The sequence below is a fragment of the Klebsiella sp. R390 genome, from assembly GCF_051131745.1.
GTDB lineage: Bacteria > Pseudomonadota > Gammaproteobacteria > Enterobacterales > Enterobacteriaceae > Klebsiella.
Genome location: NZ_CP180445.1, coordinates 3946404 through 4061746, shown reverse-complemented (window position 1 = coordinate 4061746; position 115343 = coordinate 3946404). Strand labels below are relative to the sequence as shown.

Sequence of the window (115343 nt, the reverse complement as noted above, 5' to 3'; positions counted from 1 at the left end):
ACACCCTGCTTTTATTGTGACCCCATGACGCCCATGATAGCGTGCAAAATAAAATAAGCGACCGGATACTTCAATGGATGTGTCATGCATGAAAATTAGAAACTTAATTATTATTTTTATTCTTTTCTTATCAGCATGTAGTAGTGAAAAAAAAGATAATTCAACTGTTGAAGTCTGTCAGGGAAGCGTTTGTCATATTCAGGATAAAAATGCCGTTATTGCAACCACCGGGCGGGATGAGAAACAGCAATCCCCAGAGGCGTCCTACCAACAGGCATTACGTTATTTCCGTGGTGATGGCGTCGGGCAGGACAGTTATCTGGCGATTAAATCCCTGACCCGTGCGGCCGAAGGCGGCCACCATCAGGCGCAGAAGGCGTTAGGCGAGATATATCTCTACGGCATGGAAGAGATGGGAAGCGATCCCTCCCAGGCTGCACGCTGGCTTGCGGCGGCGTCGGTTGACGGCAGTGCCGAAACGGCAGAATTGCTTAAGATTGCTCGCGATGAAAAACGTAATGAGCATGAAAAATACGAACTGAACGAACGGCGAAAGTATTTTTATCGCTTCCTGTACCATTCCCACTTGTATCACCCACCGATAATAATAAGAACATATTAATACAACACTGCAAATCACCCTTATAAATATATATGGAAATAATGATGGTAGAAAAATACATTAAACCTTTATTCTTAATTACCGCACTGGCTGGCCTGGTGGGTTGTTCAAATATCACTACGGGTAATCAGAAATATGGTGTATCCGGCGCAGCAGCGGGGTCAACAAGCGCCAACGCCGATAGCAACCTGGAACACTGCAGTTCCCCATTGGGCACTCTGGCTATTGATGACGGGCGTAATGCCGATTGGTTTGGTCAATTTGGTAGCGCCACCAAAATTACCAGTATTGAACCTCTGTTACGCATCGCTGTACAACAGTCTAACTGCTTCGTTATCACCTCTATCGGTAACCAAAAAACGGATTCTCGCCTCTCAAACATCACCGACAAACAACGTAATTCAGGTGAGTATCGTGCCGGCTCTAAACAGCAGAAAGGACAAAGGGTAGCCGCAGATTACTTCCTGGAGCCGCACATCGTTATTGATAATTCAGCCGTTGGCGGCCTGGCTGGAAGCCTTGGCGGCCTCTTCGGTAACAGCATAATCAGTACTGTAGCGAGCAGTGTCCAGATGAAGGCATCCGTCGTTACGCTCAGCCTGTTCGATATCCGCTCGTCGGTGCAAATTGCATCAGCAGAGGGAAGCGCCACGGCCACCAATTACGGTGCCGCTCTCGCGGGGTTTGGCTCCTCGGCGGGCGGTGCTTTAGGCGGGATCTCCAGAACACCAGAAGGTAAAGCGACCGTTGCGGCCTTCCTGGAATCCTATAACAACATGGTTATCGCATTACGTAACTACAAAGCCAGCGAAGTGAAAGGCGGCCTTGGTCGCGGCGGTACTCTCAAGGTTAACTAATCTCGCTTATCCGGCGGCCCCCTCTCTGCCGGTTAATCTCCAGAAGCAATGAAGCCGATCGTTTTGATCGGCTTCATTTATTCAGACATCGGTAACGTAACGATTACAGCGCCTGCAGACGATCCAGAGACGGCGCGAAGTAGTAACCACCGGTCACCGGTTTGGTAAAGCGCAGCATGGCATCACGCTTACCGTCAGTATCGCCAAACATGCTCAGCAGCTGCTGTTCGATGTTATAGATCCGCGCGCAGTAAGCGCAGAAATAGAGGCCATGGGTGCCGCTGGCGGTCCCGTACGGCAGGCTCTGACGCACGATCTTCAGCCCTTTGCCGTCTTCTTTTAAGTCAACGCGACTCAGGTGCGAGGTAACTGGACGCTCGTCGCCATCAATCTCTTCGTTGGCTTCTTTGGTGCGGCCAATCATCATTTCCTGATCCGGGACGCTCATCCGGTTCAGCTGCTTGAGGTTATGCTCCCAGCGTTGCACAAACACGTAGCTACCGCCGGCGTCAACGCCGTCTTTAATGATGGCTACATCGCTGCGGGTCTCAAGGCCTGCCGGGTTTTCAGTACCGTCGACAAAACCGCTCAGGTCACGCTCTTCAATCCAGCGGAAACCGTGAACCTCTTCCTGCACGTCAAGCAGGTCGCCGAAAGCGGCCATCGCGGCCTGTGCCACAGAGAAATTCACCTCATGGCGCGCGGAAAGGATATGAATCAGCACATCGTACTGCGTGGATGGTGCCAGGCCTTTGCCATATACCGGGAAATCTTTCAGCTCTTCGGCACCGACGCCGCCGCTCAGCTCACGCCAGACGTTATGGCCAAAGGCGACCACCGCACCCAGTTGGGCATCCGGGTATTGCGTTTGAAAATGCGCTAATTTATCAACAAACACGCGGCTGGCTGTGCGCAGGGCGTTGATATCCCCTTTAACATTGGCTTCAATCCAAATCGCCGCACGGCAATGTTCCGGCAAAATGCCGCTCTGAACCTGAGACATCGCTCCTCCTGAAATGATACAACCCCAACGCTGTGGGACTTTTTTACCCGTCATACTTCACGTTGGCTTTCTGCAACGCAACGTATTCAGGCTTTATCGCCCTATTGTACCCGTTTTTTAGCAGAGCCATGTCTCTTCAGATCAATTTAGCGTTGCCAGATAATTTTGCTGACTTTCCAGTTTTTCAACGTGTCGTCTGACGGCATCAGTTCTTCCGGGCCGCTCCAGTGGCCAGTAAAGGCGTAGCTGATGTGCTGGCTGCCATCGGCTTTACACTCTACTATCGGGCCATTATCGTTCGCTCCTTTCTGACAGTTGCCAAAGGCTTTACTGTACAGATCGCTAAATGGCGTCCCGACCTGCACGCCGCTCGCGGTTTTAATCTCACTATCGCGCACTTCGACACGGCTAACGGTTCCGGCATCGCCATTAATCGTCATGGCAACGTTGTCGCCTTTCAGTGCTTCATAGTAGCGAACGATATTGCCGCTGGCGGTTTTCATGCCGCTGCGCAGACGATAGCTCCCGCCGATGGCGTCGCTGATAGCCTGTTCATTCAGCGGCGTTGACGCCGTCAGGCCACCTACGCCTTGCTCGGTCACTTCCATGGAAGAACCAAACCAGTTCCATGGATAGGCCGCAGACCAGTTAACGGCACTCATGGTGGAACAGCCGGTTAATGCCAACGGTAAGGCGCAAAGAAGTAAACGTAGCGATTTCATGACACAGTCCTTTCTTGTTAATTTGACCCACGTTGGAGTGCGGGATCGGCAAAAAGTGCCCTTAGAACTGCGCTTCCTGGAAACAGGCCTTCAGCCGACGGCTGGCTAGCAACCACCAGAAGGCGTACAGGTCAGTTAACAGCAGCCCGATAGTCAACATGGAAGGCGACTCACCGCTCATCCATAACAGCGGCTGCCAGACAAGCAGCAGAGCCTGAGAAAGCACCAGCAGCCAGCGCATCAACGGCCAGAGGCGAGGAAAACGCTGGCGCTGCCCGCTGACGATAAACGCCAGCACCGCCGGTATGCCAGGTAACAATCCTAGCCAGAAATTATCATGGTCGGGATAGAACAGATTGAGCAGTGCATCGCCTTGCTGACGCGAGGCGCCGGCCATGATGAACAGCACCCAGGTTCGCGCCTGCAGCAATAAAACGCACCAGAACAGAAACGGTAACCTGAGCCGCCCGTGAGCATCAAAATCGGAGGGGATAAACTCAGTATTCTTCATCTTCAATTAAACGCTTGCCCAGGCTGAGCACGTCCGCATATTCGTAACCAAGACGTTCGTACATGCCCTGCACCACGTCGTTATCTTCGCGAACCATGATATTAATTTTCGGGCAACCGCGGGCAATCAGCTTTTTCTCCAGGCGATTCAACAGCGCGTTGGCAATGCCGCGACCGCGATATTCCGGATGCACGCCGAGGTAATAAGCGGAGCCGCGATGACCGTCGTAGCCCCCCATCACCGTCCCGACCACCTGGCCGTTTACTTCCGCGACCAGAAACAGGCTGACGTCGTGGTTAACCTTACGCTCGATGTCCATTTCCGGGTCATTCCATGGGCGCAGCAGCTCGCAGCGCTCCCACAGCGTAATCACTTCTTCGAAGTCCTGCTGGCGAAAGACGCGTATCTCCATGGTATTCCCCATTATTTAGGCTTAAAAACAGCGATTATGGCGTGATTTTACCCGATAGCCAATATCAGGCGAAATGAACCGGAAAAAATGTCATACTATGACCTTGTCATGTATTGAAATGAAAAGTAAAACAATTCTTGTTTTGAATGGTCGTAACGGAAAACGCGATACGATATAACACCAGGTACCACTTGTTTGTAATTCAGGCCGAATGAGCACTTTTAAACCATTAAAAATACTTGCTTCGCGCCGCCAGGTGCTGAAAGCAGGGCTGGCTGCCATGACCCTTTCCGGGATTTCATCGCAGGTTAACGCCAAAGAACAGCCGTTGACGACGTCCAATGGACACAGTAAGCCCGCCGCGAAAAAATCGGGCGCTAAACGCATCGTGATGCTCGATCCCGGCCATGGCGGCATCGACACCGGCGCTATCGGTCACAACGGCTCCAAAGAGAAACACGTTGTCCTCGCGATTGCCAAAAACGTACGCAGCATCCTGCGCAGCAACGGTATCGACGCGCGTCTGACACGCTCCGGCGACACCTTTATTCCGCTGTACGATCGCGTCGAAATTGCTCACCAGCACGGTGCAGACCTGTTTATGTCGATTCACGCCGATGGCTTTACTAACCCAAGCGCGGCGGGTGCATCGGTGTTTGCGCTCTCCAACCGCGGCGCCAGTAGCGCCATGGCGAAATACCTTTCCGATCGCGAAAACCGCGCCGATGAGGTCGCCGGTAAAAAAGCCACGGCGAAAGACCATCTGTTACAGCAGGTGTTGTTTGACCTGGTGCAGACCGATACCATTAAAAACAGCCTGACGCTGGGCTCGCACATCCTGAAAAATATTAAGCCGGTGCATAAACTGCATAGCCGTAACACCGAGCAGGCCGCGTTCGTCGTGCTGAAGTCGCCATCGATACCATCAGTGCTGGTCGAAACCTCGTTTATTACCAATCCAGGCGAAGAAAAACTACTGGGCACCACCGCGTTCCGGCAGAAAATCGCCAGCGCGATAGCCTCGGGTATTATCAGCTACTTCCACTGGTTTGATAACCAGAAGGCCCACTCTAAGAGACGTAAATGAAGCCCGACGTAGAGCAGGTAAAACGCTATCTCCTCCAGCTGCAGGACCATATTTGCCAGCAGCTAAGCGCGGTTGATGGCGGTAAATTTGCCGAAGACAGCTGGCAGCGCGAAGGCGGCGGCGGCGGTCGTAGCCGGGTACTGCGCGATGGCGGCGTGTTTGAGCAGGCTGGCGTAAACTTCTCCCACGTACATGGCGACGCGATGCCAGCCTCAGCGACGGCACACCGCCCGGAGCTGGCCGGTCGCAGCTTTGAAGCCATGGGCGTATCGCTGGTGGTACATCCGCGCAATCCGTACGTGCCAACCAGCCACGCCAACGTGCGCTTTTTCATCGCCGAAAAACCCGGGGCCGATCCGGTGTGGTGGTTCGGCGGTGGCTTTGATCTGACCCCCTTCTACGGCTTTGCAGAAGATGCCGTTCACTGGCACCGCACCGCCTTCGATTTATGCGCCCCTTTCGGTGATGAGGTCTATCCGCGCTATAAAAAATGGTGCGATGACTACTTCTTTATTAAACATCGTAATGAACAGCGCGGGATTGGTGGCCTGTTCTTTGATGATTTAAACACCCCGGACTTTGACCACTGCTTCGCCTTTATGCAGGCGGTCGGCGATGGCTATACAGCGGCCTACCTGCCAATTGTTGAACGGCGAAAAGCCCTGCCCTACGGCGAGCGCGAGCGCAATTTCCAGCTTTACCGTCGCGGACGCTACGTAGAGTTCAACCTGGTGTGGGATCGCGGAACGCTGTTTGGTCTGCAGACCGGCGGGCGCACGGAGTCGATTCTGATGTCGATGCCGCCGCTGGTGCGCTGGGAGTACGACTACCAGCCAGAAGAAGGCAGCCCGGAGGCTGCCCTGAGTGACTTCATCAAAGTCAAAGCGTGGATTTAACGAAAGCCCCGATGGGGCTTTCTGCATTATAACGGCTGGGTTTGTGCTTCCACGACCGCCAGCGCCACCATGTTGACAATACGACGAACAGAGGCAATCGGCGTCAGAATATGCACAGGTTTCGCCACGCCCATCAGTACCGGACCCACGGTCACTCCTTCGGAACTGGAGACGCGCAGCAGGTTGTAGCTAATCCGCGCGGCTTCCATATTTGGCATGACCAGAATGTTGGCAGAGCCTTTCAGCGGGCTGTCCGGCATCCGCTCGTGGCGAATGCTCTCCACCAGCGCCGCATCGCCGTGCATTTCACCGTCAATCATCAACTCCGGCGCCCGCGCCTTCACCAGCTCCAGCGCTTCACGCATTTTGCTGGCTGACGGGCAGTTTGACGATCCAAAGTTCGAGTGCGACAGCAGCGCCACCCGCGGTTCAATCCCGAAACGACGCACGCTTTCCGCGGCCATCAGGGTGATTTCTGCCAGCTGCTCCGGCGTCGGATCGTTGTTGACGTAGGTGTCGGCAATAAAGGTATTGCCGCTCGGCAGCAGCAGCGCGTTCATGGCCCCTGCGGTGCTGACGCCATCGCGGTAGCCGAACAGCGGCTGCACCACCGAATAGTGGTCATGGTAGTCGCCGATGGTACCGCAGATCATCGCATCCGCTTCCCCGCGATGAACCATGATCGCCCCAATGACCGTGGTGTTAGCAATCACCGCCCGCTGTGCCTGCTCCTGGGTTACGCCGCGGCGTTTCATGAGCTGGTAGTACTCACTCCAGTACTCTTTGAAGCGTGGATCGGATTCGTTATTGACGATCTCAAAATCGACGCCGGCTTTGATCTGCAGGCCCAGCTTCTGGATGCGCATTTCGATCACGCTCGGACGGCCGATCAGGATCGGTTTAGCCAGCCCCAGCGATACCAGTTCCTGAGTCGCATGCAGGACGCGCGTCTCTTCGCCTTCCGCCAGCACCACGCGTTTAGGTTCTTTGCGCGCCTGGGAGAAGATCGGCTTCATAAACAGATTCGTTTTGTAGACAAACTCGCTGAGCTTCTCAATATAGGCATCGAAGTCGGCAATTGGACGGGTTGCCACGCCGGAGTCCATCGCGGCTTTCGCCACCGCCGGCGCGATCTTGACGATCAGGCGCGGATCGAACGGTTTCGGAATGATATATTCCGGGCCAAAGCTCAGATCCTGGTCACCATAGGCGGAAGCGACCACTTCACTCTGCTCCGCGTGGGCCAGTTCGGCGATAGCATGAACCGCCGCCAGCTTCATTTCTTCGTTAATGGCCGTCGCGCCAACGTCCAGCGCACCGCGGAAAATGAACGGGAAGCACAGGACGTTGTTCACCTGGTTCGGGTAGTCGGAACGACCGGTGCAGATAATCGCATCTTCGCGGACCTGCTTCGCCAGCGGCGGCAGGATCTCCGGCTCCGGGTTCGCCAGCGCGAGGATCAGCGGTGCGCGGGCCATCTTCTTCACCATCTCAGGGGTCAGGACTTTCGGACCCGAGCAGCCGAGGAAAATATCGGCCCCGTCGATCACATCATCCAGCGAGCGTTTGCCATCATCGTCCACCGCGTAGGCCGCTTTGGTTTCCGCCATATTCGGCTCACGGTCTTTATAGATAACGCCTTTGGAATCGCAGACCACGATATTGTGTTTCTGCATCCCCAGCGCCACCAGCAGGTTCATACAGGCGATAGCCGCTGCACCGGCGCCGGACACCACCATCCGCACGTCGGAGAGGTTTTTCTCCACCACCCGCAGGCCGTTAATGATCGCGGCGGTGCTGATAATTGCCGTGCCGTGCTGATCGTCATGGAATACCGGAATGTTCATGCGCTCGCGCAGCTTTTGCTCGATGTAGAAGCACTCCGGCGCTTTGATATCTTCAAGGTTAATGCCGCCGAAAGTCGGCTCGAGCGCCGCCACGACATCGATAAATTTATCCGGATCCAGTTCATCGACTTCGATATCGAAAACATCAATACCGGCGAATTTCTTAAACAAAACGCCCTTGCCTTCCATCACCGGTTTCCCGGCGAGCGCGCCGATATTTCCCAGCCCCAGCACGGCGGTGCCGTTAGAGACGACGGCAACTAAATTGCCGCGCGCGGTATATTTATAGGCGGCCAGCGGGTCCTTCTCGATTTCCAGGCACGGTGCTGCCACGCCCGGCGAGTAGGCCAGCGCCAGATCCCGCTGCGTCGCGAGAGGTTTGGTCGGGACTACCTGAATTTTCCCAGGAACGGGAAATTCATGGAAATCGAGGGCGCTTTGTTTCAACTGCTCATCCATTTTATGGTTCCTTTCACGTATCAGTCGTAGGGGGTGGTGCGTAATGGCTTCCAGGTGCCCACCCTGAGGTGGGCCTAGTATCTCGCCTGACGGCTTTTTAAACTTTGAACGCCGCCATACTCTGGCCATCACAAAGGTATATTTGTTATCGATTTATAACATTTATGTAACCTTATTTCGAAAGCAATGATAGTCCTGTCTGCTATGCTTTTTAGTTATCTATCCCAAAAACACCTCGACTGACAATCAGCAAAAACTCATGCAACATCTTGTTTCAGGAGTCAATTATGTCCCGAAGAGAACTTGCCAACGCCATTCGCGCCCTCAGCATGGACGCCGTACAAAAAGCCAACTCCGGCCACCCCGGCGCCCCAATGGGGATGGCAGATATCGCCGAAGTCCTGTGGAATGATTTCCTTAAGCACAATCCGGGCCACCCGGGCTGGTACGACCGCGACCGCTTTGTACTCTCCAACGGTCACGCCTCCATGCTGCTGTACAGTCTGCTGCACCTGACCGGCTACGACCTGCCGCTCGATGAGCTGAAAAACTTCCGCCAGCTGCACTCGAAAACCCCCGGTCACCCGGAGCACGGCTATACCCCCGGCGTCGAAACCACCACCGGACCGCTCGGCCAGGGCCTGGCTAACGCCGTCGGTATGGCGATTGCCGAACGTACCCTGGCGGCACAATTCAACCGCCCCGGCCACGATATTATCAATCACTACACCTGGGTGTTTATGGGGGACGGCTGCCTGATGGAAGGGGTTTCTCATGAAGCCTGTTCGCTGGCGGGTACGTTAGGGCTCGGCAAACTTATCGGCTTCTATGACCATAACGGCATCTCTATCGATGGGAAAACCGAGGGCTGGTTTACCGACGATACCGCCGCGCGCTTTCGGGCTTACCACTGGCACGTCATTGGCGATATCGACGGCCACGACCCACAGGCGGTGAAACAAGCGATTCTTGAGGCCCAGAGCGTGACGGACAAACCGTCGCTGATTATCTGCCGGACGGTCATTGGATTTGGCTCACCGAACAAAGCCGGTTCGGAAGAGTCCCACGGCGCGGCGCTGGGCGAAAAAGAGGTGGCGCTGACCCGCGAGAAACTGGGCTGGAAATATCCGCCCTTTGAGATCCCTAAAGATATTTATCAGCAGTGGGATGCCCGGCCGCGCGGCGAACAGGCGGAACAGACATGGAATAAGCAGTTCAGCGCCTGGCAGCAGCAGTACCCCGAGCTGGCAGCCGAGCTGAAACGCCGGATGGAGGGCGAACTGCCGGCGAACTGGGATGAAATGGCACACGACTATATTGCCCAACTGCAGGCCGAACCGGCGAAAATTGCCAGCCGCAAAGCGTCGCAAAATGCGCTGAACGCCTACGGCCCGGTATTGCCGGAACTGCTGGGCGGTTCGGCGGATCTGGCGCCCAGCAACCTCACCATCTGGTCTGGTTCGCATTCCATCAAAGAGGATCTGGCGGGTAACTATCTCCACTACGGCGTGCGTGAATTCGGGATGACGGCGATCGCCAACGGGATTGCCCTGCACGGTGGTTTTATCCCCTATACCTCCACCTTCCTGATGTTTGTCGAGTATGCCCGTAACGCAGCGCGTATGGCGGCGCTGATGAAAGCCAGACAGATCATGGTCTATACCCATGACTCGATTGGGCTGGGGGAAGATGGTCCCACCCACCAGGCGGTGGAGCAGTTGGCCAGTCTGCGCCTGACGCCCAACTTCAGCACCTGGCGCCCCTGCGATCAGGTGGAAACGGCGGTTGCCTGGCGGGCCGCCATTGAACGGCATAGCGGCCCCACCGCGCTGATTCTGTCGCGGCAAAACCTGGCACAAATGGCGCGAACACCGCAGCAGGTGCAGGATATCTCCCGCGGTGGCTACGTGCTGAAAGATGCCGGCGGCAAGCCGGATTTGATCCTGATTGCCACCGGTTCGGAAGTTGAGATCGCCGTACTGGCGGCAGAGCAACTGCTCGCCAAAGGCATTAACGTCCGGGTGGTCTCCCTGCCCTCAACCGATGTCTTCGATGCGCAAGATGAGGCCTACCGGGAGTCAGTCCTGCCCGGCGACGTTAGCGCCCGCATTGCCGTCGAGGCCGGGATTGCCGACTACTGGTATAAGTATGTCGGACTGAAGGGGAAAATCGTCGGCATGCGCAGCTACGGGGAGTCAGCGCCGGCTGACAAGCTCTTCCCGTTCTTTGGCTTCACCGTCGAGCATATTGTCAATTTAGCGGATGAAATATGTAACGGGTAACCCATAGCGTGGGCCAGGCATCTGGCCCCTGCCAGTTATCGCACTGCGGCTGCTGCGCATAGCGCACCAGACTAAACCGCTGGCCATCATAGCGCCAGCGGGTCTGGATCCCGCAATCGCCGGGACTGCGGCCTTTATCCAGCGTCACCAGTTCGTGACGCTGTTCATCAAAATTGGCGTTAATCAGTTCAATCTCACGGGCCGCATTGGCCGGGGGCTGAAAAGGTAAGCTCAGACGCAGCTGGCGCGCCATATACGGCGGCCGGCGCGACACCAGCCAGGCCCGCCAGATGGTGTTGTAAGCACCCGCTTCACAACTGACCATCAACAACACTTTTTCATCCGTTAACGCGGTGACCCGAATCTCACGGCGGAACGGATCCAGGGAGCATGAGCTGTTGTCTATCCGCTCGTTGCCGTAATCCATCAGATCATTGAGTTCATCCCGGCTCAGGGGCGATTGGGTCAGATCGACTTTGCCCACCGCTCGTAGCGCTGGGGCCGGAGGAACGCTGAGCGGCGGCTCTTCACCTTTGCCCACCCACGCGGTTTCACTGCCGACGCGTTTCTGGTGATTATCGATAAACAACAGGGCGGCCTTCAGCCCCTGCAGAGAAATAGTCTGTAGCCCGTTGACCAGGGTTATCGCCTGCCCTTCCTGCACCTGCTGCAAAAAAGCATCGATGGTGACGCTGTCGCCGGTTTTAATCAGTTTATCCGCAACCTGCCAGTGTTTATCAACCAACGCCAACGGTTTACCGTCCAGCAGAAGGCGCGGCGCCACAGGGGCCAGCGCGGCGACCGGGTTACCGATGCCTCCCAGTTCAATACGCAGGCTGGCATCGGTGACGGCGCCGGCGCTGCGGCTCAGCGTCATCACCAGTCCGTGATGCAGACCAACGTTGCGGGCGACGCAGAAATTCTGGTTATTACAGGTCACCAGCCAGTCATTGAAGAGCTGCTGCGCAGGCGCCGCCCACGCCAGTGACGATGGCAGGACAGAGAAAAGCAGAAAAAAGAGAACCCGATAAAGCATGCGCGGCACAACCCCAGAAAAAACGCTCAAAACAGTCGCCATCTTCACTAGCCGCGCCATGTTACTCAATCGGATTTATCAGATATCCCCCGCCATCAGACCCGAGGTTTGCAGGTACTGCAGCAGGATGACCGCTTTACCGTCACGGATCTCGCCGTTGGCGACCATCTGCAGCGCCTGGCTGAACGGCAGCTCCAGCACGTCGATGTCTTCGTCTTCAACGCCACCGCCGCGGTTTTTCCGCTGGGCATCACTGTACTCGGCAATAAAGAAATGGACGATTTCAGTGACTCCGCCGGGGGACATAAACAGTTCGAACAGCTTTCGCACTTCACCGACTTCGTAGCCGGTCTCTTCAATGGCTTCTTTGCGAATGCAGGCTTCCGGCTCGTCGTTATCCAGCAGCCCGGCGCAGGTCTCAATCAGCATCCCGTCTTCATTGCCGTTAACCCAGGTGGCAACGCGAAACTGCCGGACCAGCACCACCGTGCACTTACGGCGGTTATACAACAGGACCGTCGCGCCATTGCCGCGATCGTAAACCTCACGCTTATGACGCACGACGCTGCCGTCACGACGCGTCAGCTCGTAGGTGATATTGCGCAAAATGAAGTAATTTTCGGAGAGGAGTTTATCTTTGATAACGTTGATGTTGAGTGACATACGGCCCCGCAGCATGGAATAACCATGCCATACTACGCCGCGGGGCCGGGTTTGTCGTTAGTGAAGCGGCGCTGATGTTACGCCGAGATAATCCATGATGCCCAATGCAGCATGACGGCCTTCGGCCATTGCCGTCACCACCAGATCGGCACCGCGCACGGCGTCTCCACCTGCAAAAATTTTGCTGTGGGTGGTCTGATAGCGATAGCGGCTTTCCACATGGGCCTTGATCCGCCCACGGCTATCGAGCTGTACGCCAACGGACTCCAGCCACGGCATACCGTGCGGGTGAAAACCAAAGGCCATGATCACCGCGTCGGCAGGCATCACAAACTCGCTGCCCGGTATCGGCGATGGGCTACGTCGTCCCTGGGCGTCCGGTTCACCCAACTGGGTTCGCAGAAAGCGAACGCCATTGACTCGGCCATCACCGTCCAGCTCCAGCGTCACCGGCTGCACGTTAAATTCAAACACAGCCCCCTCTTCACGGGCGTTTTTGACCTCTTTTTTTGACCCCGGCATATTGGCCTCATCGCGACGATAGGCGCAGGTCACCTGTTTCGCCCCGTGGCGGAGCGCAGTACGCACGCAATCCATGGCGGTATCGCCGCCCCCCAGCACCACCACATTCAGGCCATGGGTGTCGATGTAAGGTTCGTCAGGCAGCTCGCTGAGCCCCATCACCTTTTTGGTATTGGCGATCAGGAACGGCAGTGCATCATACACCCCCGGCGCATCTTCATTGGGCAAATCCGCTTTCATCGAACGATAGGTGCCGGCGCCGATAAACACCGCGTCGTACTCCTCCAGCAGCGAGGCTAAGGCAATATCCTTACCGACTTCACAGCCTAACTCGAAGTGAATCCCCATTTGGCTGAAGATTTCCCGGCGCCTGGCCAGCAAGGATTTATCGAGCTTGAAGGCGGGAATGCCAAACGTCAGCAGACCCCCGATCTCCGGATGACGGTCAAAGACAACGGACTTCACACCATGGCGAATCAAGCGGTCGGCACAGGCCAGACCCGCCGGACCAGCGCCAATAATGGCCACTTTTTTGCCGCTATCAACGACACGGGAAAGATCCGGGCGCCAGCCCTGTGCCAGCGCTTGGTCGGAAATATAGCGTTCAATGTTGCCGATGGTGACCGCCCCCTTGTCATCGCGCAGGGTACAGGCCCCTTCACACAGGCGATCCTGTGGGCAAACGCGGCCGGTAATTTCTGGCAGGCAGTTCGTTTGGTGAGAGAGTTCGACGGCGCCGGAGATATCCCCCGCCTGCACCCGCTCAATCCACTGAGGAATATGGTTGTGCAGCGGGCAGGTCCATTCGCAGATGCTGTGCTCGCCGCATTGTAAACAGCGTTCTGTCGCCTGCTGCGCCTGGCCGGCATTAAAGGGCAGGTAGATCTCGGCGAAATCTGTTTTACGCTCCCGGGCATCACGTTTATCTGCCTCGCTGCGGGGCGATGTTGCCGCCATCTGGAGAACTTTTGCCCCCTCTGCTGGCACGCTTATGTCACCTGGATGCGCATGCCACGGCCGTGCGTCCAGCCGCGCCGTACGCTGACGCCGCTGTTTGGCCATGCTGAACAGCGTTTCGTCGGTCGCCAGCTGTAACGCCTCCGCCGGGCAGTTCTGCACACAGGCTGGCCCCGTTTCGCGACCGCTGCACAGATCGCATTTGTGCGCCGTCGCCTTCACTTTTCCCGCAGCCGCCGGAAGCAGCACGATTTCCATCACCCCGAACGGGCAGGCCACCATGCAGGATTTACAGCCGATACATTTCTCTTCATTGACCTGTACGCTGTCGTTGACCTGCCTGATGGCATCGTTCGGGCAACTGCGCAGACAGGGCGCACTTTCACAATGCCGACATGTGATGGCGTTACGCTTGTTCTCGTGCTTGATTACGCTAATACGCGGTAAAAAGCGCTGTGGGGTCAGCACGTGCTGTTCGTCGTTATGTGCCATCACGCAGGCCACTTCGCAGGCTTTACACCCGATGCATTTGCGACTGTCGCTGATAATAAAGTGGTTCATGGTATCCTTCGGTCTTCGGTGAATAACCCCTCAATTCGCATGATTATTTATTACCCGACAAAACAGGGTCGGAACAATGTTCATTTGCCCAGATTACTTTTTTTCTCGTGATAATCCGGCCTGGATCAAGTTTTTTTGACTTAAATGAAATTGCGTTTTATTTAGACTGGTTATAGAAGAAAATGAGATCACCGTGATCAACCTGGCGCGGGTAAGCGCAGGATTCCACTGAGGTAGTGGACCGCAACGGGTCGTGTCGCAAAAGGCATAAGATAAATTACACTATCTCCTTAATTTCTCCACGATTGACTGTGGGGTTAGCTATAGAGTGTCACAGACTGTGAAACAACAGAGCATGTACACAATGAGGTCTCAATTCTGATGGCGAATTTTTTCATCGATCGCCCCATTTTCGCGTGGGTGCTGGCGATTCTGTTATGCCTGACCGGAACGCTCGCAATCCTGTCGCTGCCCGTAGAGCAATATCCCGATCTTGCGCCACCTAACGTGCGCATTACCGCCAATTACCCGGGCGCTTCCGCACAGACGCTGGAAAATACCGTCACTCAGGTTATCGAGCAGAATATGACCGGGCTCGATAATATGATGTACATGTCATCGCAGAGTTCCTCCTCCGGGCAGGCAACCATCACCCTGACATTTACCGCCGGCACCGACCCGAACGAAGCCATGCAGCAGGTGCAAAACCAGCTGCAATCAGCGATGAAAAAACTGCCTCAGGCGGTGCAGAATCAGGGGGTGACGGTCCGCAAAACCGGTGATACCAACATCCTGACCATCGCGTTTGTCTCCACCGACGGCAGCATGGATAAGCAGGACATCGCCGACTACGTTGCCAGTAACATTCAGGAACCGCTCAGCCGCGTCAATGGTGTCGGCGATATCACCGCCTACGGTTCACAATATTCAATGCGTATCTGGCTTGATCCGGCCAAACTCACCGGCGTGCAAATGACGGCGAAAGATGTCACCGACGCCATCTCATCCCAGAATGCGCAGATTGCCGTAGGCCAGCTTGGCGGCACCCCGTCGGTAAATAACCAGACGCTGAACGCCACCATTAACGCCCAGTCGCTGTTACAAACGCCGCAGCAGTTCCGCGATATTACCCTGCGGGTGAATCAGGATGGGTCGCTGGTGACCCTTGGCGATGTGGCGAAAGTCGAGCTGGGGGCGGAAAATTACGATTACCTCAGCCGCTATAACCGCAATCCAGCGTCGGGTCTTGGCGTTCAGTTAGCCTCCGGGGCCAACGAAATGCAGACGGCCGAACTGGTGCTCAACCGCTTAAACGAGCTGTCACAGTATTTCCCGCACGGCCTTGAGTATAAAATCGCCTACGAAACCACCTCTTTCGTGAAAGCCTCGATCCACGACGTGGTGAAGACGCTGCTGGAGGCGATTGCGCTGGTATTCCTGGTCATGTACCTGTTCCTGCAAAACATTCGCGCCACCCTGATCCCCACCATTGCCGTTCCGGTGGTTTTGATGGGCACCTTCGCGATCCTGTTTGCCTGCGGCTACAGTATTAACACCCTGACGATGTTCGCGGTGGTACTGGCGATAGGCCTGCTGGTGGACGATGCCATCGTAGTAGTAGAAAACGTCGAGCGCATCATGAGCGAAGAGGGGCTTTCCCCTCGCGAGGCGACGCGCAAATCGATGGGGCAGATCCAAGGCGCGCTGGTGGGTATCGCCATGGTGCTATCGGCGGTATTTATCCCGATGGCCTTCTTCGGCGGTACCACCGGGGCCATTTATCGCCAGTTCTCAATCACTATCGTCTCTGCAATGGTGCTCTCCGTCCTCGTCGCCCTGATCCTCACCCCGGCGCTGTGTGCGACCTTGCTAAAACCAATTAAAAAAGGGGAGGAACACGGTAAGAGCGGCTTCTTTGGCTGGTTTAACCGCATGTTTAACCGTAGCGCGCGCAGTTACGAGACGGCGGTGGGCAAAATTCTCCACCGTACGCTGCGCTGGATCATGCTCTACGTGCTGTTGCTGGGCGGAATGGTGCTGCTGTTCCTGCACCTGCCCACCTCGTTCCTGCCGCAGGAAGATCGCGGGATGTTCCTCACCTCCGTGCAGCTGCCGAGCGGTTCTACCCAACAGCAAACGTTGAAAGTGGTGCAAAAAGTTGAGGACTATTTCTTCAGCCACGAGAAAGCGAATATTGCTTCGATTTTCGCCACCGTCGGCTCTGGCCCAGGCGGCAATGGGCAAAACGTCGCGCGTATGTTTATTCGGCTGAAAGACTGGGACGAGCGTGATGCCAAAACTGGGACATCATTTGCGATTATCGAGCGGGCGACGAAAGCGTTTAACCAGATTAACGAAGCGCGCGTCTTTGCGACTAACCCGCCGGCTATCAGCGGTCTGGGCAGCTCCGCCGGGTTTGATATGGAACTGGAAGACCATGCCGGTAACGGCCATGACGCGCTGATGGCGGCACGCGATACGCTGCTTGATCTGGCGGCAAAAGACGATCGACTGACCCGGGTACGCCATAACGGCCTTGACGATAGCCCGCAGCTGCAGGTCGATATCGATCAACGTAAAGCCCAGGCGCTGGGCGTTGCCATTGACGATATCAACGACACCCTGCAAACCGCCTGGGGCTCAAGCTACGTGAATGACTTTATGGATCGCGGCCGCGTGAAGAAAGTCTACGTTCAGTCCGCCGCCCCATACCGCATGTTACCGGACGATATTAATCAATGGTACGTGCGCAACAGCAGCGGCACGATGGTGCCCTTCTCGGCGTTTGCCACCTCACTCTGGCAGACCGGCTCTCCGCGCCTTGAACGCTATAACGGCTATTCAGCGGTGGAGATTATCGGGGAAGCCGCGCCGGGCGTCAGTACCGGTACGGCAATGAATATCATGGAAGAGCTGGCCCAACAGCTGCCAAACGGCTTCGGTCTCGACTGGACCGCGATGTCTTATCAGGAGCGGCTGTCTGGCGCTCAGGCCCCGGCGCTGTACGCCATATCGCTGCTGGTGGTATTCCTGTGTCTGGCGGCACTGTATGAAAGCTGGTCAATTCCCTTCTCAGTCATGCTGGTGGTGCCTTTAGGGGTGATTGGCGCGCTCCTCGCCACCTGGCTGCGCGGCCTTGAGAATGACGTTTACTTCCAGGTGGGCCTGTTGACGGTCATCGGCCTGTCGGCGAAAAATGCCATCTTAATCGTCGAGTTCGCCAATGAACTGAATGAGAAGGGAGAAGATTTGCTCGCCGCCACCCTGTCAGCCTGTCGGCAGCGTCTGCGCCCGATCCTGATGACCTCGCTGGCCTTTATTTTCGGGGTCCTGCCGATGGCGACCAGCACCGGCGCCGGTTCAGGCAGCCAGCATGCGGTCGGCACCGGCGTCATGGGCGGGATGATCTCCGCGACGTTCCTGGCCATTTTCTTCGTACCGCTGTTCTTTGTGCTGGTGCGTCGACGCTTCCCGCGCAAGGAGCGACCGCAATAATTCACGACGGGGTCGAATATCCTGTGCTGAAATAACAAAAAGGCGACTATCACAGTCGCCTTTTTTATCTGTTCACAGCCGCATTAGCATTATTAGCATGATGCGATTACCCTGCTCACATTGTGGAATTTATTTACGAAGCATGCCTTCAATAAAATCTTTCCAGTTCCCTAATTCATGTTCAATCATAATATCCTCTCTTATTATTATGGGTGATTTTAAGTAAATCTGTTGCCGATGGGAAGTTCATTGAAGTTATCGCTGTGATTGCTGGTTTGCATCGTCCGCTACTGCCTTCGTTGACCTGGCGCTACTATGGACCTGAGTATGTTGATTTAATGTGACCAATGGCAACATTTTGCAACATTAGCCACTTTTTCAGATTGTTCTCGCTGCCGGCTGTACGCCCGGTGAGGGGCGACATACAGCCCATGATTAAATACCCTGGTTAATATTCAACCAGGTGATGCGGGCACGGTAAAAAGTTATATTTCTGAACCTGATTAACGTATTATTTCAGGCAGTATTTTTTCGGGTATATTCGGATATTCCTGAGTTTATAGTTCAATTCAACGTTAAAACGTAAAAGGTTTAATCATGCTGACCATGTACGGAATCAAAAACTGCGACACGATAAAAAAAGCCCGCCGCTGGCTGGAAGCGAATCAGCTTGAATATCGCTTTCATGATTATCGTACCGATGGTCTCGATCGTGATTTATTAAACACATTTATCGCCGAACTGGGCTGGGAAGCTCTGCTCAACACCCGCGGAACCACCTGGCGTAAACTGGATGAGAGCCGCCGCGACCTCATCACCAACGCCGATGCCGCCGCGACGTTGATGCTGGAAATGCCGGCAATTATCAAACGCCCATTGCTCTGCGCGCCCGGGCAGCCTATGCTGCTGGGCTTCAGTGAACTTACTTATAAGAAGCTTGTTAACGAGGTATAGTCTATGTCATGCCCGGTCATTGAGCTGGCTCAGCAGCTTATTCGCCGCCCTTCCCTCAGCCCCGATGATGCGGGATGCCAGGCGCTCATGATTGAACGCCTGCGTGCGATTGGCTTTACCGTTGAACCGATGGATTTCGGGGATACCCAAAACTTTTGGGCATGGCGTGGACACGGTGAAACGCTGGCCTTTGCCGGCCATACTGACGTGGTCCCGGCCGGCGATGCCGACCGCTGGATTAACCCACCCTTTGAGCCGACGATTCGCGACGGCATGCTGTTTGGTCGCGGCGCTGCAGATATGAAAGGTTCGCTGGCCGCTATGGTGGTTGCCGCTGAGCGCTTTGTCGCCCAGTACCCAAATCACCAGGGCCGTCTGGCGTTTCTGATCACCTCCGATGAAGAAGCCAGCGCCCACAACGGCACCGTGAAGGTCGTTGAAGCGCTGATGGCCCGTAACGAACGGCTGGATTACTGCCTGGTGGGCGAGCCGTCCAGCACCGAAGTGGTGGGCGACGTGGTCAAAAACGGTCGTCGCGGTTCATTAACCTGCAACCTGACCATTCATGGTGTACAAGGGCACGTGGCTTACCCGCATCTCGCCGATAACCCGGTTCACCGCGCGGCGCCAATGCTGACGGAGCTGGTGGGTATCGAGTGGGACCAGGGCAATGCGTTCTTCCCGCCTACCAGCATGCAGATTGCCAACGTGCAGGCCGGAACCGGCAGCAATAACGTGATCCCAGGCGACATGTACGTTCAGTTCAACTTCCGCTTTAGCACTGAATTGACGGACGACATGATCAAAGCTCGTGTTATTGAGTTGCTGGATAAATACCAGCTGCGCTATACCCTGGACTGGTGGTTATCTGGTCAGCCGTTCCTGACCAGTCGCGGCAAACTGGTCGAAGCGGTGGTAAACGCGATCGAGCACTATAATGAAATTAAACCTCAGCTGCTGACGAATGGCGGTACTTCTGACGGCCGCTTTATCGCCCGAATGGGTGCCCAGGTCGTCGAGCTGGGACCGGTGAATGCGACAATTCACAAAATCAATGAATGTGTTAATGCCGCCGACCTGCAGCTACTGGCACGGATGTATCAACGCATCATGGAACAGCTGGTCGCCTGACGACCGCGATGTAATAAGAGGAAGCGCACATGGAATGGCTTATCAGCCACTGGTGGATTCTGGTGTTGGTCTTTTTAGTGGGCGTCATGATTAACGTCATTAAAGATCTTAATCGCGTTGACCACAAAAAATTTCTCGCCAACAAGCCAGACCTGCCCCCCCATCGTGATTGCAACGATAAGTGGGACGATGACGACGACTGGCCGAAGCACGACCAGCCGAAGAAATAAGTCCAGACCCCGGTCAGCACTACGCTGCCGGGGCACTCCCGAATGACGGTGTAAAATGTTATCCGGGAAGCGACAATCTCATCACAGCAGTTCGATAATATCGTCGTCTTTTGGCGTGCTGCCGCTTAGCGCTTCATCGAAATAGTGCTTCGGTACGGTATAGCGCAGACGCTCAAGTGCAAACTGCATGCTACGATCGTCAATCGCATGCCCCAGATCCTCAACGATATCCAGCGTTACATCGCCACCAGCCTGCAACAGCGCCTCTTGTGCCGACACCGCCCACGCCAGGTCGATAACGCGATCTTCGCCACCATGAATCAGGTGAATCGTCGTCGCCGTCGTCGCTGACTGAGGGAGCGTCGCGTAACGTCCGTTAAACGCGATAACCCGTGAGGCCAGCCCCGATTCGGCTTTGATACTCTCCAGCGACATAATCGCGCCCTGGGAGAAACCAATCAGCGCCGTTGCCTGCGGGCCCACACCGCTCTGTTTCTGCCAGTAGCGAACCGTCTCAATAAAGGTCGGCATAATGGTGTCGATTCGCGACTGACGATTCTCCTCAGTGACTCCCTGAACGGAAAACCACTGCCGGCCCGGAGGAGGCCCACAAGGCTCGGCCCCGCCGATACTGACAATCAGAGCATCGGGGAACTGCGGTGCGAACAAACTGCCGATCTGCCCCATTGAAACGGGATTATCCCCGACGCCATGAAACAGCAACAGCAGCTGTTGGGCAGGTGTCGCCGGGCTTTGAACAACAAAATGGTCGTGTTTCATGGCGGTCTCCTTAGTGTACGTGGGCAGTTTACGCCGCACGCGGAATATGACCATGACATTTAACTGAATGAGTTAGTTAAAAAAATTGCAGTTCTTCAACCTGCTGGCGCAGCACCTCAGCCCGCGTTGCATCCAGGCTGAACAACGCCTGTCCAGCCTCCTCACGCATGCGGACCAGCAGCGCCTTGCGCCCTGCCAGACGTAATTCTGTGCAGATCAGCGCTTCATCCTGGCGTTGCAGGCGCGCACGCAGGGCCGGAAACGCGCATTCGCTTTGCAGCAGCAGGCGGTTCAGGGCGCCGATCGCCGCCAGCAGCGGGCGATGGGCAAAGGCAAAGCCAGCGATATCCAGCCAGTCCTCTTCCGTAAGCATAGCTGCTTGTATCGTTGACAGCGGCAGCGCGGTGTCACGCCACTCCCGCAGCCAGAATTCATCCCGTTCCAGCCGCAGGGACTCCTGCTGAACCAGTTCACCGCCCGCAGCAGTTAACGGATACAGCGCCATCGCCGTATAGCAACCGCTGCTGGCCTCACGATGAGTGCCTAAACGCACCAGGGTAAAACCGCAACGCTGCCAGAAACGCCAGAGTTCAGGGGTGTAACCAAAGCTCACCGACAGATAATCGAGAGCGTGAGAATGTGCGACAGCCCTGGCGACCAGTGCCTGACCCAGCCCCTCCCGCTGACGGGCCGGATGGATGGCAATGCGGGTAATGCGCTGCCCGCATAAGGTCGCCGCTAGGGGACTGCCGCCATGGGCCGCCAGCGACTGTGCCACCAGGTTACCGCGTGGACGACGAAAACCCGCCCATACAGCCTTGCTCAGTGCAGGCTCCAGCCCGCCCTCCTCCACGCACCACAATGCCCCAGCCACCCCGTCCGGCGTGCGGGCGCAGGTAAAGTGCTGACCCGGGGCATCCATCATTCGTCGTAAATCCAGCGGTGATGTGCGGTAATGGGCACCAGAAAGCAGTTGGTACATCGCCGGAGCCAGTCCGTTGTGCTGCTGCCAGCTGGCCTGATCCACGGCGATCGCCTCGACCTCTCCCGTGGGTGCCTGCGCAAAACTTTCGTCGCCGAACAACAGCAAATCGCTGACCAGCGCTTCCAACGGGCAGCCGGGCGCCCAGCGAATAGGAGTCGACAGGTGGAACTGCCACAGGTGCGCAAAGCTGGCGCAAAACTTGAGCATAAACCCGCGCCCGGTCCCTTCATAACCCTGGATGGTGGTGGTCAGTAAAGTTCGGGGGAAGCGGGCAACCAACTGGCGCAGCAACGGCCCGGGAATCGAGGCAGCTTCATCCACGATCAGCCACCCGGCCTGCACATCACTGGCCAGCAGCGCATCGGGGGCCATAAAGTGAAAATCCTCACCAGCAAAGGAGGCCATCACCTCGGTGGCTCCGCGGGCCGGGGCGGTGACGATGGCATCACCAGCCAGCTGGCGTATCAGCATCCCTGCCAGCGCGGACTTTCCTCGTCCACGTTCGGCGGTCACAACGGCAATGCCCGGCGGGAGCGTGGCCAGACGCGCAAGAAGAGCCGCCTGCCCCGCCAGGGGATGACCATCTGCTGGCTGCCACTCCGGACGAGGGACGCTGTCCGGTAAGGTCAACGTCTCTCCCTGTCGCCAGATCACCGTGTCGCGACTGGCGCTAGCCTGCTGGCAGAAGCGGTGGACAAAATGTGGGGTTGGGATCGGTGCTGGCGCATCGCTCCAGCGCAGAGAGTCCTCATCAGGCAACGTTGGCCAGCGCGCAAAATCTGGCGTCAGCAGTATCAGCCAGCTTCCGGCACGCAGGGTACCGCTCAGCGCCGCGAAGGCTGACACGTCAAACCCGTGACGGGCATCGAAGAAGGCGTGATGATATTCACGCCCGAGTAAGGATTTTAAGGCACCCGGCAAGATAGTGGGTTGTACCTGCGGCTCGGTGCCGACCCACAGGCCATCGCCACCCAGACGTTCGCGTAGCTCGAGCGCCTGTTGCAGACACCACGCGTCGTCGCCGCTGAGCACCAGCAGGCGACGAATACCGGTTAGCACCATCTGCGCCGTCAGGTTAAGCAGCTTATCCATGTGCTATCGCGATCAGAGCGAGTTACCGAAAGTATTGCACTGCGCCGGTTCGCCACTATCAAAGCCACGTTTAAACCAGGTGTAACGCTGCTCGGAGGTACCGTGAGTGAAGCTGTCCGGCACCACGCGTCCCTGGCTCTGCTGCTGCAGACGATCGTCGCCGATGGCTTCTGCGGCATTCAGCGCTTCCTGCAGGTCGCCGGTTTCCAGGATATCCTGTTTCTGCATGTTGTGGCCCCAGACGCCAGCGAAGCAGTCAGCCTGAAGCTCCATTTTGACCGACAGGCGGTTCACTTCGGTCTGCGATGCCTGCTGCTGCATCTGACGGACTTTAGGTTCAATCCCCAGCAGCTTTTGCACGTGGTGACCCACTTCGTGAGCAATGACATAACCCTGTGCGAAGTCGCCATCAGCACCGAGCTTATTCTTCATTTCGTCGTAGAACGACAGGTCGATATAGACGGTGCTGTCCGCAGGGCAGTAGAACGGCCCCATGACCGACTGGCCGGTACCGCATCCGGTCCGCGTCGCGCCACGATAGAGCACCAGCTTCGGTTTGACATACTGACGCCCCATTTTTTCAAACAGCGGACCCCAGGTATCTTCGGTCGTCGCCAGGATCACCGAGGTAAATTTGGCAGCTTCATCGTCGTGCGGGCTGACAGAACGTTGGGTAGTTGTTTGCTGCTGCTGGCCGATCGGCTCGCCCGTCAACATGCCGGTTAAATCCACGCCGTAATAGCCGGCCACCAGCACGATAATCAGCAGTACAATACCGCCCTTACCCGTGGGCAGGCGAAAACCGCCACCGCCGCCGCCCATTGATGGGCCCGAACTATTCCGCCTGTCTTCAACATTATCGCTCTCGCGACGCCCTTGCCAACGCATAGGAACCTCTATCTCTTTCATTCACGAATAGAAGAGATCGTAGGCCGTTAAGCGGAGAATTACCACAGGAAACAACAGGAAGACGCCAGAAGACCGGACGGTCTTCTGGCGGAGGGATATTTAGTCCAGCTTCACACCCAGACGATGGGCCACTTCTTCATAGGCTTCGATCAGGCCGCCAAGGCTCTGACGGAAGCGATCTTTGTCCATTTTATCAAGGGTATTTTTGTCCCACAGGCGGCTGCCGTCCGGGGAGAACTCATCACCCAGCACCACTTCGCCTTTGAACAGACCAAATTCCAGCTTGAAGTCGACCAGAATCAGGCCAGCGTCATCAAACAGTTTTTTCAGCACGTCGTTGGCTTTGAAGGTCAGTTCCTGCATGCGCGCCAGGTTCTCTTTGCTGACCCAGCCGAAGGTTTCACAATAGGATTCGTTGACCATCGGGTCGTGCATCGCGTCGTTTTTCAGGAACAGGTCAAACAGCGGTGGCGACAGCTCAATCCCTTCTTCAATGCCTAAGCGTTTTACCAGCGAACCAGCCGCACGGTTACGGACAACGCACTCCACCGGAACCATATCCAGCTTTTTCACCAGGCATTCGGTATCAGAGAGCAGGGCTTCCATTTGGGTCGGGATGCCGGCTTCTTCCAGTTTGCTCATAATGAAATGGTTAAACTTGTTGTTCACCATGCCTTTACGGTCGAACTGCTCAATGCGCGCGCCATCACCTGCTGATGTATCGTTACGGAATTCGAGTACCAACAGATCCGGATTCTCGGTGCTGTAAACGGTTTTCGCTTTACCACGATACAACTCAGCTTGCTTTTGCATCTTTGTTACTCCAGTGAAGATATAGACGATAAAAATTGCGCTTTTCGCCTATACACCAAATCATTCAGGTTACCTCGACGCGGCAATGGAACGACAACTTCGTCAACAACGAAAGCGACCAACTACGAAGCAAATAGCAGGATTTAGTGTATACGCACACGTTTGCGTCACTATACATGAAAAAGGGCCGGATTACTCCAGCCCTTGTTTATTACTTAGCGAATGCTGCCTGGAATACGGCAACCAGTGCGTCGTTCTGCGACTGGGTCAACGTATGGCCTTTCGGATCGATGAACTGCAGACTACTGCGGTTATCGAGGTCGCCGACCTGCAGTTTGTAGTCACCTGAAACCAGCTCTGGGTCGCGAGCGCCCAGTTCCTGCCAGCTGCTGTCAGACAGCGGCTTGTAGGTCAGCGCCATGCTGCCCTGAGAACGGGTGCTGTCGGTAACCTTCATGCCCACTTTTTCCAGGGTGCCCGGCAGACGTTGCCACACCATGTTAAACGGTGCGCGCACCACCAGCATTGGCAGACCGGTATCGTCGGCAGCGCTCTGCACGTCGAAGGTCGCGCCAGCATTTTTCTGCGCCGCGTTCTGCGCACTGGTGGCGTTCATATCCAGACCTTCGGAGATCACGTTCAGCATCGCGGTGCTGTAGCGCTGCAGCGATGCCGGATCGGAGATCGGTTTGCCCGCCTGTTCCAGATTCACCAGCTTCACAATCACCGCCTGCTGATAGCCCTGCGGTTTCACTGAGATTTGATAGCGACCACGGTACTGCTGGTCTTCATCGAGGCGAGACCATTCTACCCAGTCGGTAGACAGCGTCTGGCTGGCATCGTCACGTTTGGTGATGACATAGTTCTTTGACTGTACGATGCTGGTCACCTGGGCCCACAGCGAACCGCTACGACCGTTCTCAACCATCAGCGTCGCGGTATCACCGTTAAACTGAGTGCGGGCTCCGCTCACCAGTGCCAGAGGCTGAGCCGGTGGACGAATGTCCAGTGCTTTGCCCACGGCGCCTGTGCTGGTCGCGACCGGAATATTATAGTCACTCACCTGAACCGGCAGAATCATGCCAGCAGGTGCGTGAATTTCACTGAGCGGCGCAGCTTGCAGGTAGACCTCGTCGCCTCCAACCTGACGCTTGTAGCGTGAATCGGAACTACAAGCCGCGAGAAGCAGGACCAATGAAACGCCCGCAACCTTCGTCAGGCGCGACTTCTGTACTGAGTAAGCCATCAAATCTCCCTAAACTTTACAGCAAACCGGCATGCTTCAGCGCTGCAGTGACGGCCTTAATACCATTTTCGGTAATCGGCGTCATCGGCAGGCGCAGCGTATCGGTTGCCACAAGACCCAACGCCTTACATGCCCACTTCGCGGGAATCGGGTTGGGTTCGACAAATAATTTTGTATGTAATGGCATCAGACGCTGGTTTATTACACGAGCCTGCGCGAACTGGCCTTCTGCTGCCAGACGGCACATATCAGCCATGTCGCGAGCTGCCACGTTCGCCGTGACAGAAATCACGCCATGACCGCCAAGCTGCATAAAGTCCATTCCGGTGGCATCATCGCCGCTCAACAGAATAAAGTCATCTGAAACCAGCTCTTTGATCTGATGAACACGACTTAAGTTCCCCGTCGCTTCCTTAATACCGATAATATTTTTTACTTCCGCCAGGCGACCGACGGTTTCCGGCAACATATCGCAGCCAGTACGGGACGGCACATTATACAGAATTTGCGGCAGGTCGGTGTGTTCTGCGATGGCTTTAAAGTGTTGGAACAGCCCTTCCTGGGTCGGACGGTTGTAATAAGGGGTGACCGTCAGGCAACCGACAACACCGCTATTGTTAAAACGTTTGGTCAGGCTGATAGCCTCTGCGGTTGCATTTGCACCGGTACCCGCGATAACCGGGATACGCCCGTCAGCCAGTTCAAGCGTCATCATGACGACATCGCCATGCTCTTCATGGCTCAGGGTCGCAGATTCTCCGGTAGTCCCTACCGAAACGATCGCCGAGGTTCCGCTGGCGACATGGTAATCAATCAGTTTTTTCAGGCTTGACCGGCAGACGTTACCGTTTTCATCCATCGGCGTGACAAGCGCTACAATACTTCCCGTGAACATGGGCCATCCTCAGAGCAGAAGTGCAACAAGATTCTCAATGTTACGTTTGGTGCCGTAATAAAAGCAAGAGACCCGACGCCATCAGGGATGTTGTATGCCGGTTTTTTTTATGCTTTCCTAATGTTACCTCACCTTTTTAAAGGAAGAACAGGTTTGACCGCCTCATTACAACACTATCTGGTTATTACCGCTTTGGGCGCTGACCGTGCCGGCATCGTGAACACTATCACCCGCCACGTCAGCAGCTGCGGCTGTAATATCGAAGACAGCCGGCTGGCCATGCTTGGTGACGAGTTTACGTTTATCATGCTGCTTTCAGGTTCATGGAACGCGATTACGCTTATCGAGTCGACCCTGCCGTTGAAAGGCGCCGAGCTGGATTTACTGATCGTAATGAAGCGTACAACCGCGCGTCCTCCGCAAGCCATGCCAAACACCGTCTGGGTCCAGGTTGAGGTACCGGACTCACCACACATTATCGAGCGCTTCACTGCCCTGTTCGATGCGTGGAATATGAATATCGCCGAGCTGGTTTCTCGTACCCAGCTCAGCGGTGATGACGAGTCAGCGCAGCTGTTTATACAGATAACCGCTCACAGTCCCGCAACACAAAATGCATCAAATATCGAACAAGCGTTCAAAGCCCTATGTACAGAATTGAATGCACAAGGCAGTATTAATATCGTTAATTATTCACAGCATGATGAACAGGATGGAGTTTGAGTAATGAATCCACTGAAAGCCGGTGATATTGCACCGAAATTTAGCTTACCGGACCAGGACGGCGAGGAAGTAAATTTGACCGACTTCCAGGGACAGCGTGTTCTGGTTTATTTTTACCCGAAAGCCATGACCCCGGGTTGTACCGTTCAGGCCTGCGGCCTGCGCGATAACATGGATGATTTAAAGAAAGCGGGCGTTGAGGTTCTGGGGATCAGTACTGATAAACCGGAAAAACTCTCCCGTTTCGCCGAAAAAGAGTTGCTGAACTTCACGCTGCTGTCTGATGAAGATCATCAGGTGTGTGAGCAGTTTGGCGTCTGGGGCGAAAAAACGTTTATGGGGAAAACTTACGATGGCATCCACCGCATCAGCTTCCTGATAGACACCAACGGTAAAGTCGAGCACGTGTTTGATAACTTTAAAACCAGTAATCACCACGATATCGTCTTGAACTGGCTGAAAGATAACGGCTAACCGTTCACCTGATATAAGGACGCCGGACCCTGTTTCATCGTTCCGGCGTCCATTTTCACCACTTAATCACGGTTATCCGCGTCAGTCCCTACTTATCCCCTTCCACGACCATGCCATCCGGCCAGGCGTGTACCACTGCTTTGATGAGCGTCGCCAGCGGAATCGCAAAGAACACGCCCCAGAAGCCCCACAATCCCCCGAAGATGACCACCGAGAGGATAATCACCAGCGGGTGCAGGTTCACAGCTTCGGAAAACAGCACCGGGACCAGCAGGTTACCGTCCAGCCCCTGAATAATCAGATAGACCGCAAACAGGCTCCAGAACTCCGGGCCGGCGCCAAACTGGAACAACGCCACGCAGACCACCGGAATGGTCACCACGAAGGCGCCAATGTAGGGGATCAACACCGAGAAACCCACCAGCACCGCCAGCAGCAGCGAGTAGTTGAGGTCAAACAGAATAAAGCCTATCCAGGTTGCCACGCCGACAACTATCATCTCCAGCACTTTTCCGCGGATGTAGTTGGTAATCTGCTGGTTCATCTCTTTCCACACCTGCCCGGCCAGGCCGCGGTTGCGTGGCAGCACGCGGCGCACGGCATTCAGCATCTGCTCTTTGTCTTTCAGCAGGAAGAAAACCATCAGCGGCACCAGCACCAGGTAGACCGCCAGGGTCAGCAAACCGACCAGCGAGGCCAGTGAGTATTTGACCACCGAATCGCCCATGGTCAGCACGCGGCTTCGCATATTGTCCGCCATGGCGTCGAGAATGCCGGCATCCATCAGCGCCGGATACCGGCGGGGAACCGTTGCGGCAAAATCGGAGAGTTTGTTGAGCATTCCGGGCATATCACGGATCAGATAGATCCCCTGCTGCCAGGCCACCGGCATCACCACAAACGCCATCAGCAGCAACACGCCAACGAACAGGATCAGAACAAACGAAGTCGCCCAGGTGCGTGAAAAGCCGACACGCTCCAGTCTGACGGTCGGCCATTCCAGCAGGTACGCCAGCACAATCGCCACCAGTAAGGGCGCCAGCAGGCCGCTGAAAAAGAACATGATGCCGAAACCAGCCAACAAAATAACCAGCAGCGCTATCGCTTCCGGATCGCTGAACCGGCGACGATACCACTGCATTAACATCTCAAGCATAAAACCCTTCCCTGAAGCGCATAGCGGCAAAAAAACCGAGGGAATTGTATCTAAATGTCACCAGAAAGACTTCGCTTTTATTAGCAAAGCCACAAACATTCACGCTCGCATGAAGATCATATTTTCAATAGCCTCTGCGCCAGCTAAACTCGCAGGACGCGCGGATACGGAACATTACGCCGCCCTATCGGTCAAACTGGCACACCCACATTACAGGACAGAGGTTATGTTCAGGCAGTTAAAGAAAACGCTGGTGGCAACCGTCATAGCGTCACTGACGCTGGGTTCAATTTTGCCGGCTTTTGCGGACTCCGCAGATACCCTGCCAGATATGGGCACCTCTGCTGGAAGCACGCTCTCCATTGGCCAGGAAATGCAGATGGGGGATTACTATGTGCGCCAGCTGCGCGGTAGCGCGCCGCTGATAAACGATCCTCTGTTAGTGCAATATATCAATGGCTTAGGTATGCGCCTGGTGTCACACGCCAACTCCGTGCGGACCCCATTTCACTTTTACCTGATCAATAACGACCAGATTAACGCCTTCGCCTTCTTCGGGGGCAACGTCGTGCTGCACTCCGCCCTGTTCCGCTATTCGGATACCGAAAGCGAGCTGGCGTCAGTCATGGCGCACGAAATCTCCCACGTCACCCAGCGTCACCTGGCGCGCGCGATGGAAGACCAAAAACGCAATGCCCCGCTGACGTGGGTCGGCGCACTGGGCTCTATCCTGCTGGCGATGGCCAGCCCACAGGCGGGTATGGCAGCCCTTACCGGTACGCTGGCGGGCACCCAACAGGGGATGATCAGCTTTACCCGCCAGAACGAAGAAGAAGCCGACCGCATCGGGATTCAGGTGCTGCAACGTTCCGGCTTTGACCCGCAGGCCATGCCGGCCTTTATGGGCAAACTGCTCGATGAGTCGCGCTATTCCACCCGTCCGCCTGAAATGCTGCTGACCCACCCCTTGCCGGAAAGCCGTCTGTCGGACGCCCGTAACCGCGCAAACCAGATGCGCCCGGTAGTGGTGCAGTCTTCCGCTGATTTCTACCTGGCCAAGGCCAGAACCCTGGGAATGTATAACTCCGGGGCCAATAAGCTCGGGGATGATTTACTCAACGCGTGGGCCAAAGGCAATATTCGTGAACAGCATGCTGCCCAGTACGGGCGGGCGCTGCTGGCGATGGGAAGCAATAATTACGATCTGGCACGCAAAACGCTACAACCGTTGCTCAGCGCCGATCCGCAAAATGCCTGGTATCTCGACCTGGCAACCGATATTGACCTTGGGCAGAAGAAAACCGCCGATGCCATCAACCGTCTGAAAAACGCCAGTGAAATTCGTACCAATCCGGTGTTGCAGCTGAACCTCGCCAACGCTTACCTTCAGGGCGCTCAGCCGGCGCAGGCGGCGACTATCCTCAACCGTTACACCTTTAACTACAAAGACGACACCAACGGGTGGGATCTGCTGGCCCAATCTGAAGCAGCGCTCGGTCATCGCGATCAGGAGCTGGCGGCACGTGCGGAAGGCATGGCGCTGGTCGGCCAGCTCGACCAGGCGATTACGCTACTGAGCAGCGCCAGCTCACAGGTGAAACTGGGCAGTTTGCAGCAGGCTCGGTACGATGCACGTATCGACCAGCTACGTCAGCTACAGGAACGATTCCGCCCCTATCAAAAAATGTAAGGAGACCCGATGTCTGACGCGGTAAAGATCTACCATAACCCTCGCTGCTCCAAGAGCCGTGATACTTTAAGTTTGCTGAAAGCTAACGGGATCGATCCTGAAGTAGTGCTCTATCTGGAGACGCCGCCGGATGCCGCTACGCTGCGCCAGCTGTTGAAAATGCTCGGCATGGTCAGCGCCCGCGAACTGATGCGTCAGAAAGAGGATCTGTATAAATCGCTGAATCTTGCCGACCCGCAGCTAAGTGAAGACGCGCTGATTCAGGCCATCGTCGATAATCCTAAGCTGATGGAACGGCCGGTGGTCGTCAGCCATGGTCAGGCGCGGATCGGCCGGCCGCCGGAGCAGGTTCTGGAAATCGTGAGCTAACAGGCCAGCGCCATCGCAACGATGGCGCAATCATTAAAGAGAGACGGCTATAGCTTGAGGATCTCTTTCACGAAAGGGATGGTCAGTTTACGTTGGGCGGTGATAGACGCGTGATCGAGCTGATCGAGCGTCATAAAGAGCGAGCGCATTTCACGATCGAGGCGCTTGAGCAGGAAACGGCAGACGTCTTCCGGCATCTCGAAACCACGCAGGCGCGCACGCAGCTGCAGCGCCTGCAGTTTGTCTTCATCAGACAGCGGCTGCAGCTTATAAATCTGCCCCCAGTCAAGGCGTGACGCCAGGTCCGCCAGACCAAGATTCAGCTGTCGCGGCGGGCAATCACCGGTGATCAACAGACGGGTTTTTCCCGACTCGAGGATCCGGTTGTACAGATTGAAAATCGCCATTTCCCATAGCTCATCGCCGGCCACGCACTCGATATTATCAATACAGACCAGCGAAAGCTGCTCCATCCCGTCGAGCACTTCCGGTACAAACCACGTACGCTTATCCAGAGGAACATAGCCCACCGCATCGCCGCGCTGGGAAAGCTCCGCACAGGCGGCATGTAAGAGATGACTGCGCCCCGCGCCTTCACGTGACCAGATATAGATGTACCCGCTATGCTCCTGCCGCAGCACGTTCTGTAACGCAGCAAGAAGAGAGGGATTATCACCCGGCCAAAAACTCGCGAAAGTTTCATCATCGGGAAGATACAGTGGCAAAGAGAGCTGTGCCGGTGCGTTCAGATGGACCTCATCATAGGCTTACAGAAAAACGCGATGAGTTTAGCACGAAGAAGGCGAGGTGAGAACCGGGTGGGATCGCCACCCGGTTGAAGGATCAATGTTTTACATCTTCACTGTCAGCCGCATCCAGGACCACCTCTTCCGGACGCAGAACGCTGATCAATTTAAAGATCAGGCTCAGGCCAACGCCGACAATCGTCGCCAGCGCCATGCCTTTCAGCTCCGCCGCGCCAATGTGCACCTTCGCGCCGCTCACGCCAATGATCAGGATCACCGAGGTCAGAATCAAATTCTGCGCCTTGTTGTAATCCACTTTCGATTCGATCAACACCCGAATACCGGATGCGCCAATCACGCCGTACAGCAGCAGCGACACGCCGCCCATCACCGGCAGCGGGATGATCTGAATGGCCGCCGCCAGCTTGCCCACACAGGAGAGCAGAATCGCGAAGATGGCCGCACCACCGATCACCCAGGTACTGTACACACGGGTGATGGCCATTACGCCAATGTTCTCACCGTAGGTGGTGTTCGGCGTCGATCCAAAGAAGCCGGAGATCATCGTCGACAAACCGTTAGCGAACATCGAACGATGCAGGCCAGGATCGCGGATCAGATCTTTTTTAACGATATTGGCGGTGACCACCAGGTGACCGACGTGCTCCGCAATCACCACCAGCGCGGCGGGCAGAATAGTGAAGATCGCAAACCACTCAAAGCGCGGGGTGTAGAAGGTCGGCAGAGCAAACCAGTGCGCTTGTGCAATCGGCGTGGTATCGACAACGCCCATCACGAAGGAGAGCGCGTAGCCGACCAGCACGCCAATCAGAATCGGGATAATCGCCATAAAGCCACGGAACAGTACCGAACCAAACACCGTGACGCCCAGCGTGACCATCGAAATAATAATGGTTGTGCTATCCGGTGATTGGCCGTCCGCCGGTAACAGACCGGCCATGTTGGCCGCCACACCGGCAAGCTCCAGACCAATGACCGCGACAATCGCCCCCATTGCTGCAGGCGGGAACATGACGTCCAGCCAGCCAGTTCCCGCTTTTTTGACAATAAAGGAGACCACGCAGAACAGTGCGCCGCACATAATAAAGCCGCCGAGCGCGACTTCATAACCTAGCGGTAGCAGCAACAGTACTGGGGAGATAAACGCAAAACTCGAGCCCAGATAGGCCGGGATTTTGCCCTTACAGATAAAGAGATACAGTAGAGTCCCGACGCCGTTGAACAGCAGGACGGTGGCCGGGTTAATATGAAACAGCACCGGGACCAGCACCGTTGCGCCAAACATAGCGAACAGATGCTGCAAACTAAGTGGAATTGTCTGTAAAAGCGGCGGTCTTTCACTCACCCCGATTGCGCGGCGCGTCATAGCGTTTTCCTCTGAGAGTCGTGTAATTAGTTGCTGTGATTTTGTTTTATTCAAAAAAAAGCCGACTCTTAAAGTCGGCTTCTTATTATTCATTCAATTACTTGGTACCAAAAATCTTATCGCCGGCATCGCCGAGTCCCGGAATAATGTATCCGTGGTCGTTGAGGCCCTGGTCAATGGATGCGGTGTACATCTCCACGTCCGGGTGCGCTTTCTCAAGTGCGGCAATACCTTCCGGCGCCGCCACCAGCACCAGCACCTTAATGCTGGAGCAGCCTGCTTTTTTCAGCAGATCGATTGTAGCGATCATTGAACCGCCGGTTGCCAGCATCGGGTCAACCACCAGCGCCATGCGCTCATCGATGTTTGACACCAGCTTCTGGAAGTAAGGAACCGGCTCCAGGGTTTCTTCGTCACGGTAAATACCCACCACGCTAATACGCGCGCTTGGTACGTGTTCCAGAACCCCTTCCATCATGCCCAGACCAGCACGCAGAATCGGCACAACGGTGATTTTCTTACCTTTGATCTGCTCAACTTCTACCGGACCGTTCCACCCTTCGATGGTGACTTTCTCTGTTTCCAGGTCGGCGGTCGCTTCATAAGTCAGCAAGCTCCCTACTTCTGAGGCAAGTTCACGGAAGCGTTTGGTGCTGATGTCGTGCTCACGCATCAGGCCCAGCTTGTGTTTGACGAGCGGGTGTTTCACTTCCACAATCTTCATTCTCTTTCTCCTCTGAGGGGCAGCCACAAAAAAAATCGCGGGATTATACCGCTTTTTTCCATTTGCGCCATAGCCGATCTGTTTGACCGGGATCAACCAAAATGCTTTATGCTGCCTGAACCAGTATATACCCTAAATAATTCGAGTCGCAGGACAACAGGTGAAGCCGAATTGGACAGCGCTTGCGCTGGCCCCTAAGGGGTGAGGCACAGGGAGAGGCCGGGTATTGCCAACGCCCCTGCAATTTGAAATATGACGGGTATAAAACAGAATAAAAAAAACCCCGCACGGGCGGGGCTGGATGAAAAAACGGTCAACTACAACGTATCACCGTTGGTACTAATAACCTGTTGATACCAGGCGAATGATGCCTTACGGCTACGGTCGAGCGTACCGTTGCCTTCATTATCTTTATCGACGTAGATAAAGCCATAGCGTTTTTTCATTTCGCCGGTGCCGGCGGAAACGAGATCGATACATCCCCATGGGGTATAACCCATCAGATCCACGCCGTCCTCAACCACCGCTTTTTTCATCTCAGCAATATGTGCAGAGAGATAATCGATGCGATAGCGATCGTCTACCGTGCCGTCCGCTTCGCGCACGTCGATGGCGCCAAAGCCGTTCTCAACAATAAACAGCGGCAGTTGGTAATGATCCCAGAACCAGTTCAGGGAGTAACGCAGGCCTACCGGGTCAATCTGCCAGCCCCAGTCTGATTTCTGGACGTACGGATTAGAAACCAGGCTTTTCGTCTCGTCATAATCCAGCAGTGGGTTATCGTCGGTCGCTTTGGTCGCGAAGGACATATAGTAGCTAAAGCCAATATAGTCGACGCAGCCCTCGCTCAACGCCTGGCGATCCGCGTCGGTGATATCCAGCTCAAACCCGCGGCGTGCGAAGTAGTTCAGCAGATGCTGCGGATAGCGGCCACGAACATGCACGTCGGTGAACCAGTAGCGGCGATGCATGGCGTTCATCGCCATCATCATATCGTTCGGGGCGCAGGAGAGCGGATAGATTGGGCACATTGCAATCATGCAGCCCACCAGCAACGACGGGTTAATCTCGCGCGCGGCCTTCACCGCCAGAGCGCTGGCGACCAACTCATAATGCGCCGCCTGATACATCACCGGCTCACGGTCTTCACCCGGTTGGTACTTCAGACCTGAGTTAGTGAATGGCGCAAAGTCTTCGTGATAGTTTGCCTGGTTGTTGATCTCATTAAAGGTCATCCAGTACTTCACTTTATGCTGATAGCGGTGGAATACCACTTTCGCAAAACGCACGAAGAAATCGATCAGTTTACGGTTACGCCAGCCACCATATTCCGTCACCAGATGGTACGGCATCTCAAAGTGGGAGAGCGTAATCACAGGCTCAATGCCGTGCTTCAGGCACTCATCGAACAGGTCGTCATAGAATTGTAATCCGGCTTCGTTTGGCGTCAGCTCATCGCCCTGTGGGAAGATACGTGTCCAGGCAATCGAGGTGCGGAAACATTTGAAGCCCAATTCGGCAAACAGCTGAATGTCGTCTTTATAACGATGGTAAAAATCAATCGCCTCATGGTTGGGGTAGTTTTTCCCCGCCACGACGCCATCGGTTATTTCACGCGGCACGCCGTGCGCTCCGGCGGTCATCACATCAGCCACGCTGATGCCCTTCCCCCCTTCCTGCCAGCCCCCTTCAAGCTGATGCGCCGCCACCGCGCCGCCCCACAGAAAACCTTCTTTAAATCCAGACATGTTCTCTTCCTTTTATCCTGAACACAAAAAAGAAACCGGTTTCAGTGGCATGATGGCGATTCCCACAGACAGTGGCAAGCACAAGAATGTACCCGGTTTCATTTTCGTGAACAGTATCAAATTTGTGCATATCGCGGCTGATTCACGCCGACTGTAAAGCAGGCTCGCAAACGTTTGCTATCCCTGTTAGAATTGCGCCGATTTTTCTTGCTACCGCAAATGTGTGGAGATTTCGCAGTGACCGATAAAACCTCTCTCAGCTATAAAGATGCCGGCGTAGATATTGATGCAGGCAACGCTCTCGTCGACCGTATTAAGGGTGTGGTGAAGAAAACCCGTCGCCCGGAAGTGATGGGTGGACTGGGCGGATTCGGCGCACTGTGCGCATTGCCGCAAAAATACCGCGAACCAGTTCTGGTTTCCGGCACTGATGGCGTCGGTACTAAGCTGCGTCTGGCGATGGATCTGAAGCGCCACGATACTATCGGTATCGACCTCGTGGCGATGTGCGTTAACGACCTGGTGGTTCAGGGCGCAGAGCCGCTGTTTTTCCTCGACTACTATGCCACTGGCAAACTGGATGTCGATACGGCAGCCAGCGTCATCAGCGGTATCGCCGAAGGCTGTCTGCAGTCCGGCTGTGCGCTGGTTGGCGGCGAAACGGCAGAGATGCCGGGGATGTACCACGGGGACGACTATGACGTGGCCGGTTTCTGCGTCGGCGTAGTAGAAAAATCAGAAATCATCGATGGCAGCAAAGTTGCCGATGGTGATGTGCTGGTGGCACTGGCTTCCAGCGGCCCACACTCCAACGGCTACTCGCTGGTGCGTAAAATTATCGAAGTCAGCGGTGTCGATCCTCAGACCACAGACCTGAACGGCACCCCGCTGGCGGACCACCTGCTGGCGCCGACCCGCATCTACGTTAAGTCGGTGCTGGATCTGATTGCCAACGTCGACGTGCATGCTATCGCTCACCTGACCGGTGGCGGCTTCTGGGAAAACATTCCGCGCGTGCTGCCGGACAACACCCAGGCGGTCATCGATGAGTCTTCCTGGCAATGGCCGGAAGTCTTCAACTGGCTGCAAACTGCCGGTAACGTCAGCAGCCATGAAATGTACCGTACCTTTAACTGTGGTGTCGGTATGGTTATCGCACTGCCGGCCGATGTTGCCGACAGCGCCATTGCGCTGCTGAGCGAGAAAGGTGAAAACGCGTGGAAAATAGGCTATATCAAAGCTTCAGATTCCGAACAGCGTGTGGTCATTGAATGAAAAATATCGTGGTGCTGATTTCCGGTAACGGCAGCAATTTGCAGGCAATTATCGACGCCTGCGCCCGGAAACAGATCAACGGCACCCTGCGAGCGGTATTCAGTAATAAGGCCGACGCGTTCGGCCTTGAACGTGCACGTGAAGCCCATGTTGCGGCCCACGCGTTAACGGCCAGCCAGTTTGCCAACCGCGAAGCCTTCGATCGCGAGCTGATGCAAGAGATCGATGCTTACGCACCGGATCTGGTGGTGCTGGCGGGCTATATGCGGATCCTTAGCCCGGCGTTTGTCGCCCACTATCAGGGGCGTCTGCTGAATATCCACCCGTCGCTGTTGCCAAAATACCCGGGGCTGCACACGCACCGTCAGGTACTGGAAAACGGCGATGAAGAGCACGGGACTTCGGTGCATTTTGTCACCGATGAGCTCGATGGCGGCCCGGTCATTCTGCAAGCCAAGGTGCCGGTTTTCACCGACGACAGCGAAGACGATATCACCGCCCGCGTACAGGCTCAGGAGCATGCGATTTATCCGCTGGTTGTGAGCTGGTTTGTCGACGGTCGTCTGCGCATGGAGGGAAATCAGGCCTGGCTTGATAATGTTCCTCTGCCGGCGCAGGGATATGCCGCCGAAGAATAAACATCAACGCCTCTGCTTGACCCAGAGGCGTTTTTTTTGGCGCATTTGTCAGTAGCTATACCGTCCTCCCTACCCTCATCTCGTGTCCGTTTATGCAACGACGACGCCCGGGAAGGACCTTGTTTTGTCTACAATATCAGCAAACGAGCAGCACCTTTTTTCTTCGCAGCATATTGAAAGAAAACTGTCATACTTCTTTGACATAGTTGGACATTCAATGGCAAAGCTCGCCATAATGAAAAAGCAACATCAATCAACCGGAGTGTGAGTTGTAATGGGCCAGGAAAAGCTATATATCGAGAAAGAACTCAGCTGGTTGTCCTTTAACGAACGCGTACTTCAGGAAGCGGCGGATAAAAGCAACCCACTGATTGAGCGCATGCGCTTTTTGGGGATCTACTCCAACAATCTCGACGAATTCTATAAAGTGCGCTTCGCTGAACTTAAGCGCCGCATCATTATTAGCGAAGAACAAGGCAGTACCGCCCATTCTCGCCATTTATTAGGTAAAATCCAGGCCCGGGTCCTCAAAGCTGACCAGGAGTTTGACAGCCTGTACAACGAGCTGCTGCTGGAGATGGCGCGTAATCAAATCTTCCTGATCAACGAACGCCAGCTCTCGGTCAATCAGCAGTCCTGGCTACGCAACTACTTCAAGCAGTATCTGCGCCAGCATATCACCCCTATTCTGATTAACCCTGAAACGGATCTGATCCAGTTTCTGAAAGACGATTACACCTATCTGGCGGTAGAAATCATCCGCGGCGAGACCATCAATTACGCCCTGCTGGAAATTCCGTCAGATAAAGTCCCGCGCTTTGTGAACCTGCCGCCGGAAGCGCCACGTCGTCGTAAGCCAATGATTTTGCTTGATAACATCCTGCGTTACTGCCTGGATGACATTTTTAAAGGCTTCTTTGACTACGATGCGCTCAACGCCTACTCGATGAAAATGACTCGTGATGCCGAGTACGACCTGGTACACGAGATGGAATCGAGCCTGATGGAACTGATGTCCTCCAGCCTGAAACAGCGTCTGACGGCAGAACCGGTGCGTTTTGTCTATCAGCGCGACATGCCGGACACCATGGTCGAAATGCTGCGTGAGATGTTCTCTATTTCGCGCTACGACTCGATGCTGCCGGGCGGTCGCTACCATAATTTCAAAGACTTTATCGGCTTCCCGAACGTCGGTAAGGCCAATCTGGTCAACAAACCACTGCCGCGCCTTCGCCACACCTGGTTCGATAAATTCCGTAACGGGTTTGATGCGATTCGCGAGCGCGACGTGCTGCTGTACTATCCGTACCATACCTTTGAGCACGTGCTGGAACTGCTGCGTCAGGCATCGTTCGACCCCAGCGTGCTGGCGATCAAAATCAATATTTATCGCGTTGCCAAAGATTCGCGCATCATTGACTCGATGATCCACGCTGCCCATAACGGTAAAAAAGTCACCGTCGTGGTAGAGCTGCAGGCGCGCTTTGATGAAGAAGCCAACATTCATTGGGCAAAACGCCTGACCGAAGCGGGCGTGCACGTAATCTTCTCTGCGCCGGGCCTGAAAATTCACGCCAAGCTGTTCCTGGTGTCACGTAAAGAGGGTGATGAAGTGGTCCGCTATGCCCATATCGGTACCGGCAACTTCAACGAAAAAACCGCCCGCTTGTATACCGACTATTCGTTGCTGACCGCCGATGCGCGTATTACCAATGAGGTGCGTCGCGTCTTCAACTTTATCGAAAACCCATACCGCCCGGTAAGCTTCGATTATCTGCTGGTTTCGCCGCAGAATTCGCGCCGCCTGCTGTATGAAATGATCGACAGAGAGATCGCCAACGCCCAGAACGGACAACCTTCCGGCATCACGCTGAAGTTGAACAACCTGGTGGATAAAGGACTGGTAGATCGCCTGTATGCGGCCTCAAGTTCCGGAGTGCCGGTTAATCTGTTAATACGCGGCATGTGCTCCCTGATCCCCGGTCTGGAAGGCATTAGCGAAAACATTCGCGTGACCAGCATCGTTGACCGCTTCCTGGAACACGATCGCGTCTATGTCTTTGAAAACGGTGGCGACAAACAAGTCTGGCTCTCTTCCGCAGACTGGATGACCCGCAATATAGACTATCGTATTGAAGTCGCCGCCCCGCTGCTGGATCCGCGCCTGAAACAGCGCGTACTGGATATTTTTGATCTGTTGTTCAACGACACGGTCAAAGCACGCTATCTTGATAAAGAACTGAGTAATCGCTATGTACCGCGTGGCAACCGCCGTAAGGTACGCGCACAGCTGGCGATCTACGACTATCTCAAATCACTCGAACAGCCCGACTAACTATGCCAATAAACGAAAAAACCCCTCGTCCTCAGGAGTTTGCTGCGGTCGACCTTGGTTCAAACAGTTTTCATATGGTGATCGCGCGTGTCGTCGACGGCGCGATGCAGATCATCGGCCGCCTGAAACAGCGGGTTCACCTGGCCGATGGCCTGGATGAAAACTCCGTGCTTAGCGAAGAAGCGATAACCCGCGGGCTTAACTGCCTGTCGCTGTTCGCGGAACGCCTGCAGGGTTTTTCTCCCTCCAGCGTATGCATCGTCGGGACCCATACCTTACGCCAGGCGACAAACGCCGCTGAGTTTCTCAAGCGTGCGGAAAAGGTGATTCCCTATCCGATTGAGATAATTTCGGGTAATGAAGAAGCACGTCTGATTTTTATGGGCGTTGAGCATACGCAACCGGAAAGGGGCCGAAAACTGGTCATCGATATCGGCGGCGGTTCGACGGAGCTGGTGATTGGCGAGGATTTCGAACCGCGGTTGGTGGAAAGCCGGCGCATGGGTTGCGTCAGCTTCTCGCAGATCTACTTCCCTGGCGGCACCATTAACAAAGAGAATTTCCAGCGTGCGCGCCTGTCGGCCGTGCAGAAGCTGGAAACGCTGGCATGGCAATTCCGTATCCAGGGCTGGAACGTGGCGCTGGGTGCTTCCGGCACCATCAAAGCCGCGCAGGAAGTACTGGTGGCGATGGGCGAGAAAGACGGTTTTATCACCCCGGAACGTCTGGAAATGCTGGTGGATGAAGTTCTGAAGTATAAAAACTTCGATGCTCTCAGCCTGCCGGGGCTGTCGGAAGAGCGCAAAGCGGTTTTCGCTCCCGGACTGGCGATCCTGAGCGGCGTTTTTGACGCCCTGGCGATCAAAGAGCTGCGTCTGTCCGACGGTGCACTGCGCGAAGGCGTGCTGTACGAAATGGAAGGACGTTTCCGCCACCAGGATATCCGCAGCCGCACCGCACAGAGCCTGGCAAACCAGTACAATATCGACCGCGAGCAGGCGCGTCGGGTGCTGGAAACCACCACTCATATGTTCGAACAGTGGCAGGAACAGAATCCTAAACTGGACAACCCGAATCTGTCGGCGTTGCTGAAATGGGCGGTTATGCTGCACGAGGTGGGGCTGAACATTAACCACAGCGGCATGCACCGCCACTCGGCGTATATTTTGCAGAACAGCGACTTGCCCGGCTTCAATCAGGAACAGCAAATGCTGATGGCAACGCTGGTTCGCTATCATCGTAAAGCCATCAAGCTGGACGATTTGCCGCGCTTTACGCTATTTAAGAAAAAGCAGTTCCTGCCGCTGATTCAGCTTTTGCGCCTGGGTATCTTGTTGAATAACCAGCGTCAGGCGACCACCACGCCGCCTACGCTGCGTCTGAAAACGGAAGCTAACCACTGGACACTGGTCTTCCCGCACGACTGGTTCAGCCAGAATGCGCTGGTTCTGCTCGATCTGGAAAAAGAGCAGCAGTACTGGGAAGGCGTGCCCGACTGGTTACTGAAAATCGCCGAAGAAGAGCCCGACAGCTAATCCGCATGTAATCCGCAGGCCGGGTTGAGACAACCCGGCCGCGTTCTTACCCGTCAGCCAGCCTTTGCCATGTCCCTGTTCGCCAGAGAGGCCAGCGGAACCGGTGCGCCAATGTCACTGCCCTGCAGGTAGTCAATCCCCAGTGACTGCACCACCTGTCGAATCTCCGGCGTATCAACAGCCTCCGCCACCACCAGCATATTTTTCATCCGCGCCAGATGACAAATCGATGCCACCACCTGGTAATCAAGACTGCTGGAAGGCAGATTGCGAATAAAGCTGCCGTCAATACGCAGTAGATCGACATCCAGACTTTTCAGTCGTGCATAGCTGGCGGAACCCGTACCAAAATCACGGATGACCACGCGGCAGCCTAGCGTCTGCAGCTGTGCCACAGTTTGCCGCGCAAGTTCTGGATTGGTGAGCGTATGGTTTTCCGTCAGCTCAAAGATTAACTGCCAGGGCTCAACATCGTAGCGCGTCAGCAGGATCTCCACTTCGCCGGGGAACTGGCTTCTGCTGGCGGAAACCGGTGAAAGGTTCATCGCCAGCCGTAGTCCCGGAAGCGTTTGCCGGTGCTGGTTCATAAAGGCGATGGTGTGCTCCAGCACCCACAGGTCGATACGCGAAGCCAGGCCAAACTCATGCGCGACCGGAAGGAAAGTTTCCGGGTAAATCAGCGTTCCGTCTTCCCCCACCATTCTCAGCAACACTTCATGATAGCTATCGCCGCGAATGCCGACGATCGGCTGGGCAGCCAGCTGAAACTGATTGTTTTCCAGCGCTTGCTGGATCTGGTTCATCATCGCCACTTTATCTTTCAGCTCGGACTGGATATGCACCGCACCGCGGCGCTGCAGATTTTCCGGCTGGCCGCTGGTCAGTGACATATCGGCAATATTGTTGAGCTCGCCTAATAACAAATAGAGATGCTGAACCGGTGAGCGAACGCTGCAGTAGCTGATCCCGACGGTAGGCTGCAGAGGTATCCCGTCCCAGACAAAGCGGAACCGCCTGATGTGTTCAGCCAGTGTAGCCATTCGTGCCTTATGTTCACCGCTATTCAGACGGAGCACCAGGTCATGCCCGGAAAGATGGTAAACGGCTTCATTCGCCTGTAAAACGTCGCTTAAATGCTCGGCAAGCTGCTGTTTATATTGAATACGTAACAGAACGCCATAATGACGGCCGAGCAGTTCCAGTTCCGGCATCCGCAAAAAACAGAGTACTGACCAGATTGAGTTATCCAGCGAGCGGCTCAGCGCCCGTAAATTGGGCATATGGACAACCGGATCGAGAAATGCCATTCGCCGAACCCGGGCATGAATCATACGCTGTTGGGTCGCCAGCATGGCCATATAAGCAATAATAAAAGAGAACACCAGGTAGCTCGAAGAGGTGATCGCTATCTGGTTATGATAAACCATCGAAGAGGGTAAATATCGTTCATGAAAATGAATTACCAGAATCAGCACCAGCGACCAGATCAGCGAGATATAGCGATAACCAAAACGCATCGCGCCCCATAACATCACCGGCATAAGTAATGATAATGTATAATTTGTGCTAAATATCGTACTTCTGCTATTCAGTGGCATAAATAATAGTGCCAATAACATTAACAACGACGCAGTCCATAACACAAATTCGACATATTTTATTTTTGGGTCAACCTGCAGATTCGCTTGTGAAATAAACCCGCGGACATACCATGGATTACGAATAATACGAATCAGAAAATAGCACAGCGGCACACCGGTTAAACAACCGACCATCAACGCCTGAAAAGTAATTAGCGTACGCAGGCTTAGCGGATCCACGCCAATCAGATCCGCCCGTCGCGGATGCATCCCCAGATACTCGGCCAGTTGGGAAATCACGAGAAAAATGAGTGACGGCAGAAACATTTGCCAGAACAATCGGTGTGGCATCAGGCTCACATTGCCATGCGCGATATGCTGCCGGTGCGGCACAAAGATTCGATATCCGCCCCAGCACAGCACGGTGGGTATCAGAAAATGAAAAATAACGCTGACCACATTCCCTGGACTCATTCCGCGCGCGACAGTACACAGAAGGCCAATGATAATACCTGGCAGTGCCGCCCAGCCAAAAAAAAGCATCAGGCTCAGGACCAGCGCTAATGGCAAATAGTAAAGGGAAACTTCACTACCGTTGAGTTCAGCGTAGGTATTTGCCGCTCTTGCCAGAGGCAGTAAAAGCATAGGTAAGATAAGCGGCAGCGCCCACCATTTATCCCGGTACTGTTTATAATGTTTAATTATTGTCATTGATGCTCTATGGATAACCCAGATTCCAGCAGGGTATATTCAGGCAGGCATCCAACCCAACCATCCTGACCGCGAAATAATAACGACGCGGAACGAACAGACGATTTTAGTGACCAACAGCCACGCACAGTTGATTTAAATCAAATAAATTATTCTCTCACATTAATAAATCTTATTTTTTTGGCATTGAACCGCCGAACGAGAAATCATGTAAATGTGATGAGTGCATTACATAACATTAAGTGATGTTTGAGCCGCGGATTTTTACATCCTCATCAATTGACCCTGCGCCCTTCCTGTGCCTTAATACCCATATCGCCCACTTGTGGGTATACTTTAAGGAACCTTTTGTGAGTCAGGCACCCAGTATGCGTAAACGACATCGATTTAACCGTCGCATGACCCGTATCGTACTGCTTATCAGTTTTATCTTTTTCTTTGGACGATTTGTCTACTCCTCCATCGGCGCCTGGTACCATCATCAGGACAAGATCCAGTCTCAGCAGTCTACGATTACTGTTGATACTCCCCCGCGGGAATAAGCCGACACAGTCGTGTCAGCCACATGTCGGTCGCGTCGCCTTAAACGGGGAAACGCACACCGCGTAGCAGACGCAACATTTCACCGATCCCTTTGCTGAGAATTTTATCCTGGCGCATGACGACACCTAACTGTCGGTGCAGACCCGGCGTCAGCGACTGAACAAATAATCCGTGCCGGTCTTCAGGCTGCTCAACCGCCATGCGCGGGACAATGCTATACCCCAAACCGGCGCGCACCATGCGTTTAATCGCTTCAATGCTTCCCAACTGCATAACCGGGGCCACCAACAGCCCAGCGGCACGGAACCAACCGTCGATGAGCTCCCGGGTTCCGCTTCCTGCCTCAAAGGCAATCAACGGCAGCGCGTGTAACTGCTCTGGCGTCAGCGGCGATGGTAACTCGTCCCCATCGCGGGCAAAGATAAAAACAAACTCCTCATCCAGCAGCGAAGTGACGGCCAGGCTACGCCCGCTGGCAGGAAGCGTCACCAGCCCCAGATCGAGTCGGTTCTCTTCCACGGCCCGCACAATATCAACCGTATTGCCGGTCGTAACGCCGACCGTCAGCAGCGGATGTGCCAGCCGCAACTGCTGTAACAGCGGAGGCAAAAGGTGAATACAGGCCGTGGCCCCCGTCCCCAGCGTTATCGACCCACCGATCTCATGACTACACTCATTGACCGACTGCAGCGCGGCGCTGACCGCACGGTCGATATGCTCACTGTGACCCAGCAGCGCCTCTCCGGCGGACGTGGCTTTAATACCACGTCCGGTACGCTCAACCAGGCGGGTCTGAAGAAACTGTTCCAGCTGGCGTACCTGCAGGCTGACCGCAGGCTGCGATAGCCCCAGCACATCGGCCGCGGCAGAAAAGCTCCCGCGTTGGACCACCAGCCGAAAGGTCGCCAGATATCCCAGATTAAGCATCGTCATTGCAAAGTTTCTCTTATAAGGGTCATAAATGAACCGGTCTGCCAGCACAATAGCGTGCGGGTTATGCTGCCGACAACCGCATAACTGACTGGAACACCATAAAAGTGACTGAACAAACGCGCTCCCCTACCGCTTTACTCACGCTGGCTGTCGGGTGCAATCAGCTGATTAACTGGGGGATTTCATTTTATATGCCGGGCACCTTTGCCCGCGCCATCCACCAGGACACCGGTTGGCCCGCGATCCACATCTACCTTGGCCTGACGTTCGCCATGCTGATAATGGCGCTGCTCTCTCCTTTCGTCGCCCCGCTTCTGGCCCGGGCAGGCGGCCAGCGAGTTGTACTCTGCGGTACGCTGGCGATAGCGGTGGGCTGTTTCATGATGGCCGGGGTACATACCCTGGTTGGCTGGTTGGGCGCCTGGCTGCTCACCGGCATCGGCATGCGTCTGGCGCTCTACGATGCGCTGTTTGCCGCGCTGGTGAATCTTTACGGCCAGCAGGCGAGGCGAACGATCTCCCGGGTCACGCTCGCGGGCGGGTTAGCGTCCGCCCTGTTCTGGCCGCTGGGCGCCGCGTTGCTGACGGTGACGGACTGGCGGCACGCGCTGCTGATCTACGGGCTGCTGGGCCTGCTGAGTGCGCTCCTGCTCTGGCGGATGCCCAATCACACCCAGCCCGTCGCGATACACCAACGCGAGCGTCTTCCCGCTTCGCGTCATGAAAGGCGCATGGGGCTGCTGTACGCCACGCTGATCGCGCTGGTCACCTTTGTCTCCAATGGCACCTCCACTCACCTGCCGGAATTTATTGCCAGTTATGGGCTACCGGTGGCGGTGGGAATGCTGTGGGGCGTGGGGCAAACCGGCGCTCGATTTCTGGAGGTCGTGACCGGCTCCGCGCTCACGCCGCTGAAACTTACCCTGCTGACCACCTTCCTGATGCCGCTGTGTTTCGCCCTCGGCCTGAGCGCCTCCAGCATCGCATGGGCCGCTGCAGGGTTTGTGCTGGGCTATGGCGCCATTAATGGGCTGGCCACGGTGTTTAAGGCCACGCTGCCGCTACAGCTGTTTGCCACCCAGGATTACGCCCGCCGCACCGGAATCCTGCTGATCCCGGCCCAGCTGCTGGCTGCAGCCTCACCATTTGGCTATGCCTGGCTTAATCAACATCTCGGGATTCAGGGAAGTTTAGGGGTATCCACTGGACTGGCGCTGGTGGTCGCCGGGCTGGCGCTGACCATTGCTCGTGGCCAGACTCAACGTCCATCACCGGCGCTTAGCGAGCCTGATGTGCAGGTGTAGATTACCCATTTCCAGGCCACCTTAATACTCGGTCTAAAATGAAAATTCCCTCTGCTTTTACAGTGGGATTTGGAGGAATAACCGCCACGCAATGGTGTAAAAAAAAGCGGGTTATCAGGCAACGATCAGACGCTTAAACAGTAACTGCTGGATGTCCTGGCGATGGGACAAGATCGCATGTACTGTCACCCGCGTTCCGTCGACAGAATACAAAACCCGGTAGCCTTCAGCGTGGTTAAATTCCCGATACTTCGCACAGCCAATTTTCAGCAGCTCGGGGCAGATCTGGCATCCCAATGGAAACTGGCTCACGGTACGTTCGAACTGCGTGAGTATATCCGCGATAACCGGGCGCGGTTTAACATCAACCCGGCGGAGATAACTCGCAATGGTGTCGATGCAGTGCTTTACAGTAAGCGTATATTCAAAGGTGACCAGCGGTTCCATGGAAATCCCTTTACGTTGCGTGCTCTGGGTTTAATCCGCAATCCCATCCAGCAGTTGGTCTTTTGAGAACAAGCGCCCGTCAGATTTATCCTTCTCCGACAGAGTCAGCAGTTTCAACAACGCGATGGCGTTTTCCCGTTCCTGCTGCTGGTCGTAGGATTCGATAACATACGCAGGTACACCATTTTGTGTCACCAGGATCGGTTCAGACAAATCAAGCGTCGCCGCGTTTTTTTTAACGTAGCTGATGGTCTCTACTTTCATGATGGCTTCACCGAATAATCATATACTGGTTTTAATATAGACCATTTTTAGACCACCAACAAGATGCAGCGCTCTCACTTCCGATTGAGTTATTGGGAACCCATAAAACGAAAAAACCCTCTGTAAAAACAGAGGGTTTTGTTTAATCACGCCGGGAGATTATTCCCACTCAATCGTAGCTGGTGGTTTGCCGCTGATGTCATAGACCACGCGGGAAATACCGTTCACTTCGTTGATGATGCGGTTGGACACACGGCCAAGGAAGTCGTATGGCAGGTGCGCCCAGTGCGCGGTCATAAAGTCGATGGTTTCGACCGCGCGCAGGGAGACAACCCAGTCGTATTTACGGCCATCGCCCATGACGCCAACGGAACGAACCGGCAGGAACACGGTAAACGCCTGGCTCACTTTGTTGTACAGGTCAGCTTTGTGCAGCTCTTCGATGAAGATAGCGTCGGCGCGGCGCAGCAGGTCGCAGTACTCTTTCTTCACTTCGCCCAGCACGCGAACACCCAGACCTGGACCCGGGAACGGGTGACGGTACAGCATGTCGTACGGCAGGCCCAGCTCCAGACCAATCTTACGCACTTCGTCTTTGAACAGCTCACGCAGCGGTTCAACCAGACCCATCTTCATCTCTTTCGGCAAGCCGCCCACGTTGTGGTGAGATTTGATGACGTGCGCTTTACCGGTCGCGGAAGCGGCAGACTCGATAACGTCAGGGTAAATAGTGCCCTGTGCCAGCCACTTAACGTCTTCAAGCTTCAGCGCTTCTTCGTCGAACACTTCAACGAATACGCGGCCGATGATTTTACGCTTGGCTTCCGGGTCGTTTTCGCCCGCCAGCGCGGTCAAGAAGCGGTTTTCGCCTTCAACGTGAACGATGTTCAGGCCGAAGTGGTCGCCGAACATATCCATTACCTGCGCGGCTTCGTTCAGACGCAGCAGGCCGTTATCGACGAAGACGCAGGTCAGGTTTTTACCGATAGCGCGGTGCAGCAGCATCGCGGTGACCGAGGAGTCAACGCCGCCGGACAGGCCGAGGATAACTTTATCGTCACCGACCTGCTCGCGAATGCGGACAATCGCGTCTTCGATGATTTTTGCCGGGGTCCACAGCGCTTCGCAGCCGCAAATTTCCAGCACAAAACGCTCCAGCAGACGCTGGCCCTGACGAGTGTGGGTCACTTCCGGATGGAACTGCACGCCGTAGAAGCGTTTTTCTTCGTTGGCCATAATGGCAAACGGACAGGTTTCGGTGCTGGCAACGGTCACGAAGTCGGACGGGATAGCGGTCACTTTGTCGCCGTGGCTCATCCACACGTCCAGCAGCGGCTTACCGGCAGCGCTCAGGGCGTCTTCGATGCCGCGAACCAGCGCGCTGTCGGTTTTCACTTCAACCTGCGCGTAACCAAATTCACGCTCGTTGGAGCTTTCAACGTGGCCACCCAGCTGCATTGCCATGGTCTGCATGCCGTAGCATACGCCAAATACCGGCACGCCAGCGTCGAACACATACTGCGGAGCACGCGGGCTGTTGTGCTCAGTGGTGCTTTCCGGGCCGCCAGAAAGAATGATGCCGCTTGGGTTGAACTCACGAATTTGAGCTTCTGTCACGTCCCATGCCCACAGCTCGCAATAAACCCCTAATTCACGTACGCGACGTGCAACCAGTTGGGTGTACTGAGAACCGAAGTCCAGGATTAGAATGCGATGTTTATGAATGTTATCCGTCATTGACGTTTATTCCAGAGCAGTAGCGATTAAATAAAATCGCCCGGCGCAGGGCCGGGCGATGAAAATCAGGAGCCCATGCGGTAGTTCGGGGATTCCTTGGTGATCGTCACGTCGTGAACGTGGCTTTCCTGGATACCAGCCCCGCTGATACGCACGAACTCCGCTTTAGTACGCAGGGTGTCGATGGTACCACAACCGGTCAGCCCCATACAGGAGCGCAGGCCGCCCATCTGCTGGTGAATGATCTCTTTCAGGCGGCCTTTATAGGCAACACGGCCTTCGATACCTTCCGGTACCAGTTTGTCTGCCGCGTTATCGCTCTGGAAATAACGGTCTGAAGAGCCTTTGGACATCGCGCCCAGAGAACCCATACCGCGATAAGATTTGTAAGAACGGCCCTGGTAAAGTTCGATTTCACCCGGAGATTCTTCGGTACCTGCCAGCATGGAGCCAACCATGACGGCCGCAGCACCAGCGGCGATCGCTTTGGCGATATCACCGGAGAAACGAATACCGCCGTCGGCGATAACCGGAATACCGGTCCCTTCAAGGGCTTCGACAGCATCAGATACCGCGGTAATCTGCGGAACACCCACGCCGGTGACGATACGGGTCGTACAGATAGAGCCAGGACCGATACCCACTTTCACCGCGCTCACGCCGGCTTCAGCCAGGGCACGAGCACCGGCGCCCGTTGCAACGTTACCGCCGATGATTTGCAGGTCCGGGTATTTGGCACGAGTTTCACGGATGCGCTGCAGAACGCCTTCGGAATGGCCGTGAGAGGAGTCAATCAGCAGTACGTCAACGCCTGCAGCAACCAGCGCATCAACACGCTCTTCGTTGCCTGCGCCAGCGCCAACCGCTGCACCAACACGCAGACGACCGTGTTCATCTTTACACGCGTTCGGTTTACGTTCCGCTTTCTGGAAGTCTTTAACCGTAATCATGCCACGCAGATGGAAGCCGGCATCCACGACCAGCGCTTTTTCAACGCGTTTTTCGTGCATTTTAGCAAACACGACGTCGCGGCTTTCGCCTTCACGCACGGTGACCAGACGCTCTTTCGGGGTCATGTAAACGCTGACCGGCTGGTTCAGATCGGTCACGAAGCGCACGTCACGGCCGGTGATAATCCCCACCAGTTCGTTGTCTTCGTTCACCACCGGGTAACCGGCAAAACCGTTACGTTCGGTCAGTTCTTTCACTTCACGCAGCGTGGTGGTCGGCAGGACGGTCTGTGGGTCAGAAACCACGCCGGATTCATGTTTCTTCACGCGGCGAACTTCATCCGCCTGGCGTTCGATAGACATGTTTTTGTGAATAAAGCCGATGCCGCCTTCCTGTGCCAGGGCAATTGCCAGGCGCGCTTCCGTTACGGTATCCATGGCTGCGGAGAGCATTGGAATATTCAGACGAATGGTTTTCGTCAGCTGAGTGCTGAGATCGGCAGTATTCGGCAGAACGGTAGAATGAGCGGGAACGAGGAGGACGTCGTCAAACGTCAGAGCTTCTTTAGCGATACGTAGCATGGGCAATATCTCGACCAGGGTGGATAAATATTGCCGTGGCATTATACAGAGCGTAACCGATTGCATCCACCCTTTTTTGAAAATAATACTTGCGATTGCCCCTCAGCAGGTTACTATCGACTGAATAACCTGCTGATTTAAAATTTGATCTTGCTCACATGTTGCCATCTAAATCTCCCTCCATTTTCACCGTCAGCCGCCTCAATCAGACGGTTCGCATGTTGCTGGAACAGGAAATGGGCCAGGTCTGGATCAGCGGTGAGATCTCAAACTTCAGCCAGCCCTCCTCTGGTCACTGGTACTTCACCTTAAAAGACGACAACGCCCAGGTGCGTTGCGCGATGTTCCGCAACAGCAACCGTCGGGTCACCTTCCGCCCACAGCACGGGCAGCAGGTGTTGGTTCGCGCCAATATCACCCTTTATGAGCCGCGCGGCGATTATCAGATTATTGTTGAAAGCATGCAGCCCGCCGGTGAAGGGTTACTGCAGCAAAAGTATGAGCAATTAAAAGCGTTGCTGGCGGCGGAAGGCCTGTTCGAACAACAGCATAAGCAGGCGCTCCCCTCTCCGGCCCACTGCGTCGGGGTGATCACGTCGAAAACCGGCGCGGCGCTGCACGATATTTTGCAGGTGCTCAAACGACGCGATCCGTCGCTGCCGGTGGTTATCTACCCCACTGCAGTGCAGGGTGACGACGCGCCAGCGCAGATCGTTCGCGCTATCGCATTAGCCAACCTGCGCGGGGAGTGTGACGTGCTGATCGTGGGGCGCGGCGGCGGTTCGCTGGAAGACTTATGGAGCTTTAACGATGAACGGGTCGTGCGGGCAATTTTTGCCAGCCGCATTCCGGTCGTCAGCGCCGTCGGACATGAAACCGACGTGACCATCGCCGATTTTGTCTCTGACCTGCGGGCGCCGACCCCTTCTGCTGCTGCTGAAATTGTCAGCCGCAATCAGCAGGAGCTGTTGCGTCAGCTGCAGTCCGGACAGCAGCGCCTGGAAATGGCGATGGACTATTTCATCGCTAACCGTCATCGTCGCTTTACCCAGCTGTTCCACCGCCTTCAGCAGCAGCATCCTCAGTTGCGCCTGGTGCGCCAGCAGACCACTCTTGAACGTCTGCGTGAGCGTATGCGTCAGGCGCTTGAAACGCAGATGAAGCGTGCCGATCAACGTCAACAGCGTGTTGTGCAACGCCTGAATATGCAGAACCCGCAGCCGCGCATTCATCGTATTCAGTCACGGATTCAACAGCTGGAATACCGTCTTGCCGAGAACATGCGCGCACGCCTGGGCGATCAACGCGAACGTTTTGGCAGCATGGTGACCCATCTCGAAGCCGTCAGCCCGCTGGCGACGCTGGCACGCGGCTATAGCGTCACTTCAGCCAGCGATGGCAAAGTGCTGAAACAAACCAAACAGGTGAAGGCCGGCGATCGGCTTTCCACTCGCCTGAATGACGGTTGGGTTGAAAGTGAAGTCACCGCGGTCACGCCCGTGAAGAAAACACGGGCGAAAAAAGCCTGACAGCGCGTCCGTCTTACTCAGGCAGAACCCACTCCACCCGCTTTTTCGAAATCAGCCCGTGCCCGTGCTGACAAAAATAATCTACCGCCCCGCACGCCTTTAATACCTCAAGCGGTTGGTGACAATCCGGGCAGCGGGCCTCCGGCGCAAAGTCTGTTGCACAGTGACTACAGTGCGCACTCTGCCCCTGCAGTTCCAGTGGCGCATGACAAACAGGACAGGCAAGTTCCATGGTGATTCCTTACTGAAGGTTTATCTGCCCAGTTTATCATGACATCCGCTTCAGTGCGGCCCGCGTAATTGCTGCTGTAGCTCCAGCAGCAGCGCCACCTCGTTGATCCGCCGCTGGGTTAAGCGGGCGACCTCATCGGGCGCGCGGACAAACAGGCTGTTGTCGCCCAGAATATGCTCCCCCAGACAGTGGTCGTAGATGGCACCGGCGCGCTGCCAGCTATCGACGTGCTCACCGTCAATCAACGACACCACCTCGCAATTATCGCGGCGATCCTGACTGATAATCCGCCCGTCACGCAGCCACAGGCGAAGCCCTTTCTGGCCTCCGGAAGGCCCGGCATATTTGTTCAGCCAGATGTTAAGCGGAAGACCGCTCATCTCCCCCGTCAGGTGGGCGCTACCTTCTGCAGTGTGAACATCACCAGGTGCGATGGCGTGACCGAGACGGTCGCTGGCCTGCCGGACCGCAAGATGAATGTCATCGGCCCCGCCACAGTAGCGAATAGTTTCGCGCAGCATGGCCAGCACGTGGGTACCGATATCGAGGATCACGCCATCGGGATGGCGCAGCTGACGGGTGTCCGGTTCACCGGTGGCAAAGTTGAGCGCCACCGGCTCGCCGTTTTCGTTAAAACCGCTGGGCTCCTGCAAAAAACCGTCGATACGGACGATGTCGCGAATTGAAGAGACCAGCGGCGGGTGGCTTAGCGCTGGACCTTGCCAACGGGCGTCCAGCTCACCTAAGGCCAGCTTCAGCGCGCCATCACGCGCCATCCAGTGATCGAGCGCCAGTACCCGCCGCGCGGTATGCGGATCGCTAAGCCGTGTTCGCAGACGGGCAATCTGTTGCAGGGTAGCAACAACCGGCTTTTCCACCACAATGCGCGGACAGGCTGATGCCAGCGCCGCTTCCAGCACCGGCAGATGCTGTAGCGAGGCGGTAGTGATAAACAGCAGATCCAGCGGTTTGTCGAGCAGCGCCGCCAGCGATTCACAGCAGGTGATACCCGGCAGTTTTCTCCCGGTATTGGCATCAAAGCCCCAGCACGCCGTGAGCGGTATCGCCAGACGCCCGAGAGCCGGAAGATAGGCGGTTTCGACAACCGCACCCAGTCCAATAAATCCTACTTGCATCGTGACCCTGCCATCGTGATTGCCAGATAATCAGTAAAAAGTATGCGGTTATTATACATGCCGTCTCATCGTGCGTTGCGGATTCATTCAGAGGGACGATGCGTTCCTGAGGGATAAAAAAACCCGCCAACGGCGGGTTTTCAATTATTTGCTTTTCTTGATGTGTTTAATCAAGCGCTTACGCTTACGCATCTGGTTTGGCGTCAGGGTATTACGTTTGTTGGCAAACGGGTTCTCGCCCTCTTTGAACTGGATGCGGATCGGCGTCCCCATGACTTCCAGCGATTTGCGGAAGTAGTTCATCAGATAGCGTTTATAAGAATCCGGCAGGTCTTTCACCTGGTTTCCGTGAATAACCACGATCGGCGGGTTATAACCACCGGCATGAGCATATTTCAGCTTCACGCGACGACCGCGCACCAGCGGCGGCTGGTGATCTTCGGCGGCCATGGTCATGATACGGGTCAGCAACGCCGTCCCGACACGACGGGTCGCGCTGTCATAGGCTTCGCGTACGGATTCAAACAGATTACCCACGCCGCTACCGTGCAGGGCGGAGATAAAGTGGATGCGCGCAAAGTCGATAAAGCCCAGACGGAAGTCCAGGGTCTCTTTAACCTGCTCTCTGACTTCCTGGCTCAGGCCATCCCATTTGTTGACGACAATCACCAACGAACGCCCGCTGTTGAGGATGAAGCCCAGCAGAGAGAGATCCTGATCGGAGATCCCTTCACGGGCATCAATAACCAGCATCACAACGTTAGCGTCTTCGATCGCCTGCAGCGTTTTGATCACCGAGAATTTTTCGACTACATCGGTAATTTTCCCGCGCTTACGCACGCCAGCGGTGTCAATCAGCACGTATTCACGTTCATCGCGCTGCATCGGAATGTAAATGCTGTCGCGCGTGGTGCCCGGCATGTCGTAGACCACGACGCGGTCTTCACCAAGAATACGGTTGGTCAGCGTTGATTTACCGACGTTCGGACGGCCCACAATCGCCAGCTTGATCGGCAGATCCTGCGGGTTGAAGTCATCTTCAGGCTCTTCGATTTCTTCGCCATTTTGCTCTGCTTCAAACTGCGCCCAGTATGCCGCATCTTCATCGACTTCTTCCGACGGGTCGATTTCTTCTGCCCACGGCAGCAGGACGTGCTCCAGCAGGCTGGTGACACCGCGACCGTGAGACGCCGCGATCGGATGAATATCACCCAGCCCCAGCGACCAGAAATCGGCAATCGCCTGATCGGCATCGATGCCGTCAGTTTTGTTCGCCACCAGGAAGGTTGGTTTTTCACGAGAGCGGAGGTGTTTAGCGATCGCCGTATCCGCCGGCATCAGACCCGCGCGGGCATCAACCATAAACAGCACCACGTCCGCTTCTTCAATCGCCAGCAGGGATTGTTCCGCCATCCGGGTTTCAACGCCATCTTCTGTGCCATCAATACCGCCGGTATCGATACAGATAAATTCGCGACCTTCAACTTCAGCACGACCGTACTTACGGTCACGAGTCAGCCCCGGGAAATCCGCGACCAACGCATCACGAGTGCGCGTCAAACGGTTGAAAAGCGTGGATTTTCCAACATTAGGGCGCCCGACAAGCGCGACCACAGGTATCATGTTAAATGCCTCTTACAAATTGCTATGCAACGTCGTTTTGACGACGTTTTTAAAAAAGTCAAAACGGCCCCTGTGTGCCAGGGGCCGTTTCTCAATATGCACTATACCGCTGTCTCCCGGTCGCAGGAGCAACCCGAATCAACAGGGTATGCCGCTACGACTAACGCGTAATGGAATACAGCGTGCCGTCTGTTGCCTGGATCAGCAGTCGACCATCGGCTACTGCCGCGTCGGTACGGAAGCCGGAGCTATCCACTTTCTGCTGGGCCACAAAGTGACCATCCTCTGGGTTAATCCAGTGCATATAGCCTTCGCTATCGCCAACGACCAGGTTGCCATTATACAACACCGGCGCCGTTAACAGACGATGTAATAGATCGCTTTGCGTCCACAGCGTCACACCACCTTCAGTGGAGAGCGCCAGGATACGGTCATTCTGATCGACCATGTAGATACGATCGCCGTCAACGATAAAGTCGTTCACCGAGCCCAGCTCACGTTTCCACATGATCTGGCCGCTACGCAGATCCAGCGCCGTCAGGTTACCATTATACGCCAGGGTATAAACCACGCCATTAACGATAACCGGAGTGGTATCGACGTCATTCAGACGGTCGATTTCAGTCGGGCCCGTTGCCTGGGAGATACGCTGCTGCCAGATGATCTGCCCTTGTTGCATCAGCACGGCGCTCACGCGACCGTTGTCACCGCCAACGATGGCTGCGCCATAGGCGGTCGCCGGGGCAGATTCACCGCGCAGAGACAGCGCCGGCATATCCAGGTTGACGGTCCATTTGACCGCACCATCCGTTTCGTTCAGCGCCTGCAGCTGGCCGTTGCTGGTATGCACCAGCACCATGCCGTCGCTGATCACCGGACGAGAAATCGCTTCACCGGCCACACGCGCCTGCCACGCTACGGTACCATCGCTGGTATTCAGCGCATACAGCTGGGCTTTTTCGCTACCGATATAGACATGACCGCCGGAGACCGCGATACCGCCGGAAAGCAGTGCCGGGGTCCGGGAGAACCAACCGTCTTTCTCAGCCAGGTTAATTGACCAGACTTCTTTACCATCGTCAGCGTTCAGCGCTTTGACGGTACCTTTACGATCGGCCGCATAGACTACGCCGTCCGCAAAAGCCGGGTGCAGGTTAGAATAGAATTCGCCGATACCATCGCCAACAGAGGTGCTCCAGGACGTGGACGGCGTAAACTGGTTTTCCACCGTCGGCAGTGGCGACATTTTCACCACATCTTCTTCGCTGTTAAACAACGAACAACCGCTTAATAAAGTAACGGAAAGCAGCCCTGGCAAAAGTAATTTACGCAATTGCATCGAGTCCCTCTCAGATGGACAGATTATTTATTTTCATACGCATCATTTCGCTGAGCGCTGGTGAAGCATCGCTTTTCACGCCAGCTTCCCAGGCTGCGCGCGCGCCTTGCTTATCGCCTTTATCGAGCAGAATCTCACCACGGAGATCGGCAACGATAGCAACCCAGCCCTCGCCTTTAATACCATCAAGGGTTTTCAGCGCTTCATCTGGTTTCTTCAGCTGCAGCTGTACACGCGCGAGACGCATATTGATAACCGACTTCAGGTTATCATCCGGCGCCGCGGTGAGGCCCTGCTGAAGCTGCTTTTCGGCATTTTGCAGATCGTTCTTGTCGACAAAACGCTGCGCCAGTTCCAGTGAGGTGAACGCGCCGTAGGTATTTTTGTTGTCAGCCGCAAATTTCTCTGCCGTCGTCAGCGCTTCAGGCTTGTCTGATTTGAGTCCTGAAATCGCGTTCTCATAGGATAAAGACGACTCTCGCGCCGTATCCTGCTGATGAGAGCTCCAGTAGCGCCAGCCAACCAACGCACCAATCCCTAAAATCACACCAACGGCCAGCGCTTTACCATTTTCGGCAAAGAAACGCTTGAGCGCATCGACCTGATCGTTTTCGTTGTTATACGTTTCCACGCAGTCCTTCTCCTGACTAATGATTCCCGGGAGATTAACCCAGTAGTGCGCGCAAGTGCGCAGCAACGCTATCCTGCGTTACGGTAGTTTGCTCACCTGAGCGTAAATCCTTCACCACCACGTTTCCGTCAGCAATTTCTGACTCGCCGACCACCAGAGCAACACGAGCGCCCCATTTGTCCGCGCGTGCAAACTGCTTCTTAAAGTTGCCGCCGCCGTGGTTAGTCATCAGCTTAAGGCCAGGCAGCGCATCGCGAACCCGCTCAGCCAGACGCATTGCGGCGGACTGGGTGTCGGTGCCGGAGGCTACCAGGTATATATCGACAACGGAATCGGCTTTAAATTCCGGATTAACTGCCTGGACCAGTAAAACAAGACGTTCCAGACCCATCGCGAAGCCCACACCCGGCGTTGCACGCCCGCCCAGCTGCTCCACCAGGCCATCGTAACGACCGCCGGCACACACCGTTCCCTGCGAGCCGAGACTGGTAGTCACCCACTCAAACACGGTACGGTTGTAGTAATCCAGTCCGCGTACCAGGCGCTGGTTCACGGTATAGCGAATACCGGCGTCATCCAGCAGAGCACACAGCCCGGCGAAATGCGCTTTAGAATCTTCATCCAGATAGTCGCCTAACGCAGGTGCGTCGTTCAGCAGCGCCTGCACTTCCGGATTTTTGGAATCCAGAACGCGCAGCGGGTTGGTGTACATGCGGCGTTTGCAGTCTTCGTCGAGCTTATCTTTAAACTGCTCGAGATAGGCGACCAGCGCATCACGATAGGTGGCGCGAGCTTCCAGCGAACCAATAGAGTTCAGCTCCAGCGCGACGTGATCGGCAATCCCCAGTTCACGCCACCAGCGAGCGGTCAGCATGATCAGTTCAGCGTCAATATCCGGGCCCTGCAGGCCAAAGACTTCAACACCCATCTGGTGGAACTGACGATAACGCCCTTTTTGCGGACGTTCGTGGCGGAACATCGGCCCGACGTACCACAGGCGCTGTTCTTGATTGTACAGGAGACCATGTTCGATGCCGGCACGTACGCAGCCCGCCGTCCCTTCCGGACGCAGCGTCAGGCTATCGCCATTGCGGTCTTCGAAGGTATACATCTCTTTTTCAACCACGTCGGTGACTTCACCGATCGCGCGTTTGAATAACGGGGTCTGCTCTACAATCGGCAAACGGATTTCGCTATAACCGTAGCTGCCGAGTACCTGTTTCAGTGAGCCTTCAATGCGCTGCCAGAGAGCGGTCTCGCCCGGCAGATAATCGTTCATGCCACGGATGGCTTGAATGTTCTTTGCCACGTTTAATCTCTTTATATATATACAAAAATGAACCCCGACGCCGCGCGTCTGCAGGTTCAATCATACACGGGAAGTGATATACCGCCCCAGATTATTTCTCTTCGACCTGCTGAACGTCGATACGACGCGCTTCGTCGAGCATCGAGGCTTTGGCACGAATTCGCGCTTCCAGCTGATCGATCATATCGTCGTTATCCAGTCGGTCCCTGCGCACGCCATCTTCATACAGGCCGCTTTTTTTATTGCCGCCGGTTACCCCGAGTGTCGATACCAGGGCTTCGCCAGGACCGTTCACCACACAGCCGATAATCGAAATATCCATCGGCGTGATGATGTCTTCCAGGCGCTGTTCCAGCGCGTTGACGGTGCCGATCACGTCAAATTCCTGACGTGAGCAGGTTGGGCAGGCGATAAAGTTAATGCCGCGGGCGCGAATACGCAGAGATTTCAGGATATCGAATCCAACCTTGATCTCTTCAACAGGATCCGCCGCCAGCGAAACGCGCAGGGTGTCGCCGATCCCTTCGTTAAGCAGCAGACCGAGCCCGATCGCCGACTTCACTGCGCCACTGCGCGCGCCGCCGGCTTCAGTGATCCCGAGGTGCAGCGGTTGATCGATCTGCTTTGCCAGCAGACGATACGATTCAACGGCCAGGAACACATCCGACGCCTTCACGCTGACCTTGAATTGATCGAAGTTCAGACGATCGAGATGATCGACGTGGCGCATCGCTGATTCGAGCAGCGCCTGCGGCGTCGGTTCACCGTATTTTTCCTGCAGATCTTTTTCCAGCGAACCGGCGTTGACGCCGATACGGATCGGAATATTTTTATCGCGAGCACAATCCACTACCGTGCGGATACGCTCTTCGTTGCCGATGTTGCCCGGGTTGATACGCAGGCAATCCACACCGTACTCCGCCACTTTCAGGGCGATACGGTAATCAAAGTGGATATCGGCGACCAGCGGTACATTGACCTGCTGTTTGATGAGTCTGAACGCCTCTGCCGCATCCATCGTTGGCACCGAGACGCGGACAATATCCGCGCCAACGCGTTCTAAGGCTTTGATTTGATTTACTGTCGCTTCCACATCGGTGGTGCGCGTATTGGTCATCGACTGGACGGCGATGGGGGCGCCATCGCCAATCGGCACATTCCCAACGTAAATACGTTTCGATTTTCTACGTTGAATCGGAGCCTGGTTATGCATGAAAAATCTCCCGCGTTACCCGTCTGTTACTGCGCCGCAGCTGGTTCGGCACTGAGGGTCAGACGCGCAACCTGGTTAGTTCTGATAAAACGACTTAAATCGACGGGTTTACCCAGATACTGAATCTGTACGGCTGCCGGAGCACCGATTTTCAGTTTGTAAGGAGCCTGACCGCTGAGGTTCAGGTTACCGCCCTTACGCTGTAAACCGCTGAACAGTTTTTTGCCGGTCGCATCGCTGACTTCCAGCCAGCAGTCAGCAGAAAAGTTCAGCACCAGGTCCTGAGCGGCAGCCGCGGTTGCGGTAGCGTCAGCCGGGTTAGTTGGCAACGGCGTGGTCGGAGCCGGTGTCGCTGCGGCAGTATCAACGTTGGCCTGAGACGGCGCCACTACGGCGTTGTTGTCTGCTGGCGCCTGAGCAGTGGCCGCTGGCGCTGGTGTGGTATCAACCGGTGCGCTGTTGGCGATGTCGCCCGCGTTGTCCGGCGCTGTGCTGCTTGCTCCGGTATCCAGCGGAATATTCTGGTTGCCGTCGCCGGCATTTAGCTCCGCGGTCGACTGATCGGCCATTGAAGTGATCTCTGCCTGCTGCGCTTTATGGTCTTGCCACCACCAGGCACCGCTGAGGCCAATCACCACGAACAGTACCAACCAGGTGAAGCTCATCAGCCAGCCGTCACGCTTTTTACGGCGTTTGCCCAGAGAGAAGCTCTGCATCGGCGCAACTTTTGCCGCACGAATCGGGGCCTGTTTTGCCATCATTGGCAACAGTTCTTCTTCCGGGATGTGGACAAGACGCGCATAGGAGCGGATATAACCGCGCAGGAAGGTGGAAGCCAGATCGGCAGGCGCCTTATCGTCTTCAATGTCACGGACCGTGGACACTTTCAGGCATAAGCGCTCAGCCACCGCTTGCTGGCTGAGTCCGAGTTGTTCGCGGGCATTACGCAGACGCGCGCCCGTGGTATTTGCTTCTTGATGGTCTTGAGTGGCTTCAGTATTCATTCGACAACTACTGGTACGTGAATTTAAAGTTCAGCGCCGGTCAGACCCGCGCCGCGAAACATCTGCTAAACGACATACAATGAGTATAAATCCGCCTGGCTAACTCTCACATATACTTATCAATACTGCATGCTAAGCGGTTGTAGTGCCGCTACATACTGCCTCAAAGTCGACAGAAACGCACCGTAATTATTGCCTGAACTGGCGTATTTCGCCTGGCGATTAGGCTTAAATACGCAGCACGCGCTTTATGACGCGCGCTGCGTTATTTATCAGACCGTTTTCACCTCAATTGCTTCACCCTGCATACGTTTACGCATCGTACGTTTGGTACGGTCGATAACGTCGCCGGCCAGCTGACCGCAGGCGGCATCGATGTCGTCTCCGCGGGTTTTACGGACGATGGTGGTGAAACCATAATCCATCAGGACCTTGGAGAAACGGTCGATGCGGCTGTTGGAGCTACGGCCATACGGCGCGCCCGGGAACGGGTTCCATGGGATCAGGTTGATCTTGCACGGCGTATCTTTCAACAGCGCAGCCAGTTCATGTGCATGCTCGGTGCCATCGTTGACGTGATCGAGCATTACGTACTCAATGGTGACACGACCCTGGTTGGCGTTGGACTTAGCAATATAGCCGCGAACCGAGTTCAGGAAAGTCTCAATATTATATTTTTTGTTGATCGGCACGATCTCATCACGAATCGTATCGTTCGGCGCATGCAAGGAGATCGCCAGCGCCACATCGATCATATCGCCAAGCTTATCCAGCGCCGGCACGACGCCAGAGGTAGACAGCGTGACGCGACGTTTTGACAGGCCAAAACCGAAGTCATCGAGCATGATTTCCATCGCCGGTACGACGTTGGTCAGGTTCAGCAGCGGCTCGCCCATCCCCATCATCACCACGTTCGTAATCGGGCGCTGGCCGGTAATTTTGGCCGCGCCGACGATTTTCGCCGCGCGCCAGACCTGGCCGATGATTTCAGACACCCGCAGGTTACGGTTAAAGCCCTGCTGTGCCGTCGAGCAGAATTTACACTCTAATGCACAGCCGACCTGCGACGAGACGCACAGAGTGGCGCGATCGTCTTCCGGAATATAGACCGTTTCAACGCGCTGATCGCCAACGGCAATCGCCCATTTGATGGTGCCGTCGCTGGAGCGTTGCTCTTCGACCACTTCCGGTGCACGGATCTCCGCGACTTCTTTGAGTTTGTTGCGCAGCACTTTGTTGATATCGGTCATATCATCAAAATCATCGCTGCAATAGTGATACATCCATTTCATCACCTGATCGGCGCGGAAAGGCTTTTCGCCCATGTTTTTGAAAAACTCGCGCATCTGCTGACGGTTCAGATCCAGCAGGTTGATTTTGGCATCTTTGTTCGGCACCGGCAGAGCGGCGTTATCAGGTGTGACAATATGTTCAGACATAATCGATTCCGGCCTCGTTGTTACACGTTATGGCCCCAGGAGGGTTGAAAAAAGAAACGCCCCTGAGAACGAGTGCTCGTTCAGGGGCGCTGCATTGTACAAATTCTGGCGTATCAATACCACGTTTGCACGCGGCAATGATGAAAAAATCTGTTACTGCGTACTGAATCCTCTACGGCTCTCCGGTTATCGAAAAGACGAGGACCAGGATCGCCAAAGTATTTCAGGTCACGGCGAGGCGGCAAGTTCGCAAATCCCCGGGAGCATAGATAACTATGTGACCGGGGTGCGCGAATGAAGCCAACAAAGCAGTGGCGTGAAAGACGCAGGAGATTAGCGAGTGCGCGGGCAAACCTCGCCTTCCGCAAAGAAGAACGCGATTTCGCGAGCCGCAGACTCAACAGAGTCGGAACCGTGGGTGCCGTTCTCGGTAAAGCTGTCAGCGTAGTCTGCGCGCAGGGTGCCTGCCAGCGCGTTGTCCGGGTTAGTTGCACCCAGCAGGTCACGGTGACGCTGCACGGCATTTTCGCTTTCCAGAACGGAAACCACGATCGGGCCAGAGGTCATGAACTCAACCAGACCGTCAAAGAACGGACGACCTTCGTGCTCAGCATAGAAACCGCGAGCCTGCTCAACGGTCAGATGCAGCATTTTAGTGCCGACAATTTTAAACCCTGCAGCTTCAAAGCGAGAAAAGATGCCGCCAATAACGTTTTTTGCCACCGCGTTTGGTTTGATGATGGAAAAAGTACGTTCAATAGCCATGATAACCTCTTATATATGTTGTTCTGTTTCGCAGATGAGACCGATAAATACGGCGCGAATTATAATCATCATCTGCCGCCGTTGCCTATGTGTTTAGGTAACATTTTTTTAAAAAAAAGCGACCTTCAACAACAAATACAGCCAATCAATACCTGTTCCACTTATTGCAGCGTGAAATTCGCGGTAGCAATCTGGCCACTTTCCTCCATCACCACCAGCTGATAGCGGCCGGGCTGCTCCAGCGGCACGGTTGCACTGCTGCCGGACGCCGCCTGCGGTTCACCATTGAGGAACCACCAGCGCCGCCCTTCACCACCGCTGGTCTGCAACGACAGCATTACCCGCGCCGCTCCCGGCAGGCGTTTGATCACCGCGCCGTCCCCTACGCCGGTCAACACCAGCGGGGCGACATCCGAGACCTGCGGCGGCGGACAATCCGCGGAAACCGGCCCCAGCCTGGCGCTACGTCGCTCGCTCGCCGGCAGCCAGGGTTCAAGCGGCAGCGGCCAGACATCGACCCGCCGCTCGACGGCACCGGGGCAGTCTGCCGCCACGCGCCGTCCTTGCCCATCAGTCCACACCGGGAAGCGAATGCCGCGCGCCCCTTCCTGACCCGGAAGCAACAGCGTCGGCGGCTGACTGCCGTCCAGCAGCCATGTCGCCAGCCGCCGACGGCAGTTGCTGTCTCCCGCCGCCAGGCTCTGCCCGCCCGGCCAGCAAATCGTCGCCGCGCTCACCGACGCCGGTCGCGGGTCGACGGGCAGTCCGTCGCGCCCCGTCATCGGCCGAGCCAGCAGCATATTATTGACCTGATTTAACAACGGCACCGCACTGGCAAAACCAAACTGCCCCACCACCGGCGTACCGTCCGGCCTGCCGGTCCAGATACCGATCAGATACCGGGCGTTCACGCCAATTGCCCAGGCATCGCGATAGCCGTAGCTGGTGCCGGTTTTCCACGCCAGCGGCACCACCTGTGGCAAAGAGGCATCCGGCACCGGCTGCGCTTCACCGGCCAGGATTCGTCGGACGATCCACGCCGCGCCCGGCGACAGCAGCGGCCTTTCCACCAGCGGCGCATCCGGTGTCATTCGCAGCCGTGCGGCATTGCCGTGGCGGGCGAAGGCGCTATAGCCAGCCACGATATCCTCCAGTTTCGCCCCCGCCCCGCCGAGGATCAGCGACAGGTTTGGCTCTGCACCCGCCGGTAGCATCAGCGGCAGGCCGGCGTTGCGTAAGGTAGCAGCAAAGCGCTTCGGCCCGTAGGCTTCAAGCACCTGCACCGCCGGCAAATTCAGCGAGCGCACCAACGCGTCGCTGGCGCTGACCGGGCCATGAAAGCCGCTGTCAAAATTTCCCGGACGATAATCGCTAAAGCGCCGCGGAACATCCTGTAACAACGAGGCCGGATGAATCAGCCCATCGTCCAGCGCCATACCGTAGACAAAGGGTTTTAATACCGAACCCGGAGAGCGAACCGCTGACACCATATCGATATGACCGAAGCGGCTATCGTCGGTGATATCCGCTGAGCCCACCCAACCACGCACGCGCATGTTGGTATGGTCGACTACCACAATCGCCAGCGAGCTGCGCGGCGGCAACCGTGATTTCCAGTTGAGGGTCAGGTCTTCCAGCTGCCGCTGAAGCCCGGCATCCAGAGTAGTCACCACTTTCTCCTCACGGCTACTTGCCAGCATACGACGCGAGAAAAGCGGCGCCAGCTGCGGCATCTGCCGCGGGAACAGCCAGACCGGTTCTTCCTTTGCTTCCTGCACCTCGCTGCCAGGCCAGACGCCCTGAGTGCGCATTCTCTCCAGCACCTTATCCCGGGCAGCCTGAGCCCGCTGCGGCCAGCGATCGGGGCGTAAACGGCTCGGCGCCTGCGGCAGTACCGCCAGCAGCGCCGCCTCACCGTAGCTCAGCTGCGCCGGCGGTTTCCCGAGATAGGCCCAACTGGCGGCACCAATCCCCTGGAGCGTACCGCCAAAGGGGGCACGATTAAGGTACAGGGTCAGAATATCGCTTTTCGACAGGTGCCATTCCAGCTGCAACGCACGCCAAAGCTGGCGCAGCTTGCCACCGAAAGTGCGGGGATGAGGGTCGAGCAGGCGGGCGACCTGCATGGTCAGCGTACTGCCGCCGGAGATCACCCGTCCGGCGCGCATATCCTGCCAGGCCGCGCGCAACACCGACAACGGGTTAACACCAGGATGGCGCCAGAACCAGCGATCTTCATACTGGATCAGCGCCTCAAGATAACGCGGTGACACATCATTCAGGGTCACCGGATAGCGCCAGACGCCCTGACTATCGGCGAACCGCCACAGCGGCGTACCGTCTTCTGCCACCACCACCCGGGCCGGCACTACCTCATTAAGCGGCAGCGGCCACAGACGGTCAGCGGCCAGTACCACCAGCCAGAGTATAACAATGCCCGCCGCCAGCCAGCGCCAGCGGCGGGTTAGATGCAACCAGCGCCACATTTATGGTGTAATCACCAGCGGGCCGCTGGCCGCGCCGGTTGCCCGCCATTGCGGAACATACATGGATTCCACCTGCGGTTGCGGAACCTGATAGGTTCCCGGCGTCACCGCGCGGGCCAGATACACCAGCGTGACCGGCTGCCCTTCATTAATCGCCACCGCGGCGACAAAGCGATCGTCGCGGAATTCGATATGTTGAATATCCGCCTGCTGCATCTGGTTCAGCAGGTTCTGCACCCCTTCGCCATTCTCCTGCAGGCTGGCGCTGCTGTTCGCCAGGTTCTGGTTTTCCAGCTCCAGCCCCGCCGGCAGCAGATCCACCACCAGCGCATCCGGCACGTTTCTGTTGGCGGTCACTTCAAGTTTCACCAGCACCAGTTCACCGCTGCGTAGCGAGCTCAGCGATTTCTGCTGACCGTGAGTATCGAAAACATGGCGCTCGATGCCCAGCACGTTCCCCGCTGGCTGCGGTGCGGTCAGCGGATAACCGCTGCTATCGACACGCAGCCACAGCGGCTGATTCCCGGTGTTGCTGACCTGCAGGGTCGCCAGGCGATCGGCGCTCAGGTTTTGAGTCAGCGGTTTATCCGCGGAGAGCGGCTGCGCCTGCAGCGAGGTCTGCGCCTGCCAGTTGCCGGGTAAATTCTGCAACGTCCGGCCTGCGAGGAACAAAGCGTTGGTCTCCTGGGTCGAGAGCCAGCGCTGGCCGTAGGCCTCTTCTGCCAGCGCGCTCAGTAAGCGGGTCTGTGCTTCCGGCAGCAGTTTGTTCTCCTCGAGCAGCGCCAGCTTCAGCGCATCGTCGCGCAACGCGCTGCCATAATCGCCAAGCCAGCGGTTCTGATCCTGACGCGGAGTGGTCATCGCCAGCTCCAGCGCCCGATCGCCGCGCGGAGCATCCCCCATCGCTTTCAGGGCGATCCCCAGTTGCAGCAGCGACAGGCCGGAACGCGCCTGCTCATGCCGGTTCCAGATTTCACGCAATGCACCCAGCGGGGCTTTTTGCTGACGCGCCAGCACCAGCGCCGCATAGGCCTGAGCGGCGAAACGGCTGGCGGCGGCATCATCGCTGTAGCGCACTGTCATCAGCCCCGGCTCCTGCAGGTAGCGCAGCAGACGCTGATTACCGTTATTCAACGCCTGGGTCGGTACGCTATAGCCTTGCTCGCCAGCGCGCACGAGGAAATCCATTGCGTAGGCGGTCAGCCAGTACTCTTCCGGCCCGTCTTTGTCCCACAGGGCGAATCCCCCGTCAGCACGCTGCATATTCAGCAGGCGGGAGATCCCGATCTCCACCGCCGCGCGGCGTTTCTCGTCGCTGTCGCCGACAATCCCCCACGTTTTTAGCTGCGCTGCGTTGGTGTAAAGCGACGGGAACAGCCCGCTGGCGGTCTGCTCCAGGCAGCCATACGGGTACGCTTTCAGATCGCGGATATAGCGTGCCAGGTTAAGCGGCGGCTTGCCGCTGAGCACCAGTTGCCCCTGGAGGGTCGCCGGCGAGAAGCCCTGGGTTTGTGCTGCCGGTACCTGCCACTGCTCTCCCGGCTGCAGCACCACGCCGCTGTTCACCGTTTGTGCCGGGAAGGCCGGACGCACGCCAATCTTCCACTGTTTCTGGATGGCAGCGAACGTCTCGCCCGGCAGGGTCAGACCGTCAATCGTGGCGTTCACCTGACCATCACCGAAACCTTCCCGCGCACGCACCGGAATAAACAATGTGCTGCGGGCGCCGGGCGCCAGCTGTACCGGCGGGATGGCCCCGCCATCGAGCTGCAACAGGCCGCCGGCGTTCAGCGTAACGTTCAGGGTTTGCGGTCGGTCGGTCAGGTTGCTGAGATCCAGCGCCAGCCGGGTTGTGTCGCCGCTGGCGAGGAAGCGTGGCGTGTTAAGCTCCGCGATCACCGGCGCGGCGACCACCACCTTCTGGTCGCTGCTGCCAAAGTCATCGGCGGTCCACGCCTGCGCCATAACCCGCAGCTCACCGTTAAAGTCGCCAATCGGCAGCGTCACCTCACCTTCGCCCTGCTCATTAAGCACCACCGGCTGCGCCTGTTGGGCAATAATGGTGACGTGGTTCACCGGAGGTTTACCGCCGCGTTTAAGCTCATCGCCGTCACCGCCGAAGCGCAGGCTGGCCAGACGCCCCTGGCCCTCAATGACCTGACCGTAGATATCATAAATATCCGCGCCGTAGCGTTTCTGACCGAAGAAGGCATTCCACGGGTCCGGCGTCGCGTAATCGGTAATATTCAACACGCCGCTATCCACGGCGGAGAGCAGGACGTTCACCTGTTTTGGCACATCGCCCTGCTGCACGCTGGCTTTGACTTTCACCGTCAGCGGCTGATTCGGACGCATTTTTTCAGGTGTCTCCAGCGCCAGCTTCAGACGACGGTTTTCGTCACCCAGCGGCAGATGCAGCAGGCCAACCGCCCGTTTCGGCGTTGCGGAGCGGGATTTATCTCCGGGACGAATCACCAACGTGCTGAGGTAAAGGTCGTGACGGTTCCAGGTTTTATCGACCGGAATCGACAGTTCCATTCCACTTGCCGGGACGTCAATCTCCTGCCACCACAGCGGGCCTTCGCTGGATTCAACCATCGCATAGCCTTTGCCGGCGGCAGGCGCGGCGATCTGCAGCTTGATGGTATCGCCGGGTTTATAGGCCGCTTTATCCAGCTTCATGGTGACCCGATCCGGGCGCGCCGCCCCCGTGCCGTCACTGTTATCCTGCCAGCTGTAGCCTGCCCAGAAACGCACGCTGCTGACCGAATCATCCGGGCCTTTGACCTCCAGGCGGTAAGAACCCCATTCCACCGGGAAGCTCACCTTCGCGGTTTGCCCGGCCGGAATATCCAGCGAGGTTTCACCTTCCTGCAGATCTTTTTGATCAAACTGCGACTGCCAGCCTTCGCTGTCTGACCAGTTCCAGTAGTAGTCGCGACGCTCGCGAATCAGACGGACCTGCAGGCCGGAGACCGCTTTTTTCTCGCCTTTGGCATCGGCATAGACAACGTCAAACGCGGCGGTGCTGTTTTCATCGACCACCGGCTGCTTCACGGTACTGTCGGTGCGGTAGTCATACACCTCTTTGAGGGCAAATTCGGGACGGATCCCCGGCAGAGTATCCGCAGGCCAGATCGCTTGTTGCACGGTGCGGGTGACCGGACGACCGCCGGACTCCAGCAGGCTGGCCTGGAGGATCACCTGCAGCGGCGAATGGCTCTCCTGCCACTGGCTGGCGGTGGTCACTTCACCATGCCCTTTATCGTCGAGCGTCATCTGGACTTCATCGAGGCTCCGGGAGAGGTTTTCCTCCGCAATATCGCCAAACTGGAAGCCCGGCAGAGCGGCCACCGCGTCACGCAGTGGGCGCAGGAACAGCTTGCCCTGCAGCTGGTTGCCGCTTGCCGGAGCGCCGTACAAATAGGCGCCGGCCACCGCGAAGCGGACGTCGGCATCCGGGGCGAGCGGCGCGTTTTGCGGCGTCAGATTCAACGCCATACGTTCCGGCATAAAGTCTTCGACGTGGAAATCCCATTCGCGCGGCTGGTTGTCGCCGGTGCTGGCGCGAATATGCCACATGCCGGTAGCCGCATCGCTACCCAGGGGATAGATAAACTGATACAGGCCGTTGACCGGCTTGCTGACCTGCGAACGGATCACCTGACCATCCGGCTGAACCACTTCCAGTTTTACCGGCTGCTCGGCCAGCGGTTTACCGTCGCCATCACGCAGCAGCGCGTTAAGAATGACCGTCTCTCCAGGGCGGTAGAGATCGCGCGGGCCAAACATAAAGAACTGTTTACTGAACCCTGGCGCACCGGCAATCGAGAACTCGGCCAGATCCAGCGCGGGAAGTTTGAGATCCAGCAACGTCGTCTGACCCTCTTTGCGGGCCAGCAACAGCGCTGCGTCTTTGTCGGTTTGCAGCGTCACATGACCCTGGCTGTCGCTTTTCGCCTGGGCCAGCGTCTGTCCTTTGGCATTCAACAGTTGCACTTCAATGTCAGATTGCGCCGCGCCGTTTTCCAGGCTCTGGGTAAAGACATCCAGCCGGTTATGGTAGCGGTGCGCCGACATGCCGATATCGCTCAGCGTAAACAGGGTCGCGGCGTTGCTGTAGCTATAGCGTCCCGCCGGGTTCATGACCGCCACATAGACGCCTGGCTGCTGTAACGGTTGAATATCCGCCAGCGGCAGCAGCAGTTTCTCCCGGGTATTACGCGCCGGGTTGAGGTCGAAACGTCCGGTGTAAACCAGCTCGGCCATTTTCAGCAGCTCGTCGGATTCCCAGTTACTCAATGAATTACGATATTCCCACTGACTGACGAACGCCGACAGCGATTCGGGTTTGACGCGGTAAAAATTGACGTCGACGTTATCCACGTTCAGCGCCATCACCGGCAGCCCGGCCACCACTTTACCCGGCAGCAGCGAACCGCGGCTGGCAAAGCCCACGCTGGGGGCAATATCCCGGGTGGTGATGGTTTTTTCAAATGAGGTATCGAAGGTCGCTGCGTTCAGCGCAACCAGCGTCGGGTCGACGGAGACAATCAGCTCACGTTTGGGTTCAAGGTGGCGCAGTCGCAGCGTTTTCAGATCAGGCGAGAGTTCCCAGGCACCGTCAACCTTGCCGCTTTTTTTATCGACCAGGTGCACGCTGCGGGAGAAATCCTGATCCGGCTTTAACGGCACGGAAAACGTCAGCACCAGCGCCGCGGCGCCATCCAGCTGGAGCTCCGAGGCATCGAGCAGGGTCAGCGCTTTGCCTTTACTTTTTTCCGCCAGCGCCGCCAGTTGGGTGCTATCAAGTTTTGCCCCCTCCTCCTTCGCCGCGGGAGACGCCGCAGGCGCGACGGCCTCTGTTTTACTGCTGTCGTCACACCCGGTGAGTGAGAGTGCGGTCAGCAGCGCCAGCGACACTGCCGCTAAACGAAATGGTTTCATCCTTTAACCCCTTGGCCCAAACAGCCAGATACCTATCGTGCACTCATTATTATGCGTCGCAGGCAGAATTACCAATCGGGGACGATTTGTTCTGCCGGGCTGACACCGGGTATTCAGCCCGGAACGAATGAGACATTAGTGCAGTACTGTGAACAATGAGGTAGTAGAAAACGCCGCTGGGCTGTACGCGCAATACGCCTGGCGCTATCTGCATCAGCAGGCTTTTTAATATTCCGTCCACAGAGCGCTATGGGGGCGTATCACATTCCGGTCGCCTTCCGGTGAAAATGCCTTGTCGGTCAGGGCAAAAACATCAACAATCTATCTATTATTGATGACACGGAGGCAGCCATGTCCACTTCGTTTTTTGTCGCCGCTGACTGGTTAGCGGAACATCTTGATGACCCGGAAATCCAAATAATCGATGCACGAATGGCCCCGGCGGGCCAGGAAGCGTTGCGCGATATGGATGCGGAATATCGCGCCGGCCATATTCCCGGTGCGCTTTTTTTCGATATTGAAGCCCTGTCCGATCACACCAGCCCGCTGCCGCATATGATGCCGCGGGCGGAAGCGTTCGCCGTCGCCATGCGTGAACTGGGCGTGAGCAGCGATAAACATCTGGTGGTCTACGATGAAGGCAACCTCTTTTCAGCGCCGCGAGCATGGTGGATGCTGCGTACCTTTGGTGTGGCAAACGTCTCGATTCTCGCCGGGGGCCTGGCCGGCTGGCAGCGTGAGGAACGGCTGCTGGAACAAGGGAACCCTGAACGAGCAGAAGGTGAATTTGATGGGCGTTTCGATCCACTGGTGATCAAACGTCTGACCGATGTGCTGTTGGTCAGCCATGAAGGATCGGCGCAGATCGTCGATGCGCGCCCGGCCCCCCGCTTTAATGGCCTGGCCGATGAGCCTCGTCCGGGGCTGCGTCGCGGCCATATTCCCGGGGCGCTCAACGTACCGTGGGGCGATCTGGTAATTAACGGTGAACTCAAAACTGTTGATGAACTGAATGATATTTTCATTCGCCAGGGCGTGGATTTTGATCGGCCGATTATCGCCAGCTGCGGCTCAGGCGTCACGGCGGCGGTAGTCGTGCTGGCGCTGACCACGCTGGGCGTCAACGGCGTTTGTCTGTATGACGGCTCATGGAGCGAATGGGGTGCACGTAGCGATCTGCCGATCGAGCCGGCGCAATCTTAGGGCTGGGTTTCACGCCATTAACTCAGCCAACGAGATGGCGTGTCGCGCCAATCCCGACAGGTGCACATTGCAACTGCCAGCCTGAACACAAGCCACGCAGAATAACCTCACGTACGCGCAGTACGTGAGGAATTGATTCGTTTTGTTCCCTCTTCGGGTATTATGAAAACGGAGCAAAGATAAATCATTGTGAACACGGCCCTGGGCCAGGATGACCAATAAAATAGCCCAATGGAACAGGCTATTACTTACGGTGATATTAATATTTTGAACAGCAAATTATTGCCATGTTGTTAATTATCACCGTTATCGTATTTGTTTAACCTTCGATAAATTAACAAACCAACAGGGAAGATAATGAATAATAAACTCTTACGCTGGTATCTTTTATCCGTCGATATCAGCTTCATCATATACTGGGGTGCTGCGCTGCTGGATCTATTCCCCGGAGAAATGTTGTTTAATAACTATCATGATGACGTGATTACTGCCTGGAACTGGTCTTTTTTCCCAATCGATATCATTGCTTCATTCATCGGCCTGAGCAGTATTTATATTTATAAAAAGAATGTGAACAGCCATCTCGCCATGCAGCTGGCTAATATTAGCCTGAGCATGATTTTTTGTGCCGGAATGATGGCATTATCATTTTGGGCATTAACAGAAGATTATAGTATCAGCTGGTGGGTTGCTAATCTCTATCTTGCTATCCCTTCAGCCGGCTTTTTATATAAATTTATGATAGTAAAACAGAGCGTTGTAAAACAGAGCGTTAATTAAGTTATCAGTAACGTTAACCCGCACCGGGTACATACCGCATAACGGGGGCGCAATGCCCCCGTTATCTTAGAGAATGCGGTTCTGTTTGAAGTCACGCAGGAAACTGCCCCAGCGCTTTTCATAAAACGGCGTGATATGGGCCATCATAAAATGACTGATGCCTTTTTCACCTTCAACAACCTGACAAATATCAACCGGCTCATCGCCAGGTAAGGTATCGGTCGCCACGCTGCCGGTCGCCTGGATAACCGACTCAATATCGCCTTCCACTTCAAGGCCAATCAGCAGGTTTGCCGGTGCCTCTGCGTTGTCCTTAATCGAACAAAGATACGCGCGTCTGACGGTCTTCAGCGTTTTAAACAGCGTCGTCAACGAGTCGATCATCTGCGCCGGTGGCTCGGCGACTTCTGACAGCAACAACGACTCACCACCTTCGATCACCGTCTGCGTGCTAAGCGGTGTCCCCTCTTCCCCCAGCAGATGCTTGATCTCGTTGGGCATAAACTCTTTGCCGGTAGGCAGCTTCGCATTGAGGAACAACGTTTCACCAAGAGTCATGGCAAACAGCGTACGTGCCGGCATCGCCACAAAGGACTGCTCGTCGGTGACCGCCTGCTGCAAAGCCTCCAGCGAGGTGAAAAACGGAATAACCGACGCCCCGTCGTCTTTCTCCCAATGCTGTAAGTCTACGGCGCTCTCTTCAACCACCGCTTCGCCTTCCGCCGCCGCACCGGGCACCCACACGGTGGATTCCAGCAGCACACGGAAAAATGCCGGACGGTGGCCCGGTTCGATCGCCGCCTGTTCCAGCAGGGTTTCTAATTCATTTTTAGTTTCGGACATAATGCTCACAACATCAGAATCGGAATGGCCCCGGCAACGCTGGCCGGGGCTACGAGTCAGGGCAATCACCCCGGCGCTTTTACTCTGCGGTTAACAGATTGGCAATCGTACGCACACCGAGGCCCGTCGCACCGGCGGACCACTGCTCCACGGCGGATTTACGGTAGGTTGCCGAGCAGTCAATGTGCAGCCAGCCCTGATGATAGTTTTCAACAAAATGCGACAGGAAACCTGCCGCCGTGCTGGCGCCAGCCGGGTAAGCGGCGCTGCCGGTATTATTCAGTTCGGCGAAGTTAGACGGCAGCTGACCACGGTGGAATTCCGCCAGCGGCAGACGCCAGAAGGCTTCATTCTCTGCCTGTGCGCTCGCCAGCAGACGGTGAGCCAGTTCGTCATCGAAGCTGAACAGCGCGTGGTAGTCGTTCCCGAGCGCGGTTTTCGCCGCACCGGTCAGGGTTGCAGCGTCGATGATCAGCGCCGGCTTCTGCGCGCAGGCATCGATCAGACCATCGGCCAGCACCAGACGGCCTTCGGCGTCGGTATTCATGATCTCGACGGTCTTACCGTTGCGGTAGCGAATAATGTCGCCCAGTTTGAAGGCGTTACCGCTGATCAGGTTGTCAGCGCAGCACAGGTACAGCTTCACGCGCTTGTTCAGACCGCGGGTAATCGCGAATGCCAGCGCACCGGTCACCGTCGCTGCGCCGCCCATGTCGGACTTCATGGAGTCCATGAACGCGCTCTGTTTGATGCTGTAGCCGCCGGAATCAAAGGTGATACCTTTCCCGACCAGGCAGGCATACACCGGTGCATCTTTATCGCCGGTTGGGTTGTAATCCAGCGCCAGCAGTACCGGCGGACGCTCGGATCCGCGACCCACGGTATGCAAACCGAGATAGCCCTGTTCACGCAGGTCTTCACCTTTGGTGATGCGGTAAGAGACGTTGTCGCAGGCTACGCCGCACAGCAGATCGACGGCACGCTGCGCCAGCTGTTCCGGCCCCAGATCTTCTGCCGGGGCGTTGATGGTGTCACGGACCCAGTCGATGATCGTCAGGCGGCTGTCCAGCTCGCTCTTCTGGGCTTCGTCCAGCGCCGGCCATTCCACTTTGCGGCTGCCTTTCGGCCCTTTATAACCGGCCCAGAACGCCCATGCGCGATCGGTATTCCAACCTTCACCGCTCAGCGCAACATGCTTAATCCCCATGCCATCGACCTTACGTGCCGCACGCTGAATCAAACCCAGGTCGTCTTTACCGTTCAAATGCAGGGTGATGCCGTCATCATTAATGCTGTAAGTCGCTTTTTCGCCCCAACGCGCATCGGCAGGCTGAGTCGTCAGCGTAATTTTCATGGCTTCTGTCATTTTTTTCATCCTTATTAGCAAACGGGCCACCCTATGGCAGCCCGTTAGAATTTTTCCGCTATATGCGCCGCGTTGCAGGAAGGCGGCAACGTGGCGCATGACGCGAAAATTATTCGGCTTCGTCTAACCAGACTAGCAGAATCGCCTCAAGAATTTTTTCATTCGATGCGTTTGGATTGTCATCGAACGCTTCCAGCTCGCAAATCCACTGATGCATATCGGTGAAGCGAACGGTTTTCGGGTCGAGATCCGGGAAAGCGTCGTACAGCGCTTCACCAATTTCACGACTATCGGTCCATTTCAGTCCCATATTAATGCTCGCGTGCGTGGTTGATGGTGTAACGCGGGATCTCGACGACCAGGTCATCGTGGGTCACGCGCGCCTGGCAGCTCAGACGGCTATCCGGCTCAAGCCCCCATGCCTTATCCAGCATGTCGTCTTCGTCTTCCGTGCTTTCCGCCAGCGAATCAAACCCTTCACGCACAATGCAGTGACAGGTCGTGCAGGCACAGGATTTTTCGCAAGCATGTTCAATCTCGATGCCGCTACGTAACGCCGCATCCAGAATGGTCTCACCGATCTCAGCTTCCACAACTACGCCATCCGGACACAGGTCCTGATGAGGCAGAAAAACAATCTTTGGCATATTAAACCTCGTCCACGGATTGGCCTTTCAGCGCAGTACGGACCGACTGGTCCATGCGGCGTGCGGCAAATTCCTGGGTTTGTGTGTCTGTATTTTTAATGGCATCTTTAATGGCGTCGGCATCATCACCTGCGGCAACCGCGCTCAACTGCGCCATTGCCTCATCGATAGCCTGACGTTCTGCGGCGCTGAGCAGCGCGGCATCGGCGGCCAGCGCACTGACCAGGCTCTCTAACACGCGTGCGGCTTCGACTTTTTGCTCAGCCAGCATACGCGCCTTGATATCCTGTTCGGCGTGACTCATCGAATCTTTGATCATGGTGGCGATTTCGCCGTCGGTCAGGCCATAGGATGGCTTCACCTGAATGGAGGCTTCGACGCCGGTCGATTTCTCCATGGCGGTCACGCTCAGCAGGCCGTCGGCATCCACCTGGAAGGTCACGCGAATATGCGCGCCGCCGGCCGGCAGTGCCGGAATACCGCGCAGCGCAAAACGCGCCAGCGAGCGGCAATCCTGCACCAGTTCACGCTCGCCTTGCATCACGTGAATGGACATCGCGGTTTGGCCATCTTTGAAAGTGGTAAATTCCTGCGCGCGCGCCACCGGAATGGTGGTGTTGCGCGGGATGACTTTTTCCACCAGGCCGCCCATGGTCTCCAGCCCTAAAGAGAGCGGGATAACGTCAAGCAGCAGCAGTTCGCTGTCGGGCTTGTTGCCCACCAGGATGTCGGCCTGAATCGCGGCGCCAATGGCCACCACTTTGTCCGGGTCGATGGTGGTCAGCGGGGGACGGCCAAAGAACTCGCCGACGCGCTCACGCACCAGCGGCACGCGGGTTGAACCGCCGACCATCACCACTTCCAGCACCTCTTCCGCCGCCACGCCCGCATCTTTCAGCGCACGACGACAGGCCAGCAGGGTCCGTTTGACCAGCGGCGCAATCAGTTCATCAAACTGGCTACGGGTAATCTCCCCTTGCCAGCCACCCACGTTGACGCTGACGACGTCGGCATCGCTGAGGGCGATTTTGGCGGCGATGGCCGCATCCAGCAGCTCGCGCTGCAGGCGGTTGTCGCGACGATCGCTCAGGCCCGCCTGTTCGCGCAGATAATCTGCCAGCAGGTGGTCGAAGTCATCACCGCCAAGCGCAGAATCCCCGCCCGTGGCCAGCACTTCAAACACCCCACGGCTCAAGCGCAGCACTGAAATATCAAAGGTGCCGCCACCGAGATCGTAAACCGCAATCACCCCTTCCTGACCGGAGTCCAGACCGTAGGCAATTGCCGCCGCGGTCGGTTCGTTCAGCAGACGCAGCACGTGCAGGCCCGCCAGACGCGCGGCGTCTTTAGTACCCTGACGCTGGGCGTCGTCGAAATAGGCCGGAACGGTAATGACCACGCCATCAAGCTCGCCGGACAGCGCTTCGGTGGCCCTGGCGGCCAGCGCTTTCAGGATATCGGCAGAGACGCGAATCGGGTTGAGCAGACCAGCGGCGGTCTGGATCATCGGCAGACCATTTTCACTGGCCTGTAGCTGGTAAGGCAGATGTGGATAGCGAGTCTGAATATCGGCCAGCGAACGCCCCATCATACGTTTTACCGAGCTGATGGTATTGACCGGATCCTGGGCGGCATTCTGCCGGGCATCGTAACCGACGCTCAGGCCAGATGCCTGGTAGTTCACCACGGAAGGCAGGAGGTAACGCCCCTGGTGATCGGGCAGTGTTTCGGCCTGACCGCTACGCACGGTAGCGACCAGAGAATTGGTGGTGCCAAGGTCAATCCCCGCGGCCAGACGACGCTGATGCGGCGCGGCGCTCAGACCAGGCTCACTAATTTGTAATAAGGCCATAATTGCTTCCGAAAATTAAAAATCGAGCAGTTTTTCTTCGAGTTGTTCTGCCACGCTCTGAAGTTTATCGAGAAAACGCAGTTTACGCACGGTATCCGCCGCCACGTCCCACGTCTCGTTACTTAATTGTTCAACAACCTGCTGATGACGAAGGTCATACATCCCCTTCACCCGCTTGATAAACGCCGCCAGCCGCGCTTCATCCTGCGACTTTTCGATCTCATCCAGCTCTTCACGCAGCTCCAGCTGTTCCATCAGGAAGGCGGTATCGCGCACGGTGTGCTGCTCGCTGGCTAAATCGTAGCCATGGAGCGAAAGGAGATATTCGGCGCGGGTCAGCGGATGACGGAGAGTTTGCCACGCCTGGTTGATCGTGGCGGATTGCTGCACGGAGGCAAGCTGTTCGGCCGCACTCGCGCTGGCGAATTTGTCGGGATGATACTGGCGTTGTAGATCCTGGTACCGGACAGCCAGCTGTTCTTGCGAAAGGGTATAACTGACCGGTAACCCGAAGAGGGTAAAATAGTCCATAGTAACCTCAGGGTTAACGAGATAAAGCAAACCCCACGCGCAGCAAAGCTACGGTGGGGTCAGGGATAACCGATTACACGTTAAAGCTTTCGCCGCAACCACACTCATCTTTAACGTTAGGGTTGGTGAATTTAAACCCTTCGTTCAGGCCTTCTTTGACGAAGTCCAGCTCAGTGCCGTCGAGGAACTGCAGGCTTTTGCCGTCGATCACTACCTTGACGCCTTTATCTTCAAACACGGTGTCTTCTGCCGCCGGCTCGTCAACAAACTCCAGCACATAGGCCATACCTGAACAGCCAGAAGTGCGGACCCCTAAGCGCAGACCGAAGCCTTTGCCACGGTTGGCCAGGAAGGAATTAACTCGCGACGCTGCGCTGTCGCTAAGAGTAATCGACATACAATAACCTCTTAATTATTTCGCTTCACGTTTGCTTTTATAATCCGCAATCGCGGCTTTAATCGCGTCTTCCGCCAGGATCGAGCAGTGAATTTTCACCGGCGGCAGTTCCAGTTCATCGGCGATATCGGTGTTCTTGATCGCCTGAGCTTCATCCAGAGATTTCCCTTTCACCCATTCGGTGACCAGGGAGCTGGAGGCGATAGCGGAACCGCAACCATAGGTCTTGAAGCGCGCGTCTTCAATGATACCTTCATTGTTGACTTTGATCTGCAACTTCATGACGTCGCCACATGCCGGTGCGCCAACCATGCCGCTGCCGACGTTCTCATCGCTGTTGTCGAAAGAACCAACGTTGCGTGGATTCTCGTAATGATCGATAACTTTTTCGCTGTATGCCATGATGAATTCTCCTTATACCCTACCGATTAATGATGTGACCATTCGATGCTGTTCAGATCCACGCCCTGCTTGAACATATCCCACAGTGGAGACAGATCGCGCAGACGGCCGATGGATTTACGAACCAGATCAATGGTGTAGTCAATCTCTTCTTCGGTAGTGAATCGACCTAAAGAGAAACGGATAGAACTGTGTGCCAGTTCATCAGTCATGCCCAGTGCACGAAGCACATAGGACGGCTCAAGACTTGCGGAGGTGCAAGCTGAACCCGAGGAAACGGCCAGGTCTTTCAGCGCCATAATCAGCGACTCACCTTCAACATAGTTGAAGCTGACGTTGAGAATGTTCGGCGCGCCCTGCTCAAGGTCACCGTTGAGGTAAACCTCTTCCATATCTTTTACGCCTTCCCACAGACGGTTACGCAGACCGCGCAGACGCGCCATCTCGGTTTCCATCTCTTCTTTCGCGATACGGTAAGCTTCACCCATACCGACGATCTGGTGGACAGGCAGCGTACCGGAACGCATGCCACGCTCGTGACCGCCACCGTGCATCTGCGCTTCAATGCGGATACGCGGTTTGCGACGAACGTACAGTGCGCCAATACCTTTAGGTCCGTAAATTTTGTGACCGGAGAAGGACATCAGGTCAACTTTCAGCTGGCTCAGGTCGATAGGCAGTTTGCCCACGCTCTGGGTCGCGTCAACGTGGTAAATGATGCCACGCGCACGGCACAGTTCGCCAATGGTAGCGATATCCTGTACCACGCCAATTTCGTTGTTCACGTGCATGATGGACACCAGGATGGTGTCGTCGCGCATCGCGGCTTCCAGCTCTTTAAGATCGATAATCCCGTTGCGTTGTGGCGCCAGGTAGGTGATCTCGAAGCCTTCACGCTCCAGCTGGCGACAGGTATCCAACACCGCTTTGTGCTCGGTTTTGCTGGTAATAATGTGCTTGCCTTTTTTCTGATAAAAGTTAGCAGCACCTTTAATGGCCAGGTTGTCGGATTCCGTTGCACCGGAGGTAAAGACGATTTCACGCGGGTCAGCACCGACCAGTTCAGCAATCTGATTACGGGCGATATCAACCGCCTCTTCAGCCTGCCAACCGAAACGGTGTGAACGAGAGGCCGGGTTACCAAAGGTCCCGTCCAGGGTCAGGAATTGCATCATTTTCTCGGCAACACGCGGGTCCACCGGCGTTGTTGCGGAGTAATCGAGGTAAATCGGTAATTTCATTGCTCTTTAACTCCGTACATCACTCAATGCAAGGAACCAGGCAACCGGCTTGATGTACGACCGGGGACACGGGATGCCGTAGCATCCCGGCCTGATTCTGAAATCTTTATTTTATCTTTTATGACTCTGACCGTTTCACCTTGCAGCGCCGAGGCCGCAAGTTGAAACCAGACGAGTGTTACGCACGCAGCTTAACGTCAATGGCGTCCTGAGTGCGGGTATTGCGCTGGGATTCATGGCTATGCTGACGCCCAGAAACATCAAGGATTTCCTGGTTATTAACCAGTTCACCCAGGGTGATGTTGTTCAGGAAGCTGGTCAGACGTTCGCTCAGGTCACGCCACAGTGCGTGGGTCAGGCATTTATCGCCGCCCTGGCAGCCGCCTTTACCCTGACAACGGGTCGCGTCTACTGATTCGTCTACTGCGCTGATCACTTCGCCTACGGCGATGCTACCGGCTTCTTTACCTAACAAATAACCACCGCCTGGTCCACGCACGCTGGAAACCAGACCGTTTTTACGCAGACGGGAAAACAGCTGCTCCAGATAGGACAGCGAGATCCCCTGACGTTCAGAAATATCAGCCAACGGAACCGGGCCCGATTCAGAGTTGAGCGCAACGTCCAGCATCGCGGTCACAGCATAACGCCCTTTAGATGTCAGTCTCATGTCTTACTTAACCTCAAACTCGCCCCTGCCCGGGCTTTTTATTAATATGGGTATTGCATAGCAGGAGCAAGTCTGACATTCCCGAGTAAATTGGTCAACTATTTACTTGACTGTTTTAGTCAGGTATTTAACCTTCCGTGCGCTCATGTGCTTGCGTGGCCTACGTTTTTGTCGGTCTTGCAAGCAGCCCATCCTCGGGAAACCGGCATCACTGCTCTTTATTTTTTTGCTCAATCGACGCCAGCATGCCGCGCAGAATGTTCAGTTCCTGGCTTTCCGGGCGTGCGCGCGTAAACAAACGACGCAGTTTATTCATCACCTGCCCTGGGTGGGTGGCGCGGATAAAACCGGTGGAAATCAGAGTCTGTTCGAGGTGACCGTAAAAACGCTCTAAGTCATCGACCAGCGGATAAGGCGTTTCATCATGTTCTACCGCCGGGGCATCCTGCTCCTGCGCGGCCAGCCAGGCCATACGCACTTCATAAGCGATAACCTGTACGGCCATCGCCAGGTTCAGCGAGCTGTATTCCGGGTTAGCGGCGATCGCAACATGGTAGTGGCATTTCTGCAGTTCGTCGTTGGTCAGCCCGACGCGTTCGCGGCCAAAGACCAGCGCTACTGGCGCATGCTGCCCTTCCGCCACGCTCTTCAGACCACATTCGCGCGGGTCGAGCATCGGCCACGGCAGAGTACGCGAGCGGGCACTGGTACCGACCACCAGGCTACAGCCTGCCAGCGCTTCATCGAGGGTATCGACGATCTGCGCATTACCGATCACATCGCTGGCACCCGCAGCCAGGGCGATGGCCTGAGAGTCAGGTTTAACCAGCGGATTGACCAGCCACAGGTTAGTCAGCCCCATGGTTTTCATGGCGCGGGCAACGGAACCCATGTTTCCAGTGTGTGATGTTTCTACCAGTACGATTCGAATATTTTGCAGCATTATGGTTCTTCGGCTAAAGATTATTCACGCATGCTATCATAAAACGGAGACATAAGGAGATTTGGCTGTTATTATGTGCGCCGTTTTTTCCCGTTCTTTAACATCCAGTGAGAGAGACCGATGCATCCGATGCTGAACATCGCCGTGCGCGCAGCGCGCAAGGCGGGTAATTTAATTGCCAAGCACTACGAAACCCCAGACTCCGTAGAAACGAGCCAGAAAGGCAGCAATGACTTTGTGACTAACGTCGATAAGGCAGCCGAAGCGCTGATTATTGAAACCATTCGCAAGTCTTACCCGCAGCACACCATCATCACCGAAGAAAGCGGTGAACACGCAGGTGAAGATCAGGATGTTCAATGGGTTATCGATCCACTGGATGGCACTACCAACTTTGTAAAACGCCTGCCTCATTTCTCTGTATCTATCGCCGTACGCATTAAAGGCCGTACTGAAGTCGCGGTGGTTTACGATCCAATGCGCAACGAACTGTTCACCGCGACCCGTGGTCAGGGCGCACAGCTCAACGGCTACCGTCTGCGTGGCAGCACCGCTCGCGATCTGGATGGCACAATTATCGCTACCGGCTTCCCGTTCAAAGCCAAGCAGCACGCCACCTCTTACATGAATATCCTGGGCAAAATGTTCACCGAATGCGCGGACTTCCGTCGTACCGGTTCTGCCGCTCTGGATCTGGCCTACGTTGCCGCTGGCCGCGTTGATGGTTACTTTGAAATCGCGCTGAAGCCGTGGGATTTCGCCGCTGGTGAGCTGATTGCTCGCGAAGCTGGTGCGATCGTTTGCGACTTCACCGGTGGTCATAACTACCTGCTCACCGGCAACATCGTGGCGGGTAACCCGCGCGTGGTTAAAGCGATGCTGGCCAATATGCGTGACGAACTGAGCGAAGCGCTGAAGCGTTAATCTCTCTCACTTTCCCCCGGTTCGCCGGGGGGAAGTTGCTTTTCAAAACGGCCGCAATCCGCCGCCGCCCGGTACTGCACTACTCCACATCACCACCGCCGCCGCCAGTAAAATGACGCCGCCGGAGAGCGCCAGCGTCGACCAGCCAATTTGCTGCCAGAGCGGAGGCGTTTTACTCCCGCTCAGCTTCACGGCCAACTGACGAAAACCATGCACCAGCAACGCCAGTCCGCTGATAGTCAGTGACGTCCCCGCCGCCATGGCCAGTGCCGCCGCCATACCCCAGCTAAATACGCCAATCACCTTGCTAAACAGCAGAACCATAATCGCCCCTGAACAGGGACGCATCCCCATCGACAACACGATCGCCAGCCGTGCGCGCCAGTCATCGCCGCTCTGGAGTTGTTCCGGTGCCGGCATATGCTGATGCCCGCAGCCGCAGTGCGCATCATGAACATGGTGGGGCGTAAACGCGGTAAACCGAGGACGGCGCAGCAGTCCCCGTAGCTTTTTCAGCGCCCGCCAGCACAACAGCAGACCCAGCACGCCAACCAGCAGATAGCTGCCTTTCTCCAGCCAGAAGCTGCTGAGATGCAGCTGCCTTGCGGGCAACTGCAACACCGTCAGCACCACTACCACCAGCACAATCGCCACCACGCCCTGCAGCAGCGAGGCGGCCAGCGTCAGAGCAATACTGGATTTTAGCTTCGCCGGATGCGTCGCCAGCCAGGTGGTAATCACTATCTTGCCGTGCCCCGGTCCCAGCGCGTGCAGCACACCATAGATAAAACTAAACGCCAGCAGCGTAAAACCTGCCGCTGACGGGTTATCCGCCACGGCCTGCAGCAGCTGGCTCAACTCAACATTCAGCGCCCGCTGCCAGCCGGTGCTTTGCAGCAACACCTGCGGCCAGGCGCGCCAGAGCCAGATGCCAGCCCCTGTGGCCAGCAGGAAAAAAACGGCCAGCGGCCACAGCTGACGCAGACGCGACGCCCGGGTCGCTGGAGACAGAATTACTGACATGTCAACGTCACCTTCTGAGCAAAGTAGGTTCCCAGCGCCATGTCCTCCGGCGGTGCGTCGGCTTTATCCAGCGACAGTGCAAACGTCGTCATTTTTTCATTTGGCTCCGGCGTTACCACCTTCACCTTGCACATCGTGCGTAATGCCTCAGGCAGCGTGACGTCGCTCGGGTGGTCATAATGCATATCAACATAATAGGTCGGGTCAAATGTCGACAAGGTCAGGGTTTGTCCCGCTAAGGGCTGTGGAGTTGCCAGCGGCATCGTGAACGTCAGCACCGCCTGATGGCCTTCGCGCTCAAGGCCATAGCCGTCGGGCCGGTTATCGAATTTGACCCGCTGCTGGTTATGCCACAATTCGCTGAAATAGTGCTGACCGAGGACATTGGCCATCACTTCTGCCGCCAGCTTTTTCCAGATCTCATCTCCCGGCTTCGCCTTCCCGGCATCGTAGAGCAGGTCTGCGGAGGTGATCTCATCCATGGTCCAGCGCATCTTAAACCCGGTCAGCAGCCCGTTATCGGTCACGATGTCCGTTTTCATGCTGATGAAGCTATGCGGGTGCGCTAGCACGCTAAATGATAAAACCATGAAAAATGCCGCACTGGTGCATTGTTTCACTCTCTTCATCTATTCCTCACGTGAAAAATTCTGTGAACCTCGCCAGCATTCCTGACGTAAAGCCGCCGAACGGCCCTGATCTCCATTCATCCATTGGCTATTCTTAGCGAAAACCCTAACTGGAACTCACCAGATGATGACCGTCATTGAACCACCATCTGCGCTTTCCAGTCCACAGCGCCGTAGCCAGGTACTCCTGATGTTTTATCTGCCCGGGCAGTCAGTGACGCCCGAACAGCTTAGCCACATCAACCAGGTTGATGAAGCAACGGCCCGGCAGGATATCACGGAGACGGAACGTGAAATTCAGCGTTACCACCGATTGACGCTCTCGTCACAGGTGGACGGTAGCTACCGGATTGAAGGCGCCGTTATCGATCAACGCCTCTGTCTGCTGCATGGCCTGCGGCGGGCGCTGCGTTTATGCCCTCATTTTATTGCTCACCATTTTACGCCCGCCTTAAAAACACAGCTTAAACGACAGGGCATTGCGCGGACGCTGTATGACGACACCAACCTGCGGGCGCTGGTGAATCGCTGCGCGCGCGCGCTCAACCGGCAGTTTGATTGTCGGGATATGCACTTCCTGTGCCTGTATCTGCAATATTGCCTGCTGCAGCATCATCAGGGGCTGACGCCAGATTTTACCCGCGAGCAGCAGCGCTGGGCGCAGGAAGCGGCGGAGTTCACGTTGGCGCAGGAGATCGTCCGCCATTGGCAACGCCGGGTCTCCAGCTCGCCGCATGCGGGTGAACAGCTGTTTCTGACGCTGCTCTTTATGTTGCTGAAGACCCCCGATCCGATCCGTGATGGCCACCATCAGGACCGGCGACTGCACCTGGCGATTTCCCACTTAATTCATCGTTTCCAGCAGCTGGCGGGACGGCCGTTTAGCGACGATCAGGGACTCAGCGATCAGCTCTATATTCATCTGTCGCAGGCCCTCAACCGCAGCGTGTTCGCCATCGGCATCGATAACGCCTTACCGGAGGAGATTAGCCGGCTCTATCCGCGCCTGATGCGCACCACTCAGCAGGCATTGAGCGAGTTTGAAGCCGCGTATGAGATAGCCTTTAATCAGGAGGAAGTGGGGTTAATTGCGGTGATCTTCGGCGCATGGCTGATGCAAAAAAGTGACCTGCATGAGAAGCAGGTGGTGCTGCTCACCCATGATAATCCTGACCGTGAACAGGCGCTGGAACTGCAGTTGCGCGAGCTGACCCTGCTGCCGCTCACCATTAAATATCAGAGCGTGCATACCTTTCAGAAAGAAGGGGCGCCGAAAGGGGTGACCCTGGTCATCACGCCCTATGCAACCGCACTGCCGCTGTTTTCGCCGCCGCTGTTCCACGCGGAAGAGACCTTCAGCGATCACCAGCGGCAGCATATCTGTAAGATGCTGGAGGATTAGGCGACCGCTTTCGGCCGCAGCACCAGCGCCGGAAGCGCCACCAGCGCCATTACCCAGAACACTCCCTGATGCAGGTGCTGGTAGAGGAAACCGGCAAACACCGTCATGATGGCAATGCTGCCACCCATCGCCACCGCGGAGTAGACCGCCTGCAGGCGAATCACTTCGCTGCCCTGACGTGCGGAGATATAACGCATCGCCGCCAGATGACAGACCGTGAAGGTCCCACAGTGCAGGATCTGCGCGATAATTAACCACGGTAGCGCAGTGGTAGACCCCATCAGCGTCCAGCGAACCAGGCCACACACCGCCGAAATCAACAGCAGTTCCCTGGCGCTGAAGCGACTGAAAACTTTTTTGCTTAGCGCAAAAATAACCACTTCCGCCACGACGCCCAACGACCATAAATAGCCGATGGCGGAGGCCGAGTATCCAGCCTCCTGCCAGTAGATAGCGCTAAAGCCATAGTAGGCGGCATGCGCGCCCTGCAACAAACAGACGCAGGCGAGAAAACGCCAGCTCTGGCGCACCAGCGTCAGCCAGGCCGCCAGCCCCGCCCCTTCCTGGTGACGGGACTCGCCTTGCGGCATCACCGAGGGCTTCAGCAACATCCCCAACAACATCGAGGCGGTCCCGAGACTGAGCAGCACCAGAATCGCCCGGTAATCAAACAGGCTGACCAGCTTACCGGTCAGCGCGGAGCCAATGACAAACGCCACCGATCCCCACAGACGCACGCGCCCGTAATCCATGGTGATCTGTTTTTGCCAGGTGTTCGCCAGTGCATCGGTCAGCGGCACCAGCGGGGAGAAAAAGAGGTTGAAGCCGACGATCACCAGCGTCAGCCAGGCGACGTGGTTTCCGGCCCAAAAGGCCAGCGCAAACAGCAGCACCAGCAGCGCCAGGACACGCAGGGCGAAAATCAGGCGGGAGGGATCGCTGACCCTGGGGGCGATCAACAAGCTCCCAAGGAAACGGGCGACCAGCCCCGCTCCCAGCAGCATACCGATGGTTTCCGGCGTTAAGCCCGTTCCGGCCAGCCAGACGCTCCAGAATGGCAGGAAGATGCCGTAGCTAAAAAAGTAGGTGAAGTAACTAAGCGCCAGCCAGCGCGTGGAGTGCAAAACCATGATTCCCTCCTGAATGGAGGCGATAGTCTGGCGATAAAGCATAGCCGGCGCAAGCCAGGGATTTTGAGTGCCTCCGCGAAACAGACCCTAATCGACGGTGATTTTCAGCGCCCATGAAACGCTATCCCCCGGACCTAAAACCACCAGACCTGGCTGCCCCGCCATGTTGTGCGCGTTGACCGGGTGGCTCTGCGGCTCCAGGCAGATAAACGGTTCACCCGACATGCGGAACAGCATCAACCACGGAGTTTGTGATGAAATCGTGACTGACATCACGCTTCGCTGTATGTTCGCGACGCCGTTCCAGCCGGAATAGCAGACATTCAACCAGCGATCCTCGCCATACGTCGGCCGGGAGAAATCCCCGCTTTCAGGCAGATCGCCGCGCCAGCCCAGTGGCAAATGCGATGCACCTTCCGGCCAGTGGCCGCTCGCCTGGAACTGCACCAGACTGTGCTGTTCGAAGGCAAAGAACGGGTGAAAACCACCACCGTACAGCATGGGGGCCTGCCCGCAATGTACCAGCGTCATCGTGGCGTGAAGCGTTCCGTGCTGCAGTTCGTAGCGTATCCGGGCCTGATAATCAAAACCGCAGGCGTGCTGCTGGCGCAGCTGTAACAGACAGGAGTGGTCAGCCTGTTCCAGCACCTCCCATGGCAGCAGCCAGCCGTCGCCGTGCAGGAAGAACTGCTCATCGGCCTGGTGATGCGGCAGCTGGATCTCGCGCCCCTGAAACCTAAAACGGTTTCCGGCTACCCGATTTGCCAGTGGCAACATCGGAAACATGCCGCCAGCCGGGTTTTCATACAGCACCGGTGCCTGATAGCGTGGTGAAAACAGGCTTTGCACTTTGCCGCCCAACGTTGAGACGCGCATCCTCAGATGCGCGTTTTCCAGCATCAACGCCTGTGTCATTAGCGGGTCTGCTCGTGTTTCATCGCCTGACCACCGGCATGACGCTGTGCTAGTTGCTCCTCCAGCGCTTCTAAGGTAATGCCTTTCGTTTCCGGCACGTTGCGCAGAATGTAGAGGTATCCGGCAGCGCAAATCACGCCGTACAGCAGGAAACTGCCTGATGCCCCTAGCCCGGCATTAAGCAATGGGAAGGTATAGGTTAACAGGAAGCAGGCAATCCACAGCGCCACTGTCCCCAACGACATCGCCAGCCCCCGGACACGGTTAGGGAAGATTTCCGCCAACAATACCCATGTCACCGGCGCCAGGGTCAACGCGTAGATGGCAATCGCGGCCAGTACCAGCAACAGCACCGGCCACCCCATAATGCCCATGGCATAGGCGCCGGCGATCAGCACATAGATAACCGTCAATCCGCTGGCCCCCAGCAGCATTAATTTACGGCGGCCGATTTTATCCACCAGCGGCAGGGCTGCAATCGTAAACACCAGGTTTACCACCCCGGTCGCCACAATCGATTTCAGGGTACTGTTGATATCAAATCCCGCTGAGGCAAAAATCTCCTGCGCGTAATTAAAGATGACGTTAATCCCGCACCACTGCTGAAATATCGCGAGAACCATCCCAATGATGACGATCGGTTTTACCTGCGGGGCCAGCAAGGCGCTGTAGGAGACTTTGTTGTTATCTTTTTCCAGGGTATGCGCGATTTCACGCAATATTCTGTCGGCGTAATCGGCAGAGCCAATACGCTCCAATGCGGCACGAGCGCGCTCTGGTTTACCGGCTTTCATCAGCCAGCGCGGGGACTCCGGTACAAAAAACATCAGCACCAGAAAGGCCAGCGCCGGCACCAGTTCCGCGCCAAACATCCAGCGCCAGCCGGTCTGACCGTTCCAGGTATCCACGATCATCTGCTGTGTCGCCCCCGTCGCCACCGGTTCAGCAATCATCAGGTTGATCAGCTGGGCCGCCAGCACGCCAATCACGATAGTGAGCTGGTTGACCGCCACAAAGCGCCCTCTTTTTTCGGCCGGGCTGACTTCGGCGATATACAACGGACTGAGCGCCGATGCCAGACCAATGCCCACGCCGCCCACAATGCGGTAAAACACAAACATGTCGAAATTGCTGGCCAGCGCCGTCCCCCACGCCGAGGCGCTGAACAGAACGGCAGACAGAATTAATGGCAGCTTGCGCCCCAGTTTATCGGCGCACCACCCCGAGATTAACGCGCCAAAAACACAGCCCACCAGCGCCGAACTCATAGCCCAGCCGGACTGCGCCGGGTCGGTAATCGAGAACCAGGCTTCGTAAAATGGCTTCGCGCCACCAATCACCACCCAGTCATAGCCAAACAGTAAACCACCGCAGGCGGCAACCAGACAAATAGTCCAGACGTAGCCCATTTTCAGATGTGTCTGCGCGTTATTCATAATGATTCCTCTATAAGGGAAACGCAGGGAACAGTAGGGTTCAGGCGGGACCAGCCCGCCCGTTTGAGGTTCAGGAAAAAATGCCGCTTTGCAGGGCATGTTGAATCAGATGCGCCTTATCATGAGCAGGATTGATGCGCAGAAGCCGCTGCATCACCTGCTGGCTGGCGGGGATGTTACCCAGTCCCAGATGGCCAAGCGCTTCAATAAACAGGCAGTGTTGTTGATGCTGCTGTTGAGCTGAAACATCGAGGACCACCAGATCCGGGAGAGAAACGGCAAAAAAGTCAGCCTGCGGAACGTCATCCCGATGCTGTTCCGCCCAGGCGATAAAGCCGCGGAAATGCTGATCGGCCTGCGCAATATTGCCGCACTTACGTAAAGCCATGCCCTGCCAGAAAAGGTAATCGGCGGGTTGATCGTTGTAGTAACGTCCGGCATCCAGCGTGGAACCGCCTTGCAGAGCGCGCTGATAGTACTGCGCTGCCTGCAGCACCTCTCCGGCGTGTTCCGCACAATACCCCAGCAGATACCAGATATCGTTATCCGTCTGCCCCGGCAGTCGCCCCTCCCCCAGGTTGTGGGGATAGTGCAATGCCTCATGCAGATATTGCGCCGCCGGCAGGTACTCATGATGTTCAACAGCACATAGCGTCCGGTGAAGCTGATTAAGCAAATACTGACCGGTCATCTTCCCTTCACCCCCTTCCCAGGGGTGAAAGTCTCGCGAGCTAAGCACAGACGCCGCTTCCGCGTAATGGCCGGTGATGTGCCACAGGCTTAACAGTTCAGCAGTCAGATCGTCACGTTTGTGCACCACCGCCTGACGCGTCGCCAGCGTCTCCAGGCGTTCAGCTACGGGAGTGCCCAGTAATTTCTGAAGAAAATCAAGCTCGAAGAGGAAGCGAGCGTTGTCTGGTTCCAGCGCGACGGCGCGTTGTAAACAGGCCAGCGCCTGTTGCGCATCCTGCTGTTTGTTCCAGGCATAGACCCCCAGTAAACGATGCGCCGGTGCATAATCCGGGGATGTCTCCAGCGTCTTATGCCAGCAGCCTACCGCGTCTTCATAACGACGCTTGCTGTACCAGAAACAGCCCAGCAGATACTGCGCAAAGGCGCTGTCGCCCAGAGTTTGCAGCATCTGGACTTCGTCGAGCGTGTTGGGGAAACGAACTTTTCGGGCATGGCACTTCTCGGCCGCCGCGATAAATAGTGCCCGTTGTGTTGCGTCATTGCTTAACGAGGCGCGCCACAGCAGCGGTAACGCTTCCTGGCAATCCAGCAGCGCAAGGACCTCTGTTGCCGCCTGCTTTTGCCCAAGCGATAACAGCCATCCCGCCAGCAGGCTGGCATTAATTCCCCTGCCACCGGTCACGCGCAACAGGTTCTCACGGGTCTCATCGCCTGGTGCAATCATCCAGCGCATGCAGTGCAGCGGATAGCTCAACGGATAGCGTTCAATACAGGCGGCACTGTATTCCAGCGCGTCATGTATCGACGCAGACTGCGCCAACGCCAACGTTTTCAGCCCCATTGCCAGATGGTTACCGGTATTGAATTGCAGGCTAATATTCACTTTTTCCAGCGCGTCGGCCGTATCGCCGCGCTTCATCGCCAGGCGCGCCAATGACCACCAGGCCGCGTCGCGACAGTTGCCGCTCCAGGAGGCTTTGTAATAATGATCCCAGGCGCCAGCGTCATCGCCCTGCCGTTCCAGGGCATTAGCCAGCAGCATACTGGCTTCGCCATCGCGCGGATTTTTATTCAGCCGATGGGCGCGGCACAACGCGGCACGGGCACAGTGCTCAGCGGATGCCCAGTCGGCGCGATTAAACGCCAGCGTCCCCAGGGCCACGTTGTTGCGATAGTCATGCGGATCCAGAGCAATTGCCCGACGATAGTAGTCGGCGGCATAGCGGCTTGCGTGGTTGTACTGCTCAAGGTGCTGGCCGATAAAATAGAGTTCATCGCCATTGTGAATCGCTTCCGGCAGCGCTGGCGCGGTGGCCGGTTCGGGTAACGGGGTCTCCTGAGCCAGATGTTCCCGGTAATCCAGCAGCGTCTGGCCTTCTGCGGTTTTCACCTGGAGGGTCAAACGTCCGAGGCCGTTTTCCGGCAGCGTCTGGAGCCAGCTCTCACCCGGCTTGAGCGACAATTGAGTTTCATAACGCGGCTGATTATCGTCGCTGAGCTCAACCACAATATTCTCCAGCGGCGCGATGGCATACACGCCAACCTGCAGCTGCTCAGATTCGCGAACCAGCTTCAGCGCCAGCTGTGTATTGGCATTTTGCACCATCCCTAGCTCGCTATAGGGAAGGAAGTTTTGCACAAACACCTTCTCTTCATAAGGCGCAAGCCAGGTAAAGTCAGGCTGGTTATCGGTGAACACGCCGGTCATCAGCTCGATGTAAGGACCATTTTCATCGGTCAGATTGCGGTCCCAGGCCTGGCCGAAATCACCGTAGCCCCAGCTCCACTGTTTTTTACCCGGCGAGACATGGTGATCGGCGACATGCAGCAGCCCGCCGCGCTCGTCATGGTGATAGGCGCCGACAAAATCGTAGTCCGATTTCTCCGCCATATAGGAAGTTGGCACCGGGACGTTCTTATAGCGGGAGATATCAACGCCCGCGGAGTAGTCCACTTTGTAGTAAGTGCCAGTCGCAATCGGGAACGCCGAGACATCACGCTTGCCGTGGTCGAAGACCGCGGTCACATCCGGTGGGAACACGCTCTGATGGGCATCGCCGCCTTTAACCGCGGGATTGGCCCACCACAGGAAATGACGCGGCGTCGAATTACCGTTAAACACCTTACCGGTGATTTCAATCAGCGCGCGGTCAGGATAGAGCGTAAATCCGGTCATAACCTGCAAGCCGCGCATCGGCTCGGCCTCCCCCATCCATACGGTCTGCACGCCGTCTTCTCGCTGCTGGATCGAAAAATCGACCGGCATAAAGGTGGTCGGACGGTGATGCTGCGGCCAGTTGAACTCAATGCCGCCGGAGATCCACGGCCCAAGCAGCCCCACCAGCGCCGGCTTAACCACTTCGTTGTAATAGACAAAATCGCGTTGTTTGACTTTGTCATACGCCCGATGAATGCGGCCCCCAAGCTCCGGCAGCAGCATGATGCGAATAAAGTCATTCTCCATCCATAGCGCCTGATATTCGCGCATTTCCCGCTCGCCGGTCAGCGTATCAATCACGCCGTAGGGATAGACGCTGCCGGAAGAGCCCTGATACACGCGTTTTTCAAGGAACATGGGGTTCGGATCTTCCGTGCCCGTCGTCCACGTCGGTAATGAAATCGTTTCCTGCCAGACCTTAACCGCACCGTACATGACGCCTCCACTAAAACAAATAAAGTAAAAGATGTTATGACAGCAGTTTATATCGCTATATAGCTGCTAAAATGCGCAATGCTCACGCAATATAGTTAAGGGAGTTAAGTGTATGCAGCGAACCGGTTTCAATAACGCCCGGGTCAGGCAAGCCAATAAATCGGTTTTCCTTTCCCACCTCTGGCGGGCGAAGCAGCTCAGCAAATCGCAGCTTTCTCAGCTCAGCGGTTTATCTATCCCGGCAGTGAGCAATATCCTCGACGAGTTGTTACGCGACGGACTGATTAGCCACTCCAGCGAAAAGATGAGCAACCGGGGCGTCAATAGCGGAAGTTTTCAGATCCCGCAGCACGGCGCCTGGACGCTATGCATGAACATCACACCGACCAGCATTGAATATCAGCTTGCCGACGCGCGCTTGCTGGCGACTGGCCCCCTCCAGCATTTGCACATCGATGCTCCCACGCCACAGGCTCTGCTTGCGGCGATTACCGGATGCTGGCAGGAAGTCCACCGCCAGTATCCGCAGTCGCGTATCAATCTCGCATTGGGCGTACATGGACAGGTCGATCCGGTGACCGGGGTATCGCAAACCATGCCCCAGGCGCGCTGGAAAACGCCGGTGGAATTAAAATACCTGCTGGAGGAGAAGCTCAACGTTCGGGTTATGGTCGATAACGACTGTGTGATGCTGGCGTTGGCGGAAAAATGGCAGAATGATGGGCATCAACTGGATTTCTGCGTAATTAACGTCGATTACGGTATTGGTTCGTCATTTGTGATCAACGATCAGGTGTGGCGCGGAAGCCTCTACGGTAGTGGACAAATCGGCCATACCATCGTTAATCCTGACGGTATGGCCTGCGATTGTGGCCGATACGGGTGCCTGGAAACGGTGGCATCGCTCAGCGCGCTGAAGAAACAGGCGCGGACATGGTTAAAAACGCAGCCTGACGCCAGCCTCTCTCCGGATAACATCACCACCGAGTCACTGATGAACGCCTGGAGAGCAGGCGATATGCATATTCGCGCCTGGGCCGACAGCGCCGCCAACGCCATTGGCTTAAGCCTTTATAACTTTCTGAATATTTTAAATATTAACCAAATCTGGCTCTATGGTCGCAGCTGCGCTTTTGGCGAGGCGTGGTTGAGCACTATCGTCAAACAAACCGGTTTTAACCCCTTCGATCATGGTGATTCCCCCCGGACGCACGCCACCCAGATTGGCTTCGGCCACCTGAGTCGCCAGCAGCAACTGCTCGGCATTGGTTATCTGTACGTGGAAGAGCAGCTGCAGGCGTTACGCTGAACGCAAAAGGTATGTGGCAGATCACAAAATTGTGTATTACGTTTAAATCACTCGTCTTCACAACGGATTGATTATGAACACACTACGCTATTTTGACTTTGGTGCTTCCCGCCCCGTGTTGCTGTTGATCGCCCGTATTGCGGTAGTGCTGCTGTTTATTCTGTTTGGCTATCCCAAACTGATGGGCTTTAGCGGCACGGTACAGTACATGGCGGCCTCTGGCGCCCCGCTCCCGACGCTGTCGGCGATTATCGCCATTGTGATGGAGGTCCCGGCGGCTATTCTGATCGTCCTCGGCTTCTTCACCCGCCCGCTGGCGGTCATTTTTATTTTTTACACCCTCGGCACCGCCGTCATTGGCCACCATTACTGGGACATGACCGGGGACGCGGTTTTACCTAACATGATTAACTTCTACAAAAACGTCAGTATTGCCGGGGCTTTCCTGCTGCTGGCCATTACCGGACCAGGGTCGCTCTCCCTCGACCGTCGCTAAGCGCCGATCGCCAGACGTCAAAAAGGCCGCATTTGCGGCCTTTTTCTTTACGCTTGCGCGTTAAAAGTTATGCGTAAACCGGGAAGCGTGCGCAGACGTCCAGCACTTTGCCCTTCACGCGCTCAATGACCGCTTCGTCATTGATGTTGTCCAGCACGTCGCACATCCAGCCAGCCAGTTCTTTGACTTCTGCTTCTTTAAAGCCACGGCGAGTCACGGCCGGAGAACCGATACGGATACCGGAAGTCACAAACGGGCTCTTCGGATCGTTCGGGACGCTGTTTTTGTTGACGGTGATGTTGGCGCGGCCCAGGGCGGCGTCAGCTTCTTTACCCGTCAGGTTTTTGTCGACCAGATCCAGCAGGAACAGGTGGTTTTCAGTACCGCCGGAAACCACTTTGTAACCACGGTTCAGGAACACTTCAACCATCGCTTTGGCGTTCTTAGCAACCTGCTGCTGGTAGACTTTGAACTCTGGCTCCATCGCTTCTTTCAGTGCGACAGCTTTACCCGCGATAACGTGCATCAGCGGGCCGCCTTGCGCGCTTGGGAAGACCGCAGAGTTCAGTTTTTTGTACAGTTCTTCGCTACCGCCCTTCGCCAGGATCAGGCCGCCGCGCGGACCCGCCAGGGTTTTGTGGGTGGTGGTGGTCACAACGTGAGCATGCGGAACCGGGTTCGGGTATACGTCTGCTGCAATCAGACCTGCAACGTGAGCCATATCAACGAACAGATAGGCGCCGATGCTGTCAGCGATTTCACGCATTTTTGCCCAGTCAACGATGCCGGAGTAAGCAGAGAAACCACCGATGATCATCTTCGGTTTGTGTTCCTGAGCCTGCTTAGCCATATCTTCGTAGTCAATTTTGCCGGACTCATCGATACCATAAGGAATGATGTTGTACAGCTTGCCGGAGAAGTTTACCGGGGAGCCGTGAGTCAGGTGACCGCCTTGTGCCAGGTTCATACCCAGAACGGTATCGCCCGGCTGCAGCAGCGCGGTGTAGACCGCGAAGTTAGCCTGAGAACCAGAGTGCGGCTGTACGTTGGCATAATCAGCGCCAAACAGCTCTTTTGCACGATCGATAGCCAGTTGCTCAACGATATCAACGTATTCGCAACCGCCGTAGTAGCGCTTGCCCGGATAGCCTTCGGCATATTTGTTGGTCAGCTGAGAACCCTGCGCCTGCATGACGCGCGGGCTGGTGTAGTTCTCGGAGGCGATCAGTTCGATGTGCTCTTCCTGACGTACTTTTTCCTGCTCCATAGCCTGCCACAGTTCGGCATCATAATCGGCAATGTTCATTTCACGCTTTAACATCCGCATCTCCTGCTCAGCTAACAATAGATTACAGCTCTAAAAGAGGGGCCTTTTCGGGCAACGGCCCACAGTATAACTGAATAGTTCCGTGATAACAGGTCTTGACAAAGGATTTTACGCAAACGATTGGCTCCGCATGACACAAGGCTTTGAGCAACAACGACTCCTCGATTATCAACGGATTTCTTTTCAGGTTTGTGATGCAAATAATTCATGTTGTTACCACTACAGGGAAAAGTGTTAAAGAACCATTTACATTGCAGGGTTATTTTTATAAGATGCATATAAAATACATTATTTAAGTAACTCTTAAGGAAGCTGCTATGCTCGACGCTCAAACCATCGCTACCGTCAAAGCCACGATCCCCCTGCTCGTCGAAACCGGCCCCAGGCTGACCGCCCATTTTTACGATCGCATGTTCGCGCATAATCCGGAACTCAAAGAGATCTTCAACATGAGTAACCAGCGCAACGGCGATCAGCGTGAAGCGCTGTTTAATGCGATAGCGGCCTACGCCAGCAACATCGAAAACCTGCCTGCGTTGCTACCGGCGGTCGAGAAAATCGCGCAGAAACACACCAGCTTCCAGATCAAACCAGAGCAGTACAACATCGTGGGCGCTCACCTGCTGGCGACGCTCGACGAGCTGTTCAGCCCGGGCCAGGAGGTGCTTGACGCATGGGGAAAAGCCTATGGCGTACTGGCAAACGTCTTTATCAACCGTGAAGCGGAAATCTACCAGCAAAACGCCAGCAAAACCGGCGGTTGGGAAGGCACCCGAGCGTTCCGCATTACCCGCAAAGCTCCGCGCAGCGCCTTGATTACCAGCTTCGAGCTGGAGCCGGTAGACGGTCAACCGGTCGCCGATTATCAGCCGGGCCAGTATCTGGCTATCTGGCTGAAGCCGGAAGGGTTTGAATATCAGGAAATTCGCCAGTACTCGCTGACCCGCAAACCAAATGGTAAAAGCTACCGCATCGCGGTCAAACGTGAAAACGGCGGCCAGGTTTCAAACTGGCTGCACGCTGCGGCGCAGGAAGGGGATATCGTGCACCTGGCAGCACCGGCTGGTGACTTCTTCCTCGACGTCACTGCGCAAACACCGGTCACACTGATCTCCGGCGGGGTTGGTCAGACCCCGATGCTGGCAATGCTCGAGACGCTGGCGAAAACGCAGCATGCCGCCCAGGTTAACTGGTTCCACGCCGCGGAAAATGGCGACGTTCACGCATTTGCCGATGAAGTTGCCGCGTTGGGTGCCGCCCTTCCGGCGTTCCGTTCCCACATCTGGTATCGCACGCCGACCGCCGCCGACCGTCAGGCAGCACGCTTTAATAGCGAAGGTTTGATTGAATTGTCCGCGCTGGCCGATGCGCTGCGCGATCCGCAGATGCAGTATTATCTCTGTGGCCCGGTGGCGTTTATGCAGTTTGCCGCGAAGCAGCTGGTGGCGTTGGGCGTAAGCGGCGAGAACATTCATTACGAGTGCTTCGGCCCGCACAAGGTGCTGTAACCCAATAAAACGAAATAGCCCCGGTGGCGTGAGCTTTCCGGGGCTACAGAGGTATGCAGGTGATACGTTTAAATCGCGGCGTCGTCTTCTTCGCCGGTACGAATACGAATCACGCGAGCCACATCGAAGACGAAGATTTTGCCATCACCGATTTTACCGGTCTGGGCGGTGCGGATAATAGTATCCACGCAGGTATCGACGATATCGTCAGTGACCACAATTTCAATTTTCACTTTCGGCAAAAAATCCACCATGTACTCTGCACCGCGGTACAGCTCGGTGTGGCCTTTCTGACGGCCAAAGCCCTTCACTTCCGTTACCGTCATCCCGGTGATGCCGACTTCGGCCAGCGCTTCACGCACGTCATCCAGTTTGAAAGGTTTAATAATCGCATCAATCTTTTTCATGGTGTTCCTGTCTTTGTCGCGTAACCGGTTGCTTACCGTATCATAGCTTGCGTTATGTTGCGGAGCTACTCTTTAAAGTCGTTGGCGTCGAGCTCATGGCGCGACAGCAACTTATAAAATTCAGTGCGGTTACGCCCCGCCATTCTGGCGGCGTGGGTGACGTTACCTTTAGTAATTTGCAGCAGTTTGCGCAGATAGTTCAGTTCAAACTGATTACGCGCTTCAACGAAGGTCGGCAGCGCGGTGTTTTCCCCTTCCAGCGCCTGCTCCACCAGCGCATCGCCGATCACTGGTGAAGTCGTCAATGCGACACACTGCTCAATCACGTTCACCAGTTGGCGCACGTTACCAGGCCACTTGGCCGCCATCAGTCGCTTCATTGCATCGGTGGAAAAGGCGCGAACAAACGGCTTGTGCCGATCGGCAGACTGACGCAGCAGGTGGTTCGCCAGCAGCGGAATATCTTCCGCACGCTCGGCCAACGGCGGGATCTTCAGATTCACCACGTTCAGGCGGTAAAACAGGTCCTCACGAAACTCGCCGCGCGCCATCGCTTTTGGCAGATCGCGGTGGGTTGCCGAGATAATTCGCACATCGATATCGATATCGCGGTTGCTGCCCAGCGGACGCACTTTCCGCTCCTGCAACACCCGCAGCAGCTTGACCTGGAGCGCCACCGGCATATCACCGATCTCATCGAGAAACAGCGTCCCACCTTCCGCAGCCTGGAACAGCCCTTCCCGGTTGCTGACCGCGCCGGTAAAGGCTCCGCGCGCATGGCCAAACAGCTCGGACTCCAGCAGCTGTTCCGGCAATGCCCCACAGTTGATGGCAACAAAAGGCTTGTCGTGGCGCGGACTGGCGTTATGAATCGCCTGGGCAACGATCTCCTTCCCGGTTCCGCTCTGGCCGTTAATCAGCACGCTGACGTCCGACTGCGCCACCATCCCGGCCTGTTCCAGCAGTCGCTGCATCAGCGGGCTACGGGTGACAATCGCCTGGCGCCAGCGCTCATCCGTGACCGGCGCGCTTTGCTCAAGTGCATCATCGATGGCTTTATACAGCGCGTCTTTGTCCACCGGCTTGGTCAGAAAACCAAACACACCTTGCTGGGTGGCGGCGACCGCATCGGGAATCGAACCGTGGGCGGTGAGGATGATAACCGGCAGTCCTGGCTGAACTTTCTGGATTTCGCTGAACAGCTGCAGGCCGTCCATCTCATCCATGCGCAGGTCGCTGACCACCAGTTCGACCTTGTCGCGGGCCAGGATTCGTAGCGCCTCAGGGCCGCTTTCGGCGGTGACGACGCTGTATCCCTCGCTGGTCAATCGCATGCCCAGCAGCTTTAACAGGCCGGGATCGTCATCCACCAGCAGCAAATGGGCCGGTTTACGGATCGTCATGAATCACCTCCGGAACTTTCTCGCTTCCGTGACTGCCGTCGGTATTAAAATTGCCGCCAGGTTTGCGGCTGGAGAGCTGGCGTTCAATATCGGTCAGGTTTTCCAGCTTGCGCGTTGTCAGTTCCAGCTGGCTGCGCAGCTGTTCTTCCTGCAGGCGCAGCGCCTCCAGTTCGGCATCACTGGACTGCTGCAACTTCGCATAGCGCGCACGCTCTTCTACCAGCTGAAGCTGGCGGTTCTGACCATCGATCCACAGCTGATACAAAGGGCGCACCTGCACCGCAATGTGTGCGCTGTAGGTATTCAGGCGAGACACGACTTCGCGGCGCTCGTTGGGCGTGATTTTGGCGTCGGCCAGCAGGATGCCGCGTTTGAACGCATCCTGCCAGTTATTATCGCCGTGAAGCCGGGCTTCAGCCCGCGCCTGTACCGGCGCCAGACGGTCGGCACAATCAATCCCGCGTAGCCAGTACAGCGGGTTCTTATCGCTGGTTTCGCTTTTCAGCGACCAGATGTCGGCACAATCGACCGAGAGAAAATCCGCAACCTGATGCTGCGGCAGTTCAGGCTGTGCTTTGTCATTTGCCGTATGCGGCGAAAAAGAGGCGGAACATCCCGTCAGCGCCAGACATGCGATGCCGGACAGCAACCGTCCTTTGACAGCACGAACCACTACGAAAAAGTGGGACATATTCACCCGTTGTTGATTCATGTGTTGGTTTTTCCCGACTCAGCGGCGGGCAGCGTGATGCGAAAACAGATATACCCGGGTTCATCCTCTTCCAGGCTCAGTTCTCCCTGCATTTGTCGGACGCAGTCCCGGGCAATACTCAGTCCCAGACCGCTTCCCTTCACCGCCCCTTTACGCTGATGGCTTCCCTGATAAAACGGCTCGAAAATCATGTTTTTTTCCGCAAGCGGAATCGGTTCGCCGCTGTTGATCACGTCAATGCGAACCTGCTCGCCATGCCGGTAACTATGCAGACGAATGTTACCGGATTCAGCCCCATAGTGCACCGCATTGGAATAGAGATTATCCAGCACGCTGATGAATAATGCCGGGTCCGCCAGACAGGTCCGCTCTGTCAGCTGAATGTCGGTATGCATCATTTTAGCCCGGGCGGGCAAACTGTGGGCCGCCACGACGTTTTCAACCAGCTCTGCCAGATCCACGCGTTCACGCGGGACCGGGCCATCAGCCTGTTTACGGTTGTAATCAAGCAGTTGTTCAATCAGCTTTTGCAGATTGCGGCTGCTGCTATCAAGAATTTCGACAATCTCCTGCTGCTCAGTGGTTAGCGGCCCGGCCACGCGGTCCGCCAGTAGTTCAGTCCCTTCGCGCATGCTGGCGAGCGGAGTTTTCAACTCGTGGGAGAGATGACGCAAAAACTGATGGCGCTGCGATTCCAGCCACGCCAGACGTTCGCTCAGCCAGATAATGCGCTCCCCGACGGAACGCAGTTCACGTGGGCCAGTAAACAACGCCGCATTGTCCAGTGACTTCCCTTCCCCCAGCCGGTTAATCATCCGCTCGATCCCTTTTACCGGACCGATAATCATGCGGGTGAACAGCAGGACCAACGCCAGGCTCAGCAAAAACAGCACCAGCGCCTGCCAGCCAAAGAACTGCCCGCGTTCAGCAATCTCCTGCTGTAGCTGTTGCCCACGCGAGTACACCACCGTCCGGGTGGCCTGAACCATTTCGCTGTTCGCCGTGGCAAAAGCCTCCAGGCTGGCCCCGGACTTGGCATCAGGACTGCTGTTGCTGCACTTGAGCTGGGCCAGATCGCGTAACGCCTGGCTCAGCGACTGCCAGATTTTCTCGTCCGGCAGTACGCCGGCATGGGCATCCAGCATTTCGCTGTAGCGTTTGCGCTGGTTTTGATACACCTTCGCCAGAGTGGGGTCATCCAGCACGCAGTACTGCCGGTAGCTACGCTCCATCTCCAGCGAGGCGTTGACCATCGCTTCGCTGCGTCGGGCATCGATCAGCGTCGTACGGTTGATGTGCGCCGCCTGAGCGCTCAGCGCATTCAGGCTCTGCCAGGCCTGCCAGGCTAACACCAGCAGCGGCAGCAGAATCAACACAAAGGAGAGCGTGACCAGTTGACGCAGGGAACGAGGGAAAAGAGAGATACGCTTCAAGGCCAGGGGTCTCAATGATTAGCTCATAACGATGCCAGGTGAAAACATCACGGAGTGACAGGTGCTGGCAACCGTGCTGTCGTCAGGAAGGTCACAATATATACCCTAATGCGTTCAAGTTGTAGAAAGGCGAAGTACCGCAGATATAACAAAGCCAGGCGAATGCCTGGCTTTGTTAAGGAATAAGGCGGTGCCTAACTCGACGTTTCGCCCGATGGCTGATAAAGCTAAGCTATTATCAATAGTTGGACGGCAGGCACCTTGTTGTGCGTCATTCGAAGTTTATGTAGCGCGTCCCGAAGGGGCTGACATAAGAAGGTGAATGAGCCACTGGTTATTATTATGCAGTAACTATGCCACATTGCAAAACAATTTATTAACACAATGAAATATAATGCATTTTTAATGTTTTTAGTCACTGAGCAATACGGTCACTTTTCATCCATACTGTCGCCATTTAGCAACGCTTCATTATCGATTTTCCAGTAGCATTAAAAATCAACAACTTAAATGTCTCCAATTGGAGACACATCTTACCGACGTTTGTCGGCGATCCCCGACACCTGAGCGCGACCGCTATCACAAATAAAAAAGCCCCCGGTCGAGACCGGGGGCTTAATACGTACCTGACGTTAGCCCAGCTGTTTACGCGCGTTGCGGAAGATACGCATCCACGGGCTGTCTTCTCCCCAGTTTTCCGGGTGCCAGGAGTTGGCAACGGTACGGAATACACGCTCAGGGTGCGGCATCATAATCGTCGCACGACCACTTTCGCTGGTTACCGCGGTGATACCGTTGGCTGAACCGTTCGGGTTCGCCGGGTAGCTTTCCGTCACCTTACCGAAGTTATCGACAAAGCGCAGCGCCACGAGGCCTTTGCTCTCAAGCTGTGCCAGATGCGCACCGTCACGCACTTCCACCTGTCCTTCACCATGGGACACGGCAATCGGCATCATGGAGCCCACCATCCCCTGCAGTAGCAGAGACGGGCTTTGCGTCACTTCGACCAGGCTGAAGCGCGCTTCAAAACGGTCGGAGTAGTTGCGCACGAAGCGTGGCCACAGGTCGCTCCCCGGGATCAGCTCACGCAGGTTAGACATCATCTGGCAACCGTTACAAACACCCAGCGCCAGAGTCTGTGGACGATGGAAGAAGGTGGCAAACTCATCACGTACGCGCTCGTTGAAGAGGATCGACTTCGCCCAGCCTTCACCCGCGCCTAATACATCACCGTAAGAGAAGCCGCCGCAGGCCACCAGCGCCTGGAAATCTGCCAGTCCGGTGCGGCCGGCCAGCAGGTCGCTCATATGCACATCGATGGCATCAAAGCCCGCGCGATGGAAGGCAGCCGCCATTTCAACATGCGAGTTGACACCCTGCTCGCGCAGCACGGCCACTTTCGGACGTGCGCCGGTGGCGATATACGGTGCAGCAATATCTTCGCTGATATCGAAGGAGAGCTTAACGTTAAGGCCCGGATCGTTATCGCGGCTTTTCGCTTCGTGTTCGCTATCGGCACACTCAGGGTTATCGCGCAGACGCTGCATCTGCCAGGTCGTTTCAGCCCACCACATACGCAGCGTGGTGCGGCTTTCGCTGAACACCGGTTGGCCATCAGCAGTGATAACAAAACGGTCACCTGCCGTTGCCTGGCCCAGGTAATGGACACAATCAGCCAGACCGTGGGAGGCCAGCAGGGCTTCCACCGCTTCGCGATCCGCGGCACGAACCTGGATAACAGCGCCCAGCTCTTCGTTAAACAACGCCGCCAGACGATCGTCGCCCAGCGCGGCGATATCGGCCGTCAGACCACAGTGGCCGGTAAAGGCCATCTCTGCCAGGGTCACCAGCAAACCACCGTCTGAGCGGTCGTGGTACGCCAGCAGCTTACGTTCTGCCACCAGCGCCTGCATCGCATCCCAGAAGCCCTTCAGCTGGGTAACATCACGAACGTCGGCCGGCACATCGCCCAGCTGGCGGTAGACCTGCGCCAATGCGGTGGCACCGAGCGCGTTGTGGCCTTTGCCTAAATCAATCAGCAGCAGCGCGTTATCTTCCGTAGAGAGTTGTGGCGTCACGGTATGACGGACATCTTCCACACGGGCAAACGCGGAAATCACCAGCGACAGCGGCGAGGTCATCTCACGCTGCTCGCTGCCTTCCTGCCAGCGGGTTTTCATCGACATAGAGTCTTTACCCACCGGGATTGTCAGGCCCAGGGCCGGACACAGCTCTTCACCCACCGCTTTCACCGCTTCATACAGGCCGGCATCTTCACCCGGGTGACCAGCAGCGGCCATCCAGTTAGCGGAGAGTTTCACGCGATTCAAGGCACCAATTTGCGTCGCCGCGACGTTGGTCAGCGCTTCCCCCACCGCCAGGCGGGCAGAAGCGGCAAAGTCGAGCAGCGCAACCGGCGCACGTTCGCCGATAGCCATCGCTTCACCGTAGTAGCTGTCGAGGCTGGCGGTGGTCACCGCGCAGTTCGCCACCGGGATCTGCCATGGCCCAACCATCTGATCGCGAGCAACCATACCGGTGACGCTACGGTCGCCGATAGTCACGAGGAAGGTTTTTTCCGCCACGGCTGGTAAATGCAGGACGCGATTGACGGCATCGGCCAGGGTAATGGGCTGACGATCCAGCGCTTCACCTTTGACTTTCAGGGTCTGCACGTCACGGGTCATTTTCGGCGTTTTACCCAGCAGCACGTCCAGCGGCAGGTCGATCGGCTGATCGTTGAAGTGGGAATCGCTCATGTTGAGGTGCAGCGCTTCGGTGGCCTCACCGATCACCGCATAAGGCGCGCGTTCGCGGCGGCACAGTTCATCAAACAGCGGCAGCTGCTCTGGCGCAACTGCCAGCACATAGCGTTCCTGAGATTCGTTACACCAGATTTCCAGCGGGCTCATGCCCGGCTCATCGCTGAGGATATCGCGCAGCTGGAATTTACCGCCGCGTCCGCCGTCGCTCACCAGCTCCGGCATGGCGTTAGACAGGCCGCCCGCGCCGACGTCGTGGATGAACAGAATCGGGTTGTCGTCGCCCAGCTGCCAGCAGCGGTCGATCACTTCCTGGCAACGGCGTTCCATTTCCGGGTTATCACGCTGTACCGAGGCAAAGTCGAGGTCGGCATCGGACTGGCCAGAAGCCATTGAGGAGGCTGCTCCGCCGCCCAGACCGATATTCATCGCCGGGCCGCCCAGGACGATCAGTTTCGCTCCTACGGTGATCTCGCCTTTCTGCACGTGTTCGCCGCGGATGTTGCCAATCCCGCCCGCCAGCATGATCGGTTTGTGATACCCACGCAGCTCTTCGCCATTGTGGCTGGTCACTTTTTCTTCATAGGTACGGAAATAACCGTTCAGCGCCGGACGACCAAATTCGTTGTTAAACGCTGCGCCGCCCAGCGGGCCATCGGTCATGATATCCAGTGCGGTGACGATGCGCTCCGGCTTACCGAAGTCTTCTTCCCACGGCTGTTCAAAACCAGGAATACGCAGGTTAGATACAGAGAAGCCCACCAGGCCCGCTTTCGGCTTCGCCCCACGCCCGGTCGCCCCTTCATCACGGATTTCACCGCCGGAGCCAGTCGCCGCGCCCGGCCACGGAGAAATAGCCGTCGGGTGGTTGTGCGTTTCAACCTTCATCAGAATATGTGCATCTTCCTGATGGTAGTCATAGCGGCCTTTTTCACGATCGGCAAAGAAGCGCCCTACCTGCGAACCTTCCATGACTGCAGCATTATCTTTATAGGCAGACAGGACGTAATCCGGCGTCTTTTCGAAGGTGTTTTTGATCATCTTAAACAGCGACTTCGGCTGCTGTTCGCCATCGATGACCCAGTCGGCGTTAAAAATCTTGTGACGGCAGTGCTCGGAGTTCGCCTGGGCAAACATATACAGTTCAATGTCGTTGGGATTACGCCCCAGCGTCGTGAAGGCATCGAACAGGTAGTCGATTTCGTCTTCCGCCAGCGCCAGCCCCAGACGGAGGTTAGCGTCAATCAGCGCCTGACGACCCTGACCCAGCATATCGACGCTGGTAACCGGCGTCGGCTGATGCTGAGCGAAAAGTTGCTCACCCGCTTCCAGCGCATCAAAGACGCTTTCCATCATCCGGTCGTGAAGTTCACTCGCGACGGTGGCCCACTGCGCTTCGTTCAGGGTGCTGGCTTCGACATAGTACGCCACGCCGCGCTCAAGGCGCACAACCTGAGACAGGCCGCAGTTATGGGCGATATCGGTAGCTTTAGAAGACCAGGGGGAGATGGTGCCAGGGCGGGGAGTGACGAGTAGTAATTTACCGGTTGGGGTATGGCTTTTTAAATCAGGACCATACTTGAGCAGTCGCGCCAGACTCTCTCGTTCGTCGCCGCTTAACGGCGCGCTCAGATCGGCAAAATGAACATACTCTGCATATATAGTGCTAACCGGCAGGTTCGCCGCCTGGAAACGTGCCAGCAGTTTATTAATTCGAAATGCCGACAGTGCAGGTGAACCACGCAAAATTTCCATCATAAGTCTCTCGTCTTCGCAGCTTTCAATATGAGCCAGGGGGGAAACGGGCGCCATTATAGTGAATCCTGAGCCGCGACGAAACCGTTTGCGTGGAAATAAAATGATTCCCCTGGTTTATCAATTAATGTGACCGCACTCGCGAATATGTTGCCAACTGGCGCATTCTTAAGCAAAATGCCGCTCATTCGACATCTGTCTTTTCACTTTTCCGCTAATAGCCTGCTGAGGAACTCAGAGCTGCAGAAGATTAACTATCTGAAAAAACTGAAGATTAATTATCTGCTCATCGGCATTGTGACCTTATTGCTGGCGGCCGCCCTGTGGCCGTCGATCCCGTGGTCTGGCAAGCCGGAGAATCGCGTGGCCGGAATTATCGCGCGCGGGGAGCTGCGTATCAGCACCATCAATTCACCGCTGACCTTCGCCACTATCAATGGCAAAACCTATGGGTTGGATTACGAGCTGGCTAAACAGTTCGCCGACTACCTCGGGGTGCCGCTGAAAGTGACCGTCCGGCAAAATATCAGCCAGCTGTTCGACGACCTGGATAACGGCAAGGCAGATATGTTGGCCGCCGGACTGGTCTATAACTCGGAGCGGGTCAAAAACTACCAGCCCGGACCGAGCTACTACTCCGTGTCCCAGCAGCTGGTTTATCGGGTCGGCAGCCTGAGACCGCGTAGCCTTGCCAGCCTCACGGCAGATCAGTTGGCCATCGCCCCAGGCCACGTTGCGATTAACGACCTGCAGGCGCTGAAAGCACATAAATACCCTGACCTCGGCTGGCGCGTAGATGAAAAGCGTGGGACTACCGCGCTGATGCAGGCGGTGATTGACGGCGAGCTTGATTACACCATTGCCGATTCGGTGGCGGTCAGCCTGTTCCAGCGCGTTCATCCTGAGTTGGCCGTTGCACTGGATATCAGCGACGAGCAGCCGGTCACCTGGTTTAGCCTCAAGAGCGAGGACAACTCGCTTTCAGCAGCGATGCTTGATTTCTTCGACACCATGAATGAAGACGGCACTCTGGCGCGGCTGGAAGAGAAGTACCTCGGGCACGGCAACGATTTCGATTATGTCGATACGCGTACCTTCCTGCGCGCCGTCGAAAATGCCCTGCCCGACCTGCAGCCGATGTTTGAAAAGTACGCCCGACAGATCGACTGGCGTCTGCTGGCGGCCATTGCGTGGCAGGAATCACACTGGGATCCGCAGGCCACCTCGCCGACCGGGGTTCGCGGGATGATGATGCTGACCAAAAACACCGCACAGAGCCTGGGGTTGACCGACCGAACGGATGCAGATCAAAGCCTCAACGGCGGTATGCGCTACCTGCAGGATATGATGGGCAAGATACCGGATTCCGTCCCCAAAGATGAGCGGATCTGGTTTGCGCTCGCAGCGTACAACATGGGTTACGCCCACATGCTTGATGCGATTTCACTGACCAAAAAGCAGAAAGGCAATCCCGACAGCTGGGCGGACGTGAAGCAACGCCTGCCGTTGCTTAGCCAGAAACCTTATTACAGCAGGCTGAAATATGGCTACGCGCGCGGCCACGAGGCGTACGCGTATGTCGAAAACATCCGTAAATATCACATCAGCCTGGTGGGCTATTTGTCCGAGAAAGAGAGAAAGGAAGCGCAGAGGCTGGCGATGGCCGGAGACTATCCGGCGGTGATGCCGGACGAACTGGAGCAGGCGCCACGCACGATTCCCTTCTTCCAGTTCCACGCCGAGTCTTTAGTCGACAACGCCAGGCTGAAAATCCCTGGCCTGAGGCACTAACTACGCGTCCTTGCCAGAGCGCGCCTGTTTCAGCGCTTTTTTCTCTTCGCGACGCCAGCGGAAAAAGTCGCTAAGCATTCCCGAGCACGATTCCGCCAGGATCCCTTCGCAGACGTCGACCCGATGATTCATTCCCGGATGGTGTAAAACGTCGATAAGCGATCCGGCCGCGCCGGTTTTTGCATCCCGGGCACCAAATACCAGCCGTGAAATCCGGCTATGCACCATCGCACCAGCACACATCACGCACGGTTCGAGGGTGACATACAATGTGGCGTCAATCAGACGATAGTTTTGCAGGACCATTCCGCCCTGACGCAAAGCCATAATTTCAGCATGCGCTGTCGGATCGTGGCGCCCGATAGGACGGTTCCAGCCTTCACCGATAACCTGATTATTGTGCACCAGCACGGCCCCCACCGGCACTTCGCCCTCTTCCCAGGCACGTTTCGCCAGTGTTAATGCGTGACGCATCCAGTATTCATCGTTTAGTTCATGGTCAGACAAAGCGGGCACTCCTGCGGAAAAAGCGGGGCGCATTATACATGGCAACCGGCATTACACACTATTCTAACTGGTGAAGATCGCCCTGCGGCGTGACGCGCCAGCGGTGCTGGCAAAAACAGAGCAACGGGTTGTCCTGTTCGCTGTCGCTGTAGCCGCTGTACAACTGTAATGGCGCGCCGATTTTCTGCTCCAGTTGGGCCACTTTTTCATGCCCCAGGCAGCGTAGGGTCAGCCCCCAGCCGCCGCAACGGCGCTCCATCCGGCTGGCGATAACATTGACTCTCGGCAGCCAGGGGGTATCAAAATAGACCTGCTCAACCAGCGACTGAGGCGAGCCAGTAATCAGCCAGACCTCAGCATCGTGATGGTCGAGGTAGTCCGTCAGCCGGGCCTGCACCACCGGAAACGCGGTCACGCGCTGGCGAAACCAACGGACAAAACCGGCCTCGAGTCGCTTCAAAGCGCGTTCGCTGCGCCCGAAGGTGGCAGCCCACAGCAGCAGGCTCATTGGCCAGCGCGCCGCCCGGCCGTTAACGGCTAATCCCAGCAGGATTGCCGGCGACATGAGGACCACCAGCGGGACATTCAACGGCTGGTGACGCAAGACATAGCGCAGGAAACTGCCGAACATATCTTGTTGATGTAACGTTCCATCGAGATCAAAAAAAACCACTCGCCGCGTGCTGCTGTTCAAAACCGACCTCTTTCTTTAGCAAATATCGTAGCTGATGCCGTTAGCTTAACAGTCTTATGCCATGAACAGAGAAAACATCTACGGACGTTAACCCTGGGTTAAGGCTATTTTCCTGGAATCAATAAATCTCACCGGTAGAATTTTTAATTCGCTGTAATCCTCTTATAATCGAATACAAAATTCTTTCAGCAGAGGGCGAAAGTTGTCCTGAGGAAAACCGATGAACTGTTTAATCCGCATTCGCCAGCGCTATCCATCGCTGGCGGCAAGCGACAAAAAGCTGGCAGACTTTATTCTGGCTCAGCCTGACCAGACCCGCCACCTCAGTTCACAGCAGCTGGCTGGCGAGGCCGGCGTCAGCCAGTCCAGCGTCGTGAAATTCGCGCAGAAGATGGGGTTTAAAGGTTTCCCGGCACTGAAGCTGGCCTTAAGTGAAGCGCTGGCCAGCGCGCCCGATCCACAATCGGTTCCGGTCCATAACCAGATCCGCGGTGACGATCCGCTGCGTCTGGTGGGCGAGAAGCTGATCAACGATAACGTGGCAGCGATGCACGCCTCGCTGGATGTCAACACCGAAGAGAAGCTGCTGGAAGCCGTCGCGCTGTTGCGCCACGCCCGCCGGGTGGTGATCACCGGTATCGGTGCATCCGGGCTGGTGGCGCGTAATTTCGGCTGGAAGCTAATGAAAATCGGCATTAACGCCGTTTCCGAACAGGATATGCACGCCCTGCTCGCGACCGTGCAGGCCATGTCATCCGACGATCTGCTGGTGGCGATCTCTTATTCAGGCGAACGCCGGGAGATCAACATGGCCGCCGGAGAAGCGCTGCGTGTTGGATGCCGGATCCTGGCGATCACCGGGTTTACACCGAATGCGCTGCAGCAACAGGCGACGCAGTGCCTGTACACCATCGCCGAAGAGCAGGCAACGCGCAGCGCCGCGATCTCCTCCACCAGCGCGCAAATGATGCTCACCGATCTGCTGTTTATGGCGTTGGTTCAGCAGGATCTTGAACATGCGCCGGATCGGATCCGCCACAGCGAGGCGCTGGTGAAAAAACTGGTGTGAGCAGAAAATGGGCGTATAATGCCCGCCCTGTTTGTGATGTTTCTGAGAATTTCCTGATGGCGCTGTTAATCACCAAAAAATGCATCAATTGCGATATGTGCGAACCGGAATGCCCGAATGAGGCGATTTCGATGGGTGACAGCATCTATGAGATTAACAGTGACCGCTGCACGGAGTGTGTGGGCCACTATGAAACGCCCACCTGTCAGAAAGTGTGCCCGATCCCCAATACTATTCTGAAAGACCCGGCACACGCCGAAAATGAAGAGCAGCTGTGGGATAAGTTTGTCCTGATGCATCATGCGGACAAAATCTGACGCTGCACCCCGCCGGCGTTAACTCTCCACGATAACCGTAGCACAAGCGTAATGACGCTCATCCGCCAGGGTCACGTGGATGCTTCTGACCCCCATACGCTGTGCCAGATTTTGCGCTTCACCCCAGAGACGCAGGCTGGGTTTACCGAGCTCGTCGTTGTACACCTCGAACTGATTAAACGCCAGGCCGTTGCGAATTCCGGTTCCCAGGGCTTTCGCCGCCGCCTCTTTAACGGCAAAGCGCTTCGCCAGAAAGCGGACCGGCTGCTGGTGCTGCTGCCATATCAGCCACTCGTTGTCGCTGAGCACGCGCCGGGCGAGGCGATCGCCGCTACGGGCAATCACCGCTTCTATCCGCACAATTTCAACGATATCGGTTCCCAGCCCCAGAATCGCCATTACGCGCGGGCTTCCTGCATCAGCCGTTTCATTTCGGCAACCGCCTCTTTCAGACCGCTCATCACTGCCCGACCGATGATCGCATGGCCGATGTTCAGCTCGTGCATTTCCGGAATGCGGGCAATCGCTTTGACGTTGTGATAGGTCAGGCCGTGACCAGCATTCACCTTCAGACCGAGGCTTGCGGCAAAGGTCGCAGCGGCCGCGATACGCTGCAGCTCTTTTTCCTGCTGGGCGTCACTTTCGGCATCGGCGTAGCAGCCAGTGTGAATTTCAATATAGGGAGCGCCAACGTCCGCCGCCGCCTGAATTTGCGCCTCATCGGCATCGATGAACAGAGAGACCAGAATTCCGGCATCAGCCAGACGCTTGCAAGCGTCACGCATTTTCTCGCGCTGACCGGCCACGTCCAGGCCGCCTTCCGTCGTCACTTCCTGACGCTTTTCCGGCACCAGGCAGCAGAAATGCGGTTTGGTGTCGCAGGCGATGGTCAGCATCTCTTCGGTGACCGCCATCTCGAGGTTCATGCGGGTGTCCAGCGTCTGGCGCAGCACGCGCACGTCACGGTCGGTAATGTGACGGCGGTCTTCGCGCAGGTGGACAGTAATGCCGTCAGCCCCGGCCTGCTCAGCGATAAACGCCGCCTGTACCGGATCCGGATAAGCGGTGCCGCGCGCGTTACGCAGTGTCGCGATATGGTCAATATTGACCCCTAACAGTAATTCAGCCATGACAATCCTCATTGATCGTTATTCGTTTTATCTGCTCGCGCCGCGCGTGCGGGCATAAACTGGCGAAACAGTTCCCGACTCTTCAGCGGCTTACCGCCAAGATACGGCTTCAGGGCGATACGGGTAAAGCGCTTGGCGGCACGTAGCGCATCGCTGTCCGGAAACTCACGGCTCGCCAGCGCTTTCAAATGGTGCCCGGTAAAGGTGTTGTTATCAATAACCACGCTGGCGATAAAGCCTTTTTCTTCACGGTAGCGGTAGGTCATGGTGTCATCGACCACATCACCGCTGCCGGCGCAGTGGAGGAAATCGACGCCATACCCCAGATGTCCCAGCAATGCCAGTTCAAAGCGGCGTAATGCCGGCTCCGGCGTGCCGCTGGTGCCCGCCAGCGCCTGGAGACAGTGCAGGTAATCGAAAAAGAGTTCGGAGAAGCGCGTTTCATGTTCCAGCACGCGGGAGAGGAGCTCATTCACATACAGCCCGCTGTAGAGCGTGATACCGCTGAGCGGCAGAGCCAGTGAAACCGCTTCGGCATTGCGTAGCGTTTTGACGTCGCCACGGCCACCAAAGCGGAGTAACAAGGGGGTAAAAGGCTGGAGAGCGCCTTTGAGGCTGGAGCGTTTAGAACGTGCGCCTTTAGCAACAAGGCGCACGCGACCGGATTCTTCCGTGAAGACGTCCAGCATCAGACTGGTTTCGCTCCAGGGACGACTATGCAGGACGAAAGCGCGCTGCCAGCCTTCCATCAAAATAGCGCTTAGTGATCTTCGCCGTAACCGAGACTGCGCAGCGCGCGTTCGTCATCAGCCCAGCCGGATTTCACTTTCACCCACAGCTCAAGGTGCACCGGCGCTTCGAACATATCCTGCATGTCTTTACGGGCTTCAATACCGATGGTTTTGATTTTGGCGCCTTTGTTGCCAATCACCATCTTCTTCTGCCCTTCACGCTCAACCAGGATCAGGCCGTTAATATCATAACCGCCACGCTCGTTGGTCTGGAAACGTTCGATTTCTACCGTCACAGAGTACGGCAGTTCTGCGCCAAGGAAACGCATCAGCTTTTCACGGATGATTTCAGAAGCCATAAAGCGCTGTGAACGGTCGGTAATGTACTCTTCCGGGAAGTGATGAATGGCTTCCGGCAGATGTTTACGGACGATCCCGGCGATGGTATCCACGTTCATCCCCGTTTCTGCAGAAATCGGGACGATATCCAGGAAGTTCATCTGGCTTGCCAGGAACTGCAGGTGCGGCAGTAAATCCGCTTTTTCCTGAACGTTATCGACTTTATTGACCGCCAGGATCACCGGCGCTCTGGCATCACGCAGTTTGCCCAGCACCATTTCGTCATCCGCGGTCCAGCGGGTACCTTCAACCACGAAGATAACCAGCTCAACGTCGCCGATCGAGCTACTCGCTGCTTTGTTCATCAGGCGGTTGATCGCGCGTTTTTCTTCCATATGCAGGCCCGGGGTATCAACATAAATTGCCTGATACGGCCCTTCGGTATGGATGCCGACAATACGGTGACGCGTCGTCTGCGCTTTGCGCGAGGTGATCGAAATCTTCTGCCCAAGCAGATTGTTCAGCAGAGTGGATTTACCCACGTTCGGGCGGCCGACTATAGCGACAAACCCGCAATAACTTTTTTCGTTGCTCATTCCAGCTCCAGTTTTTTCAGCGCCTGTTCGGCGGCAGCCTGCTCCGCCTTGCGACGGCTGGAACCTGTGCCAACCACTGGTTCACTCAGGCCGCTGACCTGGCAGTGGATAGTAAATTCCTGATCGTGTGCTTCGCCACGCACCTGCACCACCAGATAAGATGGCAGCGGCAGATGGCGACCCTGCAAATATTCCTGCAAACGGGTCTTTGGATCTTTTTGCTTATCGCCCGGGCTGATTTCGTCCAGACGAGTTTGATACCAGCTCAGAATCAGGCGCTCAACGTTCTGGATATCGCTGTCGAGGAAAATCCCGCCGATCAGTGCTTCAACGGTATCTGCCAGAATAGATTCGCGACGGAAACCGCCGCTTTTCAGTTCACCCGGACCAAGGCGCAGGCACTCACCTAACTCAAACTCACGGGCGATTTCCGCCAGCGTGTTGCCTCGCACCAGCGTGGCACGCATGCGGCTCATGTCACCTTCGTCAACCCGAGGGAAGCGGTGATAGAGCGCATTCGCGATCACAAAACTCAAAATTGAGTCACCCAGAAACTCCAGGCGCTCATTGTGCTTGCTGCTGGCACTGCGGTGAGTTAATGCCTGTTGCAACAGCTCCTGATGATGAAAAGTGTAGCCCAGCTTCCGTTGAAGCCGATTAATTACGATGGGGTTCATGCGATACCAATAAATGAATGCGTCAAAAATGCAGCACACGAAACCGACCTGGGCAGCTCTGTCTCATTGTAGATTGCCTGTGCGCAAACCTGTCGCCTTCCGCAACCCAACTTATTTCAGAGTAAAATCAACCAACGCGGTTTCGTGTGCAGTGTCCTCTTACGAGAGACAACCAAAACTTAGGGGGGATATTCTATACGCAACGACAAGGGATGTCGTTAGTTTGAATAGATTTAAATATTAAATAATTCACGCTGCCGTATTGCGACGGCAGCGTGAATAAGGCAGGGAAATTAGTGGATGCTACCGATACGTGATAAACGCACGCCGGTCGGCCACTCACCTTCCTGTTTTTCGAAGCTCATCCAGATTGCCGTGGCTTTACCGACCAGGTTCGCTTCTGGCACAAAGCCCCAGTAACGGCTGTCAGCGCTGTTATCACGGTTGTCACCCATCATGAAATACTGGCCCGGCGGCACAATCCAGGTCGCCAGCGGCAGACCCGATTGATGGTAGTACATGCCAACCTGATCCTGAGCAATCGGAACGGTCAGAATACGATGAGTCACTTCACCCAGCGTCTCTTTACGTTCGGTCAGGCGGATACCGTCTTCTTTGGTCTCGCCCTTCGGCAGCTGCCAGAACCCGCTGGTTGCCTCACCACCGTTACGGCGCGAGAAGGTCTGAACAAAATCGCTCGGCTCAACGTTGGAGTAAGTGACCGGCAGCGCGCTACCGCAAGCCTGGCCGGAACTGCAGCCTGGCTGGATCGTGACCTGTTTGGTCAACGGATCGTAGGTAACTTTATCGCCCGGCAACCCGACAGCACGCTTGATGTAATCCAGGCGCGGATCTTCCGGGTATTTAAAGACCACGATATCACCGCGTTTCGGATGACCGGTTTCGATCAGCGTTTTCTGGTAGATCGGATCTTTAATGCCGTAGGCAAACTTCTCAACCAGAATAAAATCGCCAATCAGCAGCGTTGGCATCATTGAACCTGATGGGATCTGGAACGGCTCATAAATAAATGAGCGAACCACCAGCACAATAGCCAGCACCGGAAATACCGAGGCTCCCGTTTCCAGCCAGCCCGGTTTCGGGCCCACTTTCTTCAGCGTTTGCTTGTCGAGGCTATCGCCTGTCGCAGCCTGAGCAGCAGCCTGGCGTTCACGACGCTTTGGCGCAAAGATGAATTTATCCAGGCACCATAACAACCCTGTGACCAGGGTTGCAATCACCAGGATCAGGGCAAACATGTTCGCCATGCCAACTCCTTAATGGTTATTTGCCGTCTTTACCGACGTGCAGAATGGCAAGGAACGCTTCCTGCGGTAGCTCAACGTTACCCACTTGTTTCATACGTTTTTTACCGTCTTTCTGCTTCTGCAGCAGCTTTTTCTTACGGCTGACGTCACCGCCGTAGCATTTCGCCAGAACGTTTTTACGCAGCTGCTTGACGGTAGCGCGGGCAATGATGTGGTTGCCGATCGCCGCCTGAATCGCAATATCGAACTGCTGGCGAGGGATCAGCTCTTTCATCTTCTCTACCAGCTCACGACCACGGTACGGTGCGTTATCGTTGTGGGTGATCAATGCCAGCGCATCAACACGCTCGCTGTTGATCAGCACGTCCACGCGGACCATGTTGGAGGCCTGGAAGCGTTTGAAGTTGTAGTCCAGCGACGCGTAGCCGCGTGACGTTGACTTCAGACGGTCGAAGAAATCGAGAACCACTTCCGCCATTGGAATTTCATAGGTCAGAGCCACTTGTTTACCGTGGTAAACCATATTGGTCTGCACGCCACGCTTCTCAATACACAGCGTGATAACGTTACCCAGGTATTCCTGCGGCAGCAGCATATGACACTCGGCGATCGGCTCACGCAGTTCCTGAATGTTGTTCAGCGGCGGCAGCTTGGACGGGCTATCGACATAGATAACCTCTTTCGCCGTGGTTTCTACTTCGTAGACTACCGTCGGCGCAGTGGTGATCAGATCCAGGTCATACTCGCGTTCCAGACGCTCCTGAATGATTTCCATGTGCAGCAGGCCCAGGAAGCCACAGCGGAAGCCGAAGCCCAGCGCCGTAGAGCTTTCCGGCTCGTAGAACAGAGAGGCATCGTTGAGGCTCAGTTTGCCAAGCGCATCACGGAAGCTTTCGTAGTCATCAGAGCTCACCGGGAACAGACCAGCATACACCTGCGGTTTGACTTTTTTGAAGCCAGG

At 56.1% G+C, this 115343-nt stretch carries 99 protein-coding genes and 1 pseudogene (1 of these 100 only partly in view); 30 read left to right on the top strand and 70 right to left on the bottom strand.

All coding sequences use genetic code 11. The features are described from left to right. The first annotated feature begins 88 nt into the window (after positions 1 to 88). The gene (locus ACMYSP_RS19060; RefSeq protein WP_434583603.1) at positions 89 to 622 is read left to right on the top strand and encodes a tetratricopeptide repeat protein; all 534 of its coding nucleotides are present in this window, start codon (positions 89 to 91) and stop codon (positions 620 to 622) included. Between the two features lie 41 nt (positions 623 to 663). Then, positions 664 to 1479, top strand: a complete 816-nt coding sequence (locus ACMYSP_RS19055) for a hypothetical protein (RefSeq protein ID WP_434583602.1) — start codon at positions 664 to 666, stop codon at positions 1477 to 1479. 103 nt (positions 1480 to 1582) lie between these two features. Here the strand turns inward: ACMYSP_RS19055 and ACMYSP_RS19050 are convergent, their stop codons facing one another. From ACMYSP_RS19050 to ACMYSP_RS19035, 4 genes are all read right to left on the bottom strand, one after another. Beyond that, positions 1583 to 2482 carry a Dyp-type peroxidase gene (locus ACMYSP_RS19050; protein ID WP_434583601.1) on the bottom strand — a complete coding sequence of 300 codons (900 nt, stop codon included), beginning with the start codon at positions 2480 to 2482 and terminating at the stop codon, positions 1583 to 1585. 146 nt (positions 2483 to 2628) lie between these two features. Beyond that, positions 2629 to 3204 (bottom strand): RpoE-regulated lipoprotein, encoded by a 576-nt coding sequence (locus ACMYSP_RS19045; RefSeq protein WP_434583600.1) that lies wholly within the window; start codon positions 3202 to 3204, stop codon positions 2629 to 2631. Positions 3205 to 3265: 61 nt separating this feature from the next. After that, entirely contained in the window at positions 3266 to 3715 is a 450-nt protein-coding gene (locus tag ACMYSP_RS19040; RefSeq protein ID WP_434583599.1) for a DUF2919 domain-containing protein, read from the bottom strand. Further along, positions 3702 to 4127 (bottom strand): GNAT family acetyltransferase, encoded by a 426-nt coding sequence (locus ACMYSP_RS19035; RefSeq protein ID WP_434583598.1) that lies wholly within the window; start codon positions 4125 to 4127, stop codon positions 3702 to 3704. The genes ACMYSP_RS19040 and ACMYSP_RS19035 overlap by 14 nt, the downstream gene beginning before the upstream one ends. Before the next feature lie 211 nt (positions 4128 to 4338). On the opposite strand from ACMYSP_RS19035, the gene amiA reads away from it, so the two are divergent. Both amiA and hemF read left to right on the top strand, forming a co-directional pair. After that, positions 4339 to 5214 carry an N-acetylmuramoyl-L-alanine amidase AmiA gene (gene amiA / locus ACMYSP_RS19030; RefSeq protein ID WP_434583597.1) on the top strand — a complete coding sequence of 292 codons (876 nt, stop codon included), beginning with the start codon at positions 4339 to 4341 and terminating at the stop codon, positions 5212 to 5214. Further along, complete coding sequence (gene hemF / locus ACMYSP_RS19025) at positions 5211 to 6110, top strand: oxygen-dependent coproporphyrinogen oxidase (protein ID WP_434583595.1); 900 nt, start codon at positions 5211 to 5213, stop codon at positions 6108 to 6110. The genes amiA and hemF overlap by 4 nt, the downstream gene beginning before the upstream one ends. 26 nt (positions 6111 to 6136) lie before the next feature. Here hemF and maeB read toward each other — a convergent pair whose 3' ends face one another. Continuing rightward, the gene (gene maeB, locus ACMYSP_RS19020) at positions 6137 to 8416 is read right to left on the bottom strand and encodes an NADP-dependent oxaloacetate-decarboxylating malate dehydrogenase (RefSeq protein WP_434583594.1); all 2280 of its coding nucleotides are present in this window, start codon (positions 8414 to 8416) and stop codon (positions 6137 to 6139) included. A gap of 287 nt (positions 8417 to 8703) precedes the next feature. Here maeB and tkt point away from each other — a divergent pair, with 287 nt between their 5' ends. Continuing rightward, complete coding sequence (gene tkt / locus ACMYSP_RS19015; protein ID WP_434583593.1) at positions 8704 to 10698, top strand: transketolase; 1995 nt, start codon at positions 8704 to 8706, stop codon at positions 10696 to 10698. Here the strand turns inward: tkt and ACMYSP_RS19010 are convergent. The 3 genes and pseudogenes from ACMYSP_RS19010 to aegA all read right to left on the bottom strand — a co-directional run bounded on the left by ACMYSP_RS19010 (position 10667) and on the right by aegA (position 14437). Then, on the bottom strand, positions 10667 to 11734 hold the full coding sequence (locus ACMYSP_RS19010; RefSeq protein ID WP_434583591.1) for a DUF1176 domain-containing protein: 1068 nt from the start codon (positions 11732 to 11734) through the stop codon (positions 10667 to 10669). The genes tkt and ACMYSP_RS19010 overlap by 32 nt on opposite strands. Positions 11735 to 11799: 65 nt before the next feature. Next, positions 11800 to 12397, bottom strand: a pseudogene (gene nudK / locus ACMYSP_RS19005) (GDP-mannose pyrophosphatase NudK). Positions 12398 to 12454: 57 nt separating this feature from the next. Beyond that, complete coding sequence (aegA, locus tag ACMYSP_RS19000; RefSeq protein WP_434583589.1) at positions 12455 to 14437, bottom strand: formate-dependent uric acid utilization protein AegA; 1983 nt, start codon at positions 14435 to 14437, stop codon at positions 12455 to 12457. Between the two features lie 381 nt (positions 14438 to 14818). Here aegA and acrD point away from each other — a divergent pair, with 381 nt between their 5' ends. Further along, positions 14819 to 17932 (top strand): multidrug efflux RND transporter permease AcrD, encoded by a 3114-nt coding sequence (gene acrD / locus ACMYSP_RS18995; RefSeq protein ID WP_434583588.1) that lies wholly within the window; start codon positions 14819 to 14821, stop codon positions 17930 to 17932. A 129-nt stretch (positions 17933 to 18061) separates the two neighbouring features. Here acrD and ypfM read toward each other — a convergent pair whose 3' ends face one another. Continuing rightward, entirely contained in the window at positions 18062 to 18121 is a 60-nt protein-coding gene (gene ypfM / locus ACMYSP_RS18990) for a protein YpfM (RefSeq protein WP_100181659.1), read from the bottom strand. Positions 18122 to 18529: 408 nt separating this feature from the next. On the opposite strand from ypfM, the gene ACMYSP_RS18985 reads away from it, so the two are divergent. From ACMYSP_RS18985 to ACMYSP_RS18975, 3 genes are read left to right on the top strand one after another with little or no spacing between them, the layout of a single operon-like run. After that, positions 18530 to 18886 (top strand): ArsC family reductase, encoded by a 357-nt coding sequence (locus ACMYSP_RS18985; protein ID WP_434583586.1) that lies wholly within the window; start codon positions 18530 to 18532, stop codon positions 18884 to 18886. 3 nt (positions 18887 to 18889) lie between these two features. Continuing rightward, positions 18890 to 20017: a succinyl-diaminopimelate desuccinylase gene (gene dapE, locus ACMYSP_RS18980; RefSeq protein WP_434583585.1), complete on the top strand. Its 1128-nt coding sequence runs from the start codon at positions 18890 to 18892 to the stop codon at positions 20015 to 20017. A 29-nt stretch (positions 20018 to 20046) separates the two neighbouring features. After that, positions 20047 to 20247: a YpfN family protein gene (locus ACMYSP_RS18975; RefSeq protein ID WP_123755338.1), complete on the top strand. Its 201-nt coding sequence runs from the start codon at positions 20047 to 20049 to the stop codon at positions 20245 to 20247. Between the two features lie 81 nt (positions 20248 to 20328). Here the strand turns inward: ACMYSP_RS18975 and ypfH are convergent, their stop codons facing one another. From ypfH to dapA, 6 genes are all read right to left on the bottom strand, one after another. Beyond that, positions 20329 to 21027 carry an esterase gene (gene ypfH / locus ACMYSP_RS18970; RefSeq protein ID WP_434583583.1) on the bottom strand — a complete coding sequence of 233 codons (699 nt, stop codon included), beginning with the start codon at positions 21025 to 21027 and terminating at the stop codon, positions 20329 to 20331. 76 nt (positions 21028 to 21103) lie between these two features. Next, on the bottom strand, positions 21104 to 23104 hold the full coding sequence (locus ACMYSP_RS18965; protein ID WP_434583582.1) for a tRNA(Met) cytidine acetyltransferase TmcA: 2001 nt from the start codon (positions 23102 to 23104) through the stop codon (positions 21104 to 21106). 12 nt (positions 23105 to 23116) lie between these two features. Continuing rightward, positions 23117 to 23992 carry a KPN_02809 family neutral zinc metallopeptidase gene (ypfJ, locus tag ACMYSP_RS18960; protein WP_434583580.1) on the bottom strand — a complete coding sequence of 292 codons (876 nt, stop codon included), beginning with the start codon at positions 23990 to 23992 and terminating at the stop codon, positions 23117 to 23119. A gap of 120 nt (positions 23993 to 24112) precedes the next feature. Further along, positions 24113 to 24826 carry a phosphoribosylaminoimidazolesuccinocarboxamide synthase gene (purC, locus tag ACMYSP_RS18955; protein ID WP_123755342.1) on the bottom strand — a complete coding sequence of 238 codons (714 nt, stop codon included), beginning with the start codon at positions 24824 to 24826 and terminating at the stop codon, positions 24113 to 24115. Positions 24827 to 25037: 211 nt separating this feature from the next. Further along, positions 25038 to 26072, bottom strand: a complete 1035-nt coding sequence (gene bamC / locus ACMYSP_RS18950) for an outer membrane protein assembly factor BamC (RefSeq protein ID WP_434583578.1) — start codon at positions 26070 to 26072, stop codon at positions 25038 to 25040. Positions 26073 to 26088: 16 nt separating this feature from the next. Beyond that, positions 26089 to 26967, bottom strand: coding sequence for a 4-hydroxy-tetrahydrodipicolinate synthase (gene dapA, locus ACMYSP_RS18945; RefSeq protein WP_123755344.1), 879 nt, complete (start codon positions 26965 to 26967; stop codon positions 26089 to 26091). Positions 26968 to 27120: 153 nt separating this feature from the next. On the opposite strand from dapA, the gene ACMYSP_RS18940 reads away from it, so the two are divergent. After that, positions 27121 to 27690, top strand: coding sequence for a glycine cleavage system transcriptional repressor (locus ACMYSP_RS18940; RefSeq protein ID WP_434587176.1), 570 nt, complete (start codon positions 27121 to 27123; stop codon positions 27688 to 27690). A gap of 3 nt (positions 27691 to 27693) precedes the next feature. Further along, positions 27694 to 28164, top strand: a complete 471-nt coding sequence (gene bcp, locus ACMYSP_RS18935) for a thioredoxin-dependent thiol peroxidase (RefSeq protein WP_434583577.1) — start codon at positions 27694 to 27696, stop codon at positions 28162 to 28164. An 88-nt stretch (positions 28165 to 28252) separates the two neighbouring features. Here bcp and ACMYSP_RS18930 read toward each other — a convergent pair whose 3' ends face one another. Beyond that, positions 28253 to 29320, bottom strand: a complete 1068-nt coding sequence (locus ACMYSP_RS18930) for an AI-2E family transporter (protein ID WP_434583576.1) — start codon at positions 29318 to 29320, stop codon at positions 28253 to 28255. 226 nt (positions 29321 to 29546) lie between these two features. On the opposite strand from ACMYSP_RS18930, the gene bepA reads away from it, so the two are divergent. Beyond that, the gene (gene bepA, locus ACMYSP_RS18925; RefSeq protein ID WP_434583575.1) at positions 29547 to 31010 is read left to right on the top strand and encodes a beta-barrel assembly-enhancing protease; all 1464 of its coding nucleotides are present in this window, start codon (positions 29547 to 29549) and stop codon (positions 31008 to 31010) included. A gap of 9 nt (positions 31011 to 31019) precedes the next feature. After that, positions 31020 to 31379: an arsenate reductase (glutaredoxin) gene (gene arsC, locus ACMYSP_RS18920; RefSeq protein WP_123755349.1), complete on the top strand. Its 360-nt coding sequence runs from the start codon at positions 31020 to 31022 to the stop codon at positions 31377 to 31379. 47 nt (positions 31380 to 31426) lie between these two features. Here arsC and ACMYSP_RS18915 read toward each other — a convergent pair whose 3' ends face one another. From ACMYSP_RS18915 to ACMYSP_RS18900, 4 genes are all read right to left on the bottom strand, one after another. Continuing rightward, positions 31427 to 32128: a DnaA inactivator Hda gene (locus tag ACMYSP_RS18915; RefSeq protein ID WP_123755350.1), complete on the bottom strand. Its 702-nt coding sequence runs from the start codon at positions 32126 to 32128 to the stop codon at positions 31427 to 31429. 94 nt (positions 32129 to 32222) lie between these two features. After that, positions 32223 to 33512 carry a uracil permease gene (gene uraA, locus ACMYSP_RS18910; RefSeq protein ID WP_123755351.1) on the bottom strand — a complete coding sequence of 430 codons (1290 nt, stop codon included), beginning with the start codon at positions 33510 to 33512 and terminating at the stop codon, positions 32223 to 32225. Positions 33513 to 33609: 97 nt separating this feature from the next. After that, a complete protein-coding gene (upp, locus tag ACMYSP_RS18905) occupies positions 33610 to 34236 on the bottom strand; it encodes a uracil phosphoribosyltransferase (protein ID WP_434583573.1) in 627 nt (208 codons plus the stop codon). A gap of 317 nt (positions 34237 to 34553) precedes the next feature. Further along, positions 34554 to 35984, bottom strand: coding sequence for a 6-phospho-beta-glucosidase (locus ACMYSP_RS18900; protein WP_434583571.1), 1431 nt, complete (start codon positions 35982 to 35984; stop codon positions 34554 to 34556). A gap of 237 nt (positions 35985 to 36221) precedes the next feature. Between ACMYSP_RS18900 and purM the strand changes: the two genes are divergently transcribed. The 4 genes from purM to ppx all read left to right on the top strand — a co-directional run bounded on the left by purM (position 36222) and on the right by ppx (position 41767). Then, on the top strand, positions 36222 to 37259 hold the full coding sequence (gene purM, locus ACMYSP_RS18895; RefSeq protein WP_434583570.1) for a phosphoribosylformylglycinamidine cyclo-ligase: 1038 nt from the start codon (positions 36222 to 36224) through the stop codon (positions 37257 to 37259). Continuing rightward, on the top strand, positions 37256 to 37897 hold the full coding sequence (gene purN, locus ACMYSP_RS18890; RefSeq protein ID WP_434583569.1) for a phosphoribosylglycinamide formyltransferase: 642 nt from the start codon (positions 37256 to 37258) through the stop codon (positions 37895 to 37897). Before purM ends, purN begins: the two co-directional genes overlap by 4 nt. Positions 37898 to 38171: 274 nt before the next feature. Continuing rightward, positions 38172 to 40232, top strand: a complete 2061-nt coding sequence (gene ppk1 / locus ACMYSP_RS18885; RefSeq protein ID WP_434583568.1) for a polyphosphate kinase 1 — start codon at positions 38172 to 38174, stop codon at positions 40230 to 40232. A 2-nt stretch (positions 40233 to 40234) separates the two neighbouring features. Continuing rightward, positions 40235 to 41767 carry an exopolyphosphatase gene (ppx, locus tag ACMYSP_RS18880; protein ID WP_434583567.1) on the top strand — a complete coding sequence of 511 codons (1533 nt, stop codon included), beginning with the start codon at positions 40235 to 40237 and terminating at the stop codon, positions 41765 to 41767. Positions 41768 to 41820: 53 nt separating this feature from the next. Here the strand turns inward: ppx and ACMYSP_RS18875 are convergent, their stop codons facing one another. Further along, positions 41821 to 44058: an EAL domain-containing protein gene (locus tag ACMYSP_RS18875; protein ID WP_434583565.1), complete on the bottom strand. Its 2238-nt coding sequence runs from the start codon at positions 44056 to 44058 to the stop codon at positions 41821 to 41823. A gap of 368 nt (positions 44059 to 44426) precedes the next feature. On the opposite strand from ACMYSP_RS18875, the gene ACMYSP_RS18870 reads away from it, so the two are divergent. Next, positions 44427 to 44600, top strand: coding sequence for a YfgG family protein (locus ACMYSP_RS18870; RefSeq protein WP_154144172.1), 174 nt, complete (start codon positions 44427 to 44429; stop codon positions 44598 to 44600). 40 nt (positions 44601 to 44640) lie between these two features. Here ACMYSP_RS18870 and ACMYSP_RS18865 read toward each other — a convergent pair whose 3' ends face one another. Then, on the bottom strand, positions 44641 to 45534 hold the full coding sequence (locus ACMYSP_RS18865; RefSeq protein ID WP_434583563.1) for a LysR family transcriptional regulator: 894 nt from the start codon (positions 45532 to 45534) through the stop codon (positions 44641 to 44643). Between the two features lie 191 nt (positions 45535 to 45725). Here ACMYSP_RS18865 and ACMYSP_RS18860 point away from each other — a divergent pair, with 191 nt between their 5' ends. Further along, entirely contained in the window at positions 45726 to 46838 is a 1113-nt protein-coding gene (locus ACMYSP_RS18860) for an MFS transporter (RefSeq protein ID WP_434587174.1), read from the top strand. A 114-nt stretch (positions 46839 to 46952) separates the two neighbouring features. On the opposite strand, the gene ACMYSP_RS18855 is transcribed toward ACMYSP_RS18860, so the two are convergent. The 4 genes from ACMYSP_RS18855 to guaB form a co-directional block, all read right to left on the bottom strand. Continuing rightward, on the bottom strand, positions 46953 to 47285 hold the full coding sequence (locus tag ACMYSP_RS18855) for a type II toxin-antitoxin system RelE/ParE family toxin (RefSeq protein WP_434583562.1): 333 nt from the start codon (positions 47283 to 47285) through the stop codon (positions 46953 to 46955). Between the two features lie 30 nt (positions 47286 to 47315). Then, positions 47316 to 47549 carry a type II toxin-antitoxin system Phd/YefM family antitoxin gene (locus ACMYSP_RS18850; RefSeq protein ID WP_123755362.1) on the bottom strand — a complete coding sequence of 78 codons (234 nt, stop codon included), beginning with the start codon at positions 47547 to 47549 and terminating at the stop codon, positions 47316 to 47318. A gap of 159 nt (positions 47550 to 47708) precedes the next feature. Then, positions 47709 to 49286, bottom strand: a complete 1578-nt coding sequence (guaA, locus tag ACMYSP_RS18845; RefSeq protein ID WP_434583561.1) for a glutamine-hydrolyzing GMP synthase — start codon at positions 49284 to 49286, stop codon at positions 47709 to 47711. A gap of 65 nt (positions 49287 to 49351) precedes the next feature. Next, the gene (guaB, locus tag ACMYSP_RS18840; protein ID WP_123755364.1) at positions 49352 to 50818 is read right to left on the bottom strand and encodes an IMP dehydrogenase; all 1467 of its coding nucleotides are present in this window, start codon (positions 50816 to 50818) and stop codon (positions 49352 to 49354) included. 158 nt (positions 50819 to 50976) lie between these two features. On the opposite strand from guaB, the gene xseA reads away from it, so the two are divergent. Further along, a complete protein-coding gene (xseA, locus tag ACMYSP_RS18835; RefSeq protein ID WP_434583559.1) occupies positions 50977 to 52347 on the top strand; it encodes an exodeoxyribonuclease VII large subunit in 1371 nt (456 codons plus the stop codon). Positions 52348 to 52360: 13 nt separating this feature from the next. Here the strand turns inward: xseA and ACMYSP_RS18830 are convergent, their stop codons facing one another. The 12 genes from ACMYSP_RS18830 to ACMYSP_RS18775 form a co-directional block, all read right to left on the bottom strand. Then, positions 52361 to 52579 (bottom strand): zinc ribbon domain-containing protein, encoded by a 219-nt coding sequence (locus ACMYSP_RS18830; protein ID WP_123755366.1) that lies wholly within the window; start codon positions 52577 to 52579, stop codon positions 52361 to 52363. A gap of 50 nt (positions 52580 to 52629) precedes the next feature. Next, positions 52630 to 53715 carry a Gfo/Idh/MocA family oxidoreductase gene (locus tag ACMYSP_RS18825; RefSeq protein WP_434583558.1) on the bottom strand — a complete coding sequence of 362 codons (1086 nt, stop codon included), beginning with the start codon at positions 53713 to 53715 and terminating at the stop codon, positions 52630 to 52632. A gap of 144 nt (positions 53716 to 53859) precedes the next feature. Next, positions 53860 to 55338, bottom strand: coding sequence for a ribosome biogenesis GTPase Der (gene der, locus ACMYSP_RS18820; RefSeq protein WP_123755368.1), 1479 nt, complete (start codon positions 55336 to 55338; stop codon positions 53860 to 53862). Positions 55339 to 55498: 160 nt separating this feature from the next. After that, positions 55499 to 56677, bottom strand: a complete 1179-nt coding sequence (gene bamB / locus ACMYSP_RS18815; RefSeq protein WP_123755369.1) for an outer membrane protein assembly factor BamB — start codon at positions 56675 to 56677, stop codon at positions 55499 to 55501. A 10-nt stretch (positions 56678 to 56687) separates the two neighbouring features. Next, positions 56688 to 57308, bottom strand: coding sequence for a YfgM family protein (locus ACMYSP_RS18810; RefSeq protein ID WP_434583557.1), 621 nt, complete (start codon positions 57306 to 57308; stop codon positions 56688 to 56690). A 34-nt stretch (positions 57309 to 57342) separates the two neighbouring features. Then, entirely contained in the window at positions 57343 to 58617 is a 1275-nt protein-coding gene (gene hisS / locus ACMYSP_RS18805; RefSeq protein WP_434583555.1) for a histidine--tRNA ligase, read from the bottom strand. A 91-nt stretch (positions 58618 to 58708) separates the two neighbouring features. Further along, positions 58709 to 59830 carry a flavodoxin-dependent (E)-4-hydroxy-3-methylbut-2-enyl-diphosphate synthase gene (gene ispG / locus ACMYSP_RS18800; protein WP_123755372.1) on the bottom strand — a complete coding sequence of 374 codons (1122 nt, stop codon included), beginning with the start codon at positions 59828 to 59830 and terminating at the stop codon, positions 58709 to 58711. Positions 59831 to 59856: 26 nt separating this feature from the next. Continuing rightward, positions 59857 to 60834 carry a cytoskeleton protein RodZ gene (rodZ, locus tag ACMYSP_RS18795; RefSeq protein ID WP_434583554.1) on the bottom strand — a complete coding sequence of 326 codons (978 nt, stop codon included), beginning with the start codon at positions 60832 to 60834 and terminating at the stop codon, positions 59857 to 59859. Between the two features lie 272 nt (positions 60835 to 61106). Beyond that, positions 61107 to 62273: a bifunctional tRNA (adenosine(37)-C2)-methyltransferase TrmG/ribosomal RNA large subunit methyltransferase RlmN gene (locus ACMYSP_RS18790; protein ID WP_434583553.1), complete on the bottom strand. Its 1167-nt coding sequence runs from the start codon at positions 62271 to 62273 to the stop codon at positions 61107 to 61109. A 333-nt stretch (positions 62274 to 62606) separates the two neighbouring features. Beyond that, entirely contained in the window at positions 62607 to 63038 is a 432-nt protein-coding gene (gene ndk, locus ACMYSP_RS18785; protein ID WP_041146713.1) for a nucleoside-diphosphate kinase, read from the bottom strand. A gap of 161 nt (positions 63039 to 63199) precedes the next feature. Beyond that, positions 63200 to 65524 (bottom strand): peptidoglycan glycosyltransferase PbpC, encoded by a 2325-nt coding sequence (gene pbpC, locus ACMYSP_RS18780; protein WP_434583552.1) that lies wholly within the window; start codon positions 65522 to 65524, stop codon positions 63200 to 63202. Then, complete coding sequence (locus tag ACMYSP_RS18775) at positions 65525 to 70471, bottom strand: alpha-2-macroglobulin family protein (RefSeq protein ID WP_434583550.1); 4947 nt, start codon at positions 70469 to 70471, stop codon at positions 65525 to 65527. 351 nt (positions 70472 to 70822) lie between these two features. On the opposite strand from ACMYSP_RS18775, the gene sseA reads away from it, so the two are divergent. Both sseA and ACMYSP_RS18765 read left to right on the top strand, forming a co-directional pair. Further along, positions 70823 to 71674 carry a 3-mercaptopyruvate sulfurtransferase gene (gene sseA, locus ACMYSP_RS18770; protein ID WP_434583548.1) on the top strand — a complete coding sequence of 284 codons (852 nt, stop codon included), beginning with the start codon at positions 70823 to 70825 and terminating at the stop codon, positions 71672 to 71674. A 357-nt stretch (positions 71675 to 72031) separates the two neighbouring features. After that, positions 72032 to 72454, top strand: coding sequence for a DUF5360 family protein (locus tag ACMYSP_RS18765; RefSeq protein ID WP_434583547.1), 423 nt, complete (start codon positions 72032 to 72034; stop codon positions 72452 to 72454). Between the two features lie 66 nt (positions 72455 to 72520). On the opposite strand, the gene sseB is transcribed toward ACMYSP_RS18765, so the two are convergent. The 11 genes from sseB to trmJ all read right to left on the bottom strand — a co-directional run bounded on the left by sseB (position 72521) and on the right by trmJ (position 81346). Then, positions 72521 to 73297 (bottom strand): enhanced serine sensitivity protein SseB, encoded by a 777-nt coding sequence (gene sseB / locus ACMYSP_RS18760; protein WP_434583545.1) that lies wholly within the window; start codon positions 73295 to 73297, stop codon positions 72521 to 72523. A gap of 79 nt (positions 73298 to 73376) precedes the next feature. Beyond that, entirely contained in the window at positions 73377 to 74663 is a 1287-nt protein-coding gene (pepB, locus tag ACMYSP_RS18755) for an aminopeptidase PepB (protein WP_434583544.1), read from the bottom strand. Between the two features lie 109 nt (positions 74664 to 74772). Beyond that, a complete protein-coding gene (gene iscX / locus ACMYSP_RS18750; RefSeq protein ID WP_154144164.1) occupies positions 74773 to 74973 on the bottom strand; it encodes a Fe-S cluster assembly protein IscX in 201 nt (66 codons plus the stop codon). 1 nt (position 74974) lies between these two features. After that, positions 74975 to 75310 carry an ISC system 2Fe-2S type ferredoxin gene (gene fdx, locus ACMYSP_RS18745; RefSeq protein ID WP_004866372.1) on the bottom strand — a complete coding sequence of 112 codons (336 nt, stop codon included), beginning with the start codon at positions 75308 to 75310 and terminating at the stop codon, positions 74975 to 74977. A gap of 1 nt (position 75311) precedes the next feature. Further along, positions 75312 to 77162: a Fe-S protein assembly chaperone HscA gene (gene hscA / locus ACMYSP_RS18740; protein WP_434583542.1), complete on the bottom strand. Its 1851-nt coding sequence runs from the start codon at positions 77160 to 77162 to the stop codon at positions 75312 to 75314. A 15-nt stretch (positions 77163 to 77177) separates the two neighbouring features. Continuing rightward, positions 77178 to 77693: a co-chaperone HscB gene (gene hscB / locus ACMYSP_RS18735; protein ID WP_434583540.1), complete on the bottom strand. Its 516-nt coding sequence runs from the start codon at positions 77691 to 77693 to the stop codon at positions 77178 to 77180. A gap of 73 nt (positions 77694 to 77766) precedes the next feature. Then, positions 77767 to 78090 (bottom strand): iron-sulfur cluster assembly protein IscA, encoded by a 324-nt coding sequence (iscA, locus tag ACMYSP_RS18730; RefSeq protein ID WP_123755385.1) that lies wholly within the window; start codon positions 78088 to 78090, stop codon positions 77767 to 77769. A gap of 15 nt (positions 78091 to 78105) precedes the next feature. Beyond that, positions 78106 to 78492, bottom strand: coding sequence for a Fe-S cluster assembly scaffold IscU (gene iscU, locus ACMYSP_RS18725; protein ID WP_002913991.1), 387 nt, complete (start codon positions 78490 to 78492; stop codon positions 78106 to 78108). Between the two features lie 26 nt (positions 78493 to 78518). After that, on the bottom strand, positions 78519 to 79733 hold the full coding sequence (iscS, locus tag ACMYSP_RS18720; protein ID WP_123755386.1) for a cysteine desulfurase: 1215 nt from the start codon (positions 79731 to 79733) through the stop codon (positions 78519 to 78521). Between the two features lie 178 nt (positions 79734 to 79911). Next, a complete protein-coding gene (gene iscR, locus ACMYSP_RS18715; RefSeq protein ID WP_041146727.1) occupies positions 79912 to 80403 on the bottom strand; it encodes a Fe-S cluster assembly transcriptional regulator IscR in 492 nt (163 codons plus the stop codon). 208 nt (positions 80404 to 80611) lie between these two features. Further along, complete coding sequence (gene trmJ, locus ACMYSP_RS18710; protein WP_434583538.1) at positions 80612 to 81346, bottom strand: tRNA (cytosine(32)/uridine(32)-2'-O)-methyltransferase TrmJ; 735 nt, start codon at positions 81344 to 81346, stop codon at positions 80612 to 80614. Between the two features lie 120 nt (positions 81347 to 81466). Between trmJ and suhB the strand changes: the two genes are divergently transcribed. Further along, on the top strand, positions 81467 to 82270 hold the full coding sequence (suhB, locus tag ACMYSP_RS18705) for an inositol-1-monophosphatase (protein WP_123755388.1): 804 nt from the start codon (positions 81467 to 81469) through the stop codon (positions 82268 to 82270). A gap of 42 nt (positions 82271 to 82312) precedes the next feature. Here the strand turns inward: suhB and ACMYSP_RS18700 are convergent, their stop codons facing one another. Together ACMYSP_RS18700 and ACMYSP_RS18695 are read right to left on the bottom strand one after the other, a co-directional pair. Beyond that, positions 82313 to 83293 (bottom strand): nickel/cobalt transporter, encoded by a 981-nt coding sequence (locus ACMYSP_RS18700; RefSeq protein WP_434583537.1) that lies wholly within the window; start codon positions 83291 to 83293, stop codon positions 82313 to 82315. Further along, positions 83284 to 83922, bottom strand: a complete 639-nt coding sequence (locus ACMYSP_RS18695) for a DUF1007 family protein (RefSeq protein WP_434583536.1) — start codon at positions 83920 to 83922, stop codon at positions 83284 to 83286. The genes ACMYSP_RS18700 and ACMYSP_RS18695 overlap by 10 nt, the downstream gene beginning before the upstream one ends. Positions 83923 to 84046: 124 nt before the next feature. On the opposite strand from ACMYSP_RS18695, the gene csiE reads away from it, so the two are divergent. After that, a complete protein-coding gene (gene csiE / locus ACMYSP_RS18690; RefSeq protein ID WP_434583535.1) occupies positions 84047 to 85324 on the top strand; it encodes a stationary phase inducible protein CsiE in 1278 nt (425 codons plus the stop codon). Here the strand turns inward: csiE and ACMYSP_RS18685 are convergent. From ACMYSP_RS18685 to ACMYSP_RS18670, 4 genes are all read right to left on the bottom strand, one after another. Then, positions 85321 to 86454: a 3-phenylpropionate MFS transporter gene (locus ACMYSP_RS18685; RefSeq protein WP_434583534.1), complete on the bottom strand. Its 1134-nt coding sequence runs from the start codon at positions 86452 to 86454 to the stop codon at positions 85321 to 85323. The genes csiE and ACMYSP_RS18685 overlap by 4 nt on opposite strands. Positions 86455 to 86541: 87 nt before the next feature. After that, on the bottom strand, positions 86542 to 87369 hold the full coding sequence (locus ACMYSP_RS18680; RefSeq protein WP_434583533.1) for an aldose 1-epimerase: 828 nt from the start codon (positions 87367 to 87369) through the stop codon (positions 86542 to 86544). Then, on the bottom strand, positions 87369 to 88805 hold the full coding sequence (locus ACMYSP_RS18675; RefSeq protein WP_434583532.1) for a sugar porter family MFS transporter: 1437 nt from the start codon (positions 88803 to 88805) through the stop codon (positions 87369 to 87371). Before ACMYSP_RS18675 ends, ACMYSP_RS18680 begins: the two co-directional genes overlap by 1 nt. 70 nt (positions 88806 to 88875) lie before the next feature. Continuing rightward, on the bottom strand, positions 88876 to 92151 hold the full coding sequence (locus tag ACMYSP_RS18670; protein WP_434583531.1) for a DUF5107 domain-containing protein: 3276 nt from the start codon (positions 92149 to 92151) through the stop codon (positions 88876 to 88878). 112 nt (positions 92152 to 92263) lie between these two features. Here ACMYSP_RS18670 and ACMYSP_RS18665 point away from each other — a divergent pair, with 112 nt between their 5' ends. Both ACMYSP_RS18665 and ACMYSP_RS18660 read left to right on the top strand, forming a co-directional pair. Further along, the gene (locus tag ACMYSP_RS18665) at positions 92264 to 93460 is read left to right on the top strand and encodes an ROK family protein (protein WP_434583530.1); all 1197 of its coding nucleotides are present in this window, start codon (positions 92264 to 92266) and stop codon (positions 93458 to 93460) included. Between the two features lie 73 nt (positions 93461 to 93533). After that, positions 93534 to 93956, top strand: a complete 423-nt coding sequence (locus ACMYSP_RS18660) for a DoxX family protein (protein WP_434583529.1) — start codon at positions 93534 to 93536, stop codon at positions 93954 to 93956. Positions 93957 to 94023: 67 nt separating this feature from the next. On the opposite strand, the gene glyA is transcribed toward ACMYSP_RS18660, so the two are convergent. Further along, the gene (gene glyA, locus ACMYSP_RS18655) at positions 94024 to 95277 is read right to left on the bottom strand and encodes a serine hydroxymethyltransferase (RefSeq protein WP_123755398.1); all 1254 of its coding nucleotides are present in this window, start codon (positions 95275 to 95277) and stop codon (positions 94024 to 94026) included. Positions 95278 to 95600: 323 nt separating this feature from the next. Between glyA and hmpA the strand changes: the two genes are divergently transcribed. Beyond that, positions 95601 to 96791 carry an NO-inducible flavohemoprotein gene (gene hmpA, locus ACMYSP_RS18650; protein WP_434583528.1) on the top strand — a complete coding sequence of 397 codons (1191 nt, stop codon included), beginning with the start codon at positions 95601 to 95603 and terminating at the stop codon, positions 96789 to 96791. Positions 96792 to 96859: 68 nt separating this feature from the next. Here the strand turns inward: hmpA and glnB are convergent, their stop codons facing one another. The 5 genes from glnB to purL all read right to left on the bottom strand — a co-directional run bounded on the left by glnB (position 96860) and on the right by purL (position 105266). Continuing rightward, on the bottom strand, positions 96860 to 97198 hold the full coding sequence (gene glnB, locus ACMYSP_RS18645) for a nitrogen regulatory protein P-II (protein WP_002914032.1): 339 nt from the start codon (positions 97196 to 97198) through the stop codon (positions 96860 to 96862). A gap of 65 nt (positions 97199 to 97263) precedes the next feature. Further along, complete coding sequence (gene glrR / locus ACMYSP_RS18640) at positions 97264 to 98601, bottom strand: two-component system response regulator GlrR (RefSeq protein WP_123755400.1); 1338 nt, start codon at positions 98599 to 98601, stop codon at positions 97264 to 97266. Continuing rightward, positions 98588 to 99292: a two-component system QseEF-associated lipoprotein QseG gene (gene qseG / locus ACMYSP_RS18635; protein ID WP_434587172.1), complete on the bottom strand. Its 705-nt coding sequence runs from the start codon at positions 99290 to 99292 to the stop codon at positions 98588 to 98590. Before qseG ends, glrR begins: the two co-directional genes overlap by 14 nt. A 17-nt stretch (positions 99293 to 99309) precedes the next feature. Beyond that, on the bottom strand, positions 99310 to 100746 hold the full coding sequence (locus tag ACMYSP_RS18630; RefSeq protein ID WP_434583522.1) for a sensor histidine kinase: 1437 nt from the start codon (positions 100744 to 100746) through the stop codon (positions 99310 to 99312). A gap of 632 nt (positions 100747 to 101378) precedes the next feature. Then, complete coding sequence (gene purL / locus ACMYSP_RS18625; RefSeq protein WP_434583521.1) at positions 101379 to 105266, bottom strand: phosphoribosylformylglycinamidine synthase; 3888 nt, start codon at positions 105264 to 105266, stop codon at positions 101379 to 101381. Between the two features lie 255 nt (positions 105267 to 105521). Here purL and mltF point away from each other — a divergent pair, with 255 nt between their 5' ends. Then, positions 105522 to 107054: a membrane-bound lytic murein transglycosylase MltF gene (gene mltF, locus ACMYSP_RS18620; RefSeq protein WP_434587170.1), complete on the top strand. Its 1533-nt coding sequence runs from the start codon at positions 105522 to 105524 to the stop codon at positions 107052 to 107054. Here the strand turns inward: mltF and tadA are convergent, their stop codons facing one another. Both tadA and yfhb read right to left on the bottom strand, forming a co-directional pair. After that, on the bottom strand, positions 107055 to 107561 hold the full coding sequence (tadA, locus tag ACMYSP_RS18615; protein WP_434583520.1) for a tRNA adenosine(34) deaminase TadA: 507 nt from the start codon (positions 107559 to 107561) through the stop codon (positions 107055 to 107057). 58 nt (positions 107562 to 107619) lie between these two features. After that, positions 107620 to 108255: a phosphatidylglycerophosphatase C gene (gene yfhb / locus ACMYSP_RS18610; RefSeq protein WP_434583519.1), complete on the bottom strand. Its 636-nt coding sequence runs from the start codon at positions 108253 to 108255 to the stop codon at positions 107620 to 107622. Positions 108256 to 108475: 220 nt separating this feature from the next. On the opposite strand from yfhb, the gene ACMYSP_RS18605 reads away from it, so the two are divergent. Further along, entirely contained in the window at positions 108476 to 109324 is an 849-nt protein-coding gene (locus ACMYSP_RS18605; RefSeq protein ID WP_123755407.1) for a MurR/RpiR family transcriptional regulator, read from the top strand. Positions 109325 to 109380: 56 nt separating this feature from the next. After that, positions 109381 to 109641, top strand: a complete 261-nt coding sequence (locus ACMYSP_RS18600; RefSeq protein WP_434583518.1) for a YfhL family 4Fe-4S dicluster ferredoxin — start codon at positions 109381 to 109383, stop codon at positions 109639 to 109641. An 18-nt stretch (positions 109642 to 109659) separates the two neighbouring features. Here the strand turns inward: ACMYSP_RS18600 and acpS are convergent, their stop codons facing one another. The 7 genes from acpS to lepA all read right to left on the bottom strand — a co-directional run. Further along, positions 109660 to 110040, bottom strand: coding sequence for a holo-ACP synthase (acpS, locus tag ACMYSP_RS18595; RefSeq protein WP_434583517.1), 381 nt, complete (start codon positions 110038 to 110040; stop codon positions 109660 to 109662). Beyond that, entirely contained in the window at positions 110040 to 110771 is a 732-nt protein-coding gene (pdxJ, locus tag ACMYSP_RS18590) for a pyridoxine 5'-phosphate synthase (RefSeq protein ID WP_434583516.1), read from the bottom strand. Before pdxJ ends, acpS begins: the two co-directional genes overlap by 1 nt. 8 nt (positions 110772 to 110779) lie before the next feature. Then, positions 110780 to 111520 (bottom strand): DNA repair protein RecO, encoded by a 741-nt coding sequence (gene recO, locus ACMYSP_RS18585; protein WP_434583515.1) that lies wholly within the window; start codon positions 111518 to 111520, stop codon positions 110780 to 110782. An 11-nt stretch (positions 111521 to 111531) separates the two neighbouring features. After that, complete coding sequence (era, locus tag ACMYSP_RS18580; protein WP_434583514.1) at positions 111532 to 112437, bottom strand: GTPase Era; 906 nt, start codon at positions 112435 to 112437, stop codon at positions 111532 to 111534. Further along, a complete protein-coding gene (gene rnc / locus ACMYSP_RS18575) occupies positions 112434 to 113114 on the bottom strand; it encodes a ribonuclease III (RefSeq protein ID WP_123755539.1) in 681 nt (226 codons plus the stop codon). Before rnc ends, era begins: the two co-directional genes overlap by 4 nt. Positions 113115 to 113407: 293 nt before the next feature. Beyond that, positions 113408 to 114382, bottom strand: coding sequence for a signal peptidase I (gene lepB / locus ACMYSP_RS18570; protein ID WP_174507685.1), 975 nt, complete (start codon positions 114380 to 114382; stop codon positions 113408 to 113410). A 16-nt stretch (positions 114383 to 114398) separates the two neighbouring features. Next, on the bottom strand, positions 114399 to 115343 hold the 3' portion of the coding sequence (gene lepA / locus ACMYSP_RS18565) for a translation elongation factor 4 (protein WP_434583513.1). 855 nt of this gene lie beyond the right edge of the window; the window shows 945 of its 1800 coding nt (coding positions 856-1800); its start codon lies beyond the right edge, outside the window; it ends in the stop codon at positions 114399 to 114401.

Excerpts from the sequence above, each read along its gene's own strand:
- ACMYSP_RS19060 (WP_434583603.1), top strand. The coding sequence starts at position 89 with ATGAAAATTAGAAACTTAATTATTATTTTTATTCTTTTCTTATCAGCA.
- ACMYSP_RS19055 (WP_434583602.1), top strand. The coding sequence starts at position 664 with ATGATGGTAGAAAAATACATTAAACCTTTATTCTTAATTACCGCACTG.
- ACMYSP_RS19050 (WP_434583601.1), bottom strand. The coding sequence starts at position 2,482 with ATGTCTCAGGTTCAGAGCGGCATTTTGCCGGAACATTGCCGTGCGGCG.
- ACMYSP_RS19045 (WP_434583600.1), bottom strand. The coding sequence starts at position 3,204 with ATGAAATCGCTACGTTTACTTCTTTGCGCCTTACCGTTGGCATTAACC.
- ACMYSP_RS19040 (WP_434583599.1), bottom strand. The coding sequence starts at position 3,715 with ATGAAGAATACTGAGTTTATCCCCTCCGATTTTGATGCTCACGGGCGG.
- ACMYSP_RS19035 (WP_434583598.1), bottom strand. The coding sequence starts at position 4,127 with ATGGAGATACGCGTCTTTCGCCAGCAGGACTTCGAAGAAGTGATTACG.
- amiA (WP_434583597.1), top strand. The coding sequence starts at position 4,339 with ATGAGCACTTTTAAACCATTAAAAATACTTGCTTCGCGCCGCCAGGTG.
- hemF (WP_434583595.1), top strand. The coding sequence starts at position 5,211 with ATGAAGCCCGACGTAGAGCAGGTAAAACGCTATCTCCTCCAGCTGCAG.
- maeB (WP_434583594.1), bottom strand. The coding sequence starts at position 8,416 with ATGGATGAGCAGTTGAAACAAAGCGCCCTCGATTTCCATGAATTTCCC.
- tkt (WP_434583593.1), top strand. The coding sequence starts at position 8,704 with ATGTCCCGAAGAGAACTTGCCAACGCCATTCGCGCCCTCAGCATGGAC.
- ACMYSP_RS19010 (WP_434583591.1), bottom strand. The coding sequence starts at position 11,734 with ATGCTTTATCGGGTTCTCTTTTTTCTGCTTTTCTCTGTCCTGCCATCG.
- aegA (WP_434583589.1), bottom strand. The coding sequence starts at position 14,437 with ATGAACCACTTTATTATCAGCGACAGTCGCAAATGCATCGGGTGTAAA.
- acrD (WP_434583588.1), top strand. The coding sequence starts at position 14,819 with ATGGCGAATTTTTTCATCGATCGCCCCATTTTCGCGTGGGTGCTGGCG.
- ACMYSP_RS18985 (WP_434583586.1), top strand. The coding sequence starts at position 18,530 with ATGCTGACCATGTACGGAATCAAAAACTGCGACACGATAAAAAAAGCC.
- dapE (WP_434583585.1), top strand. The coding sequence starts at position 18,890 with ATGTCATGCCCGGTCATTGAGCTGGCTCAGCAGCTTATTCGCCGCCCT.
- ACMYSP_RS18975 (WP_123755338.1), top strand. The coding sequence starts at position 20,047 with ATGGAATGGCTTATCAGCCACTGGTGGATTCTGGTGTTGGTCTTTTTA.
- ypfH (WP_434583583.1), bottom strand. The coding sequence starts at position 21,027 with ATGAAACACGACCATTTTGTTGTTCAAAGCCCGGCGACACCTGCCCAA.
- ACMYSP_RS18965 (WP_434583582.1), bottom strand. The coding sequence starts at position 23,104 with ATGGATAAGCTGCTTAACCTGACGGCGCAGATGGTGCTAACCGGTATT.
- ypfJ (WP_434583580.1), bottom strand. The coding sequence starts at position 23,992 with ATGCGTTGGCAAGGGCGTCGCGAGAGCGATAATGTTGAAGACAGGCGG.
- purC (WP_123755342.1), bottom strand. The coding sequence starts at position 24,826 with ATGCAAAAGCAAGCTGAGTTGTATCGTGGTAAAGCGAAAACCGTTTAC.
- bamC (WP_434583578.1), bottom strand. The coding sequence starts at position 26,072 with ATGGCTTACTCAGTACAGAAGTCGCGCCTGACGAAGGTTGCGGGCGTT.
- dapA (WP_123755344.1), bottom strand. The coding sequence starts at position 26,967 with ATGTTCACGGGAAGTATTGTAGCGCTTGTCACGCCGATGGATGAAAAC.
- bcp (WP_434583577.1), top strand. The coding sequence starts at position 27,694 with ATGAATCCACTGAAAGCCGGTGATATTGCACCGAAATTTAGCTTACCG.
- ACMYSP_RS18930 (WP_434583576.1), bottom strand. The coding sequence starts at position 29,320 with ATGCTTGAGATGTTAATGCAGTGGTATCGTCGCCGGTTCAGCGATCCG.
- bepA (WP_434583575.1), top strand. The coding sequence starts at position 29,547 with ATGTTCAGGCAGTTAAAGAAAACGCTGGTGGCAACCGTCATAGCGTCA.
- arsC (WP_123755349.1), top strand. The coding sequence starts at position 31,020 with ATGTCTGACGCGGTAAAGATCTACCATAACCCTCGCTGCTCCAAGAGC.
- uraA (WP_123755351.1), bottom strand. The coding sequence starts at position 33,512 with ATGACGCGCCGCGCAATCGGGGTGAGTGAAAGACCGCCGCTTTTACAG.
- upp (WP_434583573.1), bottom strand. The coding sequence starts at position 34,236 with ATGAAGATTGTGGAAGTGAAACACCCGCTCGTCAAACACAAGCTGGGC.
- ACMYSP_RS18900 (WP_434583571.1), bottom strand. The coding sequence starts at position 35,984 with ATGTCTGGATTTAAAGAAGGTTTTCTGTGGGGCGGCGCGGTGGCGGCG.
- purN (WP_434583569.1), top strand. The coding sequence starts at position 37,256 with ATGAAAAATATCGTGGTGCTGATTTCCGGTAACGGCAGCAATTTGCAG.
- ppk1 (WP_434583568.1), top strand. The coding sequence starts at position 38,172 with ATGGGCCAGGAAAAGCTATATATCGAGAAAGAACTCAGCTGGTTGTCC.
- ppx (WP_434583567.1), top strand. The coding sequence starts at position 40,235 with ATGCCAATAAACGAAAAAACCCCTCGTCCTCAGGAGTTTGCTGCGGTC.
- ACMYSP_RS18875 (WP_434583565.1), bottom strand. The coding sequence starts at position 44,058 with ATGACAATAATTAAACATTATAAACAGTACCGGGATAAATGGTGGGCG.
- ACMYSP_RS18870 (WP_154144172.1), top strand. The coding sequence starts at position 44,427 with ATGCGTAAACGACATCGATTTAACCGTCGCATGACCCGTATCGTACTG.
- ACMYSP_RS18865 (WP_434583563.1), bottom strand. The coding sequence starts at position 45,534 with ATGACGATGCTTAATCTGGGATATCTGGCGACCTTTCGGCTGGTGGTC.
- ACMYSP_RS18860 (WP_434587174.1), top strand. The coding sequence starts at position 45,726 with ATGCCGGGCACCTTTGCCCGCGCCATCCACCAGGACACCGGTTGGCCC.
- ACMYSP_RS18855 (WP_434583562.1), bottom strand. The coding sequence starts at position 47,285 with ATGGAACCGCTGGTCACCTTTGAATATACGCTTACTGTAAAGCACTGC.
- ACMYSP_RS18850 (WP_123755362.1), bottom strand. The coding sequence starts at position 47,549 with ATGAAAGTAGAGACCATCAGCTACGTTAAAAAAAACGCGGCGACGCTT.
- guaA (WP_434583561.1), bottom strand. The coding sequence starts at position 49,286 with ATGACGGATAACATTCATAAACATCGCATTCTAATCCTGGACTTCGGT.
- guaB (WP_123755364.1), bottom strand. The coding sequence starts at position 50,818 with ATGCTACGTATCGCTAAAGAAGCTCTGACGTTTGACGACGTCCTCCTC.
- xseA (WP_434583559.1), top strand. The coding sequence starts at position 50,977 with ATGTTGCCATCTAAATCTCCCTCCATTTTCACCGTCAGCCGCCTCAAT.
- ACMYSP_RS18830 (WP_123755366.1), bottom strand. The coding sequence starts at position 52,579 with ATGGAACTTGCCTGTCCTGTTTGTCATGCGCCACTGGAACTGCAGGGG.
- ACMYSP_RS18825 (WP_434583558.1), bottom strand. The coding sequence starts at position 53,715 with ATGCAAGTAGGATTTATTGGACTGGGTGCGGTTGTCGAAACCGCCTAT.
- der (WP_123755368.1), bottom strand. The coding sequence starts at position 55,338 with ATGATACCTGTGGTCGCGCTTGTCGGGCGCCCTAATGTTGGAAAATCC.
- bamB (WP_123755369.1), bottom strand. The coding sequence starts at position 56,677 with ATGCAATTGCGTAAATTACTTTTGCCAGGGCTGCTTTCCGTTACTTTA.
- ispG (WP_123755372.1), bottom strand. The coding sequence starts at position 59,830 with ATGCATAACCAGGCTCCGATTCAACGTAGAAAATCGAAACGTATTTAC.
- rodZ (WP_434583554.1), bottom strand. The coding sequence starts at position 60,834 with ATGAATACTGAAGCCACTCAAGACCATCAAGAAGCAAATACCACGGGC.
- ACMYSP_RS18790 (WP_434583553.1), bottom strand. The coding sequence starts at position 62,273 with ATGTCTGAACATATTGTCACACCTGATAACGCCGCTCTGCCGGTGCCG.
- ndk (WP_041146713.1), bottom strand. The coding sequence starts at position 63,038 with ATGGCTATTGAACGTACTTTTTCCATCATCAAACCAAACGCGGTGGCA.
- pbpC (WP_434583552.1), bottom strand. The coding sequence starts at position 65,524 with ATGTGGCGCTGGTTGCATCTAACCCGCCGCTGGCGCTGGCTGGCGGCG.
- ACMYSP_RS18775 (WP_434583550.1), bottom strand. The coding sequence starts at position 70,471 with ATGAAACCATTTCGTTTAGCGGCAGTGTCGCTGGCGCTGCTGACCGCA.
- sseA (WP_434583548.1), top strand. The coding sequence starts at position 70,823 with ATGTCCACTTCGTTTTTTGTCGCCGCTGACTGGTTAGCGGAACATCTT.
- ACMYSP_RS18765 (WP_434583547.1), top strand. The coding sequence starts at position 72,032 with ATGAATAATAAACTCTTACGCTGGTATCTTTTATCCGTCGATATCAGC.
- sseB (WP_434583545.1), bottom strand. The coding sequence starts at position 73,297 with ATGTCCGAAACTAAAAATGAATTAGAAACCCTGCTGGAACAGGCGGCG.
- pepB (WP_434583544.1), bottom strand. The coding sequence starts at position 74,663 with ATGACAGAAGCCATGAAAATTACGCTGACGACTCAGCCTGCCGATGCG.
- iscX (WP_154144164.1), bottom strand. The coding sequence starts at position 74,973 with ATGGGACTGAAATGGACCGATAGTCGTGAAATTGGTGAAGCGCTGTAC.
- fdx (WP_004866372.1), bottom strand. The coding sequence starts at position 75,310 with ATGCCAAAGATTGTTTTTCTGCCTCATCAGGACCTGTGTCCGGATGGC.
- hscA (WP_434583542.1), bottom strand. The coding sequence starts at position 77,162 with ATGGCCTTATTACAAATTAGTGAGCCTGGTCTGAGCGCCGCGCCGCAT.
- hscB (WP_434583540.1), bottom strand. The coding sequence starts at position 77,693 with ATGGACTATTTTACCCTCTTCGGGTTACCGGTCAGTTATACCCTTTCG.
- iscA (WP_123755385.1), bottom strand. The coding sequence starts at position 78,090 with ATGTCGATTACTCTTAGCGACAGCGCAGCGTCGCGAGTTAATTCCTTC.
- iscU (WP_002913991.1), bottom strand. The coding sequence starts at position 78,492 with ATGGCATACAGCGAAAAAGTTATCGATCATTACGAGAATCCACGCAAC.
- iscS (WP_123755386.1), bottom strand. The coding sequence starts at position 79,733 with ATGAAATTACCGATTTACCTCGATTACTCCGCAACAACGCCGGTGGAC.
- iscR (WP_041146727.1), bottom strand. The coding sequence starts at position 80,403 with ATGAGACTGACATCTAAAGGGCGTTATGCTGTGACCGCGATGCTGGAC.
- trmJ (WP_434583538.1), bottom strand. The coding sequence starts at position 81,346 with ATGCTGCAAAATATTCGAATCGTACTGGTAGAAACATCACACACTGGA.
- suhB (WP_123755388.1), top strand. The coding sequence starts at position 81,467 with ATGCATCCGATGCTGAACATCGCCGTGCGCGCAGCGCGCAAGGCGGGT.
- ACMYSP_RS18700 (WP_434583537.1), bottom strand. The coding sequence starts at position 83,293 with ATGTCAGTAATTCTGTCTCCAGCGACCCGGGCGTCGCGTCTGCGTCAG.
- ACMYSP_RS18695 (WP_434583536.1), bottom strand. The coding sequence starts at position 83,922 with ATGAAGAGAGTGAAACAATGCACCAGTGCGGCATTTTTCATGGTTTTA.
- csiE (WP_434583535.1), top strand. The coding sequence starts at position 84,047 with ATGATGACCGTCATTGAACCACCATCTGCGCTTTCCAGTCCACAGCGC.
- ACMYSP_RS18685 (WP_434583534.1), bottom strand. The coding sequence starts at position 86,454 with ATGGTTTTGCACTCCACGCGCTGGCTGGCGCTTAGTTACTTCACCTAC.
- ACMYSP_RS18680 (WP_434583533.1), bottom strand. The coding sequence starts at position 87,369 with ATGACACAGGCGTTGATGCTGGAAAACGCGCATCTGAGGATGCGCGTC.
- ACMYSP_RS18675 (WP_434583532.1), bottom strand. The coding sequence starts at position 88,805 with ATGAATAACGCGCAGACACATCTGAAAATGGGCTACGTCTGGACTATT.
- ACMYSP_RS18670 (WP_434583531.1), bottom strand. The coding sequence starts at position 92,151 with ATGTACGGTGCGGTTAAGGTCTGGCAGGAAACGATTTCATTACCGACG.
- ACMYSP_RS18665 (WP_434583530.1), top strand. The coding sequence starts at position 92,264 with ATGCAGCGAACCGGTTTCAATAACGCCCGGGTCAGGCAAGCCAATAAA.
- ACMYSP_RS18660 (WP_434583529.1), top strand. The coding sequence starts at position 93,534 with ATGAACACACTACGCTATTTTGACTTTGGTGCTTCCCGCCCCGTGTTG.
- glyA (WP_123755398.1), bottom strand. The coding sequence starts at position 95,277 with ATGTTAAAGCGTGAAATGAACATTGCCGATTATGATGCCGAACTGTGG.
- hmpA (WP_434583528.1), top strand. The coding sequence starts at position 95,601 with ATGCTCGACGCTCAAACCATCGCTACCGTCAAAGCCACGATCCCCCTG.
- glnB (WP_002914032.1), bottom strand. The coding sequence starts at position 97,198 with ATGAAAAAGATTGATGCGATTATTAAACCTTTCAAACTGGATGACGTG.
- glrR (WP_123755400.1), bottom strand. The coding sequence starts at position 98,601 with ATGACGATCCGTAAACCGGCCCATTTGCTGCTGGTGGATGACGATCCC.
- qseG (WP_434587172.1), bottom strand. The coding sequence starts at position 99,292 with ATGTCCCACTTTTTCGTAGTGGTTCGTGCTGTCAAAGGACGGTTGCTG.
- purL (WP_434583521.1), bottom strand. The coding sequence starts at position 105,266 with ATGATGGAAATTTTGCGTGGTTCACCTGCACTGTCGGCATTTCGAATT.
- ACMYSP_RS18605 (WP_123755407.1), top strand. The coding sequence starts at position 108,476 with ATGAACTGTTTAATCCGCATTCGCCAGCGCTATCCATCGCTGGCGGCA.
- ACMYSP_RS18600 (WP_434583518.1), top strand. The coding sequence starts at position 109,381 with ATGGCGCTGTTAATCACCAAAAAATGCATCAATTGCGATATGTGCGAA.
- acpS (WP_434583517.1), bottom strand. The coding sequence starts at position 110,040 with ATGGCGATTCTGGGGCTGGGAACCGATATCGTTGAAATTGTGCGGATA.
- pdxJ (WP_434583516.1), bottom strand. The coding sequence starts at position 110,771 with ATGGCTGAATTACTGTTAGGGGTCAATATTGACCATATCGCGACACTG.
- recO (WP_434583515.1), bottom strand. The coding sequence starts at position 111,520 with ATGGAAGGCTGGCAGCGCGCTTTCGTCCTGCATAGTCGTCCCTGGAGC.
- era (WP_434583514.1), bottom strand. The coding sequence starts at position 112,437 with ATGAGCAACGAAAAAAGTTATTGCGGGTTTGTCGCTATAGTCGGCCGC.
- rnc (WP_123755539.1), bottom strand. The coding sequence starts at position 113,114 with ATGAACCCCATCGTAATTAATCGGCTTCAACGGAAGCTGGGCTACACT.
- lepB (WP_174507685.1), bottom strand. The coding sequence starts at position 114,382 with ATGGCGAACATGTTTGCCCTGATCCTGGTGATTGCAACCCTGGTCACA.